Annotated in this window: 103 protein-coding genes, 1 other RNA gene, 1 pseudogene and 1 riboswitch (2 of these 106 only partly in view); of the genes and pseudogenes, 45 read left to right on the forward strand and 60 right to left on the reverse strand. The window is 63.2% G+C overall.

Features of this window, described 5'->3' with window-relative positions; translation table 11 throughout:
* The 4 genes in view from galE to BPHYT_RS04465 are tightly spaced (at most 39 nt apart) and all read right to left on the reverse strand, a layout consistent with a single transcriptional unit that may run on beyond the window.
* Positions 1–641: the 5' portion of a UDP-glucose 4-epimerase GalE gene (galE, locus tag BPHYT_RS04450; RefSeq protein WP_012431967.1), read on the reverse strand. It extends 382 nt beyond the left edge of the window; 641 of the gene's 1,023 nt are visible here — the first part of the coding sequence; its start codon is at positions 639–641; the stop codon falls past the left edge of the window.
* Between the two features lie 12 nt (positions 642–653).
* A complete protein-coding gene (locus BPHYT_RS04455; RefSeq protein WP_012431968.1) occupies positions 654–1,802 on the reverse strand; it encodes a glycosyltransferase family 4 protein in 1,149 nt (382 codons plus the stop codon).
* A gap of 39 nt (positions 1,803–1,841) precedes the next feature.
* Entirely contained in the window at positions 1,842–2,672 is an 831-nt protein-coding gene (locus BPHYT_RS04460) for a glycosyltransferase (RefSeq protein WP_012431969.1), read from the reverse strand.
* Positions 2,669–3,931 carry an oligosaccharide flippase family protein gene (locus BPHYT_RS04465; RefSeq protein WP_012431970.1) on the reverse strand — a complete coding sequence of 421 codons (1,263 nt, stop codon included), beginning with the start codon at positions 3,929–3,931 and terminating at the stop codon, positions 2,669–2,671. Before BPHYT_RS04465 ends, BPHYT_RS04460 begins: the two co-directional genes overlap by 4 nt.
* Before the next feature lie 301 nt (positions 3,932–4,232).
* Here BPHYT_RS04465 and BPHYT_RS04470 point away from each other — a divergent pair, with 301 nt between their 5' ends.
* From BPHYT_RS04470 to BPHYT_RS04490, 5 genes are all read left to right on the forward strand, one after another.
* A complete protein-coding gene (locus BPHYT_RS04470) occupies positions 4,233–5,627 on the forward strand; it encodes a phosphomannomutase/phosphoglucomutase (protein ID WP_012431971.1) in 1,395 nt (464 codons plus the stop codon).
* Between the two features lie 213 nt (positions 5,628–5,840).
* Positions 5,841–6,842, forward strand: coding sequence for a lipopolysaccharide heptosyltransferase I (waaC, locus tag BPHYT_RS04475; RefSeq protein ID WP_012431972.1), 1,002 nt, complete (start codon positions 5,841–5,843; stop codon positions 6,840–6,842).
* A 49-nt stretch (positions 6,843–6,891) separates the two neighbouring features.
* Positions 6,892–7,776, forward strand: a complete 885-nt coding sequence (locus BPHYT_RS04480) for a Kdo hydroxylase family protein (protein WP_012431973.1) — start codon at positions 6,892–6,894, stop codon at positions 7,774–7,776.
* Between the two features lie 67 nt (positions 7,777–7,843).
* A complete protein-coding gene (gene waaA, locus BPHYT_RS04485) occupies positions 7,844–9,160 on the forward strand; it encodes a lipid IV(A) 3-deoxy-D-manno-octulosonic acid transferase (RefSeq protein ID WP_012431974.1) in 1,317 nt (438 codons plus the stop codon).
* 111 nt (positions 9,161–9,271) lie between these two features.
* Positions 9,272–9,982 carry a Fic family protein gene (locus tag BPHYT_RS04490; protein WP_012431975.1) on the forward strand — a complete coding sequence of 237 codons (711 nt, stop codon included), beginning with the start codon at positions 9,272–9,274 and terminating at the stop codon, positions 9,980–9,982.
* A 4-nt stretch (positions 9,983–9,986) separates the two neighbouring features.
* Here BPHYT_RS04490 and ureG read toward each other — a convergent pair whose 3' ends face one another.
* The 18 genes from ureG to tssH all read right to left on the reverse strand — a co-directional run bounded on the left by ureG (position 9,987) and on the right by tssH (position 32,083).
* On the reverse strand, positions 9,987–10,640 hold the full coding sequence (ureG, locus tag BPHYT_RS04495) for an urease accessory protein UreG (protein ID WP_012431976.1): 654 nt from the start codon (positions 10,638–10,640) through the stop codon (positions 9,987–9,989).
* A gap of 11 nt (positions 10,641–10,651) precedes the next feature.
* Positions 10,652–11,332 (reverse strand): urease accessory protein UreF, encoded by a 681-nt coding sequence (locus BPHYT_RS04500; RefSeq protein WP_012431977.1) that lies wholly within the window; start codon positions 11,330–11,332, stop codon positions 10,652–10,654.
* The gene (ureE, locus tag BPHYT_RS04505) at positions 11,319–12,002 is read right to left on the reverse strand and encodes an urease accessory protein UreE (RefSeq protein WP_012431978.1); all 684 of its coding nucleotides are present in this window, start codon (positions 12,000–12,002) and stop codon (positions 11,319–11,321) included. The genes BPHYT_RS04500 and ureE overlap by 14 nt, the downstream gene beginning before the upstream one ends.
* Before the next feature lie 2 nt (positions 12,003–12,004).
* Complete coding sequence (gene ureC, locus BPHYT_RS04510) at positions 12,005–13,711, reverse strand: urease subunit alpha (protein WP_012431979.1); 1,707 nt, start codon at positions 13,709–13,711, stop codon at positions 12,005–12,007.
* 58 nt (positions 13,712–13,769) lie between these two features.
* Positions 13,770–14,075 (reverse strand): urease subunit beta, encoded by a 306-nt coding sequence (locus tag BPHYT_RS04515; protein ID WP_012431980.1) that lies wholly within the window; start codon positions 14,073–14,075, stop codon positions 13,770–13,772.
* A gap of 15 nt (positions 14,076–14,090) precedes the next feature.
* A complete protein-coding gene (ureA, locus tag BPHYT_RS04520; protein ID WP_012431981.1) occupies positions 14,091–14,393 on the reverse strand; it encodes an urease subunit gamma in 303 nt (100 codons plus the stop codon).
* A gap of 175 nt (positions 14,394–14,568) precedes the next feature.
* The gene (locus BPHYT_RS04525) at positions 14,569–15,372 is read right to left on the reverse strand and encodes a transporter substrate-binding domain-containing protein (protein WP_012431982.1); all 804 of its coding nucleotides are present in this window, start codon (positions 15,370–15,372) and stop codon (positions 14,569–14,571) included.
* A 251-nt stretch (positions 15,373–15,623) separates the two neighbouring features.
* The gene (locus tag BPHYT_RS04530; protein ID WP_238535623.1) at positions 15,624–16,727 is read right to left on the reverse strand and encodes an acyltransferase family protein; all 1,104 of its coding nucleotides are present in this window, start codon (positions 16,725–16,727) and stop codon (positions 15,624–15,626) included.
* A 36-nt stretch (positions 16,728–16,763) separates the two neighbouring features.
* Positions 16,764–18,647, reverse strand: coding sequence for a sialate O-acetylesterase (locus tag BPHYT_RS04535; RefSeq protein ID WP_238535624.1), 1,884 nt, complete (start codon positions 18,645–18,647; stop codon positions 16,764–16,766).
* Positions 18,628–22,617 (reverse strand): type VI secretion system membrane subunit TssM, encoded by a 3,990-nt coding sequence (gene tssM, locus BPHYT_RS04540; protein ID WP_012431985.1) that lies wholly within the window; start codon positions 22,615–22,617, stop codon positions 18,628–18,630. The genes BPHYT_RS04535 and tssM overlap by 20 nt, the downstream gene beginning before the upstream one ends.
* A 28-nt stretch (positions 22,618–22,645) precedes the next feature.
* Positions 22,646–23,890 (reverse strand): type VI secretion system protein TssL, long form, encoded by a 1,245-nt coding sequence (gene tssL, locus BPHYT_RS04545; protein ID WP_012431986.1) that lies wholly within the window; start codon positions 23,888–23,890, stop codon positions 22,646–22,648.
* A 145-nt stretch (positions 23,891–24,035) separates the two neighbouring features.
* Positions 24,036–25,379, reverse strand: a complete 1,344-nt coding sequence (tssK, locus tag BPHYT_RS04550; RefSeq protein WP_012431987.1) for a type VI secretion system baseplate subunit TssK — start codon at positions 25,377–25,379, stop codon at positions 24,036–24,038.
* A 12-nt stretch (positions 25,380–25,391) separates the two neighbouring features.
* The gene (gene tssJ, locus BPHYT_RS04555; RefSeq protein ID WP_012431988.1) at positions 25,392–25,904 is read right to left on the reverse strand and encodes a type VI secretion system lipoprotein TssJ; all 513 of its coding nucleotides are present in this window, start codon (positions 25,902–25,904) and stop codon (positions 25,392–25,394) included.
* 71 nt (positions 25,905–25,975) lie between these two features.
* Positions 25,976–26,458 (reverse strand): Hcp family type VI secretion system effector, encoded by a 483-nt coding sequence (locus tag BPHYT_RS04560; RefSeq protein WP_012431989.1) that lies wholly within the window; start codon positions 26,456–26,458, stop codon positions 25,976–25,978.
* A 219-nt stretch (positions 26,459–26,677) separates the two neighbouring features.
* Positions 26,678–27,007, reverse strand: coding sequence for a hypothetical protein (locus tag BPHYT_RS04565; protein ID WP_238535625.1), 330 nt, complete (start codon positions 27,005–27,007; stop codon positions 26,678–26,680).
* Positions 27,008–27,210: 203 nt separating this feature from the next.
* Positions 27,211–28,710, reverse strand: coding sequence for a type VI secretion system contractile sheath large subunit (gene tssC / locus BPHYT_RS04570; protein ID WP_012431991.1), 1,500 nt, complete (start codon positions 28,708–28,710; stop codon positions 27,211–27,213).
* A gap of 70 nt (positions 28,711–28,780) precedes the next feature.
* Positions 28,781–29,326 (reverse strand): type VI secretion system contractile sheath small subunit, encoded by a 546-nt coding sequence (gene tssB, locus BPHYT_RS04575; protein ID WP_012431992.1) that lies wholly within the window; start codon positions 29,324–29,326, stop codon positions 28,781–28,783.
* Positions 29,327–29,362: 36 nt separating this feature from the next.
* On the reverse strand, positions 29,363–32,083 hold the full coding sequence (tssH, locus tag BPHYT_RS04580; protein ID WP_012431993.1) for a type VI secretion system ATPase TssH: 2,721 nt from the start codon (positions 32,081–32,083) through the stop codon (positions 29,363–29,365).
* 693 nt (positions 32,084–32,776) lie between these two features.
* Between tssH and BPHYT_RS36650 the strand changes: the two genes are divergently transcribed.
* From BPHYT_RS36650 to BPHYT_RS04610, 6 genes are read left to right on the forward strand one after another with little or no spacing between them, the layout of a single operon-like run.
* Positions 32,777–33,385: a TagK domain-containing protein gene (locus BPHYT_RS36650; RefSeq protein ID WP_012431994.1), complete on the forward strand. Its 609-nt coding sequence runs from the start codon at positions 32,777–32,779 to the stop codon at positions 33,383–33,385.
* A complete protein-coding gene (locus tag BPHYT_RS04590; RefSeq protein ID WP_012431995.1) occupies positions 33,382–34,254 on the forward strand; it encodes a type VI secretion system accessory protein TagJ in 873 nt (290 codons plus the stop codon). The genes BPHYT_RS36650 and BPHYT_RS04590 overlap by 4 nt, the downstream gene beginning before the upstream one ends.
* The gene (tssE, locus tag BPHYT_RS04595) at positions 34,251–34,787 is read left to right on the forward strand and encodes a type VI secretion system baseplate subunit TssE (RefSeq protein WP_012431996.1); all 537 of its coding nucleotides are present in this window, start codon (positions 34,251–34,253) and stop codon (positions 34,785–34,787) included. Before BPHYT_RS04590 ends, tssE begins: the two co-directional genes overlap by 4 nt.
* Positions 34,788–34,802: 15 nt before the next feature.
* Complete coding sequence (tssF, locus tag BPHYT_RS04600; RefSeq protein WP_012431997.1) at positions 34,803–36,692, forward strand: type VI secretion system baseplate subunit TssF; 1,890 nt, start codon at positions 34,803–34,805, stop codon at positions 36,690–36,692.
* Positions 36,692–37,804 carry a type VI secretion system baseplate subunit TssG gene (tssG, locus tag BPHYT_RS04605; protein ID WP_012431998.1) on the forward strand — a complete coding sequence of 371 codons (1,113 nt, stop codon included), beginning with the start codon at positions 36,692–36,694 and terminating at the stop codon, positions 37,802–37,804. Before tssF ends, tssG begins: the two co-directional genes overlap by 1 nt.
* Positions 37,797–38,903 (forward strand): type VI secretion system protein TssA, encoded by a 1,107-nt coding sequence (locus tag BPHYT_RS04610; protein ID WP_012431999.1) that lies wholly within the window; start codon positions 37,797–37,799, stop codon positions 38,901–38,903. Before tssG ends, BPHYT_RS04610 begins: the two co-directional genes overlap by 8 nt.
* A gap of 277 nt (positions 38,904–39,180) precedes the next feature.
* Here the strand turns inward: BPHYT_RS04610 and BPHYT_RS04615 are convergent, their stop codons facing one another.
* The 7 genes and pseudogenes from BPHYT_RS04615 to BPHYT_RS37095 form a co-directional block, all read right to left on the reverse strand.
* On the reverse strand, positions 39,181–40,062 hold the full coding sequence (locus BPHYT_RS04615; protein WP_012432000.1) for an urease accessory protein UreD: 882 nt from the start codon (positions 40,060–40,062) through the stop codon (positions 39,181–39,183).
* Positions 40,063–40,179: 117 nt separating this feature from the next.
* A complete protein-coding gene (urtE, locus tag BPHYT_RS04620; RefSeq protein WP_012432001.1) occupies positions 40,180–40,872 on the reverse strand; it encodes an urea ABC transporter ATP-binding subunit UrtE in 693 nt (230 codons plus the stop codon).
* Between the two features lie 32 nt (positions 40,873–40,904).
* A complete protein-coding gene (urtD, locus tag BPHYT_RS04625) occupies positions 40,905–41,771 on the reverse strand; it encodes an urea ABC transporter ATP-binding protein UrtD (RefSeq protein ID WP_012432002.1) in 867 nt (288 codons plus the stop codon).
* On the reverse strand, positions 41,768–42,952 hold the full coding sequence (gene urtC, locus BPHYT_RS04630; protein WP_012432003.1) for an urea ABC transporter permease subunit UrtC: 1,185 nt from the start codon (positions 42,950–42,952) through the stop codon (positions 41,768–41,770). The genes urtD and urtC overlap by 4 nt, the downstream gene beginning before the upstream one ends.
* A 1-nt stretch (position 42,953) precedes the next feature.
* Entirely contained in the window at positions 42,954–44,603 is a 1,650-nt protein-coding gene (gene urtB / locus BPHYT_RS04635; RefSeq protein ID WP_012432004.1) for an urea ABC transporter permease subunit UrtB, read from the reverse strand.
* A 210-nt stretch (positions 44,604–44,813) separates the two neighbouring features.
* The gene (gene urtA / locus BPHYT_RS04640) at positions 44,814–46,109 is read right to left on the reverse strand and encodes an urea ABC transporter substrate-binding protein (RefSeq protein ID WP_012432005.1); all 1,296 of its coding nucleotides are present in this window, start codon (positions 46,107–46,109) and stop codon (positions 44,814–44,816) included.
* Between the two features lie 478 nt (positions 46,110–46,587).
* Positions 46,588–47,682, reverse strand: a pseudogene (locus tag BPHYT_RS37095) (DUF3443 domain-containing protein); the annotation flags it as partial.
* Positions 47,683–47,699: 17 nt separating this feature from the next.
* Here BPHYT_RS37095 and BPHYT_RS39045 point away from each other — a divergent pair.
* On the forward strand, positions 47,700–47,984 hold the full coding sequence (locus tag BPHYT_RS39045) for a hypothetical protein (protein ID WP_041758278.1): 285 nt from the start codon (positions 47,700–47,702) through the stop codon (positions 47,982–47,984).
* A 243-nt stretch (positions 47,985–48,227) separates the two neighbouring features.
* Here BPHYT_RS39045 and BPHYT_RS04655 read toward each other — a convergent pair whose 3' ends face one another.
* The 5 genes from BPHYT_RS04655 to BPHYT_RS04675 form a co-directional block, all read right to left on the reverse strand.
* Positions 48,228–48,680 carry a DUF2844 domain-containing protein gene (locus BPHYT_RS04655; protein ID WP_012432007.1) on the reverse strand — a complete coding sequence of 151 codons (453 nt, stop codon included), beginning with the start codon at positions 48,678–48,680 and terminating at the stop codon, positions 48,228–48,230.
* Positions 48,681–48,824: 144 nt separating this feature from the next.
* Entirely contained in the window at positions 48,825–50,141 is a 1,317-nt protein-coding gene (locus tag BPHYT_RS04660; protein WP_238535627.1) for a DUF3443 domain-containing protein, read from the reverse strand.
* Between the two features lie 30 nt (positions 50,142–50,171).
* Entirely contained in the window at positions 50,172–50,639 is a 468-nt protein-coding gene (locus BPHYT_RS04665; protein WP_012432009.1) for a DUF2844 domain-containing protein, read from the reverse strand.
* Positions 50,640–51,064: 425 nt separating this feature from the next.
* Positions 51,065–51,388 carry a rhodanese-like domain-containing protein gene (locus BPHYT_RS04670; protein ID WP_012432010.1) on the reverse strand — a complete coding sequence of 108 codons (324 nt, stop codon included), beginning with the start codon at positions 51,386–51,388 and terminating at the stop codon, positions 51,065–51,067.
* A gap of 57 nt (positions 51,389–51,445) precedes the next feature.
* Complete coding sequence (locus tag BPHYT_RS04675) at positions 51,446–52,099, reverse strand: protein-L-isoaspartate O-methyltransferase family protein (RefSeq protein WP_012432011.1); 654 nt, start codon at positions 52,097–52,099, stop codon at positions 51,446–51,448.
* Positions 52,100–52,417: 318 nt separating this feature from the next.
* On the opposite strand from BPHYT_RS04675, the gene BPHYT_RS04680 reads away from it, so the two are divergent.
* The 6 genes from BPHYT_RS04680 to BPHYT_RS04705 all read left to right on the forward strand — a co-directional run bounded on the left by BPHYT_RS04680 (position 52,418) and on the right by BPHYT_RS04705 (position 59,362).
* On the forward strand, positions 52,418–53,497 hold the full coding sequence (locus tag BPHYT_RS04680; protein ID WP_012432012.1) for a LacI family DNA-binding transcriptional regulator: 1,080 nt from the start codon (positions 52,418–52,420) through the stop codon (positions 53,495–53,497).
* Positions 53,498–53,499: 2 nt separating this feature from the next.
* Positions 53,500–54,987 (forward strand): sugar ABC transporter ATP-binding protein, encoded by a 1,488-nt coding sequence (locus BPHYT_RS04685; RefSeq protein WP_012432013.1) that lies wholly within the window; start codon positions 53,500–53,502, stop codon positions 54,985–54,987.
* Positions 54,968–55,981 carry an ABC transporter permease gene (locus tag BPHYT_RS04690; protein WP_012432014.1) on the forward strand — a complete coding sequence of 338 codons (1,014 nt, stop codon included), beginning with the start codon at positions 54,968–54,970 and terminating at the stop codon, positions 55,979–55,981. The genes BPHYT_RS04685 and BPHYT_RS04690 overlap by 20 nt, the downstream gene beginning before the upstream one ends.
* A gap of 90 nt (positions 55,982–56,071) precedes the next feature.
* Positions 56,072–57,034 carry a substrate-binding domain-containing protein gene (locus tag BPHYT_RS04695; protein ID WP_012432015.1) on the forward strand — a complete coding sequence of 321 codons (963 nt, stop codon included), beginning with the start codon at positions 56,072–56,074 and terminating at the stop codon, positions 57,032–57,034.
* 90 nt (positions 57,035–57,124) lie between these two features.
* Positions 57,125–58,174, forward strand: coding sequence for a sugar phosphate isomerase/epimerase family protein (locus tag BPHYT_RS04700; protein ID WP_012432016.1), 1,050 nt, complete (start codon positions 57,125–57,127; stop codon positions 58,172–58,174).
* A 33-nt stretch (positions 58,175–58,207) separates the two neighbouring features.
* Complete coding sequence (locus BPHYT_RS04705) at positions 58,208–59,362, forward strand: Gfo/Idh/MocA family protein (protein ID WP_012432017.1); 1,155 nt, start codon at positions 58,208–58,210, stop codon at positions 59,360–59,362.
* Between the two features lie 50 nt (positions 59,363–59,412).
* On the opposite strand, the gene BPHYT_RS04710 is transcribed toward BPHYT_RS04705, so the two are convergent.
* The 3 genes from BPHYT_RS04710 to BPHYT_RS04720 all read right to left on the reverse strand — a co-directional run bounded on the left by BPHYT_RS04710 (position 59,413) and on the right by BPHYT_RS04720 (position 62,095).
* Positions 59,413–59,673 carry a hypothetical protein gene (locus BPHYT_RS04710; protein ID WP_012432018.1) on the reverse strand — a complete coding sequence of 87 codons (261 nt, stop codon included), beginning with the start codon at positions 59,671–59,673 and terminating at the stop codon, positions 59,413–59,415.
* Positions 59,674–59,949: 276 nt separating this feature from the next.
* Positions 59,950–61,119, reverse strand: coding sequence for an ABC transporter substrate-binding protein (locus BPHYT_RS04715; protein ID WP_012432019.1), 1,170 nt, complete (start codon positions 61,117–61,119; stop codon positions 59,950–59,952).
* A 34-nt stretch (positions 61,120–61,153) separates the two neighbouring features.
* Positions 61,154–62,095, reverse strand: coding sequence for a CysB family HTH-type transcriptional regulator (locus BPHYT_RS04720; RefSeq protein ID WP_012432020.1), 942 nt, complete (start codon positions 62,093–62,095; stop codon positions 61,154–61,156).
* Positions 62,096–62,315: 220 nt separating this feature from the next.
* Here BPHYT_RS04720 and BPHYT_RS04725 point away from each other — a divergent pair, with 220 nt between their 5' ends.
* From BPHYT_RS04725 to cobA, 6 genes are all read left to right on the forward strand, one after another.
* Positions 62,316–63,995: a nitrite/sulfite reductase gene (locus BPHYT_RS04725; protein ID WP_012432021.1), complete on the forward strand. Its 1,680-nt coding sequence runs from the start codon at positions 62,316–62,318 to the stop codon at positions 63,993–63,995.
* Positions 63,996–64,017: 22 nt separating this feature from the next.
* Positions 64,018–64,557, forward strand: a complete 540-nt coding sequence (locus tag BPHYT_RS04730; RefSeq protein ID WP_012432022.1) for a DUF934 domain-containing protein — start codon at positions 64,018–64,020, stop codon at positions 64,555–64,557.
* Positions 64,554–65,300 (forward strand): phosphoadenylyl-sulfate reductase, encoded by a 747-nt coding sequence (locus BPHYT_RS04735; protein WP_012432023.1) that lies wholly within the window; start codon positions 64,554–64,556, stop codon positions 65,298–65,300. Before BPHYT_RS04730 ends, BPHYT_RS04735 begins: the two co-directional genes overlap by 4 nt.
* Before the next feature lie 110 nt (positions 65,301–65,410).
* Positions 65,411–66,373 carry a sulfate adenylyltransferase subunit CysD gene (gene cysD / locus BPHYT_RS04740; protein ID WP_012432024.1) on the forward strand — a complete coding sequence of 321 codons (963 nt, stop codon included), beginning with the start codon at positions 65,411–65,413 and terminating at the stop codon, positions 66,371–66,373.
* Between the two features lie 25 nt (positions 66,374–66,398).
* Positions 66,399–67,715: a sulfate adenylyltransferase subunit 1 gene (locus tag BPHYT_RS04745; protein WP_012432025.1), complete on the forward strand. Its 1,317-nt coding sequence runs from the start codon at positions 66,399–66,401 to the stop codon at positions 67,713–67,715.
* 65 nt (positions 67,716–67,780) lie between these two features.
* Positions 67,781–68,536, forward strand: a complete 756-nt coding sequence (gene cobA / locus BPHYT_RS04750; RefSeq protein ID WP_012432026.1) for a uroporphyrinogen-III C-methyltransferase — start codon at positions 67,781–67,783, stop codon at positions 68,534–68,536.
* A 14-nt stretch (positions 68,537–68,550) separates the two neighbouring features.
* On the opposite strand, the gene BPHYT_RS04755 is transcribed toward cobA, so the two are convergent.
* Positions 68,551–69,576 carry an AraC family transcriptional regulator gene (locus BPHYT_RS04755; RefSeq protein ID WP_012432027.1) on the reverse strand — a complete coding sequence of 342 codons (1,026 nt, stop codon included), beginning with the start codon at positions 69,574–69,576 and terminating at the stop codon, positions 68,551–68,553.
* 133 nt (positions 69,577–69,709) lie between these two features.
* Here BPHYT_RS04755 and BPHYT_RS04760 point away from each other — a divergent pair, with 133 nt between their 5' ends.
* The 4 genes from BPHYT_RS04760 to BPHYT_RS04775 all read left to right on the forward strand — a co-directional run bounded on the left by BPHYT_RS04760 (position 69,710) and on the right by BPHYT_RS04775 (position 73,671).
* Positions 69,710–70,642, forward strand: coding sequence for a BKACE family enzyme (locus BPHYT_RS04760; RefSeq protein ID WP_012432028.1), 933 nt, complete (start codon positions 69,710–69,712; stop codon positions 70,640–70,642).
* Positions 70,643–70,737: 95 nt separating this feature from the next.
* A complete protein-coding gene (locus BPHYT_RS04765; RefSeq protein ID WP_012432029.1) occupies positions 70,738–72,081 on the forward strand; it encodes an MFS transporter in 1,344 nt (447 codons plus the stop codon).
* 41 nt (positions 72,082–72,122) lie between these two features.
* Complete coding sequence (gene fabG, locus BPHYT_RS04770) at positions 72,123–72,863, forward strand: 3-oxoacyl-ACP reductase FabG (protein ID WP_012432030.1); 741 nt, start codon at positions 72,123–72,125, stop codon at positions 72,861–72,863.
* Positions 72,864–72,879: 16 nt separating this feature from the next.
* Positions 72,880–73,671, forward strand: a complete 792-nt coding sequence (locus tag BPHYT_RS04775; protein WP_012432031.1) for an SDR family oxidoreductase — start codon at positions 72,880–72,882, stop codon at positions 73,669–73,671.
* A gap of 77 nt (positions 73,672–73,748) precedes the next feature.
* On the opposite strand, the gene BPHYT_RS04780 is transcribed toward BPHYT_RS04775, so the two are convergent.
* Genes BPHYT_RS04780 through lptF form a run of 3 tightly spaced genes read right to left on the reverse strand, consistent with a single transcriptional unit; the run spans position 73,749 to position 76,393 of the window.
* Positions 73,749–74,132 (reverse strand): sirohydrochlorin chelatase, encoded by a 384-nt coding sequence (locus BPHYT_RS04780; protein ID WP_012432032.1) that lies wholly within the window; start codon positions 74,130–74,132, stop codon positions 73,749–73,751.
* Positions 74,133–74,143: 11 nt separating this feature from the next.
* The gene (gene lptG, locus BPHYT_RS04785; protein ID WP_007175952.1) at positions 74,144–75,292 is read right to left on the reverse strand and encodes an LPS export ABC transporter permease LptG; all 1,149 of its coding nucleotides are present in this window, start codon (positions 75,290–75,292) and stop codon (positions 74,144–74,146) included.
* A 3-nt stretch (positions 75,293–75,295) separates the two neighbouring features.
* Positions 75,296–76,393, reverse strand: a complete 1,098-nt coding sequence (gene lptF, locus BPHYT_RS04790; RefSeq protein WP_012432033.1) for an LPS export ABC transporter permease LptF — start codon at positions 76,391–76,393, stop codon at positions 75,296–75,298.
* A gap of 137 nt (positions 76,394–76,530) precedes the next feature.
* On the opposite strand from lptF, the gene BPHYT_RS04795 reads away from it, so the two are divergent.
* The 3 genes from BPHYT_RS04795 to BPHYT_RS04805 all read left to right on the forward strand — a co-directional run bounded on the left by BPHYT_RS04795 (position 76,531) and on the right by BPHYT_RS04805 (position 79,334).
* Complete coding sequence (locus tag BPHYT_RS04795; RefSeq protein ID WP_012432034.1) at positions 76,531–78,057, forward strand: leucyl aminopeptidase; 1,527 nt, start codon at positions 76,531–76,533, stop codon at positions 78,055–78,057.
* Positions 78,058–78,115: 58 nt separating this feature from the next.
* Positions 78,116–78,532 carry a DNA polymerase III subunit chi gene (locus tag BPHYT_RS04800; protein ID WP_012432035.1) on the forward strand — a complete coding sequence of 139 codons (417 nt, stop codon included), beginning with the start codon at positions 78,116–78,118 and terminating at the stop codon, positions 78,530–78,532.
* A 97-nt stretch (positions 78,533–78,629) separates the two neighbouring features.
* Positions 78,630–79,334 carry a DUF2486 family protein gene (locus BPHYT_RS04805; RefSeq protein WP_012432036.1) on the forward strand — a complete coding sequence of 235 codons (705 nt, stop codon included), beginning with the start codon at positions 78,630–78,632 and terminating at the stop codon, positions 79,332–79,334.
* Positions 79,335–79,390: 56 nt separating this feature from the next.
* Here BPHYT_RS04805 and BPHYT_RS04810 read toward each other — a convergent pair whose 3' ends face one another.
* Together BPHYT_RS04810 and ilvD are read right to left on the reverse strand one after the other, a co-directional pair.
* The gene (locus BPHYT_RS04810; RefSeq protein WP_012432037.1) at positions 79,391–79,729 is read right to left on the reverse strand and encodes a c-type cytochrome; all 339 of its coding nucleotides are present in this window, start codon (positions 79,727–79,729) and stop codon (positions 79,391–79,393) included.
* A 179-nt stretch (positions 79,730–79,908) separates the two neighbouring features.
* Entirely contained in the window at positions 79,909–81,582 is a 1,674-nt protein-coding gene (gene ilvD / locus BPHYT_RS04815; RefSeq protein WP_012432038.1) for a dihydroxy-acid dehydratase, read from the reverse strand.
* A gap of 178 nt (positions 81,583–81,760) precedes the next feature.
* Here ilvD and BPHYT_RS04820 point away from each other — a divergent pair, with 178 nt between their 5' ends.
* Together BPHYT_RS04820 and lgt are read left to right on the forward strand one after the other, a co-directional pair.
* Positions 81,761–82,726: a LysR family transcriptional regulator gene (locus BPHYT_RS04820; RefSeq protein WP_012432039.1), complete on the forward strand. Its 966-nt coding sequence runs from the start codon at positions 81,761–81,763 to the stop codon at positions 82,724–82,726.
* 141 nt (positions 82,727–82,867) lie between these two features.
* On the forward strand, positions 82,868–83,773 hold the full coding sequence (gene lgt / locus BPHYT_RS04825; RefSeq protein WP_012432040.1) for a prolipoprotein diacylglyceryl transferase: 906 nt from the start codon (positions 82,868–82,870) through the stop codon (positions 83,771–83,773).
* Positions 83,774–83,875: 102 nt separating this feature from the next.
* Here lgt and BPHYT_RS04830 read toward each other — a convergent pair whose 3' ends face one another.
* The 5 genes from BPHYT_RS04830 to BPHYT_RS04845 form a co-directional block, all read right to left on the reverse strand.
* On the reverse strand, positions 83,876–84,607 hold the full coding sequence (locus tag BPHYT_RS04830; RefSeq protein WP_012432041.1) for an SIMPL domain-containing protein: 732 nt from the start codon (positions 84,605–84,607) through the stop codon (positions 83,876–83,878).
* 173 nt (positions 84,608–84,780) lie between these two features.
* Positions 84,781–85,239 (reverse strand): EVE domain-containing protein, encoded by a 459-nt coding sequence (locus BPHYT_RS04835; protein ID WP_012432042.1) that lies wholly within the window; start codon positions 85,237–85,239, stop codon positions 84,781–84,783.
* A 108-nt stretch (positions 85,240–85,347) separates the two neighbouring features.
* Positions 85,348–85,529, reverse strand: a non-coding RNA gene (gene ssrS, locus BPHYT_RS36895) — 6S RNA.
* Positions 85,530–85,673: 144 nt separating this feature from the next.
* On the reverse strand, positions 85,674–85,988 hold the full coding sequence (locus tag BPHYT_RS04840) for a cell division protein ZapA (protein ID WP_012432043.1): 315 nt from the start codon (positions 85,986–85,988) through the stop codon (positions 85,674–85,676).
* Positions 85,985–86,341, reverse strand: a complete 357-nt coding sequence (locus BPHYT_RS04845; protein WP_012432044.1) for an ATPase — start codon at positions 86,339–86,341, stop codon at positions 85,985–85,987. Before BPHYT_RS04845 ends, BPHYT_RS04840 begins: the two co-directional genes overlap by 4 nt.
* 208 nt (positions 86,342–86,549) lie before the next feature.
* A riboswitch (cobalamin riboswitch) is annotated at positions 86,550–86,807 on the forward strand.
* A 91-nt stretch (positions 86,808–86,898) separates the two neighbouring features.
* Between BPHYT_RS04845 and BPHYT_RS04850 the strand changes: the two genes are divergently transcribed.
* The 6 genes from BPHYT_RS04850 to cobC are packed head-to-tail and all read left to right on the forward strand — an operon-like array spanning position 86,899 to position 93,215.
* Entirely contained in the window at positions 86,899–88,788 is a 1,890-nt protein-coding gene (locus BPHYT_RS04850; protein WP_012432045.1) for a TonB-dependent receptor domain-containing protein, read from the forward strand.
* A gap of 30 nt (positions 88,789–88,818) precedes the next feature.
* Positions 88,819–89,871 (forward strand): FecCD family ABC transporter permease, encoded by a 1,053-nt coding sequence (locus BPHYT_RS04855; protein ID WP_012432046.1) that lies wholly within the window; start codon positions 88,819–88,821, stop codon positions 89,869–89,871.
* Positions 89,871–90,713 (forward strand): ABC transporter ATP-binding protein, encoded by an 843-nt coding sequence (locus BPHYT_RS04860; protein ID WP_012432047.1) that lies wholly within the window; start codon positions 89,871–89,873, stop codon positions 90,711–90,713. The genes BPHYT_RS04855 and BPHYT_RS04860 overlap by 1 nt, the downstream gene beginning before the upstream one ends.
* A 46-nt stretch (positions 90,714–90,759) precedes the next feature.
* Positions 90,760–91,821, forward strand: a complete 1,062-nt coding sequence (cobT, locus tag BPHYT_RS04865; protein ID WP_012432048.1) for a nicotinate-nucleotide--dimethylbenzimidazole phosphoribosyltransferase — start codon at positions 90,760–90,762, stop codon at positions 91,819–91,821.
* 42 nt (positions 91,822–91,863) lie between these two features.
* On the forward strand, positions 91,864–92,640 hold the full coding sequence (locus BPHYT_RS04870) for an adenosylcobinamide-GDP ribazoletransferase (RefSeq protein WP_012432049.1): 777 nt from the start codon (positions 91,864–91,866) through the stop codon (positions 92,638–92,640).
* Positions 92,625–93,215 (forward strand): alpha-ribazole phosphatase, encoded by a 591-nt coding sequence (gene cobC, locus BPHYT_RS04875; RefSeq protein ID WP_012432050.1) that lies wholly within the window; start codon positions 92,625–92,627, stop codon positions 93,213–93,215. The genes BPHYT_RS04870 and cobC overlap by 16 nt, the downstream gene beginning before the upstream one ends.
* 29 nt (positions 93,216–93,244) lie before the next feature.
* Here cobC and BPHYT_RS04880 read toward each other — a convergent pair whose 3' ends face one another.
* The 4 genes from BPHYT_RS04880 to cobU form a co-directional block, all read right to left on the reverse strand.
* Positions 93,245–94,147, reverse strand: coding sequence for a cobalamin-binding protein (locus tag BPHYT_RS04880; protein WP_012432051.1), 903 nt, complete (start codon positions 94,145–94,147; stop codon positions 93,245–93,247).
* A gap of 62 nt (positions 94,148–94,209) precedes the next feature.
* A complete protein-coding gene (gene cobD, locus BPHYT_RS04885; RefSeq protein ID WP_012432052.1) occupies positions 94,210–95,271 on the reverse strand; it encodes a threonine-phosphate decarboxylase CobD in 1,062 nt (353 codons plus the stop codon).
* A gap of 5 nt (positions 95,272–95,276) precedes the next feature.
* Positions 95,277–96,212 carry an adenosylcobinamide-phosphate synthase CbiB gene (cbiB, locus tag BPHYT_RS04890; RefSeq protein WP_012432053.1) on the reverse strand — a complete coding sequence of 312 codons (936 nt, stop codon included), beginning with the start codon at positions 96,210–96,212 and terminating at the stop codon, positions 95,277–95,279.
* Positions 96,212–96,766: a bifunctional adenosylcobinamide kinase/adenosylcobinamide-phosphate guanylyltransferase gene (gene cobU, locus BPHYT_RS04895; RefSeq protein WP_012432054.1), complete on the reverse strand. Its 555-nt coding sequence runs from the start codon at positions 96,764–96,766 to the stop codon at positions 96,212–96,214. Before cobU ends, cbiB begins: the two co-directional genes overlap by 1 nt.
* A gap of 293 nt (positions 96,767–97,059) precedes the next feature.
* Here cobU and BPHYT_RS04900 point away from each other — a divergent pair, with 293 nt between their 5' ends.
* Positions 97,060–98,520 carry a cobyric acid synthase gene (locus BPHYT_RS04900; RefSeq protein ID WP_012432055.1) on the forward strand — a complete coding sequence of 487 codons (1,461 nt, stop codon included), beginning with the start codon at positions 97,060–97,062 and terminating at the stop codon, positions 98,518–98,520.
* Positions 98,521–98,671: 151 nt separating this feature from the next.
* Positions 98,672–99,088 carry a DoxX family protein gene (locus BPHYT_RS04905; protein ID WP_012432056.1) on the forward strand — a complete coding sequence of 139 codons (417 nt, stop codon included), beginning with the start codon at positions 98,672–98,674 and terminating at the stop codon, positions 99,086–99,088.
* Between the two features lie 207 nt (positions 99,089–99,295).
* Here BPHYT_RS04905 and BPHYT_RS04910 read toward each other — a convergent pair whose 3' ends face one another.
* Entirely contained in the window at positions 99,296–99,715 is a 420-nt protein-coding gene (locus tag BPHYT_RS04910) for a PaaI family thioesterase (protein WP_012432057.1), read from the reverse strand.
* A gap of 210 nt (positions 99,716–99,925) precedes the next feature.
* On the opposite strand from BPHYT_RS04910, the gene BPHYT_RS04915 reads away from it, so the two are divergent.
* Positions 99,926–100,564 (forward strand): ParA family protein, encoded by a 639-nt coding sequence (locus BPHYT_RS04915; protein ID WP_012432058.1) that lies wholly within the window; start codon positions 99,926–99,928, stop codon positions 100,562–100,564.
* Positions 100,565–100,756: 192 nt separating this feature from the next.
* Here BPHYT_RS04915 and panD read toward each other — a convergent pair whose 3' ends face one another.
* From panD to BPHYT_RS04940, 5 genes are all read right to left on the reverse strand, one after another.
* On the reverse strand, positions 100,757–101,143 hold the full coding sequence (panD, locus tag BPHYT_RS04920) for an aspartate 1-decarboxylase (protein WP_012432059.1): 387 nt from the start codon (positions 101,141–101,143) through the stop codon (positions 100,757–100,759).
* A 34-nt stretch (positions 101,144–101,177) separates the two neighbouring features.
* Complete coding sequence (gene panC, locus BPHYT_RS04925) at positions 101,178–102,011, reverse strand: pantoate--beta-alanine ligase (protein WP_012432060.1); 834 nt, start codon at positions 102,009–102,011, stop codon at positions 101,178–101,180.
* A gap of 202 nt (positions 102,012–102,213) precedes the next feature.
* Positions 102,214–103,089, reverse strand: a complete 876-nt coding sequence (locus tag BPHYT_RS04930) for a segregation and condensation protein A (protein ID WP_012432061.1) — start codon at positions 103,087–103,089, stop codon at positions 102,214–102,216.
* A gap of 4 nt (positions 103,090–103,093) precedes the next feature.
* The gene (locus tag BPHYT_RS04935) at positions 103,094–103,279 is read right to left on the reverse strand and encodes a DUF3460 family protein (RefSeq protein WP_007175923.1); all 186 of its coding nucleotides are present in this window, start codon (positions 103,277–103,279) and stop codon (positions 103,094–103,096) included.
* A 72-nt stretch (positions 103,280–103,351) separates the two neighbouring features.
* Positions 103,352–103,582, reverse strand: a complete 231-nt coding sequence (locus BPHYT_RS04940; RefSeq protein ID WP_041758282.1) for a hypothetical protein — start codon at positions 103,580–103,582, stop codon at positions 103,352–103,354.
* Between the two features lie 22 nt (positions 103,583–103,604).
* Here BPHYT_RS04940 and BPHYT_RS04945 point away from each other — a divergent pair, with 22 nt between their 5' ends.
* Together BPHYT_RS04945 and BPHYT_RS04950 are read left to right on the forward strand one after the other, a co-directional pair.
* Positions 103,605–105,440, forward strand: coding sequence for an autotransporter assembly complex protein TamA (locus BPHYT_RS04945; protein ID WP_012432062.1), 1,836 nt, complete (start codon positions 103,605–103,607; stop codon positions 105,438–105,440).
* 28 nt (positions 105,441–105,468) lie between these two features.
* Entirely contained in the window at positions 105,469–109,800 is a 4,332-nt protein-coding gene (locus BPHYT_RS04950; protein ID WP_012432063.1) for a translocation/assembly module TamB domain-containing protein, read from the forward strand.
* Positions 109,801–109,910: 110 nt separating this feature from the next.
* On the opposite strand, the gene metG is transcribed toward BPHYT_RS04950, so the two are convergent.
* Both metG and BPHYT_RS04960 read right to left on the reverse strand, forming a co-directional pair.
* Positions 109,911–112,046, reverse strand: a complete 2,136-nt coding sequence (metG, locus tag BPHYT_RS04955) for a methionine--tRNA ligase (RefSeq protein WP_012432064.1) — start codon at positions 112,044–112,046, stop codon at positions 109,911–109,913.
* 363 nt (positions 112,047–112,409) lie between these two features.
* Positions 112,410–113,063 carry an OmpA family protein gene (locus BPHYT_RS04960; protein ID WP_012432065.1) on the reverse strand — a complete coding sequence of 218 codons (654 nt, stop codon included), beginning with the start codon at positions 113,061–113,063 and terminating at the stop codon, positions 112,410–112,412.
* A 348-nt stretch (positions 113,064–113,411) separates the two neighbouring features.
* On the opposite strand from BPHYT_RS04960, the gene apbC reads away from it, so the two are divergent.
* On the forward strand, positions 113,412–114,331 hold the 5' portion of the coding sequence (apbC, locus tag BPHYT_RS04965; protein WP_012432066.1) for an iron-sulfur cluster carrier protein ApbC. Its footprint extends 169 nt past the window's final position; the window shows 920 of its 1,089 coding nt (coding positions 1–920); it begins with the start codon at positions 113,412–113,414; its stop codon lies off the right edge, out of view.

Here is a 114,331-nt window from a genome sequence, read left to right on the forward strand (position 1 = left end):
TTGCCGACCGCCACCTGCGCGACATACGGCATCAGGTTGTTCGGAATGCCGGCGGGATCTTCGCCGATCAGACCGCTCTCGTGTGCGCCGACCGGATTGAAGTAACGCAGCGTGGCAATGCGCCACGACGGATCGGCCAGTTCCAGGTCGCGCAGCACCTGCTCGGCGATCAGCTTGGACTGGCCGTAGGGGTTGGTCGCCGACAGCGGGAACGACTCGTCGATCGGCGAGCTCTTCGGCACGCCGTAGACGGTGGCCGATGAGCTGAACACGAACTGCTTGACGTTACGGTCGCGCATCACGCCAAGCAAGGTCAGCAGGCTGCCGACGTTATTGCTGTAGTACTCGATCGGCTTGGCCACCGACTCGCCCACCGCCTTCAACGCGGCAAAGTGAATCGCGCCCGTGATCGGATGCGCGTCGAAAATACGGTTGAGCGCCGCCTCGTCGCGCGCATCGGCTTCGTAGAAGGTCACCGCCTTGCCGGTGATCTTTTCCACGCGCCGCAGCGATTCGCGGTTGCTGTTCACGAGATTGTCGATTACCACGACGTCGTAACCGCCGTTCAGCAGTTCGACACAGGTGTGCGAGCCGATAAAACCCGCGCCGCCCGTTACCAGAATCGTGCCCTTCGTGGTCATGCTGTTGCTCCGTTAAAGTAAAACGCCCGTCATTTTCTGCACCAGGTCCTTATACGTTTCGACGACCACGCGCTCGTCGAATTCTTCCGCGACTTTCTTCCGGCCGCGTTCAGCCATGGCCCGCCGTTCCGCGCCGCTCATATCGAGCATGCGCGCCAGCGCGGCCGCAAGGCTTTCTGCATTGCGCACTTCGCACAGCAATCCGTTGACGCCGTCCGCCACCACCTCGCGGCAGCCGGGCACGTCGGTGGCGACGATCGGCCGGCCTATCGCCGAGGCTTCCATCAGCGTGCGCGGCACGCCTTCGCGATACGACGGCAGGACCACGCAATCCGCCTCGGCGATCAAAGGCCGCACGTCGTGCGCCTCGCCAAGATACTCGATGATGCCTTCCTGTTCCCACGCCGCCACTTCTTCGCGGGTGATCGCGCTGGGATTGTCGACGCCCACCGGACCGAGCAACTGGAACCGTGCGTGCGGGTAACGTTCACGCAAACGCCGCGCGGCTTCGACATATTCGCCCACGCCCTTGTCCCACAACAGGCGCCCGATCAGGACGAAGCGGTAATCGGTTCGCTCGGGCAACGGCATGAAGGCGAACTGCACGAGGTCGACGCCTTCGCCATGCAACAACCGCGCACGCTCAGGATGCACCAACAAATTCTGTTCGACAAACGCAGCTTGATCGTCGCGGTTCAAAAACCATATTTCGCGCGGGAAACGGAACGCGAAGCGATACAGTTTCTTGGCCACCTGAGCGGCGCGGCTATGCTGGATGAACACATAGCCCAATCCCGTTGTGACCGCAACCGACTGCACACCCGCCAGCTTCGCGGCGATCGAGCCATAGATATTCGGCTTGATCGTGTAGTGGAATACCACGTGCGGGCGGATCGACCGGTAGTGCCGGTAGAGCGCGTACAGCGTGCGCAGGTCGTCGCGTGGACTGGTGCTTTTCGAGGCGACCGGCAAGTCGATGCAGCGGCAACCCATGGCGGTGAGCAGTTCGAACGTGCGGTCGCGCGGCGCAACGATCGTCACATCGACGCCGCGTCCGACCAGCATACGGATCAGCCCTTGCCGATAGGTATAGATTGCCCAGGCGGTGTTACAGACGAGTGTAATGCGCAACGCGGGCGTCGACTTCAAGGCAGGCTTCATGCGGGAACGAGCTCGGCGGTGAATGGGGCGATGAATGATTTAATGGCTCGCGCGCGGCGAGAGCAGGCTGCGTTTGATCCTCTGCAGTGCGCTGTAGGGCGTCACCAGATGCAGCAGATTTTTGGCGAGACCCAGCCAATCGTACAGATTGGCGGCGTCGAAGTAGCGCAGTTGCAGCCGCAACGTCGAACTCACCTGACGGCGCCGTTTGGTCGCACTGATGCCGCCTTCGTTCAGTTCGTAGTAGAGCCCGAGTTCCGGCAGGTTCGCGCAGTCGTAGCGCTCCATCAGACGCACGAACAGATCGAGATCTTCGGCGGAGCGATACTCGGCGCGGTAGTTGCCGACCGCGCGCACGGCGTCGATGCGCAGCATCATCGAAGGATGCGCAAGGCATGAGCGGAAGAAGCGCAGGCGGCGGATCGCGGTCGGTTCGGCGGGCGGCGTCAGCATGAAGAGCGGCTTGCCTTCGCGTGTGACGACCTGCGTCCACATGCCGAGGCCGGCCACGCGCGGATGCAGCTCCATGAACACGCGTTGTCTGGCGAGCCGCTGCGGCACGCTGCGGTCGCCCGCATCGATGCGCGCCGCATAGCGGAAGCCGCGCTGCGCAAGCGCGTCGATGCCGGTCTGAAGCGCGCGTTCGATCCCGCCGTTGCGCGCCATGCGCAGCACTTCGATCTTCATATTGGCGATGGCCGGTGCGACGATCGGCGGCGTGCTGCCGTCGTCCACGATCAGCACGTGTACCAGCGCGTTTTCACTGAACGAGGCAAGCGTGAGGTCGAGATCGGCTTGGCCGTTGTACGCGGGAATCAGCACCGCGACGTCGTCGAGGGTCATTTGCGCGGTGGCGGGTAAGTTCGTCATGGGCGCAATTTGAAACGAATGTAATAAAGATTAACCAACGCGGCCGCCAGATAGCCTGCTGCGAGACCGACAAGCGCGCCATATGCGCCAAGCCGCGGAATGGCCAGCAGATTGACGACGAACGCGACAGCCAGCGCCAGCAGCCATTTCGCGAGCAACACGAACTTGGCTTGATACTTCAACACGATCAGATTGCCGATCGCCTCGATGCCGGCGGGTACCGACAACCACACGGCCCAGCGGAAGATATCGATCGCGCCTTCGAACTGCGGCCCGAACACGCGGCGGATGATCAGCCCCGCGAGCAGATCCAGCACGATCGCGCCGCTCACCATGAGCGCGGCGGTCATGGCGGTGAGCCGCCACATATTGCGGCGCAACTGGGCGGCCTCCTGCACGCGATAGACGAAGGCGGGCGCAATGGTCTGCGCGAGCATCAGCGCGAGCGTGATCCAGTTTTCGTTCAACTGCTGGGCGGCGGAATAGCGCCCGAGATCGGCGAAGGAAATCGTCCGTTCGAGCATCAGCCGGTCCAGTTTCAGGAACAGATACATACAGATGAGGCCGAGCCAGAACACCGTGCCGGCGCTCGCAAAATGCTTGAACAGAGAACGATCCAGATGCCAGCCGAGCTTGCCGCCGTGCCGGCGTATGTAATAGATCAGCAGGACCGCGCCGATCGCCGCCGATTCGAGCGCCCACAGCCAGCCGAAGCGCGCGGGCGCGGCCGCCGCGCGCACCAGCAGATAGACAAGAGCGGCCTTCAGCACCGCGGTGCTCATGCTGGTGAGCAGCTGCGGCTTGCTATGGGTCATGCTTTGCAGCCACGCGTTGATCACGCCGACGAACGGTTCCCGAAACAGCATGGTCACGGCGAGGCCGGCGAGCATGGCGCCGACCAGCGGATCGAAGAAATGCAAGGCGATGCCGAGCCAGGTCAGCAGCAAAGCGGCCACCGACACGGCGATGCGCAACGCGAAGGCGCTGCCGAGCACGGTGCCGAGTTGCGCCGGCGGCCGGTTGACGATGGTGGGCACCAGAATCTCCGCGCCGCACACCCAGGTAATGGGCGAGAGCACCAGCAGCAGCGTGTTCGCGTATTGCCATTTGCCGAACGTGTCCGGCCCGAAGTAGCGCGCCAGCACGCCGCTGATCACGATCGCCACGCCGATCTGCGTGAGCCGCTCCAGCCCGAGCCAGACGATATTCGTAAAGGCGCGCGTGACGTCTGGATTGGCGAAGCGTTTGAGCGTCAGCATCCGCTGGCCGCTCGCCGGTCCGCTTGCGCTGGGCGTGCCGACCATGCCTGCGGCACCGCGAGCACGCGCGGCACGCATGATCCGAGTGGCACAGTGCGCGCCTTTGCCCAACCCGCCGACTGTCGCGGCAACTTTACATTTGGAGGGCGTCTAAGCATTAGAATGGTGCTATAAGGCTGGTCCGAAAGGCGCAATTATAAGTTGGAACCGGATCGCTTCCGGCAAGGGCGCATCGCTGTGTTTTACCGATTCATCGGCGGTGCGCCGGTCAAAATTCTCCATTGCACGCAAGTGAGCCAACATGATCTCCAAATCTATTTTCAAGGCGTATGACATTCGCGGTGTAATCGGCAAGACGCTCGACGCCGATGCAGCGCGTTCGATCGGCCGCGCGTTCGGCAGCGAAGTGCGGGCCCAAGGCGGCGACGCCGTGGTGGTCGCGCGTGACGGCCGCCTGTCGGGTCCCGAGCTGGTCCAGGCTTTGTCGGACGGTCTGCGTGAAGCCGGCGTCGACGTGGTCAACGTGGGCATGGTGCCCACCCCGGTCGGCTACTTCGCGGCCAGCGTGCCCTTGCAGCTCGACGGCGGCGAGCGCCGCGTCGATTCGTGCATCGTCGTGACGGGTAGTCATAATCCGCCGGACTATAACGGCTTCAAGATGGTCCTGCGCGGCGCGGCGATTTACGGCGAGCAGATTCTCGCGCTGCATCAGCGCATCGTCGACGAGAACTTCTCCACAGGCAGCGGCACGTACACCGAGTACGACATCGCCGACGCCTATCTCGAACGCATCACGAGCGACATCAAGCTCGCGCGTCCCATCAAGATCGTGGTCGACACCGGCAACGGCGTGGCCGGTGGTCTCGCGCCCAAGTTGTTCAAGAAGCTCGGCTGCGAACTGGTCGAACTGTTCACCGAGATCGACGGCAACTTCCCGAATCATCACCCGGACCCGGCTCACCCGGAAAACCTGCAGGACGTGATCCGCGCGCTGAAGGAAACGGACGCTGAAATCGGCTTCGCGTTCGACGGCGACGGCGACCGCCTGGGCGTGGTCACCAAAGACGGCGAGATCATTTATCCGGACCGTCAGCTCATGCTGTTCGCCGAAGAAGTGCTGTCGCGCAACAAGGGCGCGCAGATCATTTACGACGTGAAGTGCACGCGTAACCTCGCCAAGTGGGTGAAGGACAAGGGCGGCGAGCCGCTCATGTGGAAGACCGGCCACTCGCTCGTCAAGGCGAAGCTGCGTGAAACCGGCGCGCCGCTGGCAGGCGAAATGAGCGGCCACGTGTTCTTCAAGGACCGCTGGTACGGTTTCGACGACGGCCTGTACACCGGAGCGCGCCTGCTCGAAATCCTCACGCGTGTGGAAGACCCGAGCAAGCTGCTGAACTCGCTGCCGAACTCGAACTCCACGCCGGAACTGCAACTGAAGCTCGAGGAAGGCGAAAACTTCGAACTGATCGCGCGCCTCCAGCAAAACGCGAAGTTCACCGGCGCGGACGACGTGGTGAAGATCGACGGCCTGCGCGTCGAGTATCCAGACGGCTTCGGTCTCGCGCGGTCGTCGAACACCACGCCGGTCGTGGTGATGCGTTTCGAAGCCGATAACGACGCGGCGCTCAAGCGCATCCAGGAAGACTTCCGCCGCGTGATCATGGCGGAAAAGCCTGACGCAAAGCTGCCGTTCTAAACGCATGAGCGGCGCCGCGGTTCTTTTCGAACCGCGGTGGCCGTCGAACGCGGCGCGGGTTTTTCTGACCGCGCCGCGTTTTTTCATGCGGTCTGCATGCAACGCGCTAGAATTGCCGTCCTCATGAGAAACGGCTGAGCGTTTCAGGTTTTTCTCATGCCCCTTAGGGCTCTCTCAACGCATCTTCGGGCCGGATAGCCGGTTTTCCCACTCTTGAGCGTGAAAAAGATACTGATCGTGAGGGTGTCGTCGTTGGGCGACGTCGTTCACAACATGCCGGTGATCGCCGATATCCGACGCCGTCATCCCGAGGCCCAGATTGACTGGCTCGTCGAAGAAAGCTTCGTGGGGCTCGTGCAACTAGTGACCGGCGTGCACCGGGCGATTCCAGTGTCGCTGCGGCGCTGGCGCAAGCGCATTCTGTCGGTCGCGAACTGGCGCGAGATCGGCGCATTTCGCCGCGCGCTCGCCGCCGAACACTACGACCTCGTGATCGACTGCCAGGGGCTCATCAAGACCGCGTGGGTCGCGAGCATGGCGCGCGGCACGCTGGTCGGTCTCGCGAACCGCACCGACGGCGCGGGCTTCGAATGGCCGGTGCGCTTCTTCTACGACAAGCGCGTGCCGATCGAACCGCGCACCCATGTGGTCGAGCGCACGCGCCAACTGGTGGCCGCGGCGCTGAACGACCCGCCGCCGCAGCCCACCGACGACATCGACTTCGGCATCGACACCGGGCGCGCGGCGCTGGCTTTGTCGGAGGCGAATCTGAACCTGCCGGTGCCGTACGTCGTGTTCGTGCACGCCACCTCGCGCGCCGACAAGCAGTGGCCCGACACCGCGTGGATCGAGCTGGGGCAGTCGCTGGTGCGGCGCGGTGCGTCGATCGTGCTGCCGTGGGGCAGCGAAGAGGAGCGCGCGACCAGCGAGCGTCTGGCGAAAGAGTTCGGCGCGGCCGCCATCGTGCCGCCCAGGCTCTCGTTGCCCGCGGTGGTCGGCCTGATAGAAGGCGCAGCCGCGACCGTGGGTGTCGACACAGGTCTGGTTCACATCGCCGCGGCGCTGAAGCGGCCGACGGTCGAGTTGTACAATTTCGCCACTGCGTGGCGCACGGGCGGCTACTGGTCGCCGAACGTCGTCAATCTCGGTACGGCCGGACAGCCGCCCACGCTGCAACAGGTGAAGTCGGCACTCGCGGGCTTCGGCCTGCTATGACACGTCCGGGGCGCTTCGCCTTGCGCTCCAACCGTTTTCAAGGGCGACCATGAACGAAACCCAGATCATCGAAGTAGCGAACGCCGACTGGCACGGACGCAATCTGTCCGTGCCGCGCGAGACGCTGCTTGCCGGCGTCGAACGCGGCAAAGTGCTGTATTTCCCGAATCTGCGCTTCGCGATCGAAGGCGGCGAACAGGCGCTGCTCGACCCCGCGCTCGCCGACCCGAGCCGCAAGAACATCAGCCTCGAACCCAATGGCGGCGCGCTGCACGGTGTGGCCGGCGACGCCGTCACGCAATCGGCGGTGCGCGCGTTGATCGCGCGTTATCAGACCAATGCGCGCACGCTGGTCGACGGGCTTTTTCCCGAATACAACGGCAGATTGCGCGTGGCGCCGACGAGCCTGCGGCTGCATCAGGTGGAAACGCGCGAGACCTCATGGCGCAAAGACGATAGCCGTCTGCACGTGGACGCCTTTCCTTCGCGGCCGAACTACGGCGAGCGCATTCTGCGCGTGTTCACCAACGTCAATCCGCAAGGCGTGCCGCGTGTGTGGCGCGTGGGCGAACCATTCGAGGACATGGCCAAACGTTTCCTGCCGCGCATCAAGCCGCAGATGCCGGGCGCGGCGTGGCTGCTGAACCTGCTGCACGTGACCAAATCGCCGCGCAGCGAGTACGACCATTTGATGCTGCATTTGCACGACGGCATGAAGGCCGACCTCGACTATCAGAAGTCGAGCCCGCAGGAGACCATGCCGTTTCCGCCCGGCAGCGTCTGGGTGTGTTTCTCGGATCAGACTTCGCACGCGGTGATGTCCGGCCAGTTCATGCTGGAGCAGACCTTTTTCCTGCCGGTCAAGGCGATGGCGCAGCCGGAATGCGCGCCGCTCGGAATTCTCGAGCGCCTGAAGGGCAGGGCTCTCGTTTGAGCGCCGCGATCCATTTGGCGGTTTCGCTCGACGCGTCGGCTCGTCGCTTCAGGCAGGCGGAGTGCCGATGCTGAGGGCGATCTATCACGCGCTCTGGTGGATCATCGCGCCGCTGGCGGTGTTGCGTCTGTTGATCCGCTCGCGCAAGGAACGCGGCTATCGCGAGCATATCGGCGAGCGCTTCGGTTATTCGCGCGGCCGGTTGCCCGAAGACGATGCGCCGCTGATCTGGGTGCACGCGGTGTCGGTGGGCGAGACGCGCGCCGCGCAACCGCTGATCGATGCGCTGATGAAGGCGCGTCCCGACGCGCGCATTCTGTTGACGCACATGACGCCGAGCGGACGTGCCACCGGCGAGCAGATTTTCGGCGACCGGGTCTTGCGCAGTTATCTGCCGTACGACATGCCGCACGCCGTGCGGCGGTTTTTGCGGGCATGGCGGCCGTCGCTTGGTCTGGTGATGGAAACCGAAGTGTGGCCGACGCTGATCGACGAGTGCCGTGGCGCGGACGTGCCGCTGGTGCTGACCAATGCGCGGATGTCGGCGCGCTCGTATAAGCGCGCGGCGAAGTTCGGCAGCGCGACCAAGGACGTGTTCGGCGGCTTTGCGCGCGTGCTGGCGCAGAGTCCGTCTGATGCCGAGCGGCTGACCGCGCTTGGCGCGCGCAACGTAGCCGTGCTCGGCAATCTGAAATTCGACATGAGCACGCCGCCGGAATTGGTGGCGCGCGGGCACGCGTGGCGCGCGGCAATCGGCGCGCGTCCGGTGTGGGTCGCGGCGAGCACGCGCGAGGGTGAAGAGGAACTGGTGCTGCAGGCGTTCGCGGCGCTCGGCATCGACAACGCGTTGCTGATTCTGGTGCCGCGTCATCCGCAACGGTTCAATGAGGTGGCGGGGCTGGTGGAGAAGGCCGGGCTGCGGCTCGCGCGACGCTCGGTGTGGGCGCCGGATGCCAAGGTGGCGTCGGCGGCGGCCGCTGGCGGGGGTGTGACGGCTTTGCCTTCAGACGTGAACGTGCTGTTGGGCGATTCGATGGGCGAACTGGGCGCTTACTATGCCGCTTCGGATCTGGCGTTCATCGGCGGTAGTTTGTTGCCGTTGGGCGGGCAGAATCTGATCGAGGCGTGCGCGGTCGGTGTGCCCGTGCTGATCGGTCCGCATGTGTTCAACTTCACGCAGGCCACCGCGGATGCCGTGGCGGCGGGCGCCGCGGTGCAGGTGAAGGATCCGGCCGATCTGGGGCGCGCGTTGCGTGAACTGTTTGGCGACAAGGCTCGCCGGCTGGCTATGGGCGGCGCGGCCTCGGCATTCGCCGCGCGCCATCGCGGCGCGACGGCGCGGACCGTGGATGTGTTGATGGCGTTGTTGCCGGAGGAGGGGTGAGGGCGGGGTGCGGAAGCGGTGCTGCCGCTCAGCTTTGTGCGTTCATTGCTGATACGTTGCGCGAGGTTTGACATTCCGGCATCGCGCATTCCTTCGCTTTCACCAACTGCAATGACGCTTTTCACCGACCTCGGTTTCAAATGGGATCGCGCCGCGATTTTACGAGACATCCCGACCCATTCAATTCGACGGGTGTGCTTCCGTTTTCATCGAATGCTGCCGGAATTCGTGTGGGATGCGAGCGCTCTCGAAGGGAATCCCTTCATGTTCACCGAGGTGAAGACACTGCTTGACGGTGTAGCTGTCGGCGGTCGGAGAATATCCGATCAGAACCAGGTTCTGAACCTGATTGAGACTTCGAAGTATTTGCTCGCGATTGTGCAGAACGGGCGATTCGCGCTGGACAAGGCGACGTACTGCGCGTTACACGGGCCGATTGCGCGTCAGGCAGTCCATGAGCGGGGTGTCTTTCAAGAAGAAGGTAAGACGCGATACGCCCCGCTGCCAACCCTGCCGGGAGCCCCTGAACTCAACCGCCTCTTTGCTGCAGGCACGCGCGCGCTGACCGATCAGGTCTCCAATGCCTTCGAACGGGGTTGTGCTTTTTTCCTCTTCGGCGCATTGCAGCAGTTCTTCTTCGACGGCAACAAACGTACGTCGCGCTTCATGATGAACGGAGTGCTGATGGCGAACGGTATCGACGCGATCAGCGTCCCCGCTCAGCGTGCGGCCGACTTCAACGAAAAGATGGTGCGTTTTTATTTGTCGAAGGACGGCACCGAGATGATGGCATTCCTGCTGGAATGCCATCCGGGCGAATGAAGCCTCAAACCTTCAACAACCCCTTCTCCTCAATAAACCTCACCACCACCTCCAACCCGTCGAGCGCTTTCAGATTGCACATCACGAAGGGCCGCTCGCCGCGCATCTTTTTCGCGTCCGACGCCATCACGTCGAGATTCGCGCCGACCATCGGCGCGAGGTCCGTCTTGTTGATCACCAGCAGATCCGACTTCGTAATGCCCGGGCCACCTTTACGCGGAATCTTCTCGCCGCCCGCCACGTCGATCACGTAGATCGTCAAATCCGAAAGTTCCGGACTGAACGTCGCCGCGAGGTTGTCGCCGCCCGATTCGATGAACACGATATCCGCATCGGGAAAACGCGTCAGCATGCGGTCGACGGCTTCGAGGTTGATCGAGGCGTCCTCGCGAATCGCCGTGTGCGGACAGCCGCCCGTCTCGACGCCCATGATCCGTTCGGCCGGCAACGCGCCCGCTACCGTCAGCAGGCGCTGATCTTCTTTCGTATAGATGTCGTTGGTGATGGCGACGAGGTCGTACTGTTCGCGCATTGCCTTGCAGAGCATTTCGAGCAGCGTGGTCTTGCCCGAGCCGACCGGGCCGCCGACGCCCACGCGCAGCGGCGGCAGTTTTTTCGTGCGGACGGAGGAATGAGCGGGCTGATGAGGTGCGTTCATGATGGTTCGTTTTATGAGCGAAAGAGCCGCGAATACTGCGACTCGTGACGCGCCGAGAGAATGCCGAGTTGCGGCGCGAAGGTGTTGATGTTGTCGGGCGACGTGGCCATGGCGCGCGTGACGGCCGCATCGATCGGCTCGCGCAGGGCGACAATGATGCGTTGACCGGCAAGCTGTCCCAACGGCACGGCCTTCAAAGCGGCGGCCGCCTGGTTTTCCACCCAGCTGAAGGCGTAGGCGGCGAGGGCGGCGTCGACGGCGGCGTCGTGCGCGTAGGCGGCGAAGGCAAACGCCGTGGGCTGAGCGAGCGGCGTCAGCGAGGCGAGCGTCGTGCGCCGCTCGGCATCGCCCCATTCGAGCGACACGCACAACTGCCGCAACGACCAGCCCATCTGCTCCGTCTCGCGGCGCAATTCCGCGGATTCGCGGCTCGCCAGGAATTCGCTGTTGGCGTGCGCGAGCGCCGACGCGTCATGCGTGCGCCAGCGTTCCATCTGATGCGCGAGGAACGGCAACTCGCCGCGCGCGAGCACGTCGGTCAAGCCGCTGGCGATCCAGTCGCGGGCGGAGTCGGCGTCGGTGATCAGTTGCGCCTCGATGGCGGCTTCCAGACCTTGCGAGTAGCTGAATGCGCCAATCGGCAGCGCCGGCGACGCAAGATGCAGCAGCGCCGTCAGTTCAGCGATGCGCATGATGATGGTGATGCCCGTGGCCGCACGATTCGTCGTGGACGTGATCGCCGTGGTCGTGATCGTGCGCATGCTCATGGCCGTGGTCATGAGCGTGCGAATGCGAATGACCCTGTGCCGCGTGGTTATGCTCATGGTCGTGACCATGCTCATGTCCATGATGCTCGCCGAACACCTGCTGTGCGAGCGCGTAGTCCTCGGCGAAGGTTTCGTCATGACCATGCTTGTGGCCACCGCCATACGCGCCGGATTCCGGCTGGAACGGCATCGAAACCTGATCGACGCTCGCGCCGATGCGCTTGAGCATATCGGCCAGCACCGGATCGAATTCGAGCTTCAGATAATCGGCGCCGACTTCCACCGGCGTGTGTCGATTGCCGAGGTGATACGCGGCGCGAGTCAAAGTCAATGCGTCTTTCGCGCGAACATAGAGGACTGTTTCCGGCGCGGCGACGACCCGCACGAGACCGCCGTCGTCGGCGACCAATACATCGCCGTCGCGCAGCACCGTGCCGCGCGGCAACAGCAGCGCGACTTCTTCGCCGCTGTCGAGCGTGGCCGCGAGCCGGCTCTTGCGGCGGTCGTCGAACGCCAGTGTCAGCGTCGGCGCGCGCTTGACCAGCACGGGCGCGAGCTTCAGATGCGGCGCGATAAGTTTGTCGATGGTGCGCATGTCTAGAACAGAAAGTAGCGTTGCGCCATCGGCAGCACGGTGGCCGGTTCGCAGGTCAGCAACTGACCGTCGGCAATCACCTGATAGGTTTCCGGATCGACACTGATCGCCGGGCGCCACGCGTTGTGGATCATGTCTGCCTTCGAAATGTTACGGCAGTTCCTGACCGCCACGATACGCTTGTTCAGGCCGTAGCGTTCGCCGACGCCCGCATCGGCGGCGATCTGCGAGACGAAGGTCAGCGACGTGCGTCCCAGGGCGCCGCCGCGCGTCGCGAACATCTCACGATAGTGCACCGGCTGCGGCGTCGGAATCGACGCGTTGGGGTCGCCCATCTGCGCCATGGCGATCATGCCGCCCTTGAGGATCAGCGACGGTTTGATGCCGAAAAACGCCGGCTCCCAGAACACCAGGTCGGCCCACTTGCCCGGCTCGATCGAGCCGACTTCGTGCGCGATGCCGTGCGTGATCGCCGGGTTGATCGTGTACTTGGCAACGTAGCGCTTCGCACGGAAGTTGTCGTGGCGCGCGTTGTCTTCAGGCAGCGCGCCGCGTTGCACCTTCATCTTGTGCGCGGTCTGCCAGGTGCGGATGATCACTTCGCCGACGCGGCCCATGGCCTGCGAATCCGACGACAGCATCGACAGCGCGCCGAGATCGTGCAGGATGTCTTCGGCGGCAATGGTCTCGCGGCGAATGCGCGACTCGGCGAACGCGATGTCTTCCGCGATCGACGGGTCGAGGTGATGGCACACCATCAGCATGTCGAGATGCTCTTCGAGCGTGTTGACGGTGTACGGACGCGTCGGATTGGTCGAGGAGGGCAGCACGTTCGCTTCGCCGCAGACCTTGATGATGTCGGGTGCGTGGCCGCCGCCCGCGCCTTCCGTGTGATACGTGTGAATCGTGCGGCCCTTGAACGCGGCCACGGTCGCTTCCACGAAGCCGGCTTCGTTCAGCGTGTCCGTGTGAATCGCGACCTGCGTGTCGGTATCGTCGGCGACTGAGAGGCAGTTGTCGATCGCGGCCGGCGTCGTGCCCCAGTCCTCATGCAGCTTCAAACCGATCGCGCCCGCGGCGATCTGCTCCAGCGCCGGCTGCGGCAGGCTCACATTGCCCTTGCCGAGAAAGCCGAGATTCATCGGATAACCGTCGGCCGCTTGCAGCATGCGTTCGAGATGCCACGGCCCCGGCGTGCACGTCGTCGCGTTCGTGCCGGTCGCCGGACCGGTGCCGCCGCCGAGCATCGTGGTCACGCCGCTGGCAAGCGCCTCTTCGATCTGCTGCGGGCTGATGAAGTGAATATGCGTGTCGATGCCGCCCGCCGTCACGATCAGGCCTTCGCCCGCGATCACTTCGGTGGAGGCGCCAATCGCGATCGTCACGTTCGGCTGGATGTCGGGGTTGCCCGCTTTGCCGATCGCGGCGATGCGGCCGTCCTTGATGCCGATGTCGGCCTTGACGATGCCCCAGTGATCGAGAATCACGGCGTTCGTCACGACGGTATCGACCACCTCGGCATGCACGCGTTGTGACTGGCCCATGCCGTCGCGAATCACTTTGCCGCCGCCGAATTTCACTTCTTCGCCGTAGGTGGTGAAGTCGCGCTCGACTTCGATCAGCAGTTCGGTGTCGGCGAGGCGCACGCGGTCGCCGCTGGTGGGGCCGAACATTTCCGCGTATGCGCGGCGGCCAATGCGTAAGGTCATGGTGTGGGTCCGGAAATGAACAGGGCGATCTGGGTTCGTGCCAAGCGTGGAGGAGGCCTCACAGCTTGCCCATCACCTTGCCGTTGAAGCCGTAGACGATGCGCTCGCCCGCCAGTTCGACCAGTTCGACGGTGCGCTCCTGGCCGGGCTCGAAACGCACGGCGGTGCCCGCCGCGATGTTCAGCCGGAAGCCGCGCGCGGCTTCGCGGTCGAACGCGAGCGCTTCGTTCACTTCGTAGAAGTGGTAATGCGAGCCGATCTGCACCGGACGGTCGCCGGTATTCGACACGACCACCGTGACGGTGGCGCGGCCGGCATTCAGTTCGTGTTCGCCGTCGTCGATGAGGAGTTCGCCGGGAATCATCTGGGGCAGCCTTGATCAGGGAATCGGGTGATGAACGGTGACGAGCTTGGTGCCGTCGGGGAACGTGGCTTCGACCTGGATGTCGGGGATCATTTCCGGCACGCCTTCCATGACGTCGTTGCGGGTGAGCAGCGTGGTGCCGTAGTGCATCACTTCGGCGACGGTCTTGCCGTCGCGGGCCGCTTCCATCAGCGCGGCGGTGATGAAGGCGATCGCTTCCGGATAGTTCAGTTTGAGGCCGCGCGCGCGGCGCCGTTCGGCAAGCAGCGCGGCGGTGAAGATCAGCAGCTTGTCCTTCTCGCGAGGTGTCAGCTTCATCGAATGAGTGCGTAGGGTTGTGACGTTCGTTGCGGCGATCCCGGGCGGGACCGGCCGCGACAATGATAGGCGCTGCGTGTCATGGCCGGGATCGCGTGCGCCGCACGGGATGCGTCCATGACGAGTGCAATGCCGGATAAGCCGATCACGGTATCAAGTTCGGCTAACGGCGCGCTTACAGATCGGCCGGCAGCGGCGCGCTGAACCACTTCTTCGACATCGTGTTGAGCGTGCCGTCCTGCTTCGCCTGCGCGATGGCGGCGTTCACTTTCTGCTGCAGGCGTGGCTCGTTCTTGTTCATACCGACGAAGCACGGCGAATTCTTGATGACGAATTTCGGCTCCGGGCGGCGCGGCGGATTCTTCGCGAGGATCGCGGCCGCGACGATGTTGCCCGCCGCGATCAGCTGCACCTGGCCCGACAGAAACGCGGCGATGGTCGCGTTGTTGTCCTCGAAGCGCTTGATGGTCGCGTTCGGCGCCATTTGCGTGAGACCGATTTCCTCGAGTGCGCCGCGGGTTGCGCCGACCGTTTTGCCGGTCAGATCGGCCGGGCCGCTCACCTTGATGTCGGCGGGACCGAACACGCCCTGGTAGTACGGCGCGTAGGCGGTCGAGAAGTCGATCACCTTCTCGCGATCCGGCGTCTTGCCGAGCGACGAGATCACCAGGTCCACCTTGCCCGTTTGCAGATACGGAATGCGGTTGGCGCTGTTGACCGGCACGAGTTCGAGCTTCACGTTCATCGACTTCGCGAGCAGGGCGGCGGTGTCGATGTCGTAGCCCTGCGGCTTCATGTCCGCGCCGACCGAACCGAACGGCGGATAGTCTTCCGGCACGGCGACCTTGAGGACGCCGGCTTTGGCGATGTTATCGAGCGTATCCGCGTGAGCGGCGGGCGCATTGACGGCGAGGACGGGCGAGAGCAACAGTGCGGCGAGCCAGGCGCGACGCGCGGGGCGAAGAATCGATCGAGTCATGTTCTGTGAGCGGTGGTGGCGACGGGCCGGTCGGCTGCCGTCAGGACGCGGCAGCATCGTGGGCGGTGTCGATGCAAGGTATGTGCCATGACGGTGCAGCGTGGCCTGACGGCACGCCTCGAAGAGCGATGCACTCAGTTGAGGCGTCGAGATGCGCCGGATTGGTGCGCGTCTTGTCTTACGACGGTGAAAGGCGGCGAAGTCGCGGCGATACTGTGCCGTGTCCGCGCCACGACGGGCCACGACCAGGATCACACGCGCGACTTCGCGCTTTTGTCCGCGCGCGGCGCAGGCTTATCGGCAGACCCCACGCTTTCGCTCCGCGCTGCCGCGGTTTCCGCAAAGCCGGCCCAACTCGCGATTCGAAGACGCTTCGCGAGAACATAGATGGCGATCGGCAACGTCAGGCCGACCGCGCTGCCGAGCACGAAGTGGACGACCGGCTGGCCGATGCCGAACGCCAGCAACGCGTTCCAGACCACGGCGGTGGCAAGCACATGCATCAGGTAGATGGGCTTCCACGTTAAGCCGATCAATACGATCCAGCGCGACCTTCGCCAGATCGGCAAGCATCTTCCAACCGAGAGGGCTGCTGCAACGCCCAGAAAACTCGTCAGCAGCGAATACAAGTCGAGATGGTGGCCGAAACGCTGCCCCATGAACGCGGCGGCGCCAAAGGCGATTGCGCCCGCCAATGCGACATAAACGCCCGACGCGTGGCTCTCATGCCGATCCGGCCACGAGGCGAGCAGTACGCCGGCCAGGAAGAAAACGAGGCCCCAGCATGTCATCGTGACGATGCCCCAGTGACTTCGTATCGCGACGGTTGCGCTCGCCAGGATCATCGCGACAATCAGGCTGCGGTTTGCCACTGTCAACGCACATCGGACCGTTGTTGGTCGTGGCCATACCGTGATGAACGCCACGATCTGACAGATGAACAGCGCGTAGAGAAACCAGAATTGTCCAATGGGCGCCCATGCCAGACGAGCCAATTCGAATTGCCGGGCGGGGTAGTCCCGATAGTCGGCTACCAGCCATTGCACAGCCATTTGCAGTATCGACCAAAGCAGGTACGGATAGAGAACAGTCGACGCGAGCGACTTCAGCAAGCGCGCGCGTGAGCGTTGCAAATAGGCCAGCGTGCTCACGCCGAGAAGGAAGAAGGCCGTTGGATATCCCAGCGTGCCGGCTGCGTACAGAAGCACTTTCAGAAGACGGGCCATGTGGCCATCCTGCAGGAAGCCGGCGTCGCTGATTCGCTGCAGCACTTCGGCGCATACGATCGCGCTGATGGAAATTGCCAGGCCGCCTCGGATGCGCTCTTCTTTCACCATTCCCTCGTTCCGGTTCATGTTGCCACGCGATGCGGCCGGCCCCTTCACGCGGCGCTATAGCTGCACATCGAAAATCACGCACCAGTTGTCGAGACGCATCGATTCGCGCCCGTCGTTGAACCGGATCGCGTCGCCCTGCGAATCGCGCAGATTGCCACGCGGACCGTAACGGCTTCCCGCGACGCCGATGCCGTCGAATGCGTACTCGACATGGGTACCGGCAGGGATAGGCGATCGAGCAGTGATGCTCACCTCGTCGGGTCCGGTGATCGATACCGAGCGGATCGGCAGCAAGTCACCGGACGGCAGGCGCAACGAGAAACCGTAGTCCGAATTGCCGGCAACCTGTGTCGTGTCCCATCTGAGAGGCGGTGCAGGGACATTGAAGCGCAGCACGGCGGTCGTGCCCTCGCGTCGCCAGTTCAATGGTTCGAGAGGCGTCCATGTCTGTTTATCGATCAGAATCCTCTTGAGGACCAGCCCATAATAGGCGCCCATCCATTCGGTGCTGCGATTATCGGTATGGCCGCCGTCCACGTAGCGAAACAGATACATCGGCACCGCGAGATGAATGTGTGGATCTTCGTGGCTGGCTTCGAGCAGCGCGAGTGCGATATGCGGATACCGCTGGCCGAAACGGCGATGCGTGGCCACTTGATAGGTAATCATCTCGACGTCCTGCGTCTGGCCGGTCAACACCTTGGCGTCGCGATCGACGTCGGCCCGTAAGCGCTTCAACTTCGCAATGTAGGTCGGAATCGATGTGTGGCCGGAATCGTCGGCTTCCCCTTGCGTCCAGGTGATTGCGCCGACGCCGTAAGTCTTGCCCTGTGCGCTTGCGAGCCGTTTCCCCTCGCTAATATCGCGCAGCAGCCGCGTGTAATAAGTCCCCGTCGGCGACAGCGTCGCAATGTCCATCGATCCTTCGCCCGGCGCCGATCCGATGAAGCGGTAGGGCAGGTCCGCGTGACTCTGCAGGTTCTCCTGCTCGATCAGTTGCATGGCCATGTTCAAGGTGCCGCTCGTCGGTGTCTCGGCCTTGTCGCCCCATTGAGTCTCGGTCAACGGGACGAACTGCTTGTAGGCCGCGTCGACGCCGGCATCTTGCACGCCGTCTTGAGCACGCACGCCGCCGTTAAAACGCAACGAGGAATAGCGTTGATGAGTGGACAACACGGGCTTGTTGAAAAACCCCTGGCTGAGCGACTGGCCGTAGCTAATGATGTGGGTGATCTCCCACGGCGCTGCGCCGTGCGGAATCCATGCCGAGTAGGCCGGTTCGACGCGTCCATCGCCGGAGCCTGCCTGTGATGCGTCGAAGATAGTCGTGGCGGAAAGCGCACCCGAGGTCGATACTTTCAGCACTGTCCAGCCGCCGGCCGACGATGCGAGAGCGAAACGAAGCTCGCTGCCCGGCCGCCCGTCCGGGTTTTGCACGACAAGGCTGGCCTGGTTGCCGTCGACCTGAATGTGATGGGTTTCAGGTAGCGCGGTCAGGCGATCGCAGGCAGTTGCCGTCGACACGTGTCGAAGCTGCTGAAAGAGATCTTTTACTTTCGCGAGTGTGGCGGCTTGGCCTCCGCAGTGGGCGCGGTTATAGCGCCACAGCGGGTCGAACCTGTCTCTCCATTCGGCCACCGCGCTACCGATATCGCGTTCCGCCGATGAGGCGGGGACGCGATGGTCGCGCGGCGAACACGCGCAACATGCGCAACATGCGATTGCCAACACGACGAGGTACACGAAACGCATTGGGTCATCCTGGGCGTCATCTGCGCCGGACGATTGTAGGGGAACAATCGAATGCGTTATGTGCGAGTTCGCACGTAGCGAGCCGTCTGAAGCCTGAATACAGGCGCAAATACCTCGATTCAGCGTGGGGCTGTTCCCGGCGTGCGGTCGACTCGCATAGGCGGCATCAATGAGCGCGGTCGGCATCCGCCGCCGGCAAGCCGGGCGGCGGCCCGCTGTCAGGCAGGCTGAACATCGACATCGAATTCGGGCAACGGAAGGTCGTGAGCACTTCGCTGGTCAGCGGGTTGGCGACGCTGCCCGCACCGGTGATATCGAGCACCGCCTTGCGTCCGTCGAAATCGAACTCCGCGCGGGTGCGCCCCGGCGTGGCCGTCTGGACAATCTGCCCCTTGCGCAGCAAACGCATGAGTGCCCACGGGCCGTCCGTCACGAGCGTCGAGGTTTCATTGCGAATGCGTGGGCTCGCGGTCATTTCGGCATGCACGCCGCCGCGCGGCCCAGGCCAGCTCACCGCGAATGGTGCGACGGGTCCGTGCTGATACAGCATGGTCTGACCGTCGATGTCGATTGCCAGCGTCGTCACGGTCGGATCGAGTTCGGGCACGCGGATGTCAGTTTTCCAAAGAAGTTGCTTGCCCTGGTCGCCGAAGAACACGTCGCGGATTTGCCTCGCGTGCTGGAATGGTTCGAGGTCGGGGCCCCGTACGGGATCGGTGGCGCCCGGCAGCGTTCTGTAGCGCCACGGCTTCGCCGAGGTATCGACGAACGGTGCGAGGTTCTTCGTGAAGAAGTCGTCGATCACGCCGCCCTGTGCGAATACGCGTGTGAAGTCGTCGACACTCACGTCGCGCGGACTGTCCGGCGCAAAAGGATAGTTGCCCTCCACGGTCATTCGGCACGTATCGCTGACCACGGCCTGCATCTGCCGCGAAAGCAGTTGCCCGATGCCCTGATTGACTTCGCGCGAACCCTGCACCGAGAGGCCGAGCAACACGTCGCGAAAGGGCGCCAGCATGGTGTTGGCCGCCATTTTCAGTTTTGCCGCGGCATCGCTGGCGGGCGGCATGCTGTTGTTCGCGATCGCGTTATCCGCGACCGTCAGTGTGGTGTAGTAATCGTTGAGCAGGCTCGTTACGCCGTCGAGACCTGTCTTGCCGGCTTGAGCATTGGCCGGCGCCTCGGCGGCCGAGGTGTCGGCGCTGCCTGTGACCATCTCGCGCAGCGCGGCGAAATGGCCGTCCACCAGTTCGCGCTCGACGCGCTCTTCCGCGCGGATGCCCAGCGCCTTATCCGCTTTCTGACTGAACTGGTCGGTCGTTTTCTGCAGCAGAGAACCATTGGCGGCGGCGATCGACTGGGTGAGCGTCGTTTCATGCACGGCTGCGCGAGCGAGGCGCGCCAGCGGCGAATCGGGTGCAGCGAACTGGCGCAGCACCTGCAGATTGAAGGCAAGGCTGGTACCGGCGACCGTGCGGATATCGCCGAGGAAAGCGTCCCATTGCTGCGCGTATTCGGTCAGATAGAGCCGGCGGATGGCTTCCGTCAGCGGATCGTCGGCGCCCGTTACCGTGCTTACGATTTCAGCCGTTTTTTTTTGAGCCTCGCCAAGATACGAACGTCCCATGACCCAGGCGTCGTCGTCGCGCGCTGCCTGGACGAACTCCGGCAGCCGCTTGTCGAACAGGTTCTGGTAGCCGTCGAACGTAAAGAGGCCCGGCACACCGCGCGAGAGCGGTGCGCCGCTGACACGCGTGAACACCGTGCCGGCCTGCGGTCCGACCGCGCGAAGCAGCGTGAACTCGTCGGGCGCCTCCTTCTGCATGTCCGCCTTCGCGCGCTCGTAGAGCCGCTGCGTGGCATTGCTGCCGTCGAGAAATGCGCGGGCCTGCTGAATCAGGCCGTCGTTGCGGATCAGCGGCGACTGAACGATACGCTCGCCGGAAAATAACTGCTCGACGTGTTCGATCATCGAAGCCCGTCCGCCGAAGATCGACGCGCTGTCGTTTTTTGCCCAGTCGTCGAGTACCCAGGCTTTGATATCGGTCGAGTTGAACCTCGCCTTGTCATACAGCATCAAGTAGACGCGCAACGCGCCGTAGGTCGCTTTGGCATCCTTGTTCGCCATCGACTCAGCAATGACGTCTTCGAGGCGGTGAACGATGGACGGCAGCAGCAGATTGTCCTCGAGCGCGCGATAGGTGTCGCGGCTCGCCTCGACGACACCCGGCGCGCTGTAGAGGCCATAGCGAAAGCGGCTGTCGGGATCCGACAGATCCAGTCCTGTCCAGGTCGGCAGATAGCGCGCCTCGCCCAACGTGTCCGGCACGGCTTCCGGTTTGGGCTCGCGGTAAAGCTGCGTAACCTTGGCCGCGAGTGCCTGGCTCTTGCGCGCGATCGCATCCAGATAGTCGCTGTTATTGCCGAAGCTCACGCGCATGCCCATTGCGAGCCACACGAACAATACGAGGCCGAGCGTGTGCCCGAGCAGCCGCAACAGGCGGAAACGGTACTCCCAGCGCAGATTGGGCCGCACCAGATGCGCTTCGGGAAAGACAACCTTCGTGAACAGATCGTGCAAAAAATAGCTGTGGTTCGCGGCGGGCCGCGCCGCGTCCGCCGAGAACAGGCGACTGCGCCCCGCCATCAGACGCTGCACGACCGTGAGCGGTTCGGCAGTGACTGTTTGCCCGGCCTGCAATGCGCTCGTGAAATAGACGCCTCGTAGCATCGTGTGATTTTGCGTAGCGTCGTAACGTGAATCGACGAACAGTTGCCCCAGTAACTCGGCAAGCGGAGCGCAGAGCGCGGCGAACGCTTCCGGCAGTGCCGCGAGGCGCCGGCGGCGCTCGATGTCGTACTCGTCTTCCAGCCGCGTGTTCACGCCGCCGGCGAGACGCGTGACAAGCTGCCTCAGTTCTCCGTTGCACACCGCAGCGAGATCGCTCCGGGCCGATTGGCCGTTGACCGGGAGCGTGAATCCCCACATCTGCGCGCGATGTTCCTCGGTCAGCGATCCGAAATAATCGGCGAACCCGGACAAACGGTCCATTTGCGTGATCATCAGGTACACCGGAAAGCGGATACCCAGCCTGGTGCGCAAATCGGCCAGCCGTTCGCGCAGCATGTCGGCTTCGGTCGCGCGCACCGCGGGGTCGGAGGCCGTCAGTATGTCGAGGCTGATTGCGAGCACCGCGCCGTTGATCGGCGCGCGCGGGCGGTGACGGCGAAGCAGGTCGAGAAAGCCATGCCATTCGTCTTCGTCCACACGCCGACGCCAGTCGGCATCGCCCACTGCGGCATCCGTGCCCTGAGTTGCGGCCGTGCCGCAGCCGGCGTTGTCGTCTTTGTTGTCGTCTTTGTTTTCGGCGCGTTTGTCCGCGAGCGCGGGCAATGACTGAGTCGATGCGCCATGTCGCGTGTAGTAGCCCGCGGTATCGATCAGAACGGCATCGTTCGACAGCCACCAGTCGATGTTCTTCGTGCCGACGGATGCGCCGGCCGTTCGCGGCGTCGCGCCGCCAATCGGAAACGCCAGCCCGGCGTTCAGCAATGCACTCGTCTTGCCGGAGGAGGTCGAGCCGAGCGCGATGAACCAGGGCAGCTCGTACAGATACCGCGTGCCCTGGAAGAGCCGCCCCACGCCTCGCGCGCCCGTGCGCATGGACTTCAGCCGCGCGAGCGCGGCGTTGATGCGAGCCTCGACCTCTTTGAGCCTGCCGGCGGCCGGCGGCGTCTCCTTCTTGCCGCCGAACGTCAGCGCTTTTTTGAGGAACGCTTCGTCGCTGCGCATTTTCTGCCAGAGCCAGTACAGACCGAATGCGGCAAAAAGCGCCAGCACGACGCCAATGGCGATCACGCGCGCCGCGACGGAGGTCAACGGCGCGGCACGCCCGAAGCTCAACAGCGGCCCTGCGTACCAGACCAGCAGGCACAGCAGCGCACCGAACACCACGCCGGTCGACCAGCCCTTGAGCCAGAGCAGCGCGCCCACGAGCAGCAGCGCGATCACGAGGACGCGCATGCCGACGCTAACAAGAGGCTTGAGGCCGCCGAACGCGACGAACGGCCCCAGAAACCAGATCAACAGTCCGAGGACCAACAGCGCGAGGAACGCGAGGAACCAGCGCGATACCAGAAACGACAACTTCTTCATCCTTGAGTCCCGATGGGCATGATATTGATCAGGGGGTGACCGTAATTTCTACGCGGCGGTTCTGCGCGCGGCCTTGCGCCGTTGCGTTGTCGCCAATCGGATTCGCCTCGCCGCCGCCGATCGCCTCGAGCCGCGCCGCCGCCACGCCCGATGCTTGCAGCATCTGCATGACCTGGGTTGCGCGCTCTTCGGAGAGCGCATCGTTCGATGCGAACTGGCGGCTTCTGATCGGCAGGTTGTCGGTGTGGCCGGTGACGGTGACCTTGCCGGGCACCTTGCCGATTTCGCTCGCGATCTTCGCGATCAGCGGCCCCATCGACGCGTTGACGTTGACGCCACCCGGCGGGAACATTGCGTCGCCGCGGAATGTCACGGAGCTATGACGGGCGTCTTCGTCGACACTGACCGTGCCGGCCGCAATCTCGTTCTTCAGCAGTTCCTTGAGGTGGGGCAGGCGTGGGGCCGGCGGCGTCAGATGGCCGATATCGGTGATCTGCTTCTCGACGCTCGCGCCATGGTTGAGCAGATGGTATTTGAACCAGCCGAACAGGCCGAGCAGGATCAGCCCGAGAACGGCAAACGTGATCCGGACCGGAAAGTCGTAGACCGACAGACGCTGTCCGCGGGAGTCGGATTGCACTCGCGGCGACAGCGCGATCGGCACGACGCCGCGCTGCGTCTGGATCTCGTTGTAGAGCCGTTGACGCACGGCGTCATGCTTGCGGGCGCCGTCGGCTTCATGGCGGTAACGGCCCATGAAGCCGAGGCTCAGGATCCGATAGATCACTTCGAGCAGGTCGAGATGCTCGCGCGGCTCGTTCATCAGCCGTCCGATCAGCAGATAGACCTTGTCGCCGCCTTGGCGGTCCTCGTGGAATTCGGTGGCCAAGCCTTTGCGAAGCCATTCGACGCCGGTTTCGCGTTGACCCCAAACGGTCTTTCCGGCGGCCTCATCGAGCGCCGTGGCCAGACAGTAACGCGCGCCGATCATGTGATCGCGCCTGATATTCGCTTGCTCGCACAGTCGCTGGAAGGTGCGCACCTCCTGTTTGAGCAGCAGGTGAAGCTGATCGATGGCCGTCAGATCCAGATTGTCCGGCATGTCGGCGAGCGCGCGCAGCAAAGGGCGCGCGGCCTCCAGCAGCGGATTGGTCGCGTCCTCCACGGCCTGCAGGCGGGCGGCTTGCGGTTCACCGGCGGGGATGCTCGCGAGCAACGTGGCCGGCAGTTCGGGCTTCGCGCCGGACGCCGAGTCGCCGGTTTTTTTCTCCATGCCGGCAGATGTAGCGCGGTCGTCGGGCGCGAAAGCTGTGCCGAAAGAAGGCAGTCCTCGGTCTGGATTCACTGTGTTCCCCTGATGCGATGATGAACGGGCGCCTCTACGGAAGCGCTCCTGTTTTCCGGCGAGTCACGGCTTATCAGCGCACGCCCCACAGTTCCAGCCTGAGTGCGGGGAAATCACCCGCCACATGCAGCGCAATGCCGCCGTGCTGCGCGACGGTCTCCCACAGCGGACCCGTACGCGAGAGTTCGTAGTACACGTAGCCGGCGTTGAATGGAATCTGCCGCGGCGGCACGGGCAGCGCCTGAAGCGCGATGCCTGGCAGATGCGAGCGCACCAGATCCGGCAGACGTTCGGACGGTCCCATCTTGGCCTGCATGGCGAATTGCTGGACCAGCGTGTCCGGCGGCATCTGAGCCGACACGGCGAGGACCAGCGAACTGAAACTGCGAATTTCCGCCGGATCGACCACTGCGTTGCGCATGCCGTATCCCGCGTCGGTAAACGGAATGCTTTGCGCGCTGCGTACGAGGACCGCGTTGAGCAGCCAGTGTGTGTCGTCGACCACGGGCTTCAGGCACAGATGCGGCTCGATGTGCTGATACGGCGGATGGCTTTCGAGCGGCCGGCGCGTCTGCGGACGCACGTAGGTCGAGAGTTCTCCAGCCATGCTGAGCAGCAGCGCGTAGAGATCGGCGGGGGAGGTGGTCGGAACCCGGCGTAGGTGTTGCAACAGCGGTTCGTAGCGATTGAGCGTTTGCAGCAGCAGATAGTCCGAGACCTCCGCGACCGTGCCGGCCTGGCCGTCGCTCCCGGTCAGCCGTTTGGCGAGCGCATCCGCACGCAGGCGCGTGAGGTCGTGGACCTTCGCCAGCCAGCTCGTGAGCAACGCGTTGGCGCCATAGCCCGACACCGGCGGGACCAGGGTATCGTCGAGTTCGATGCTGCCGTCCGCACGAAGCGTCTTGACTCGCGTCAAGGGTAGACCGATCCACGCGTCGGTCATCTCCTTCTGCGGCACTAGTCGCAGCCGCAGGTTGGATAGTTGAACGGCTTTCGGACCTTGTCCGACCGAGTTCGTATCGCGCAAGTCCGTGTCGAACACGGCATAGCGGGCGAGCGAATGGGAGGACTCGTCGAAGGTCGTTTCTTCCGCGTTGGGCACGCGAATGGACACGGCAAGATGGATGACCTGGTCCAGATGCTCCGCGCGTACCGTCAGCGGGGCGGGCGGCGGCGTGTTCCCCGGCGAATCGAAGGGCGTGCCGTCGGCGAATACGCCGCTGGCAGACTTCAGGATCACTTTGCCGAGCGCGAGCGCCTCATTGTCGATTGCGTAGTGAGAGAAGCCGAAGAAAAAGGGCGAAAGCGGCGCCGCGCGCTTATGGGCGAAATGTTCGAGGTAGCGTTCCTGCTGCTGGAAAAGCTGCGGGCGCAGGAACAGACCTTCGCTCCAGGTGACCTTGTTATACCAACTCATGCGTGTGGTCCATTACTTGTTTTGTTTTTGTGCGTCGGTGATCCGGATCGCACTGGTATCGAGATTGATCGTCAGCTTCAGTTTCGGCGCGATCCGGTACCACGCAGCCGGTGGCGATGACGGCAGTGTCCAGGTGGCGCGCCACACGGAATTCGGCAGATCGCGGTAGGCCGCGATGACACCGAGAGTGGTCGTGGCCTGATCGGCGTTGCGCCGAATAGTCCGGCTTTCTCCTGGACGAAGCTGATACTGCTCGCGCACGACAAGGTCGTCGGCGAGCACGGTCTTGTCCTTGTCCTGCAGCGAGAAGAAGTCGGCGGCAGTGAACGCGTCGGCGTTTTTCAATTCGTAAATGCGCACCACGATCGGCGCGGCGCGTTTCTGGTCGTCGGGATTGACGCTCGATGAGGCGGTTATCGACAGGTCGAGCCTCACGGGTTCATGAACGGCTTTGGGATCGTTGCTCGCGCATGCGGTAAGTCCGAGTACGCAGATAAGTGCGACGACGTGAGTGGACGGGCGCATCGGCAGTGAACAGGGGAAGTGGGGCGTTATAAGGTCCGGCGCGCATGCCGGACCTCGCAAGACAGGAGCGCTTAAGCTTCCTTGTTGAGCTTGATGTCGTAGCCTGCCGTCACGGCGCCGCCACTGCCGCCCTGGGCGTTCTGCACGACGTATTCCTGCTTGACCTTCGCGAACGACAGGCGCACCTGTTCACGGATGCCGTTGTCAGCGTTGCTGCCCGACGGATGAACCTGCGTAACGATGACGTCGTTCATCGTGATCTTCAGGTATTCGAGCGGATTGCCGCCGGCCTTGCGCACGGTCAGCACGGCCTGATCGATGTGCTTGCCGGTCAGGCAATACTTCATCAGGTTCGGGCTTGCACGATCGACCAGGTGTTCGAACGCCAGGTCTTCGACAGTTGCCTTACCCGCGCCGCCGCCCGAACCCATGTGCATGTTCGACTGCTGCAGGATTTGCCAGCCCCAGCTCGCCACTTCGATTTCGTTCTTGTGCGCCGAATCCTGCGATTCGCCGTCGATCCCGTTGATCTTGATAAAAATGTCCTGTGCCATTTAAAAACTCCGTGAGTGAAAAAACAGACTGCTCTTTGTTGCGGGACTGCCGCGCCGTATCAGCGATGCTCTTTGCCAGTGAATGTCGCCGCGTATTGGCGGTGCTTCGACTGCCGTTCTTTTTTACGCAGACGAGGCGTGTACCGAGTGCGGACGTACGCGTGCACGCGCGCACTGCGATGGCTGTGGCGTTGGCTACGGCGCGGCGGGCGTATTACTTCATTTCGTTGTCCGTTCGGTCTGCGCGACGGCGTGGGTCAGCGCCTTGCAGAATGTTTCCATGCCCGCCGGACAGGATGACGTGGAAAGTCCCTTAATTTTGTCGAGGTCGGCCGTATCCAGCGTGCTGTCGATATGACGCAGCACAAAGCCTTTGAGCGATGGATTGCGCTTGATCGATTGGCCAAGTCGCGGCAATGTATTCCATCGATCCACGAGTAGTCGCGCAATCGCCTCCGAGTACCCCTCGGCGATGTCGCCGTCATCGCTCTGTTTGTACTTCGTGAACGCGACGATCGCCGCGTTCCAGGTGGTGATCTTGTCGACCATCGCATCCGCACCCACCGCGTCACGCTCGGTGCAAGCCTTACCGTAGGCCAATGGCATTGATAGGAAACCGAGCACCGCAACGAGATATGCGACGCAAGACATCTGAGAGACTCCCTTTTTGTTAATGGCCGATGCATTCGGAATGACATCCGGGACCGCCGGCTGGATTACGCGGTGGCCGTTGGCGTTCTGGCAGCGATCGATCAGGCCGCTTCCTTCACGGAAGGCAGCCGCGCAACAAGACGCAGCGACACCGTGAGGCCTTCGAGCTGGAAGTGCGGGCGCAGGAAGAACTTCGCCTGGTAGTAGCCGGGGTTGCCTTCGACATCCTCGACGACCACTTCGGCTGCCGCCAGCGGGCGGCGTGCTTTGGTTTCCTGCGATGAATTCGCCGGGTCCGCGTCGACGTAGTTCATGATCCATTCGTTGAGCCAGCGCTGCATATCCTCGCGCTCGCGGAACGTCCCGATCTTGTCGCGCACAATGCACTTCAGGTAGTGCGCGAATCGCGAGCAGGCGAACAGATACGGTAGACGCGCCGACAGGTTGGCGTTGGCAGTCGCATCCGGATCGTGGTATTCGGCGGGCTTCTGCACCGATTGGGCACCGATGAAGGTCGCGTGGTCGGTGTTTTTACGGTGCACGAGCGGAATAAAACCGTTCTTCGACAGTTCGGCTTCGCGACGGTCCGAGATTGCGATTTCCGTCGGGCACTTCATGTCGATGCCGCCGTCATCGGTCGGGAACGTGTGGCACGGCAAGCTCTCGACCGTGCCGCCCGACTCGACGCCGCGAATCAGCGAGCACCAGCCATACAGCTTGAACGACCGGTTGATGTTCACGCCCATGGCGTACGCGGCATTGGCCCACGCATAGTTGCGGTGATCTGGACCGTTGGTGTCTTCCTCGAAATCGAATTCATCGACCGGGTTCGTCTGAGCGCCATACGGCAGACGCGACAGGAAGCGCGGCATTGCGAGCCCGATATAGCGCGCATCTTCCGTATTGCGCAGGGAATTCCACGGCGCGTACTCGAGATTTTGCGCGAAGATTTTCGTCAGATCGCGCGGGTTGGCGAGTTCCTGCCACGACTCCATCTGCAGCACCGAGGGCGAGGCCCCCGAGATGAACGGCGTATGCGCGGCTGCGGAGATTTTGGCAATCGAGCCGAGCAGGTCGACGTCGGGCGGTGTGTGGTCGAAGTAATAGTCAGCAACAAGGCAGCCGTACGGTTCGCCGCCGAGCTGGCCATATTCCTCTTCGTAAATCTGCTTGAAGAGCGGACTCTGATCCCATGCGAGGCCCTTGTAGCGCTTCATCGTGCGACGCAGTTCCTCCTTCGAAACGTCCATGAAGCGGATCTTCAGCCGCTCGTCCGTTTCGGTGTTCGACACCAGATGATGCAGACCGCGCCACGCCGATTCCAGTTTCTGGAAATCGTTGTGGTGGAGGATCAGGTTGATCTGCTCCGACAGCTTGTGATCGATTTGCGCGATGATCGCTTCAATGCTCTTGTACGCGTCGTCGCTGATGATGATCGACTGCTGCAGCGCCTGCTCGGCCAGCGTTTGAACCGCATATTCGACGGCGTCCCGAGCCGCGGCGGTCTTGGGGCGAAATTCCTGCGCGAGCAACTGCGAAAAGTCGGTCTGTGAATGCGCGGCAGTTGCGCTTGCCGTTGCCTTTACCTGCTGTGTTGTCATGGTGTGTCTCTGTGGTTCCTTGGTCGTTCTTGAGTCGTTCTTGCCGGTGTGCCTTCGCCAGCAGCGGCGGTCAGTTCGACGCCTTGTCGGTATGGTTGTGTTCTGTCTCGTCGATAACCTTCGGCTTCGGCACGGCGGTGAGCGCCTTCAGCAAGGCTGGATCAGCCAGCAGCTTGTTGACGAGCGCTTCGGCGCCGGACTTGCCGTCCATATAGGTTTGCAGATTGGCCAGTTGCGTACGCGCGTCGAGCAGGCGATGCAAGGGCTGGACCTTGCTGGCGACGGCGGCCGGCGAGAAGTCCTCCATGCTTTCGAATGTCATGTCGACCATTAATTGGCCCTCGCCCGTGAGCGTATTGGGCACCGCGAATGCGACGCGTGGCTTGAGCGCTTTCATGCGCTCGTCGAAGTTGTCGATATCGATGTCGAGGAAGCGGCGGTCGGCGACAGCCGGCAGCGGTTCGACCGGCTTGCCGGATAGATCGGCAAGCACGCCCATCACGAATGGCAGTTCTACCTTTTTCTCGGAACCGTAGATCTCGACGTCGTACTCGATCTGGACGCGCGGCGCACGGTTGCGCGCGATGAACTTCTGCGAACTGTTTGAAACGGACATGCATGACTCCGTAAGCGTGGGAAATGGCCGGCAGGTTTAATGAGTCTCGCCGACTGAAACCGGGGAAATGCTCTCGCTGAACGCTGGCTTGTTGGCAGATGCAAAGACGAATGCGGCAGCAGGCGTGACGTTGCTGTCGCCGATCTGGATTTCGATGCTCGAGAGGACTCGCTTCGACGAGAAAGCGTCGAGCCAGAGAGCAGACAGTCTCGGCAGAACGTGTTGCTCGATAAACCCGATCAACACCCGGGCGCCGGTCTCCTGCACGAGGCAGCGGCTGACGATGTAGTCGATTACCTGTTCGTTGTAATGCAGTGCAATACCATGACTGTCCGCCATGCGCTGCACGACACGGTTCATATGCAGACGCACGATGCTGGCGAGCGACGCGTGAACCAGCGGGCGATACGGCACGACGGTCACGCGTCCGAGAAAGGCCGCGGGAAATACTTTGAGCAACTCAGGGTTTAACGCTTCACGTAGGGCGTCCTGATCGGGTGCGAGTGTGGCGTCCGCGCATAGGCTCGCTGTCAGCTCGGACCCGGCATTGCTGGTCAAAAGGATCGTGGTATTGCGGAAGTCGATGTAGCGTCCGTCGCCGTCTTCCATGTAGCCCTTGTCGAACACCTGGAAGAACATTTCATGTACGTCGTGATGCGCCTTTTCGATCTCGTCGAGCAGAACAACTGCATACGGGCGCCGGCGGACGGCTTCTGTCAGCACGCCGCCTTCACCGTAACCGACGTATCCGGGCGGTGCGCCCTTGAGTCCGGAGACCGTGTGCGCCTCCTGATACTCGCTCATGTTGATCGTGATCAGGTTCTGCTCGCCGCCATACAGAGCTTCGGCCAGTGCGAGCGCCGTTTCCGTCTTGCCGACGCCGGACGGCCCCGCCAGCAGAAACACGCCGAGTGGTTTGCGGGGATCGGTAAGACCCGCGCGCGCCGTCTGCACTCGCTCACCGATCTGGCGCAAGGGATCACTTTGCCCGATCACGCGGGCGGCGAGTGTTTCGGGCAAGGCGCGCACAGCCGCAACTTCATTCGTTACCATGCGACCGACGGGAATGCCGGTCCAGTCCGAGACGATTTCCGCGATGACCGTTTCGTCTACTTCCGGGAAAACGAGTGGCGTCTCACCCTGAAGGTCAAGGAGGCTGTGCTCCAGCTGGCCGAGTGTCGCGAGGGATGGCACAACATCGGCTTGATCCGGGGCGGGCTGGGTAAGGATGGCGTCGCGGGCGCTCGCTAACGCCTGTGCGGCTGCGAGCTGGGCGCGCCAATGTGCGTCGATTGCGCTTTCCTCCGTGGAGAGCGTACCGATGCGCGCCCTGGCGGCACTCAGCGCCTCCTCCGCATGGAGTCCGATACGCGCCTCCTGTTCAAGCAGGCCACACTCGACGCGCGCCGCCTGAAGTCGTTGACGCACGCTTTGCAGTTCGCGCGGCGGCGCATGCTGCGAGAGCGCCACGCGTGCGCATGCGGTGTCGAGCAGACTGATCGCCTTGTCGGGCAACTGCCGCGAAGGAATATAGCGATGGGACAACGTAACGGCGGCGCGGATCGCTTCGTCTCGGACAATCACGCCGTGGTGCTTCGAAAACGTGTCGGCCAGTCCCCGCACCATGTCGATGGCTGCGGCTTCCTGCGGTTCGGGGACCTGCAGTACCTGAAAGCGCCGGGTGAGAGCGGGATCTTTTTCGATGTGCCGCTTGTACTCCGACCAGGTCGTCGCTCCGATCATGCGCACCGCGCCTCGCGCGAGGGCCGGCTTGAGAAGATTGGCGGCGTCGCCGGTGCCGGCCTGACCGCCCGCGCCGACGAGCGTGTGGATTTCGTCGACGAACAGAATGATGGGTGTCTTGGACCGTAACGCGGCTTCGAGCACGCCTTTGAGCCGCGACTCGAATTCCCCTTTCATACTCGCACCAGCCAGCAATGCGCCGACGTCGAGCGTCATGAGCCGCACGTCGGCCAGCGCGGGCGGCACGTCGCCGTTAGCGATGGCAAGTGCGAGCCCTTCTACGACAGCGGTCTTGCCGACGCCGGCCTCGCCAGTGAGCAGCGGGTTGTTTTGACGGCGGCGCAGCAGGATATCGATGATCGTGCGAATCTCCTGCTCGCGTCCCGTCACGATGTCGATTTCACCTGCGCGGGCTCGCGCGCTCAGGTCGCTGCAGTACTGCTCGATTGGCGAGTTCTTCGAACCTGCGGGCAGTGCCTGCGAAGCCTCGCCCGGCGCTGCGGCGGAGAAGTCCGTGTTGTCGTACGGCGAGTCGGAAGATTCGGGCGAGCCGTCGATCCACGCAATCAGTTCGTCGCGTGGCGTATCGACCGGGATGCGAGCGAATGCGGGCGAAGCCGAAAGCAGTACCCGACGCAGTTCCGGCGTGCCAAGCAATGCTGCAAGCAACCACGCGCCGCGTATCCGGCGGTCGCCGAAATCGAGCGTGGCAAGCACCCATGCTCGCTCGACGGCCAGTTCAATATGGTGCGAGATGTCGCTGATCGAACTGGCGCCTGCGGGCAAGGCGGCGAGCGCCCGTGCGAGATCGCGTTCCAGTGTTGTACGTTCGATTCCCGCATGCCGGGCAATGCGGTGCATGTCGCTGTCCGGTAATTGCAGCAATTGATGCAGCCAATGGACAAGCTCCACATACGGGTTGCCGCGCAGCTTGCAAAACGCGGTAGCGGATTCGATGCTGCGGAAGAGTGTGGCCCCGAGCTTGCCAAAGAGTGCCTGGCGGGAAATCGTCATGAACTGGTCGCGTGTGGTTTATTAGGATGACTGATTGGAATTGTGCCTGCACAAGTGGAAGTGGAAGCTTTTTTAAGGGAATTGCCTTATACGGTCAAACGCTTCGCTTTCTTTATGTAACTCGGTACTTTTCGAACCCGCCTCCGTTTAATGGTGTTTTTTGAATTATCGGACTTGAAGTTTGGATCAGTCAATGTATGCGGGTGATTTTTATTTTTCTGTCATTTGTGAATTTTTTGATCGGAAACAAATTTAGAGTTATCCTGTTCTGTGAGTTGTTGAGGTAAAAATATAAGTTAAATTATTGAAAATTATCGTCTTTGTGGCGGAGGTTCGGCTTGTTTTAGTGTTGGGAAAATTCCGCACGTTCGATTGAAAATTCCCTCTGTGTAGTATAAATCTGGCTTGTCGGTGCTCGATCTATGTCGGATTATCTATATTTTGGATTGTCGTTTAATTTATCTCGAATAAAATCTCTATTTTTTAAACATTGCTGCCGAAATTTACGGTGGACATCAATTGCGTAGTCATGCGTTAATTCCGTTCTGTTCGGTATAACAGACGCAGGATCGGCATAGACCTGCTTGGCGTCAGGCAATGAGATTTCATACTTACTTACGCAAAGTTCTTGGCAAGCCGTCGCGCGCAACTGTCGATCGGAGTGCTCTGCATCGTGCTCCGTCCTGGATACACATGGGTTCGCGCGGGCAGGTTCGTGGGCAATCACGTGTGGAGCGCCACGGACTGGCTGCGTCGGATCGCGGCGACTGCTCACCGGAGTCGAGCGAGGCTATCTTCGAGTTGCTGGGTTCGTCGACGAACGCTGCGTATGACACGTCGGCATACGAGCGGCCGGGCGCGTCGACACATACCGACCGGGACGATCTTCTCGCCACGCTCAATGAACAGTATTACCAGGCACTCGAATCGCCGCACTTCCTGCCCAACTCGGAATGGGTCGGATCGTCTGCAACAGGGATAGCCGGATCGGGCAAAGAGGCGATGGGTGAACGAGCCCGCGCCAACGATGACTCGAGTTCAATTCATAGTCTGCTATCCGACATCGACGTGCTCGAGGAAGCCTTCGATGCGTTGCACGAGGGCGGCGTGACGGATCTGACCGGGCACGACGCGGTGCCGGAAATCCTTCGCCTGTTCGCGCCAGCCGAATATCACGCGTCGGCGGCACGCCGCGTGGGAATGGCGCCGCCGCACGTCGCGCGGCGAGATCATCACACGCTCGCGATCGACAGCCCGCTAGCCGCTCTGAACACTCACATTCACCACGAGTCCAACGAATGACCGCCCAACCGCTACCGAATGTCTTCGCGAGCCAGCAACGCCAGTGGTCGCCGGCAGCACAGATCGAAATGGTCGAAGCGAACATTCGTAGTCAACCGACGTTGGCCGCGCATCGCTGGACGCTGTTCCAGTGGCTATGTATCACGTACCAGTGGACGCGGGCCATCCAGCAACTTCAGGGTTTTGCCCAACTGGAGCCGTCCCAGGCATCCGTCGCGCAAGCCTGCCGAGACCTGGTTCGCGCGGAACACTGGCGCGCAAAAGTCATGGCCGGGCAGCAGGAGCCGGGGTGGGTATTCGGCGACGCGCCCGCGTGGATACACGGCATGCTCAGTGCGCTCAAACTGTCCGCGCAGGGACAACAGGACGCGTCGGACGACGCCCGGGAGCGCGCGTTGCATCTCGCTCCGCTGGTCGCCGGGCACACCTCGAATCAGCGCTTTGAATGGATCGGTGACAGCGATTCGCGGCTAGGCCCGGTCTGTGAGCTAATTACCGCCGGGCGGTATCGCTGGCTTTCGCTGGCGGATATCGCCAGTTGGCGGATCGAAAGGCCGTCGACGCTACTCGACCTCGTGTGGGCGCCGTGCACGCTGTCGCTGATCGACGGCGCGGTGCTGCGCGGCTTCATGCCGGCACGTTATCCGCTCGCCGCCCACGGGTCACCTGTCCTGCGCGAGACGCTGCAACTCGGGCATGAGACCGTTTGGCATGAGTCGGGGCGCACGGCCGTCATGGCATCCGGGCGCAAGACCTGGACGACAAGCGCGGCTGATTTCGATCTGTTCGAATTGGCTGACTGTTCGTTTGGTCCCGCCGCGGTGGACGGCACCGCGCACTCCGGTGCGGCGGCAGGAGTGCAGCAATGAGCCGCAAACGTCATGAACCGGACCGAACGGCGCCTGCGCCGCGCCAGGCCGATGCACAGCTGCTGCCCACCTTATTCGATCGGCTGCGCGACGACGCACCGCACCGGCAGACCGAGTCGCCCGGCGACTATGCGGTCAGCCGGGCGCAGATGCGCGACATCATCCAGCGCGATCTTGCGTTTCTGCTCAACGCGACCAGCATGGAAGACCTGATCGATCGGAAGCGGCATTCATACGCGGCCGCATCGACCATCAACTTTGGCGTGCCGCCGCTCGCAGGGGCGTTCATGGCGTCGCACAAATGGGCAAAGATCGAGGAGGTGATACGGGGCGCCATACGCGACTTCGAGCCGCGGCTGATTGCACATACGGTGCAGGTCGTGCCCCTCACGGATGTCGATAGCCAGAGTCGCTACAACCACCTCGCGTTCGAGATCCGCGGAATGATCCACATGGACCCCTATCCGCTCGAGTTCATGGTGCAAAGCTCGCTCGACCTTGAAACAAGCCGCCTGCACGCAGCGGCTCGTTGACCACAGGACATTGTTATGGATCCGCGACTGCTCGATTACTACAACCAGGAACTGATGTATGTACGCGAACTGGCTGGCGAGTTCGCGCAACTGCATCCGAAGATCGCGCGGCGGCTCGGCATGCAGGCCGGCGAGATGACCGATCCGTACGTCGAACGGCTGATCGAGTCGTTCAGCTTCATGGCGGCGCGTATGCAGCTCAAGCTCGACGCGGAATTCCCGCGCTTCACGGGACGTCTGCTAGAGGTGATCTACCCGAACTATGTGGCACCGACGCCGTCCATGGCGGTCGCGCGCTTCTATCCGAGCCCGAGCGAAGGCAACCTCGTCGAAGGCTTCCCTGTGCGGCGCGGCAGCATGCTCACGGGCAAGAAGTCGCCGGGGGAGAACACTTTGTGCGAATTCCGCACGGGCCAGGACGTCGCGCTCTATCCGCTCGAGATTACCCATGCACAACTGACGGGGATTCCGCCGGACATTCCCATGCTCGACCGCTATGTGCCGCCCCACACGCAAGTGCGTGGCGCATTGCGGCTGCGATTGCGTTCCACGGGCGATGCCAAAATCGCCGAGCTGCGCGGACTCGACCGACTGCCGGTCTATCTCGCCGGAGATGAGCAGGTTGCGTCGCATCTGTTCGAACTGCTTCACGCGGCAGGCGTTGCGTCGATCACGGGCGAGCCTGGGCGTTTCGGCGACGCGGCGCGCCCCTTCTGTGCGGTCACGCATGGCGCGGTCGCACACGAGGGGCTTGGCGTCGATCAGGGTTTGCTGCCGCTCACCTGGTCGAAATTCCATGGGCACAATCTTCTACACGAATATTTCGCATGTCCGAGCCGCTTTTATTTTTTCACGCTGACCGGACTGCGCGAAGGGCTCAGCAAGGCGAAAGGCCATGAAGTCGAGATCGTGGTGCTGCTCGATCAGTCACCGGACCGGCTGATCGGCCTTGTCGACGCCTCGCGTTTCGCGCTGTTTTGCACACCCGTGATCAATCTGTTTCCGCGCAAAGCGCAGCGCATCGAATTGAATCAGGCCAGCACGGAATTCCATCTGGTTCCGAAGCGCAGCGCGCCGCTCGACTACGAAGTCTATTCGGTCGAAGCACTCACGGCGCAGGTCGGCAAGAACTCGACGGAATTCGCCTTCCGGCCGTTGTATCAAACGCTGAACAACGACGAAGGCAACCACGGGCGCTATTTTTCGCTTCGCCGCGAACGCCGGTTGTTATCTGACTCGGCCCGCCGCTACGGTACGCGCACGCCGTACATTGGAACTGAAGTGTTCGTGTCGCTGGTCGACCAGCAGGAAGCGCCGTATCACGAGGGAATGCGCTATCTGTCGATCGACGCCTGGCTGACCAATCGCGACTTGCCGAATCTGTTGCCGCGCAACGGCGTGGACGATCTGGACGCCGTTGACTCGGTGCCTGCGATCAGCGTCGGCTTGATTCGTGCGCCAAGCGCGCCTCGCGCGCCGTTTGCCGAGCGCGAAACAGCTTGGCGGCTTATCCGGCAACTGAACTTCAACTATTTGCCGCTGGAAGATATGGATCACCGCCCTGGCGGCCAGGGTGTGCGCGACATGCTGCGCCTGTTCCTGACCGGCGACGACGTGGGACCGCGGCGTCAGGTGGAAAGCCTCGTCGGCGTGAAGACGCGGCCGGTCGCGAGGAAGCTGCCCGGTGGCGGCCCGCTGGTGTTCGGTCGCGGCATCGAATGTCAGTTGACGGTCGATGAAACCGGCTTTTCCGGTTTGAGCCCCTACCTGTTCGGGGTGATTCTCGAGCACTATCTGGCACGGCACGTATCTATCAATTCGTTCACGCAGACCGAGCTTCATTCAATGCAGCGCGGCCAGTTGATGCGCTGGCCCGTGCGCATGGGCACACGTGGAGTGGCTTGATGGACCGCGCCTCATTTACGTCGACGCTGCGCGACACGACGCTATCGGCGGATGCAGTCGAGCGGCTGCAGACGCAGCCGTGGCAATTCGGATTTTTCTCGCTGATGCGCCGCATCGGCGCCGATGTGCGTATCGATGCGATCGGCAAGGCGCGGCGTCCGCGTGCGGAGCCATTCCGGCTAGGTCAGAAGCCGAGCCTTGCATTCGCGCCGCGTGAGATCGCCAGTGTGGGCGAACTCGGCGGGCGCCTGCATATTCGTCTGTTAGCACTCGGCATGCTTGGGCCGAATGGGCCGCTGCCCATCCACATGACGGAGATTGCCAGGGAGCGTGAAGAAAGCCGGCGCGATCCTACGCTGGTTCATTTCCTCGATATTTTTCACCATCGCTACCTCACGCTGTTGTACCGCGCATGGGCCGACGCACAGGCGACCGCTGGACTCGACCGTGCCGGGCCCGATAGCGAACGATTCTCCTTCTATGTCGCGAGCCTGACCGGCCAGGATACGCGCGAGATTGGGCAGCGCGCTCTGCCCGCACACGCGCAACTTGCCGCGTCTGCGAATCTCGTGCGTGAAGCCCGCAACCCGGATGGCTTGCGCATGACGCTCGAGCAGTATTTCGGGGTTCCCGTCGCGATCGAGGAGTTCGTTTTTAACTGGATCGACGTTGCTGCCGACGATCACAGCTATATCGGCAAGCCCGGCGCCGCGGCGACGATGGGCGACGGCGCGATGCTCGGGGAGCAGGTGCCCGATCGTCAGCACCGTTTCCGGATCATCATCGGGCCGGTCGATATCGACGAATATCTGCGCTTCACGCCTCGCGGCGCGGATCTGCCGCAACTGGTCGATTGGGTACGGAGTTTCATCGGTCGCGAATTCGAATGGGAGCTGGAGTTGCGCATCCGCGCACAAAGCGCGCCGCCTGCCGTGATGGGCGGCCCGCAGCAATTGGGCTGGTCGGGGTGGCTCGGTCGCTCGCCCAGCGGCGAGCCGATTACCGGCATGCGCTTCGAGCCTGAACGCTACGCCAGCACGTTCGCGAAACAAAGTATCGACGCGGCGGGCAAGCGCCGGGTCACGCCGCAAGTGAAGGGACAAGATGAGTAGCAGCAAGAGACAAGCGACGGCGAAGGTGGCGGCGGTCAAGGCCGTCACACCCCTGCCTCACGACTGGATGTCACCGGTCGATGCCGCCGCCCCGTGCGGGGCCGACCTCGAATACGACCCGGAATTCGTCGTGCTGTCCGCGCAGATGGCGGTGAAAGTGGACGCACAGTACGGCGACTTCGTGGGCATACCGGAACCCGTGAACTGGAGCGAGGTCGAGCGCGATTGCCGACGCCTGATGATGCGCAGCAAGGACATGCGTCTCGCGGTGTGGTTCACGCGTTGCCGCACGAGGCTCGCGGCAGGGGCGGGACTGGCGGAAGGGCTGGGGCTGTTGGCCGCATGGCTCGCCGCGTTTCCCGGTGCGCTCCATCCCCAGCCCGGTGTCGACGACGATCAGGAAGCGGCGCTCGAAATCCGCATGAACGCTTTGCAGGCGTTGACAGATTCGGATGGATTGCTCTCTGACCTGCGGGAGATCGCGTTGACGCGTTCGACCGCCACGCGGCTTCAGATGCGCGATGTCGAGCGCGCGTTTGCACATCCGCGGCCGAGCGATGCGCTCGCGCCCGAGTCCGTTACGCGGCAACTTGAGGATCTGCGCATCCAGCAACCGGACATGCTTCGGGGCTTCGATGACGCGCTCGCGAGCCTGGAGTCCATCGACGTTTGGTGCAAGGCGCATCTGGGCGTCTACTTGCCGGACCTCGCTGCTCTCACGCGGCTGTTGCGGCGCGTAGTGGGAGATCGCTCGCGCGTGACGGTGGCGCCGGTTGACGGATTGACGGAGGTGATGCCGTCCGACGATGCCGGTGCGGCGGCATCGTCGAACGAGGAGACGCGCGTCGAGCATGACGACATTTCGCCACCGGCCGGTTGCGCTGCGCCGGTTAGCCTCGGCGTCAGCGTGGCAGCGGCGGGTCGTGAGGGCGCTTTGGAGCGTATTCGGGAAGCTCGATACTGGTTCGAGCAACACGAACCGAGCAGCCCAATCCCCGTGTTGCTGAAGCGCGCGGAACGGTTTGTGGGGAAACGGTATGTGGATGTCGTCAAGGCCATTCCCACGGAGTTGCTTGAACAATGGGATAGCGAAGAGTAGTCGTGGTGCGCGATGTTTAGAGCCTTCACTGTGATTGCCATCGGAATAGCGCTTCTCGTCGCGGCGTGTTGTTGTCCGCGCGCCAGTTTTTGCAGGAGTCGATTGTTGTGCGAGGAAAGGTCGAGGCCTTGAACGCGCGAGGAAGCCATCCTCAAATCACCTTCTTGCAAAGAAAGGCGAAGTCATTTCGTACCCGCAAGGGGACGTGCTCTCCGGCGCTGCCGATAGCAGTCGATTTGTGCCAAGTCGGTCGCAATTTTCCAAAAAAAATGCCCCCTCAAGTCGCCCAAATCCGCAACGGCACCCCCCCCACCCCATGCACGACCGGCCGCAACTCAATCCAGCATTTCACAAACGCCCGCTGCAGCAATTCCATCGACCTCGAAACCCCCCGCACGACGAGCACTCGAGAAGTCACACAAGAAGCCGCCATCCGCACCGAATCATCAAACGGCAATTGAGCCGTCAACGCCTCAGCAAGCGCATCATCGCAAGCATCCCCAACAGCCCAAAGCGTCCCATACGCAGGAAACCCCGCCAGCCCTTGAGCAGCATCGCGTAGCGAATCATCCGCTTCAAAACTCCCACGCTCGAACCACAGCAACTCGCCATCAGCTCCAACAATCCGCGAAACCGCACGCAAACGCCCATCCGACCACCGCTCACCCGCAGCCTGGCGCCCAAGCTGGGTCGCATCCCAGCCAATCGCAGTGGCGTCGCGAGCCAGCGTCAACGCAAAATCCAGCTCCGCGTTCGCGTGATCGAAAACGATATTATTCTGCGGCAGCCAATCGAGCTTGGCCCGTTCGCCGACACGCACCGCAATCTGCTGCTGCGCCTCGCGTCCATTGGACTTGTACCACTTGGTCGCGCCCGGCGTGGTGATAACAGCATGCGCATCCGCGCCGACATCGACATCAATAGCCAGCCGATCCCCGCCCGCGATTCCACCGGGCGGATGCACGATCACCGCATGACAGATACCCTGTCCTTCAGGATAAAGCGGCCTTTGAACCCGCAACGGCCCATCATGCAACCGATGCTTGAGCGTAGTCCGCTCGTCATGCTTGACGAACCCGAGTTCAAGGCGCGCGCGCCATAGCGAATGCGCGCCGTCTTGAGCGGCAGCGAGCGTGACGTGATTTTCGTGAACCGACATGCGAATGGAATTGCGACCGAACAGAGAAAAACAAAGCGTGCCTGCGCACATCAGGCAACGCTAAACCGCGTCGCCACAGGATGCGGCGAGAATATCACGCCGGCTTCCGAATGCCGCTCACACGGCGATCAACGTCCGCACGCCATCGCTATCCATATTGGCGCCTTCTCCGCCCGCGATGATCTCGCCACGGCTCATCACCCAATACCGATCAGCGATATCCTTGGCGAAGTCGTAATACTGCTCGACGAGCAGCACGGTCATGCCCATTTCCTCGACCAGTTGACGCAGCGTGCGGCCGATATCCTGAATGATCGACGGCTGAATGCCTTCGGTAGGTTCGTCGAGAATCAGCAATTGCGGATCGCTCATCAACGCCCGGCCAATCGCAAGCTGCTGCTGTTGACCGCCCGACAGATCTCCACCGCGCCGGCTGCGCATATCCTTCAGCACCGGGAATAACTCGTAGATACGATCCGGGATCTTCTTGGGCGCCTTCTTGCTGGCGGCCCCCACCAGCAGATTCTCTTCGACGGTCAAGCGCGGAAAGATATCGCGCCCCTGCGGCACATAAGCGAGGCCTTTCTCCACGCGCGAGTAAGTCGGCAGTTTGGTGATCGGCGCGCCGCGCCAGGCGATCGAGCCGCTCTTCGTTTGCACGACGCCCATCAGACAACGCAGCAGCGTAGTCTTGCCCACGCCGTTACGGCCGAGCAGAACAGTGAGTTTGCCGTCGGGCACGGTGAGCTTCACATCGCGCAGAATGTGACTTCCGCCGTAGTACTGGTTCAGGTTTTCTACTTCTAGCATGTCGGTTCAACCTTTTATTGCGGCAACCCGTTTCATCGGCCCAGATAAGACTCGATCACCGTCTCGTCGCGTTTCACTTCGTCGAGTGTGCCGTGAGCGAGCACGCGTCCTTCGGCCATCACCGTGACCTTGCCGGCCGCGCCCGAGAGCGCCGCCACGAACTCCATATCGTGCTCGACGACCATCATCGAACAGGTGCCGCGCAGCTGATTGAGCAACTCGGCGAGTTGCATGGTTTCGTCGTCGGTCATGCCGGCAGCCGGTTCGTCGAGCAGCAGCAGTGCCGGCTGCTGCATCAGCAACATGCCGATTTCGAGCCGTTGCTTCTGTCCATGCGACAGCTCGCCGGCAAGCCGCCGCGCTTCGCTCTCGAGGCCGATCAGCGCCAGCGTCTCTTCAATGCGCGCTTGCGCCTCGCGATCCAGACGCGCGCGCAACGAAGCCCACCAACCCTTATCGGCCTTCATCGCGAGTTCGAGGTTTTCCCACACGGGATGCTGCTCGAACACGGTCGGCTTCTGAAACTTGCGGCCGATACCCGCACGCGCGATGGACGGCTCGTTCATTCGCGTCAGATCGATCGACTGGCCGAGATACACCTTGCCGGAATCCGGCTCCGTCTTGCCGGTGATGACGTCCATCATCGTCGTCTTGCCGGCGCCGTTCGGACCGATGATGCAACGCAATTCGCCGGCGTCGATGGTCAGCGTCAGCGCATTCAATGCCCGAAAACCGTCGAAGCTCACGGTCACGTCTTCGAGATACAGGATCGTGCCGTGCGATACGTCGATCTCGCCGGGCACGACCGTGCGGCCCATGCTCGCGACGCCGCTCAACGAGGTTTCTTCAGCGGGTTCTTCCGGCAAAGCGAGATCAGGAACCATCGGATTTTCATTCATGAGCGGTTCCTCTTGCGCGTCACGAGGTCGATCAGCCCCATGATGCCGTTCGGCAGGAACAGCGGGACCAGCACGAAAATCAGACCGAGAAAGAACAGCCAGTATTCAGGGAAGTTCGCCGTGAAAAAGCTCTTCGCGCCATTCACCGCGAAAGCGCCGATGATCGGGCCGATCAGCGTGCCGCGTCCACCCACGGCGACCCAGATCGCCATTTCGATCGAGTTGCCCGGCGACATTTCACCGGGATTGATGATGCCGACCTGCGGCACATACAACGCGCCGGCGATGCCGCACAACACGGCCGACACGGTCCACACGAACAGCTTGTACGCAAGCGGGCTGTAGCCGAGGAACATCAAACGCGTTTCGCCGTCGCGCACCGCGGTCACCACGCGGCCGAGCTTCGAGGTGACGATGGCCCGCGCGCCGAGAAATGCGAGAATCAGCACGGCAAACGTGATCAGCAGCAGGGCAGTGCGTGTGCCCGGATGCGTGATCGGAAAGCCGCCGATGCGCTTGAAGTCGGTAAAGCCGTTATTGCCGCCGAAGCCGGTTTCGTTGCGATAGAACAGCAGCATCGCGGCGAAGGTCATGGCCTGCGTGATGATCGACAGATACACGCCCTTCACCCGCGAGCGGAACGTGAAGAAGCCGAATACCCACGCGACTACCGCCGGCACCAGTACCACCAGCAGCAGCGCGTAGCCGAGGTGTTGCGTGCCTTGCCAGTACCACGGCAGTTGATGCCAGTCGAGGAACACCATGAAGTCGGGCAGGTCGCTGCCGTACTTGCCTTCGTGGCCGATCGAGCGCATCAGATACATGCCGATCGCGTAGCCGCCGAGCGCGAAGAACAGCGCGTGGCCGAGGCTCAGAATCCCGCAGTAGCCCCACACGAGATCGAGCGCCAGCGCCGCGATCGCGTAGCACATGAACTTGCCGGTGATCGTCATCGCGTAGGCGGACAGATGCAGCGCGCTCGTCTCCGGCACGACCAGAGTGCAGAACGGCACGCCCAAACCGAAGACGACGATCAGCGCAATCAGCGCAAGCCACGCGCGCCGCGACAATAGCGCGGGACGCGGCGGCAGGCCGAGTGCGAAACCGGATTGCGGCTCGCGTCCGGCGCCGGCGCCACCGCTAGTTGCACCGACGTGAGCCGATGAAGTTGCCGATGTCATCTCATGCCTCCGCGCTACGGCCCTTGAGGGCGAACATGCCCTGCGGACGCTTCTGGATGAACAGGACGATCAGCACGAGCACCGCGATCTTCGCGAGCACCGCGCCCCAGAACGGTTCGATTGCCTTGCTGATCAGCCCGAGACCGAAGCCGCCGATCACGGTCCCGGCCAGTTGACCGACACCGCCGAGCACCACGGCCATGAACGAATCGATGATGTAGCTCTGGCCGAGGTCCGGCCCGACGTTGCCGATCTGCGAAAGCGCACAGCCGCCCAGACCCGCGATGCCCGCGCCGAACGCGAACGCATATGAATCGACCCGCGCGGTCTTCACGCCGACGCAGGCCGCCATCCGGCGGTTCTGCGTGACGGCGCGCACAAAGAGGCCGAGACGCGTCTTCGTGAGCACGGCCCACGCGATGCCGACCACGATTAGCGAGAACGCGAGAATCGCCAGCCGGTTGTACGGCAGGATCAGATTCGGCAGTACGGTCACGCCGCCGCTCATCCACGCAGGGTTGACCACCTGCACGTTCTGCGCGCCGAACAGCATGCGCGTCGCCTGAATCAGGATCAGGCTGATGCCGAAGGTGGTCAGCAGCGTTTCGAGCGGACGGCCGTACAGATGCTTCAGCACCAGCCGTTCGAGCACGATGCCCACCAGTCCCGCGGCGACGAACGATGCCGGAATGGCGAGCAGCGGATACCAGTCGAATGCGCCGGGCGCGAAGCGCTGAAAGAGGTTCTGCACGACGTAGGTTGCGTACGCGCCGATCATCAGGAACTCGCCGTGCGCCATGTTGATCACGCCGATCAGTCCGTACGTGATGGCGAGGCCCAGCGCGGCGAGCAGCAGCACGCTGCCGAGCGACAAACCCGCGAACAGCGTGCCGGCAATCTGGCTGCGGCGCTGGATCGCATCGAGTTCGTCGATGCCGCTCTGCGCGGCGGCTCGTACTCGATCGTCGGGCTCGTTGAAGGTGCCGTCCGGCTTCTTCGCGACGAGCGGACGCAGCAGTTCGTTCATGTCGAGGTCGTGGCGGTCAGCGACCAGTTGCACGGCTTCCAGGCGTTTGGCCGCGTCGGCATCATGCAGGGCCGTCATCGCCCACAGCGTGTCGAGGCGCTTCTTCAACGCGGGATCGGTTTCCTTCGCGCGCGCCGCGTCGACGAGCGGTTTGATCGACGGGTCCGGGTTTTGCAGCAACGAGGTGATGGCGGCGTCACGCGCGGCCTTGTCCGGCGAATCGAGTTGCAGACCGGACAACGCGCCGGCGACTTTCGAGCGCAGCAGATTGTTCAGCGTGACCGGTTGCGCATCGCCCGCGGCGACGGTCTTGCCCGTCACCGCGTCTTTTGCCGTATCGCCGTCTTGAAGCAGCACGGCGCCTGCGTCGGTGGCGAGCGCGCTGTCTTCGGAGAGCGCTTTGAGAACCGCCATCGATTCTTTGTCGTGATTGGCGATCAGCTTGTCGATGGCCGCGGACTTCGCGTCGAAGTCGTCGGCGGCGAGCGGCGCGACATCGGCCTGGGTCAGTGCGAAGGCGGCCGGCGGTGCGCCGGCGAGCAGCACGAGCGCCGCGCCAACGACGCCGCGCCGCGCGAGCCGTCGTGCCAGTGTTCGTGCGTCTGTGAGGATGGAAAACGCCATGGTGGCCTTTGAAGAAAATCCGGCAGGGCGGCGCGGCATGTGGGCAAGCGCCGTTGCCGCGCCGTCGAGTTGCTGCGCGCGAGGGTTGTGCCCATCGGACATCTGATCAAGGCACGAACGCGGGTGCGGTGGGCGCCCCCGTCGCGGGATTGCAATCGGCAAATCAACGTGCCGCGCCGGCTAGCTTCGCCACCGCGGCACGCCTTCCTGTCAGGCGACGCGCGAGCGCTTCAGGAACGCCGGAATCGAGCTGACCACGTCCGGCTTGCTCGAATTGCCGGCAATGAACGGGCTCCACGGCTGCGCGCGAATCGCGGTCTTGGTCCGCCACACCACATTGAACTGACCATCGGCGCGCACTTCACCGATCATGACCGGCTTGTGCAGATGGTGGTTGCCGTCCATTTCGAGCGTGAAGCCCGACGGCGCCGCGAAGGTCTGGCCGACCATCGCCACGCGCACCTTGTCCACTTCCGTGCTCTTGGCCTTCTCGACCGCCTGCTTCCACATATGGATGCCGACGAAGGTCGCTTCCATCGGGTCGTTGGTCACGCGCTTGGTGCCGCCCGGCAGGTTGTTCTGCGCGACCCATGCAGCCCATTGCTTCTTGAACTTCTCGTTGGCCGGGTTGCGCAGCGACATGAAGTAGTTCCACGCAGCCAGGTTGCCGACCAGCGGCTTCGTATCGATGCCGCGCAGTTCTTCCTCGCCGACCGAGAACGCGACGACCGGCACGTCCGACGCCTTCAACCCCTGGTTGCCCAGTTCCTTGTAGAACGGCACGTTCGAGTCGCCGTTCACCGTCGAGATCACCGCGGTCTTGCCGCCTTGCGAGAAGGTCTTGATGTTCGCGACGATGGTCTGATAGTCGCTGTGGCCGAACGGCGTGTAGACCTCCTGGATATCGGCTTCCTGCACGCCCTTCGACTTGAGGAACGCGCGCAGGATCTTATTGGTCGTGCGGGGGTACACATAGTCGGTGCCCAACAGGAAGAAGCGCTTGGCGCCGCCGCCTTCCGCGCTCATCAGGTATTCGGTCGCCGGAATCGCCTGCTGATTCGGCGCTGCGCCCGTGTAGAACACGTTGCGCGACATTTCCTCGCCTTCGTACTGGACCGGGTAGAACAGCAGGCCGTTCAGTTCCTCGAACACCGGCAGCACCGATTTGCGCGACACGGAAGTCCAGCAGCCGAACACCACGGCGCACTTGTCCTGCGTGATCAGCTGACGCGCTTTTTCAGCGAAGAGCGGCCAGTTCGACGCCGGGTCGACCACCACCGGTTCCAGTTGACGGCCCATCACGCCGCCGTTCTTGTTGATGTCCGCAATGGTCATCAACGCCGTGTCCTTAAGCGATGTCTCCGAGATCGCCATCGTGCCCGACAGCGAATGCAGGATACCTACCTTGATCGGACCACTGGACTGCGCCTGCGCAAACGGAACCTGACCTGCAAGCGCCAACGCGCCCGACATGGAGCCGAACTTCAACAGACTGCGACGTTTCATGTATATCCCCTTGCCATTGATGGTGACTGTTTATGGGCGTCGATTTCAGCCAGCAGGGCTTATCCCGCATGACTTGCCGCTTGTGTACTGCAAGGCACATGCCATGCAGTAAATTCGACTTGGATGGCGTGGAGGCATGCTGCGGCGCGGCCGCGGGATGGCGGCTGTATGCGTGATATGGCGCAGAATTGGTGCAGCATCGCGCGACGCGCCTCGTTCGGGTGCGTGTCGCGCCGCAACGAAGCGCATGCATCCGCCAACGGGCGTCGGCGGTGCATGGCCGCTGCGCGGTTGTGCATGTGGTGTACGTGCCTACACTGAGGCGCGGATCGATGAGGTCTTTACTTACGACCTCGGGATGTTGACGGAAACGGATTAAGTCGGGTTTGATCGGAGCACAGAGACGGCCGGCGTGGTGGGGCGCCGGCCGTTGTCTATTTCGATTCTCTAATAAGGCAGTTGCGAAGCGCGCGTTCGATCAGAAGGCGATGAACGGCCCTGGTTGTTTGCCGACCACCACGTTATTGATCGCGGTGTACACGCTTCGGCCGAAGAAGAACGGCAAGCCCCAGATGAACATGCCGGCCGAGGGCGAACCCAGGCTGTCGTAAGCGGCGTATTGATTGGTCAGCAGGGTCCAGCCGTTCGCCAGCGAAAACGGTACGTTGACGGATGCGCCGGCTTTGTCGGCGCCGGTGAGCAAGGCGGACAGGCTGAGCGTGGTTGCCGGCACGTACCAGTCGCCGGAGTAGGGCACCGTGTAGTCCGCAAAGATGTTCGCATTGGAACCGCTGTCGATGGCGCTGCTAAACGTGTTGCCCTTGTACGTGGTCGAGAAATATCCGTACTGATCGAGCGCGAGAATGTTCGGCTGCGAGGGCATGGCATTGTTGTTCTGCGTGCCGATACCGAACACCAATTCACCCGTCACGCTCGCCTGGCCGCCCGCGGGCAGCGCGGGCAGACGGATGATCGTGCCGTTGTTGTCCGAGGTGAAATCGGCGACTGGATTCATGACCTGCGTGTCGAGAGGAACACGCGTGCTCGTGCATGACGTCGCGGACGTGCAGTAGTAATAAGCCGATGGCAGTACCGTCTGCGCAGCCGCAGGGAAGTCGCGTTGCGCCGGGCCGATGCCGATCACGCCATTCGCGCCGAGCGCCGTTGGCGAGCCGAGGTTGTAGACGCCGCGCGACTGGCAGTCCGAGGGCGTCGCGTACTGGTCGTCGGCAATCACCTGCAGCGGCATGTTGCCCGCTGTCTTGCCGCCGATCGTGACGTCCGCGCGCTTGATGGACCCCCACGTATAGCCCGATCCGAACACGGCGCATTCGGCGATCGACGCGTTGCCGGTCGGATCGTCGGTGGCGCCGGATTGCTTCGGCAAGTGGGCGGCGAGCGCGGACCCCAACGCACTGCCGAGCACGCGCACGCCGACCGAGCCGGTGTCGAGCTGCATGTGATCGACTGTCGCGCATTGATTGCTGCCCTGAACGCCCGGGATGCAGATCGTCGCGGTCACGTACGGCATGTTCGCGTAGTTGCCCGTCCAGCGCTCGATGGTGATGGGGGCGGTATTGGAGGTGGGGGTTGGGGTTGGGGTGGGCGTCGGAGTCGGTGTCGGCGTTGGAGTCGGTGTTGGTGTTGGTGTTGGTGTTGGTGTTGGTGTCGGAGTCGGAGTCGGAGTCGGAGTCGGAGTCGGAGTCGGAGTCGGAGTCGGAGTCGGAGTCGGAGTTGGAGTTGGAGTCGGAGTTGGAGTCGGCTTTGGCGCTGGTGCCGGAGTCGGAGTCGGAGTCGGCATCGGAGTCGGAGTCGGAGTCGGCATCGGCGTCGGCATCGGCGTCGAAGGCGGCGTTGGCTGTGGAATGGGCGTAGGCGTCGGAACGGGCGCCGCTGGCGCCGTAGACGCTCCACTCGCGCCCGGCGAAGAAGCCGCCGTCGCTCCCGCAGACCCCGCTGCCGGATTTTCGCTATTCTTGGCCGCACTACTGCTGCCATCATCGCCGCTACCGCCGCCTCCACACGCAGACAACGCCACGCTGGCACCCAGCAGCGCACAGCAAAGTGTCTTATTCAATGCCTTCATGTTTAGCGTGTTGAATGAGTCTGCGCGCCGCTTCATTGCAGTTGCTCCAAGCGAACGTTAACGGGAACCAGACGCGGCAGATACGCCTTGCCGAAAAAGCGTCCGGCACGGCCCGCTGACTCGATATGAAAATCGCCGTTGTGTTCGATCATCGGTCCGGCGCCGCGCGCGCGTTGGGCGGCAGCGTTCGTGAAATTGGGAAAGTAGCTGCCGAGCAGTGCGCTCATATCCGGGCGCACCGGACCTTGCCAGGTGACGGCAAACACCACGTTGCTGGGCAAGACGTATTCATGAATCGTGACGCCGTCGGCGCCAGACGTAGCGCGCATCGTGTACGGCGCGGCCACTGCGGACGCGTTCAGAGAAACCGCTGATCGGAGCACCGGCTGCGACGCCGCGCCCGTACCTGGCGCCCCACCCAATGCCGCATAAGAGGCGAGCGGCAACATGCCCGCGACAGCCAGCGCGAGCTTCAAAAAATTCATCACATTGCTCCAGAAGACAGGTCGGAGCATGGTGCCAGCGGGGCGTTATTGGGACTGCTGGAAAAGTCCCAATCGAAAATCGGAAATGGCTTGAGAAGACGCCGCTATCGCGCAGCGCCTCCATCCCAGCCATGCGGCCGGTCGTCAGAACGCGACGAACGGGCCTACCAGCTTGCCGGCCTTAGCATTGCCGATCACGTTATAGACGTCGCGGCCATAAAAGAACGGCAGTCCCCATAGGAACATGTTGTCGTCACTATTCGAAAAGTACTGGCCGAGATTGATGAACGCGGCGTTTCCGCTTGCCAGCAAATTGTTGGCGTTGTCGATCGAAAACGGCATCTGGAGCGGCGCGCTTGATCCGTTATTCGGCTCGATCGTCGCGGTCAGTTCAAGTGTGCTCGTCGGTGTGTATAAGCCGTTGACCGAAACCGGAATCGCGTTATCCGGGAACGCGTAACCGAGGGTGCCGCTATCGATTGCGCTCTCGTTGAACACCTGCCCCTTGTACTGCGTTCTGAACGTACCGTATTTGTCCAACGCAATGACCGTGGCATTCGCCGGCAACGCGTTGTTCTGCTGCGTGCCGACGCCGAACACCAACTGGCCCAAGACGCTTGCCTGACCCGTCGCAGGCACAGCGGGCAGACGGATGACCATGCCGTTGTTGTCCGTGGCGAAGGCGGAGACCGGATTCGTGACTTCTTTGCTCGCCAGCATGCGCGTGCTCACGCAACTGTTTTGCGTCGGGCAATAGTAGTAAAGACCGGGTACCGCTTTGGTCAGGGCATCCAGGGAGTCGCCGGCGAAGTTGTCGATGCCGAGAATGCCGCTGACTCCCATCACGTCGAGGGACCTGCCCAGGTCGCCGCCGCCGTGCGCAATACAGTCGTCCGGCGTGGTGAATGCGCCATCGGAAACCACCTGGATCGGGATATTGCTCGCCGTCTTGCTGCCGATCGTGATATCGGCGCGCTTGACCGACCCCCAGGTGTAGCCCGACGCGAACGGCGCGCACTCGGCAATCGGCGCCGAGCCGATCTTGTCGTCCACCGCGCCGGCTTGCGTGAGCAGCACAGGGGCCAGCGTGCGTATCGCGCGGGCTGAAATGCGCACGCCTGTCGAGCCGGTGTCGACCAGCATGTTGTCGACGGTCACGCACTGGGGCGCGCCCTGTGTGCCGGGCACGCAAACCTTGATCGATGCGAGAAGCCGGTTGACGTTGCCCGTCGATGTATCGACGCGAACCGGCACCGTGTTGTCGCCGGTGGCAGGCGTGGATGAATTGTTCGAGCTACCCGAACCGCCAGAGCCAGGCGGCGCCGGGGTCCAGGCGGGCTTGGCGTCCCATCCCATGGGGTTGCTGCCCTGGTTGCCACTCGAGCTTCCGCCGCCGCACGCGCAGAGAGCGAGCCCCGCGAGGGCCGCGACGACCCGTAGCGTCTTCTTCAGTGTGTTCATGTTTTGTTTTTTCATCGCTCGACGTCGTGCTTATTTCAGATCGCCCGGACGCAGACCGGCGGGCATCAAACGAGGTAGCCAGGCCATGCCGCTGAAGCGCCCCATGCGGCCGGCGGATTCGATACGAAAGTCGTCGTTGCCGTCGATCAGCGGCCCGGTGCCTTGCGCGCGGTTTTGCCCGGCGTTGACGAAGTTGGGAAAGTAGCTGCCGAGCAGCGCCGTCATGTCCGGACGGATTGGGCCGTTCCACTTGACCGCGAACACGATGTTCTCGGGCAGCACGTATTCGCGGATGGTGACGCCGTTGGCGTCGACCGATTGGCGCATCGAGTAGGGCGCCGTGTTCTTCGGCTGAACAGCGGCCGTCGCGGCGGACTGCGACATAGCGCGCAACGTGGCAGGCGAGGCTTCGCCGGTGCCCGGCGCGCCACCCAAGGCTGCATGCGACGCGAGCGGCAACAAGGTTGCGGCCAACATCGCGGTCTTCAAAAATCTCATCACACGGCTCCTCAAACGGTCGCAAGCATGGTGCCTGTGCGGTGTTCAGGAAACCGTATGAAATTTCGGAAGCGAGTGAGTGAAGCGGCGCAACGAAAGCCAGCCGTTAGCGTTTGGCAGACGGGGAACGTGATTGAGTCGGAAGAAGACGGCAGGTCGCCGCCGAAACCGGTGTTCTGAAGCCTCGCGGTGAGCGACGCCGGGGCCTACGCAAGGAGCGTGGCGCGCGCGGCAGTTCTTGCTGTGGGCGACGATGGGCCACGAGCGAAGCATGCGATTTGCAACAGCGCATCTTTAAAGATGCGCTGCGTCGTAGAAGCGGGGAGAAGCCGACGGCCTAAACGGCTAGTACATGCAGCGCCAGGCCAGGCGCCAGAGGGACCGTGAGGACCCGCCCCGGCTGGCGCGTCACTGCGGCCGTACGATCAGTAGGTCGGAACGGACGGATCGACCTGACGCGACCACGCGTCGATCCCGCCTTGCAGATTGAAGACGTTGGTATGGCCGCGCGACTCGAGGAACATCGCGACCTGGGCGCTGCGCGCGCCATGATGGCAGACGCAGACGATTTGCGCGTCGTCGTCGAGTTCTTCGCTGCGCGCGGGAATCTCACGCATCGGAATCGACACGGCGCCGGCGATCGACGCCGTCTGGATTTCCCACGGCTCGCGCACGTCGAGCAGCACGGGCGCGGTACGTGAAGTGTCGGCAAGCCATTCGGCGAGCGCCGGAGCGGTCAGATTTTGCATCAGCGGAACATCCGGTTCAGAGGACGGCGGCGCTGCCGGCCGTCCGGAGCTTATGAATCAGAACTTGAAACGCGACGGCTGCACGGCGTTGATGAGCGGCTCGACATACGTTTCGAACACGTCGGCAATGCGGTATTGCTTCTCGTCGATACGCGTGATGACCTGCGCCTTCATGACCGGCGCGGTGCCGACGAACGCCGCCAGGCGGCCGCCGATCTTCAGATGGTCGAGCATTTCCTGGGGCAGCACCGGCAGGCCGCCCGACACGCAGATCACGTCGTACGGCGCCGCGCCGGCCCAGCCGCGCGAGGCGTCGCCGGTGGCGACTTCGGCGTTCAGCACGCCGTTGGCGATCAGATTGCTCTTTGCCAGTTCCGCCAGTTCCGGTTCGATGTCGACGGTCAGCACGTGCTGCGCGCGATGCGCGAGCAACGCGGCCATGTAGCCCGAGCCCGCGCCGATTTCAAGCACGCTTTCGTGTTTCTTCACCGCCAGTTCCTGCAGCACGCGTGCTTCGACACGCGGCGCCAGCATGTGCTGGCCGGCCGGCAACGGCACTTCGAAGTCGACGAAGGCCAGCTCGCGATACGCGGTCGGGACAAAGTTTTCACGCTTGACGATCGAAAGCAGATTCAGCACGTCCTGGTCGAGCACTTCCCAGGGGCGGATCTGCTGTTCGATCATGTTGAAACGCGCTTGCTCGATGTTCATGGTGGGTTCGGCTGTATGGTTTGGCGAGTTCTGCGGGGTTTGCTGCGGTTGCTGCTTTGCTGCTTTTACGATCAGCCACTGACCGCCGGTCTTGCCCGCGCAACTCAGCACGCAAGGCCCGTCAGGGTAACTGCGGGATTGTACCAAATGACGGTGACGATCCGCGCCCTCGCGGGCAGGGCGCGGCGCCACCGCGAGACGAAAGGTGGCGATGCCCGGCCGCGCACGCCCCCGTGTTTATCCCTAGCGATCTTTCCTTGCGCTTCCCGCGTCCATCGCTCAAGAATGTAATCGATTACATTTTCGAGGCGAATTCACTTGTCCAGATCGTCGTCCAGGAAGGCTTCCGCGGCGGTGTCCGCGGCGCGTCCCCGGCCCGGCGTCGCGCCTTTGCGCGGCGCGGCCGAGGGCATGTCGATCGCCGGCGTGGCCGAGCAGGCGGGCGTCTCGGTGGCGACGGTGTCGCGCGTGCTGAACGGCCACGAGAACGTGCGGCCCGCCACGCGCGACAAGGTGCTGGCCGCCGTCGATGCGAGCGGCTACCGCGTCAACGAACTCGCGCGCAACCTGCGCACCGCCGAAAGCCGCCTGCTGCTGACCATGGTGCCGGACGTCGGCAACCCCTTTTACGCGGAGATCGTGCGCGGCATCGACAGCGTGGCGCGTCAGCATGGCTACTTCATGCTGCTGTGCGACACCGGCGCCGATCCGGGCCGCGAGCGCAGCTACTTCGACTTGCTGCGGCGGCGCCGCGCGGACGGCGCGATCTGTCTCGACCCGGCCACCATCCAGCAGGCGCTGGGCGAAACCTCCAGCGCGCTGCCGTGGGTCGCGTGCTGCGAGTTCGATCCGGCAATGGGCGTGCCGTATGTCGGCATCGACAACTACCGCGCCGCGGGCGACGCCGTCAGGCATCTGCTCGCGCGCGGCCACCGTCGTATCGGCCTTATCAATTCCGATGTCGATTATCTGTACGCACGGCAGCGTCAGCAGGGCTATCTGGACGCGTTGAGCGCAGCTGGCATCACGCCGGACGAACGCTGGCGCATGAATCTGAACAGCCTCGACTATGAAGCGGGCGCGTCGGCGGCAGCCACACTGATGAATCAGCCGCAAGCGCCGAGCGCGATCTTCGCGGTCTCCGACACGCTCGCGATCGGCGTGATCCACGGCCTGCGCAGCGTCGGCAAGCGCGTGCCGGACGACATCGCGGTGGTCGGCTTCGACGACATCTCGCTCGCCGCGCAGATCGATCCGCCGCTCACCACCATCGCGCAGCCCATGCGCGAGCTGGGCGAAACCGCCGCGCGTCTGTTGCTGCAGCGGCTCGCCAATCCGTTGGCGAACGTGCCGGGCGTGCTGCTGCCGCATCGGCTCGTGATTCGCGGGAGCGCCTAACCATGAGTCTCGCGATCCGTTTCGACGACATCCGCAAAGACTTCGGCCCGGTGCGCGTGCTGCACGGCGTGAGCTTCGAGCTGGCGCCGGGGCGCATCTACGGTCTGCTCGGCGAGAACGGCGCGGGCAAATCCACGCTGATGAAAATTCTTGCCGGCTACGAAACGGCAACCTCGGGCACTTTGCTGGTCGACGGGCAAGCGCACCAATTCATCGGTTCGCGCGACGCCGAAGCGCAAGGCATCGTGCTGATCCACCAGGAGTTCAATCTCGCCGAGCACCTGACGATCGCGCAGAACATGTATCTCGGTCACGAAAAAAAGCGCGGCTGGTTCGTCGACGATGCCGCGATGAACACCGAGGCCGCGCGTTTTCTCGCGCAGGTCGGTCTGGAAAAAGCGCCGGACACGAAGGTGCGCGAATTGATCGTCGCGGAAAAGCAGATGGTGGAGATCGCCAAGGCGTTGTCGCGCCGCGCGCGGCTGCTCATCATGGACGAACCCACCGCGACGCTCACGCCGTCCGAGACCGAACGACTCTTCACGCTGATGGCGAAGCTCAAGGCCGACGGCGTGACCATCATCTACATCTCGCACAAGCTGGATGAAGTGGAGCGCATCACCGACGAAGTGATCGTAATGCGCGACGGCCGCTTCGTCGCGCGCGGCGAAACCGCGGGACTCGCGCGCCAGCAGATGGCCAACCTGATGGTCGGCCGCGAGCTCTCGGACATGTTTCCCGACAAGATCACCGTGTCCGCCGACGCGCCGCTCGCGTTGAAGGTGGAAGGCCTGGCCGTGCCGGATTGGGTCGAAGACCTGAGCTTCGACGTGCACGCCGGCGAAGTGCTTGGTTTCGCGGGTCTGGTGGGCGCGGGCCGCACCGAGGCGTTCGAAGCGATCATCGGTCTACGCAAGCGCACCGCGGGCCGCATCGAAGTCGCCGGCCGTCCCGCCGATCTGAAAAGCCCGCGTGACGCAATGCGCCACGGCATCACGTATCTCAGCGAGGACCGCAAGGGCAAAGGCCTGCACGTGAACCTGAGCCTGCAGGACAACGTCACGCTGATGACGCTCGAACGTTACGCGCACCCGTTGCTCGACATGAAAGCGGGGCGCGCCGCGTTGACCAAAGCCGTGAGCGAATTCGGCATCCGCACGGGCGACCTGTCGAGCCGCGCGCGCATGCTCTCCGGCGGCAATCAGCAGAAGCTCGCGCTCGCCAAGTACCTGCAGCCCGACCCGAACGTGATCGTGCTCGACGAGCCGACGCGCGGCGTCGATGTCGGTGCGAAACGCGACATCTATTTTCTGATTCATCGTCTCGCCGCGCAGGGCCGCGCGGTGATTGTCATTTCATCCGAACTGATCGAGCTGATCGGACTGTGCCACCGCGTCGCCGTGATGCGCGCGGGACGCCTGCAAGCCACGCTCACGCTCGACCATCTGACCGAAGAGGAGTTGATCGCCCATGCGACCGGCACCCACTGAAGCCGTGCAATCCGGCCGCGCGTTGCGCTTCGCGCATCGACTGTATGCGCTCGGGCCCCTCGTCGGACTCATCGCGCTGTGCGTGATCGGCACGCTGCTCAACCGCGATTTCGCCACCGTCGACAACCTGATGAACGTGCTCACGCGCACTTCGTTCATCGGCATCATCGCGGTCGGCATGACCTTCGTGATCATTTCGGGCGGCATCGATCTGTCGGTCGGATCGATGGCGGCGCTGATCGCGGGCAGCATGATCTGGCTGATGAACGGACTCGCGGCGGGCGTCGGCGGACACGCGTTTCCGCCGCTGATGATTCTCACGCTCGGCATCGTCGGCGCGCTGATGCTTGGCGGCCTGTTCGGCTGCGCGCACGGCTTGCTGATCACCAAAGGGCGCATCGAGCCGTTCATCGTCACGCTCGGCACGTTGGGCATCTTTCGCGCGGTGCTGACCTGGCTCGCCGACGGCGGCGCGCTGACTTTGGATAACTCGCTGTCCGACTTGTACGGTCCGGTGTACTACGCGAGCCTGTTCGGCGTGCCTGTGCCGATCTGGGTGTTCCTCGTGGTCGCGGCCGGCGGCGCGCTGATCCTCAATCGCACGGCGTTCGGCCGTCACGTGCAGGCGATCGGCTCGAACGAGCAGGTCGCGCGTTACGCGGCGATTCGCGTCGACACCGTGAAGATCGTCACGTATGTGTTGCTTGGGATTTGCGTGGGCGTGGCCACGGTGCTGTATGTGCCGAGGCTCGGCTCGACCACGCCGACGACCGGTTTGCTTTGGGAGCTCGAAGCGATCGCCTCGGTGGTGGTCGGCGGCACCGCGCTCAAGGGCGGCGAAGGGCGCGTGATCGGCACGGTGATCGGCGCGATCCTGCTCTCGGTGATCGCCAACATTCTGAATCTGACCAGCATCATCAGCGTGTATCTGAACGCGGCGGTGCAGGGCGTAGTGATTATCTTCGTCGCGTTCGTACAACGTGGACGGCGGTAGCGGTGGCGCTTCATATTGCGCCTTGAATTTTGCAATCACGGCGAGTTGAGAATCGGGGCGCACGAACGCCTCACAAAAGGAGACACAACCATGAAGCAGGTCATTCGAGCGGTCGGCGCCGGCATGCTGGCGTTGGGAATACTTGGCACGGCGAACATTGCTCGCGCCGACGAAAAAGTCACATTGGGTGTTGCGATTCCGACGGCCGACCACGGCTTCACGGGCGGCATCGTCTGGTGGGCAAACAAGGCCAAGACCGATCTGGAGAAGGCGCATCCCGATCTGAAAGTGATCGTTAAGACCGCGGCCGGCGCGCCTGAACAGGCGAACCAGTTGCAGGATCTGGTGACGGTGAACAAGATCAATGCGCTCGTGATCTTCCCGTTCGAATCGGCTTCGCTCACGCAACCGGTTGCGCAGGTGAAAAAGAAGGGCGTGTACGTGACGGTGGTGGATCGCGGCCTGACCGACACCAGCGCGCAGGATGCGTACGTGGCGGGCGACAACACCGCGTTCGGCAAGATTCCCGCCGAGTTTCTGGCGAAGGAGTTGGGCGGCAAGGGCGATATCGTTGCGCTGCGAGGCATTCCGACGACGCTCGACAACGAACGCTGGACCGCATTTACCGGCGTGCTGAAGGCGTATCCGAACATCAAGATTCTCGATGCGAAGTACGCGAACTGGAATCGCGACGACGCCTTCAAGGTCATGCAGGATTACCTGACGCGCTTCAAGCACATCGACGCCGTCTGGGCCGCCGACGACGACATGGCCGTCGGCGTGATCAAGGCGATCGAGCAGGCCAAGCGCACCGACATCAAGATCGTGTTTGGCGGCGCGGGTTCGAAGGGCATGGTGAAGAACGTGATGGACGGCGCGCCGATGATTAAGGCCGACGTGTCGTACTCGCCGAAGTTTATCTACGACGCGATCAAGCTCACCGCCGAAGCGCGTCTGAAGGGCGACAAGCTGCCGGCCACCACGATCATTCCGTCGGTGCTGATCACGAAGGAAAACGCGCAACAGTTCTATTTCCCGGACTCGCCGTTCTGAGCTGAGCATTCGGGGCGCGCCGCCGAAGCCTGAGCCGCACGTTGCGCGGCAGCGGCACGGCGAGCGCGCCCTCGTTCGAGGAGCCATACGATGAAAACCATCCAAGGGCCGGCAATCTTTCTCGCCCAGTTCATGGGCGACGAAGTGCCGTTCGACAACCTCGCGCATCTTGCCGAGTGGGCCGCGGGTCTCGGCTTCAAGGGGATTCAGGTGCCGTGCGACAGCCGCCTGATCGATCTCGAACAGGCGGCGGCGAGCCAGACGTATTGCGACGAGTTGCGCGAGATCGTGGACAACGCGGGCGTGACGATCACCGAACTCTCGACGCATCTGCAAGGGCAGCTCGTCGCTGTGCATCCGGCGTATGACGCGTTATTCGACGGCTTTGCCGCGCCGCATGTGCGCGGCGATCCGGCCGCACGCACGCAGTGGGCGATCGAGCAGATGAAGCTCGCGGCGAAGGCGTCGCAGCGTTTGGGATTGACCACACACGTGTCGTTTTCAGGGGCGCTCGCGTGGCCGTATTTGTACCCGTGGCCGCAGCGTCCCGCAGGTTTGGTCGAAGCGGCGTTCGACGAACTCGCACGCCGCTGGACGCCGATTCTCGATGCCTTCGACGCAGCAGGCGTGGACGTGTGCTACGAACTGCATCCCGGTGAAGACCTGCACGACGGCGTGACCTTCGAGCGGTTTCTCGACGCGGTGAAGCAGCATGCGCGCGCCAACATCCTCTACGATCCAAGCCATTTCGTTTTGCAGCAGCTCGACTACCTTGCGTTCATCGACATCTATCACGAGCGCATCAAGGCGTTCCATGTGAAGGACGCGGAGTTTCGTCCGAACGGCAAGCAGGGCGTGTATGGCGGCTATAGCGGCTGGGTCGAGCGGGCGGGGCGCTTCAGATCGCTCGGCGACGGCCAGATCGATTTCGGCGCGATCTTCTCGAAGATGGCGCAATACGATTTTCCGGGCTGGGCCGTGCTCGAATGGGAGTGCGCGCTGAAGCATCCGCACGACGGCGCACGCGAAGGCGCCGAGTTTATTCGGCGGCACATCATCCGCGTGGCCGAGCATGCATTCGACGATTTCGCGGGCAGCGGCGTGGATGCCGCGCAGTTGAAGCGTGTGCTCGGCATTTAAGGTGTGCGGCCATAACGCGAAGGAGTAATGGCGATGCCACAACGAAGGCTCAAACTGGGAATGGTCGGCGGCGGGCAGGGCGCGTTCATCGGCTCGGTGCATCGGATCGCGGCGCGGCTCGACGACCGGTTCGAACTGGTGGCGGGCGCGTTGTCGTCCGATCCGAAGCGTGCGCAGGCGAGCGCCGATGAGGCGGGAATCGCGCGCAGCTACGCGGACTGGCGCGACATGGCGCGCGCCGAAGCCGCGCGCGAGGACGGCATCGACGCGGTGGCGATCGTCACGCCGAATCATCTGCACGCGCCGGTCGCGACGGCGTTTCTCGAAGCCGGCATTCACATCGTGTGCGACAAGCCGCTGGCGATCTCGCTCGCGGAAGGCGAGGCGCTGGCGAAACTGGCTCGTGAGAAGAACAAGCTGTTTGCATTGACGCATACGTATTCTGGCTATCCGTTGGTGCGTCATGCCCGCGAGTTGATCGAAAGCGACGAGTTGGGCGAAATACGCGTCGTGCAGGTCGAATACGCGCAGGACTGGCTGGCGGAGCCGATCGAAACGAGCGGCACGAACAAGCAGGCGGGTTGGCGCACCGATCCGGCGTTAGCGGGGCCGGCGGGATGTCTCGGCGATATCGGCACGCATGCTTATCATCTTGCTGCGTTTGTCACGGGTATGACGCCGCATGCACTCGCGGCGGAAGTGCATACCTTCGTGCCGGGGCGCCGGATCGACGATCACGTGCAGGCGATGCTGCGTTATCCGAACGGCGCGCGCGGCATGTTGTGGGCGAGCCAGGTGGCGAGCGGCGCGGAAAACGCCTTGCGTTTGCGGGTGTACGGAACGAAGGCGGGTCTCGCGTTCGATCAGGAACATCCGAATGAATTGTGGTTCACGCCGTTGGGCGGCGCGGCGGAGCGCCTGACACGCGGGCGCGTGAAGAGCGCGATCGCGGCCCACGCGACGCGCGTGCCCTCGGGACATCCCGAAGGTTATCTGGAAGCGTTCGCGCAGTTGTACAAAGACGCGGCCTTGCAGATCGAAGCGTTGGCCGCGGGGCGCGCGTTGCCCGCCGAGAGCCTGTTACTGACTACGGTGGAGGATGGCGTGGCGGGGCTGCGGTTTATCGATGCCATGCTCGCGAGTAGCGCGGCGGATGGGCAGTGGCGGGAGATCGCGCGCAGCGCTTGAGAGCCGGTTTATCTTGCGGCGTGAACCATGAGCGGGATTGATCGCCGTACTCAACCGCCCTTGCTCTTTTTGATCTGCTCTTCGAACGCGATATCCAGCTTGCTTGCTTTGCGTGGCTTTGGTGGACCGAACCCGTCGACGAATTTGACGAAGTCGTCGAGCGTCAGCGGATCGGAGACTTTCTTGTCCGTGCCGCTCGATTTGTCGACCAGATAGAACAGGCCGCCGGACAGGCTGATCGCGGCGAACTGCGGATTGCCGCTGCGGGTTTTCAACCGCTCGACGGCGTGGATGGCTCGGGTGGTGCGCATGATGTGGGAGACGGCTGGCTGAAGGGTTGCACTTTAACAGCAGACAGTGGCGTGCCGGATTGTTGATGATTTCTTTGGTGGCTAATCGCCCTGTTCGCCGCGGCTATTCGAGCGTTATACGATTTTTTCAGCGTGTACGATTTTTCGATACGTTCAATAGAAACCGTACACGCATGCTCTGCCGCACGCCCACTGCACGACCATCAATGCAGTATAGAGCGTGCGCACCGCCCGACTGGCGCGTCCGGGCGGTGCGGCTACCTGGATGCGGCTATCTTACTGACTCAAATAAACAAACTTCCCATTCCTGATCACACCCATCACACTCGCCCGCTGATCCAACCCCACGTGATCCTTCGGGCTCGTGTTGACCACACCGTTCGGCACGACCAGTTCATGCGCGTGCTCCAGTTCGTCTCTTAGCGCGATGCGGAACGCCGGCGTGCCCGGCTGCGCCGTCTTCAACGCGCGGGCCACGGCGTCCTGCAAACGCGGAAACACGCCCGCGGCATCGCCCGCGAATTGCGTCACGCTGCCCGGGCCGTACTTCGCTTCGTATTCGTTCGTGAAAGCGAGCGCCGCCTTCTTCGCCGGATGATCGGCCGGCAGCGTGCGCGCCACCACGACCGGCTGCGTCGGGAACAGCGTGCCTTCCACGTCCTTGCCGCCCAGCTTGATGAACTCCGGCGTGGCGATGCCGTGCGTCTGATAGATCGGACCTTTGAAGCCGCGCTCGATCAGCGTGCGCTGCGGCAGCACGGTCGGCGTGCCGGCGCCGGCGATCAGGATCGCGTCCGGCTTGGCGGCCATCAGTTTCAGAATCTGGCCGGTGACGCTCGCATCGGTGCGGTTGTAGCGCTCGGTGGCCACCAACTGAATATGACGCAGCGCCGCGAACTTGCTGAACTCGTTAAGCCAGCTTTCGCCGTAGCCGTCCGCGAAACCGATGAAGCCCACCGTCTTCACATTGTGGTTCGACATGTAGCGCGTCATCACGTCGGCCATCGCGCTGTCGGTTTGCGCCATCTTGTAGGCCCACACCTTCTTGCCTTCCTGCGGCTCCACGACGCTTGCCGAGCCGATCAGCGTGATCATCGGCGTCTGGCTCTCGGCGACCGGATCGAGCGCGGCCATTGCCGCCGGCGTGATGTTCGGGCCGACGATCACGTCCACATGATCCTCGTTGATCAGCTTGCGGATGTTGCGCACGGCGGCGCCTGGGTCGGAGGCGTCGTCGAGGAAGATGTAGTCGGCTTTCTGGCCGGCGATCGTGGCCGGCCACATCAGCATCGCGTTCTTGCTGGTGATGCCGATCACAGCCGCCGGGCCGGTGCTCGACAGATCGATGCCGACCTTGATGTCGGCGTGTGCAGCGGTGGCGAGCAACAGCGCGCCAAAACCTAAAGCGGCGGTGAGGCCGCTGAATTTTTTCTTATACGACGTCATCGAAGGGTCTCCGTAGCGAGAAGCGGTGGTGTTATCAAAGTTCGTAGGTTTCGTGTTCGCCCTTGAGCGCCTGCTCGATCAGCTTGCGGTTCATGCTCGGCGACAACAGCTCGACGAGCGTATACACATAGCTGCGCAAATAGGCGCCCTGTTTCAGCGCGACCCGCGTCACATTGCTGCCAAACAGGTGGCCAACCGGCATCGCGCGCAAATGGCGGTCGCGCTCGGCGTTGAACGCGATATCCGCCATGATGCCGACGCCGAGGCCCAATTCCACGTAGGTCTTGATCACGTCGGCGTCGATTGCTTCGAGCACGATATCCGGATGCAGCCCGCGCAGCCGGAACGCCTCGTTGATCTTGGTGCGGCCGGCGAACGCGTTGTCGTAGGTGATCAGCGGATACTGGGTCAGATCATCCAGCGACAAAAGTTTGCGGTCGAGCAGCGGATGATCCGGTTGCATCACGGCGACGTGGTGCCACTGGAAGCACGGCAGCGACACCAGTTCCTTATAGTTGGCAATTGCTTCGGTGGCGATGGCGAGATCGGCCTGATCGTGCAGCACCATTTCGGCGACCTGAGTCGGGCTGCCTTGCAGAATCGAAAGGTGAACTTTGGGAAAGCGCTTCTTGAATTCGGCGATGGCGGCTGGCAGCGAGTAGCGCGCCTGCGTGTGGGTGGCGGCGATCACCAGATTGCCCTGATCCTGCGCCGCGTAATCTTTACCGACCCGTTTGAGGCTCTCCACCTCCTGCAGGATCTTCTCGACTGACTGCAAAATGATGCGTCCCGGCTCGGTCAACGAGCGCACGCGCTTGCCGTGGCGCGTGAAGATTTCCACGCCCAGTTCGTCTTCCAGCTCGATGATTGCCTTGGAAACGCCCGGCTGGCTGGTAAACAGCGCCTTGGCAGCTTCGGTCAGGTTGAAGTTCTGCCGCACAGCCTCGCGGACGAAGCGGAATTGGTGCAGGTTCATATATAACCTCTCCGCATATCAAAAGAATTTTTTAGTCGTTTGAAATATAAGGGCAGTTTATTACGATCTGTCCATCTTTTTCAATATGGATATCTGTATTTGTCATAAGCAAATGAGCGATGGGTCTAAACGTTCATTGGCGAAGACTGACAAAGAGGAGGTCCAGAGCGTGGCGGAACCGGACCGTCATGCTTCACTTGCAAAAAATTGGGGTCCCCGAATGTATCAATACGATCAGTACGACCAGACCATCGTCGATGAACGGGTCGCGCAGTACGCAGATCAGGTTCGCCGCCGCTTGTCGGGCGAATTGAGCGAAGAGGAGTTCCGTCCGCTGCGCCTGCAGAACGGCCTGTACTACCAGCGTCACGCGTACATGCACCGCATCGCGATTCCGTACGGCAACCTGCGCAGCGACCAGATGCGCGTGCTCGCGCAGATCGCGCGCGAACACGACCGCGGTTATGGCCATTTCTCGACGCGTTCGAACATCCAGTACAACTGGATCAAGCTCGAAGAAACGCCGGAAATTCTGCGCAAGCTCGCCGCAGTGCAAATGCATGGCATTCAGACATCGGGCAACTGCATCCGCAACATCACTGCTGACCAGTTTGCCGGCGTCGCGCCGGATGAAGTCGTCGATCCGCGTCCGTGGGCCGAAATTCTGCGCCAATGGTCGACGTTCCACCCGGAATTCGCATGGCTGCCGCGCAAGTTCAAGATCGCCGTGTCGGGTTCGAAGGAAGACCGCGCTGCCGTGCAGATTCACGACATGGGCGTGTATCTGCGCAAGAACGAGCAGGGTGAGCTGGTGGCCGACATCCTGGCCGGCGGCGGCATGGGCCGTACGCCGATCATCGGCGCGATCATCCGGAAAGACCTGCCGTGGCAACATCTGCTGACGTATTGCGAAGCCGTGCTGCGCGTGTACAACCGCTACGGCCGCCGCGACAACATGTACAAGGCGCGCATCAAGATTCTCGTGAAGGCGTTGAGCCCGGAGAAGTTCTCGGCGCAAGTCGAAGAAGAATGGCAACACCTGAAGGACGGTCCTTCGACGCTCACGCAAGCCGAAGTGGATCGCGTGTCGCAGTACTTCCAGCCGCCGGTGTACGAAAAGCTCGCGGATACCGACGCATCGTTCGAAAAGCATCTGCTGGAAAACCGTGCGTTTGCGCGTTGGGTCGAACGTAACGTACGTCCGCACAAAGTCGAGGGCTACTCGTCGGTGACGCTGTCGCTCAAGCCGACCACGATCGCTCCGGGCGACGCAACCGATGCGCAAATGGAAGCCGTCGCCGATTGGGCCGACGAGTACTCGCTCGGCGAAATCCGCGTGTCGCACGAACAGAACCTGATCCTCGCCAACGTGAAGAAGCGTGACCTGTTCGCGCTGTGGGAAAAGGCCAAGGCGCAAGGTTTCGCGACGCCGAATATCGGCTTGCTGACCGACATCATCGCGTGCCCGGGCGGCGATTTCTGCTCGCTCGCAAATGCGAAGTCGATTCCGATCGCGCTGGCCATTCAGGAACGCTTCAACGATCTGGACTACGTGTACGACCTCGGCGACGTGTCGCTGAACATCTCGGGCTGTATCAATGCGTGCGGTCACCACCACGTCGGCAACATCGGCATTCTGGGCGTCGATAAGGACGGCTCGGAGTGGTATCAGGTGACGCTCGGCGGCGAGCAGGGCACGGGCGCTACCGGCGCTCACCTCGGCCGCGTGATCGGCCCGTCGTTCTCGGCGGAAGAAATGCCGGACGTGATGAGCAAGGTGATCGATACGTTCGTGGAAAACCGCCACGAAGGCGAGCGCTTCATCGAAACGTACAACCGCATCGGCATCACCCCGTTCAAGGAACGTGTGTACGCCTCGCGTCAACCGGCTCACGCGTAACCGCGAAAAGGATACTGAACAGATGGCTTCTATCATCAAGAATCGCGCGATCGTCAACGATGACTGGACGGTGGTGCGCGCCGCGGAAGACGGTACGCTGCCCACGGTAAACGAATTGCCCGCGGGCAAGGTGCTGGTGCCACTCGCGTTGTGGCAGGCTGAGCGCGATGCGTTGATTGCTTCGCGCAGCGCCGCTGAAATCGGCGTGTGGCTCGCGCCGGATAGCGAACCGGCGGATATCGTCGCCGACTTCGACAAGATCGCGCTGATCGGCGTGGACTTCCCGGTGTTCCGCGACGGCCGCGGCTACAGCATCGGCCGCCTGCTGCGCGAGCGCTATGGCTACAAGGGCGAACTGCGTGCAATCGGCGACGTGCTGCGCGATCAGTTGGCATTCATGTTCCGTTGCGGTTTCGACGCATACGCATTGCGCGCCGATAAAGACTTCGACGACGCGCTCAAAGCGTTCGACGAATTCAGCTTCAACTATCAGGGCGCGGTGAATTCGTCGCCGCTATTCCGCCGCCGTGAAGCGGGCGAACTGGCGAAGGCATCGGCATGAGCGAAGATCAAGCCCTCACGCCGGAACTCGCTGCGAAGGTCGAGCGCCTCGATGCGCTGCTCGACTCGATCGCCGCGCGTCACGAGAACGTGAAACTCGCCAGCAGCCTCGCAGCGGAAGACATGCTGCTCACGCATGCGATTCTGTCGCGCGGCGTGAAAATCGGCATCTTCTCGCTGAACACCGGCCGTTTGCATGCGGAAACGCTCGGCATGCTCGATCGCGTGAAAGAGCGCTACGGCTACGACATCGAACAGTTTCATCCGCAAGCCGCGGCGGTCGAGGAATACGTCGGCTCGCACGGTCTGAACGCGTTCTACGAAAGCGTCGATCTGCGCAAGCGCTGCTGCGAAATCCGCAAGGTCGAGCCATTGAACCGCGCGCTGTCTGACGTGAGCGCATGGGTCACGGGCCAACGCCGCGAGCAGTCGGTGACGCGCGCCGAGTTGCATGCGGAAGAGCACGACGCCGCGCGCAACATCGCCAAGTTCAATCCGTTGACCGACTGGACCGAAGCCGAAGTGTGGGCCTATCTGAAAGCGTTCGACGTGCCCGTCAATCCGCTGCATGCACGCGGTTACCCGAGCATCGGCTGCGAACCGTGTACGCGCGCCGTGCGCCCCGGTGAAGATAGCCGGGCAGGGCGCTGGTGGTGGGAGTCGCGCGATACGAAGGAATGCGGACTGCACATCACGACGATTACGCCGATCGCGGTCGATCGCAGCGCAAACGCCTCGGCCTGAAGTTTGAGCGAACGGGCCTTGGTTTTCGGCCCGAACACCGCACATACCGATTTGAATACTTCCGCGACGCGAGCAACCGCTTGCGACGCGAACCAACGAAGGACCCAGATATGAGCACCACGCTCGATTCCACTGTGAACGCACCGCTCGCCAACACGGCAAACCGTATGGATCACCTCGACTGGCTCGAAGCCGAGTCGATTCACATCCTGCGCGAACTGGTCGCTGAATGCAGCAAGCCCGCGCTGCTGTTTTCGGGCGGCAAGGATTCGGTCGTGGTGCTGCACCTCGCGCTGAAGGCCTTCGGCATTGGCGCTAATCGCAAGACTGTGCTGCCGTTCCCGCTCGTGCATATCGACACCGGTCACAACTACGACGAAGTGATCGATTTCCGCGATCGTCGCGCGAAAGAGATCGGCGCTGAGCTCGTGGTGGGTCATGTGGAAGATTCGATCAAGCGCGGCACGGTGCGCCTGCGCCGTGAACTGGATTCGCGCAACGCGGCGCAAGCCGTGACGCTGCTCGAAACCATCGAAGAATATGGCTACACCGCGCTGATCGGCGGCGCGCGCCGCGACGAAGAAAAGGCCCGTGCGAAAGAACGGATTTTCTCCTTCCGCGACGAATTCGGCCAATGGGATCCGAAGGCACAGCGCCCGGAACTGTGGAGCCTGTATAACGCGCGTCTGCATAGCGGCGAACATCTGCGCGTGTTTCCGATTTCGAACTGGACCGAACTCGACGTGTGGCAGTACATCGCTCGCGAACAGCTCGAACTGCCGTCGATCTACTACGCGCATCAGCGTGAGATCGTGCGCCGCAATGGCCTGCTTGTTCCGGTTACGCCGCTCACGCCGATGCGTGAAGGCGAAGTCAGCGAAACGGCGCTGGTGCGCTTCCGTACCGTCGGCGACATTAGCTGCACGTGCCCGGTGGAAAGCGATGCGGACGATCTCGAGAAGATCATCGCCGAAACGGCCGTGACCGAAATCACGGAGCGCGGCGCGACGCGGATGGACGATCAGGTCTCCGAAGCCGCGATGGAACAGCGTAAGAAGCAAGGTTATTTCTAAGCACACGAACGAGGGTAAAGCAATCATGAGCGGTATTCACCAACCAGAAGACCTCGGCGTGCTGCGTTTCATTACCGCGGGCAGCGTCGACGATGGCAAGAGCACGTTGATCGGCCGCCTGCTGTACGACAGCAAGGCTGTGCTTTCAGACCAGCTCTCGGCACTGTCGCGCGCGAAGAATAAGCGTACCGTCGGCGACGAAATCGATCTGTCGCTGCTGACCGATGGCCTCGAAGCCGAGCGTGAGCAAGGCATCACGATCGACGTCGCGTACCGTTACTTCGCGACCGCGAAGCGCAAGTTCATCATCGCCGATACGCCGGGCCACGAGCAGTACACGCGCAACATGGTGACGGGCGCGTCGACCGCGCACGCGGCGATCATTCTCGTCGACGCGACGCGTGTGACGTTTGTGGATGGCGTGGCGCAATTGCTGCCGCAAACCAAGCGTCATAGCGCGATCGTCAAGCTGCTCGGTTTGCAGCACGCGATTGTCGCGATCAACAAGATGGATCTCGTCGATTACAGCGAGCAGCGCTTCAACGAGATTCGCGACGCGTATGTCGAACTCGCGCGTCAATTGGGTTTGAACGATGTGCGCTTCGTGCCGGTGTCGGCGCTCAAGGGCGACAACATCGTGACGGCGAGCGAAAGCATGCCGTGGTACGCGGGCGAACCGCTGCTGGACCTGCTCGAAGCGTTGCCGGTCGAAGTGCCGACAGGTCAGGCGCTGCGTTTCCCGGTGCAGTGGGTGGCGCGTCAGGATGGCAGCCAGGCCGACGATTTCCGCGGCTACATGGGCCGTGTCGAAGCCGGCGAAGTCAAGCTCGGCGATACGATCGTCGTGCTGCCGGCCAATCGTGAAGCAACGGTCGCCGAGATCATTGCGCCGGTGCCTGGCGGCACGGCGGCGGTGGACCGCGCGTTCGCGGGTCAAACGGTGACGATCCGTCTCGCGGAAGATGTGGACGTCTCGCGTGGCGACACCTTCGTGCTGCGTGAAGCGGCGCCGGAGCCGGCGAAGAAGCTGGAAGCCGACTTGTGCTGGTTCGACGACACGCCGCTGTCGACGCAACGCAAGTATCTGTTGAAGCAGACCACCAATACGGTGTTCGCGCGGATCGGTGCGATCAAGGAGGTGCTCGACGTGCATACGCTGTCGCAAGCGACCGATCGCAAGGAACTGGCGATGAACGACATCGGCCGCGTGGCGCTGACGTTGCAGAAGCCGCTGGTGTGCGATGTGTATGACTCGCATCAGGGCACGGGCGCGTTTGTGCTGATCGATGAGGCGACGCATCACACCGTTGCGGCTGGGATGATTCGGGCGTTTTCTGCGTAAGCGGGCGAGGGCGCATGGCGACGCAATACTGCGTGGCTCGCGCCCCAACCAACAGGTTGATTCAAATGGGTAAGGTTTATCTGATCGGCGCGGGGCCCGGCGCTGCGGACCTGATTACGGTACGTGGCGCGCGCCTGCTCGGCACCGCCGACGTGGTATTGCACGACGCGCTGGTCGAAGCGGCCATGCTCGATTACGCGCCAGCGCGTGCGCGGCGGATTGCGGTGGGTAAGCGTTGCGGGCAATTGTCGACAGCCCAGCAGTTCATCAACAAGCAGATCGTCGACGCCGCTTTGGAGCACGACGTGGTGGTACGCCTGAAAGGCGGCGACCCGATGCTGTTCGGCCGCGCCGATGAGGAGATGCGGGCGCTGGAAGCGGCCGGTATCGACTATGAAGTGGTGCCTGGAATCACCGCTGCGCTGGCGAGCGCGGCGTCGTTGAAGCGCTCGCTGACGCTGCGGGGTGTATCGCGCAGTGTCGCGCTGGCCACGTTCAGCCGTGCGCCGGGTTCCGATGAGATTCGTGAACAGGTGAATGCGGACTCGCTCGTGTTTTACATGGGCCGCGATAGCGGCGTCGAGATCGCGCAGCAGTTGATCGATGCCGGCAAGCCTGCTGCCACGCCGGTGGCGATTGTCGAAGCTTGCAGCACCGAGCGCGAGCGCATGCTGACGCTGACACTCGAAGAACTCGCAGCCGGCGACGCGCAGCGCTGGGTCGATGCATCGCAGCCGAGCCTGCTGATGATCGGCGACGCGTTCGCCGAGCGGCGGCTCGACGTGGTGCGTGCGGCTGACGGAATGCGGGTCGCCGCGTAACCATCGCCCCGTAATCAGCCCCGCAACTCTCCCGGCCCTTTCCCTGTCCAGCGCTTGAGTGCCCGCCGGAAATTCGCGGGGTCGCTGAAGCCGAGCAGCATCGCGATATCGTCGGTGCTCATCTTCGTGGTCTTCAGATATTCAGTGGCAAGCGAACAGCGCACGTCGTCGACGATTGCGACGAACGACGTGCCTTCGCTCTCCAGCCGCCGTCGTAACGTGCGGCTCGTCATCTTCAATGCTTGCGCGGCTTCTTCCATCCCCGGAAATTCGCCGGGCTTGCGCATCAGCATCTGATACACCTCCCCCGATACGCCGACCGATGTCTTTGCCTGCCCGATCAACCGATCGCAGGTTTCCTGCAATAACGTGGCGGTGAGCTGGTGCGCGAGCTGCGGCTTCTGCTCGAGAATGCTGCTGTCGTAATGAAGCTCGCACTGCGGCTGATCGAAATAGCACGGACAACCAAGGTACTCGCTGTAGACGTCCGCATGTGCGGGCGCCGGATACGAAAAGCAGGCTTTGGTCGGCGGACAGCTTCGCCCTGCAACGTCCTGAAGATGCGTGACGTGCTGCATGAACTGCTGTTCGAGCAGGAACTGGCGCAGTTCGGGCGACGGACCGGAGATGAAAGCGTCCGGAAATGTCCAGATGCCTTCGTCCGGATATTCGGTCCATTCGATCGTGAGCGTCGGCGTTGCGAGCTGGTGATACTTCACGCCCAGCCGGAAGTAATCGCGCAACGACAGGCAAGACATCAGCGCATAGCCGTACATCCCGTATGCGGACAGATGCAGCCGCGAGCCGGTGATGAACGGCGTCGCCGGACTGCATGACAGCAGGATCGCATTGCGGCACACGGCCATGTATTGCCGCACCGAAGTCAGCGCCGCTGCATCGTTGATCCGCTCGGCGTCCACACCGCTGCCCTTCAGGCAGTCCTCGGGCGCAATGCCCTGTTCGCCGAGCACTTCGACCAGGGCTGCGATCTTGTACGGCGCGTAAATGCGCTCGTTCTGCAACGGCAACTTCGACGGCATGGCTTCACCTCAGATTGTCCCGGAACAACATCCGCGTGTCCGAAAATGACCTTACGGACGGCATCGTATCCCACTAATATCGGTATCACAACAGGCAGTCCATTCGTGGATCGCCGCCGATAAGGAGACACCCTTGCTCAACCGCAAAGTCATTATTTCCTGCGCAGTGACCGGCGCGACGCATACGCCGTCGATGTCCGAATATCTCCCTGTGACGCCCGCGCAGATCGCCGCCCAGTCGATCGAAGCGGCCGAAGCCGGTGCCGCGATCCTGCATCTGCACGCACGTAATCCCGCCGACGGCAAACCCACGCCTTCGCCCGAAGTGTTCCGGCAATTCGTGCCCGCGATCGTCGAGGCCACCGACGCGGTCATCAACGTCACGACTGGCGGCAGTACGCGCATGACGCTTGCCGACCGGCTCGCCTACCCGCGCCTCGCGAAGCCGGAAATGTGCTCGCTGAACATGGGCTCGATGAACTTCTCGATTCACCCGATCGCCGCGCGCATGCAGTCGTGGCGCTATGACTGGGAGAAGGACTACATCGAGGGGATGGAAGACACGATCTTCCGCAATACCTTCAAGGACATCAAAAGCATCCTGCTCGAACTGGGCGAGGCCGGCACACGCTTCGAGTTCGAATGCTACGACGTCGGGCATCTGTACAACCTTGCGCATTTCGTCGACCAGGGTTTGATCAAGCCGCCGTTCTTCATTCAATCGGTATTCGGCATTCTCGGCGGACTCGGCGCGGACCCCGAGAACATGACGGTGATGCGTTCGACCGCCGACCGGCTGTTCGGCCGCGAAAACTACCAGTTCTCGATTCTTGGCGCGGGCCGTCATCAGATGGCGTTCGTGACGATGGGCGCGATCATGGGCGGCAACGTGCGCGTGGGCCTCGAAGACAGCGTGTATCTGTCTAAGGGCGTGAAAGCCGAAAGCAACGCTCAGCAGGTGCGCAAGATTCGCCGCATTCTCGAAGAGCTGTCGTTCGAGATCGCGACACCGGCCGAAGCGCGACAGATGCTCGGCCTTAAAGGTGCGGACAAGGTCAGCTTCTGAGCCGGTGCCCGCGCAAGCCGCCGACCCGCTGAACCGGCGAGCCGGTCAAACCCAATCGATAAAAACAACAACACGCCTTCTTAGGTGGAGACATCATGACAACCCAAAGCGCCGGCCCTGCCGGCAACGCGCTGCATCGCATCGCGACGCATAAGGCGATGCTTAGACTGATCCCGCTGATGTGCGTGATCTATTTCATGTCGTACCTCGACCGCACCAACGTGTCGCTCGCGAAGGCGCGGCTCGCCACCGATCTCGGCATCAGCGCGGCCGCGTACGGTCTCGGTGCGGGCATCTTCTTCATCGGCTACGCGCTGCTCGAAGTGCCGAGCAATCTGGTCGCGCACCGGGTCGGGCCGCGTCGCTGGATCGCGCGGATCGCGATCACGTGGGGCGCGCTCTCGGCGTCGATGATGTTCGTGCAGGGCGAGTGGTCGTTCTATGCGATCCGCGTGCTGCTCGGCATCGCCGAAGCGGGTCTTTTCCCGGCGCTGATGTATATGGTGACGATGTGGTTCGCGCCGCAGGATCGCTCGGTGGCGGTGGGCTGGATTTACACCGCGCCGGCGCTTGCGCTCGTGATCGGCAATCCGCTGGGCGGCGCGTTCATGCAGATGGACGGCTTGGGCGGCCTGCACGGCTGGCAGTGGCTGTTCCTGCTCGAAGGCTTGCCGACCATCTTCGTGGGCGTGCTTCTGTGGTTCAAGCTGCCGGAAAAGCCGTCCGACGCACGCTGGCTGTCTGCCGACGAAGCGCGCGCACTCGAAGCGCGCGCCGTGCCGGATGCCGCGCATCCGGGAATGTTCTCGCAGGACTGGGTCGCCGCGTTGAAGCGTCCGGCCACGGTGCTGATCGGCCTGATCTACTTTCTGAACCAGGTCGCGTTCGTCGGGCTCGTGTTCTTCACGCCCGCGATGATCCAGCAGATGCATGTGAAATCGCCGCTGATGATCGGCGTGTTGTCGAGCAGTGTCGGGATCGGCTTTCTGCTCGGCGTGCTGGTGCTGCCGCGCATTCATCGCCGGGTGACGAACGACTGTCTCTATCTGGGCGTGCTGACCTTGGGGCTGGTGACCAGCGCGATCCTGTTCATGTCGACGAGCGTGCTGTCGACACAACTCCTGCTGTTCGTCGCGACCGCGTTCTTCGCGGGCGGCGTGTTGCCGCTCTACTGGGCAATCGCGATGAAGCGGCTGCACGGCATCCAGGCCGCGGCGGGACTCGCGTTCATCAACACGATCGGCCTGATCGGCGGATTCGTCGGGCCGTATCTGTTCGGCCTCGCGGAAAGTGCGTCAGGTCATAGCGCGTCCGGCTTTTCGGTGGTCGTGGGCGCGTCGGTTCTCGGCCTGGTCCTCGTGCCTTTGCTCGCGAAGGCGATTCAGTCAGAGGGACGCGCGGCGAGCCTCGCCGAACCGCTGTTGAACACCGAGTCATAACTGCAGCGCCATTGCGGCGCTTCCGACTACGAGAACAAACAATGAGATTGAACGGAAAGGTCACCATCGTGACGGGCGCGGGGCAGGGCATCGGCGCTGCGACCGCACTCAAATTCGCGAAAGAAGGTGCGCGCGTCGCGGTGTGCGACGTGAATCACGACGCGGTGTCCCGAGTCGTGGCCGCGTGCCACGCGGCGGGTGCGCAAGCGCTCGGCTTCACGCTCGACGTGACGAACCGCGCTGCGGTGGACGGCATGGTCGCCGACGTGCGCGAGCGGTTCCGGCAGATCGACGTGCTGGTGAACAACGCAGGCATCACGCGCGACGCGCGCCTGCAAAAGATGACGCTCCAGCAATTCGACGATGTGATCGACGTGAACCTGCGCGGCGTGTTCCATGCGGCGCAGGCGGTCGTCGACACGATGATCGCTCAAGGCTCGGGCGTGATCCTGAATGCAAGTTCCGTGGTCGGCCTCTACGGCAACTACGGCCAGACCAACTATGCGGCGGCGAAGTTCGGCGTGATCGGCTTTACGAAAACATGGAGCCGCGAACTGGGACCGAAGGGCATTCGCGTCAACGCGATTGCGCCGGGCTTCATCGACACGCCGATTCTCTCGACCGTGCCGCAGGAAGTGCTCGCGAAAATGCGCGAGCAGGTGCCGCTGCGCCGGCTCGGCACGCCCGAGGAGATCGCCAATATCTACGCCTTTCTCGCGAGCGACGAAGCGAGCTATATCAACGGCGCCGTGATCGAAGCATCCGGCGGTATGACGCTTTAAACATTCGAGGATCTGCGTGAAAACCATCGACCTTCTCAGACCCACTCCCGGACTGCGCGTACTGATTTCAGGCGCTGCGGCGGGCATCGGCGCAGCGATCGCGCAGGCGTTTCTGGATGTCGGCGCGAACGTCTATATCTGCGACGTCGATCCCGCCGCGATCGACCGCGCCAGAACCGCGCATCCGCAACTGCACGCCGGCGTCGCGGACGTGTCGGATTGCGCGCAGGTAGACCGCATCATCGACGACGCGCGCTCGAAGCTCGGCGGCCTCGATCTGCTGATCAACAACGCGGGCATTGCCGGACCCACCGGCGCGGTCGAGGACCTCGATCCGGCGGAGTGGGAACGCACGATCGGGACGAACCTGAACAGCCAGTTCTATTTTCTGCGCAAGGCCGTGCCGCTGCTGAAGGAAACGTCGGCCAACCCGGGCATCATTGCGATGGCGTCGGTCGCGGGACGCCTCGGTTACGCGTTCCGCACGCCGTACGCGGCGAGCAAATGGGCGATTGTCGGGATGGTCAAGTCGCTGGCGATCGAGCTTGGACCGAACAATGTGCGCGTGAACGCAATCTTGCCGGGCGTCGTGGAAGGCGAACGGATGGACCGCGTGATTTCCGCGCGCGCCGAATCACTCGGAATCGGCTTCGATCAGATGAAGGGCGAATATCTGCAGAAAATTTCGCTGCGACGGATGGTGACCGTGCACGACGTCGCCGCAATGGCGCTGTTCCTCGCTTCGCCGGCGGGGCAAAACATTTCGGGGCAGGCAATCAGCGTCGACGGGAATGTCGAATATCTTTGAGCGATGAAGCCGCGCCGCTGGGGGGGGAAGTGTCTGCAGGAGTAGGGGCGCTTTTCTTCAGCAGCGGTTTGCAGGCGTCATCCAGCCTGGCGCTGGCAATACTGCGCGACCGCATCGAGAACCGCTTCGTCCTCGCCGACCGCCACCGCGCAGTCGATCCGCACGTCCGGCTGCGCCTCACGGCAGCGCTCGATCAATTCGGGCAAATCCTTCCTGATATGTCCGCCTTGCCCGAAGAACACGGGCACCACGGTAATCACATCGCAACCCTGAGCCACGATTTGAGCCACCGCCGTTGGCAGGCTCGGTTCCATCAACTCGAGAAATGCCAGCGAGACCGGGCCGGCCGTTTCGTCCGTTGCACGCAACGCGCGCAGCTTTTCAGCGAGCCTCTCAAACGGCTCGCGCCAGCGCGGGTCCCTTGCGCCATGACCAAAGAGAACCAGCCCTTGCGTAGCCATTTCATCAGCTCCTAATGCCGATCAACCCACTTCAACCCAACCAACCCGAGCACCAGATAAACCAACCCAGGCGTAGCCGCAGTCAAAGGAGCAGGCCAGGTATTCAACGTGCCAATATGCGAGAACAGCGTATTGAACAACTGAAAACTCATCCCCAGCATGATCCCGCCGAAAACCTTCATCCCGACGACACCAGCCCGCGTATGCAAATACGCAAACGGTAACGACAACACCAGCATCACGAAAACCGCAAACGGATAAAGCAGCTTGCGCCACAGCGCAATTTCATACCGCTGCGTATCCTGATGGTTCTCGGTCAAATGCTGGATATACCGGAACAGATTGAACATCGACATCCGATCCGGCGACACCAGCAGCACCGACAGAATCTGCGGCGTCAATTCCGAGCGCAGCGAATACTCCGGCACCGCGACTTCCTTCGCCCGATACACCGGATTCAGCGCATCCGCGGGCGTGCCCGGAGGAGGGGGCACGTCGATCAATTGCGTATCGGTCACGCCGGTCAATTGCCAATGGCCCGGCGGCTGATATTTGCCGCTCTTCGCAGTCCGCACGTTAGAAAGACGGAATTTCGAATCGAACTCGTAGATGCGCACATTGCTGATGGTCGCGTCGGGCTTCAATTCGCCGACGTTCACGAAGCGCGTCACCTGTTCGCCATCCGCGCGCGCCGTGAGCGTATCTTTCACCCACACGCCCGACTCGAAATTACTCGACACCGAAGACCCCAGCGCCTCGAGCCGCACGCGCTCCGACAATTGATCCGTATAAGGCCCGACCACTTCGCCGATCAGATACGTCAGCAAAACAAGCGGAATGCCGATCTTCAACAACGAACGCAGCGCCTGATTCGTAGCAAGCCCGGACACGCGGAAAATCGTGTACTCCGAGTTCGCGGCCATTTGCGCGAACACATAAATCGCGCTGATCAACGCGGCGACCGGAATGATTTCGTAGAAGCGCGACGGCGTTTGCAACGCAACTCGCAATACCGCGTACTGGAATTTGTAGTTGCCGTGGCCAACCGAATTCAATTCGTTGATCAGGTCGAAGAAGAAGAACAGACCCGAAAACGCAAACAGAATAAAGATGAACGTGAGATAAATCTGACGCGCGAAGTACCTTTCATAGATGCGCATCGGTCAGGCTCCTTGCGAACGGCTGAACATTGCCCGCGTGAAGAGCGGCCGGTTGCGCACGCGCAGCCAGAAAATGAACGCGACAATCGCCGCGACGATCACGTGCAGACCCACCAGCCCGACCGGGAACGACATCTTGCCCTGCTCGATCCACGACTGCACCACGTTCAACAGATTCGAATACGTCAGATAGATCAGCACCGCCATGACGAGATTGATGGTGCGGCTGCGCCGCGGATTCTGGTGCGCGAGCGGAATGGCCAACAGCATCAGATTGATCGCGATGAGCGGCAGCCCCGCACGCCACGCGAATTCGGCGAGATTGTCGTTGGTCGGGTTGCGCAGCAGCGTGAGGGTGGGCGTGCCGGTGGTACTGGGCGTATTGACAACCGGCTGGCTCTGGATCTTCACGCCGTAGCGTTCGAACTCCATGATGCGAAAATCGGGCTGGCCCGGCTGGCCGTCGTAACGGCGGCCGTTTTCCAGCACCACGAAGCGATCGCCGTTCTTACGCGTTTCCGTATGGCCGGTCTTCGACACGACCACGTTGACCTTGCCGTTTTCCGTGCTGGTCACGAACACGTTTTCCACACGCGCCTGGTCAGCCGACATCTTCTCGATGAAGAACACGCGGTGACTGGTGGCCGATTCGCGGAACTGACCCGGCGCGAGCAGCGAGACCTCGTCGCGCTGCTGGAAGCGCGCGCGGATCAGCTTGCTTTGCTGGTTCGACCACGGCCAGCCGACGAACACGAAGAACATGATGAGGATGATGATCGGCGTGGCGAAAATACCGATCGGCTTGATGAATTGGGTCAGACTGACACCCGAGGAGAGCCACACGACCATCTCGGAGTCTTTGTACCAACGGGTCAGGACGAACAGGATCGACACGAACAGGGTCGCGACGAGCATGATCGCCAGGTAGCCGATCACGGTCAGGCCGATCAGGACCAGCACGTCGCGCGGGTCGATCTCGCCCGAGGCTGCGAAGCCGACGATGCGGATCATCATCGTCGTCAGCACGAGCGTGAGGAGAACCATGAACACGGCACCAGCCGTATACGCGAGTTCGCGCTGGAGGGAGCGTTCGAAGATCATTATTGATGATGAGAGGGGGCGCTCTCAGTGGCGCACGGGTTGCTTCCCGTCACACCTCCGGTGCAGCCGCCGCAGGAAAAATAGCGGATAATTGCGGCTTTCATCCTAAGCCCAGATTTTATCCGAGGACAAGCGCGATGGACTTTAGCATAAAAGCCTGTGATTGGACCAAAGGCTCGTCAAACGGTTTCCTGACTGGGAAATCCGATTGCATCGTAATCGGCGTGTTCGAGTCGCAAACCCTGTCGGGCGCGGCTCTCGAGATCGACGAGGCCACCCGCGGCCTGCTGACCCGCATCATCAAGGCCGGCGACATGGACGGCAAGGCCGGCACCACGCTGTTCCTGCATGAAGTGTCGGGCATCGGCGCTTCCCGCGTGCTGCTGGTCGGCCTCGGCAAGCAGGACGCTTTCAACCAGAAAGCCTACGGCGACGCCGTGCGGGCCGCCTGGCGCGCGCTGCTCGGCACCAAGATCGTCCAGGTCACCTTTACGCTGGCGCAAGCGCCGATCCTCGAACGCACGGCCGACTGGGGCGTGCGCGCCGCGATCCTCGCGCTGCGCGAACTGACCTACAAGTTCACGCAGATGAAGAGCAAGCCGGAGAATGCGGCGCGCGCGTTGAAGCGCATCGTCTTCAGCGTCAACACGGGCGACGAGAAGGCTGCCAAGCTGGCCGCGAAGCAGGGCGCCGCGCTCGCCAACGGCATGGACCTGACGCGCGACCTCGGCAATCTGCCGAGCAATGTCTGCACGCCGACCTACCTCGCCAACACCGCCAAGAAGCTCGCCAAAGACTGGAAGCTGAAGGTCGAAGTGCTGGGCGAGAAGCAGTGCGAAGCGCTCAAGATGGGCTCGTTCCTGTCGGTCACGGCCGGCTCGGTCGAACCGGCGCAATTCATCGTGCTGCAGTATCAGGGCGGCGCCGCGAAAGCCGCGCCGGTGGTGCTGGTCGGCAAGGGCGTGACGTTCGACACGGGCGGCATCTCGCTGAAACCGGGTGAAGGCATGGACGAGATGAAGTACGACATGTGCGGCGCCGGTTCGGTGCTGGGCACGTTGCGCGCCGTCGCCGAAATGGGGCTAAAGCTCAATGTGGTCGGCATCATCCCGGCTGTCGAGAACATGCCGTCGGCCACGGCCACCAAGCCGGGCGACATCGTCACCAGCATGAAGGGCTTGACGATCGAAGTGCTCAATACGGACGCCGAAGGCCGCCTGATCCTGTGCGACGCGCTCACCTACGCCGAGCGCTTCAAGCCGGCCGCGGTGATCGACATCGCCACGCTCACGGGCGCCTGCATTATCGCGCTGGGTCACCACAACAGCGGCCTGTTCTCGAAAGACGACGCGCTGGCGGGCGAGCTGCTCGACGCATCGCGTGAAGCGTCCGACCCGGCCTGGCGTCTGCCGCTCGACGACGAGTATCAGGATCAGCTCAAGTCGAATTTCGCGGATCTGGCCAACATCGGCGGCCGTCCGGCGGGCAGCGTGACGGCGGCGTGTTTCCTGTCGCGCTTCACCGACGCCTATCCGTGGGCGCACCTGGACATCGCGGGCACGGCATGGAAGAGCGGTGCGGCGAAGGGCGCTACCGGCCGTCCGGTGCCGTTGCTCGCGCAGTTCCTGATCGACAGGGCCGCGGACGGTCGCGCCACGCAATGACGCAATGCAGTAGAGAAGCAGGCGCGGCAGCGAACGCCGCCGCCACGCGGAGCCGCCGATGACGAGAATCGACTTTCACTCGAACGTCGGCGATTCGCTGCTGTATGCGTGCCGCCTGATCCGCAAGGCGTATCAGGCGGGCCAGCCGACCATCGTGCTGGCCGAGCCGGCGCGCCTGAAGGCCTTCGACGAACAGTTGTGGACCTTCGCGCCGCTCGACTTCGTGCCGCATTGCATGGCAGGCACGCCACTCGCCGCGCAAACGCCGATCGTGCTGGCTTCCAGCCTCGACGATGTGCCGCATCATCAGGTGCTGCTCAATCTGGGCGCCACGGTGCCGGCGCAATTCGCGCGCTTCGAAAGATTGCTGGAAGTGGTCGGTAACGCACACGAGGAGCTCGCGGCGGGCCGCGAACGCTATCGCTTCTATCGCGATCGCGGCTATGCTCTGAACAACTACAAGCAAGGCAGCTAGGTCCCATTCGGTCCGCGTCGCGCGCGTCGTGTCTGGTCTCAGGCATTCGGCGTGCACGCGGGCTGCTTCAGCTTCGACTCAAACACGGAGAGCGCACGTGTCCGATCCCAACGACGATTCGATCCCGACCTTGCACGAGGTTCTCGTGCGAGGTCATTCTGTGCAGCCGCGCCAAACGTCGGGCGATGCGGCCGAACTCGACGGCCCGCGCGAACCCAGTTTCAAGGCGGAGCCCGTGCTCGCGCCGCAGCCGGTGCTGACGCCGGAGCAGATGAGTTCGGCGGAGCCGGTGCTCGCGGCGCAGCCGTTGCATGCACAGGAACCCACCCTCGCAGCGCAACCGGCGATTGCGCCGCAGCCTGCGCATCCGGCCGATCATCATCATCATCCGAAGAAGCGTTCGCGGGCGCACCAGGCCGCCGAACCACGGCATGCGCATGACAATGCATTCGCGACTTCGGCGGGCGTGTTCGATCGGGCCGAGCCGATTACGCCGCTCGAAGCGGGCTCGACCGTACCGCCGGATATCGCGCGCGAAGGCGCCGTCGAGCCGGCTCCGGATCTCGATCTGGATGCCGACGTCATCGCCGAACGTCTGCGCAGACGCGTCGCCGGTTTTCTGGCGGGCGACGGGCGCAGCGTGATCGAGGAACGTTGTCGCGAGACCTTGCATGCGCACACGGGGTGGCTCATCGACCAGATCACGCGCGAAGTGGCGCTGGCGCTGGAGGACGAGATGACCGCCTGGGTGCGCGAAGCGGTGGTGGAAGAGATCGCGCGGCGCGCTTCGGGCAGTGCGTGATCCCGTAGAGAGCAGCGGGCGCGCCGCGCGCCGCTCGCGCTCCTTGCGTGACCAGCTTATTTGAGCGTGAGCACCCAGTTCGCGAGCGTAGCCGCCTGATCGGGCGTGAGTTGCGTATTCGCGGGCATCGGCACCTCGCCCCACACGCCCGTGCTGCCATCCAGAATCTTGTGCTTGAGATACGCGGCGGCATCTTCGCGACCGGCATATTTGGCCGCGACATCGTGCAGTGCCGGTCCCATGAACGACCGTATGACCGAGTGACAACTCATGCAGTTCTGCTGTTGGGCCAGCGCGAGGCCCGCGGCCTCGGCCTGCGCCGCCGGACTGCCGGCACTCAACGCGGCGCCCAGCACGACGGCGGCTGCAAGCGCTGTGTGCGACTTTGATTTCATTCTGGTCTCCGTCGGTGCGAGTGCCCGACTTGTGGTGCCAGCATTATAAAAGGAAAGGGGCGCACGGTTTCCCATGCGTCCCTTTCGCTTTTACGTAGCTTCAGGCGTGCGCGCAAGCTGTCGTAGCGATACCAGGCCGTGCATGTGCTCGCCCGGCCAGCCGTCGCCGCAACTGCCGCTTAGCCCGTTATCGCCCCTTTGTTGGCCGGTTGCGCCAAGGCAAAGTATTTCGCCATCACGCCACGCGTGTAACGCGGCTTCGGCTGTTGCCATGCGGCGCGGCGGCGCTCCAGTTCGGCATTGTCGATATTCAGTTGCAGCAGCAGCTTGTGCGCGTCGATGGTGATCGAGTCGCCTTCCTGCACGAACGCGATCGTGCCACCCACGAAGGCCTCCGGCGCGACGTGACCGACCACCATGCCCCACGTGCCGCCCGAGAAGCGCCCGTCGGTGATCAGGCCGACGCTTTCGCCAAGACCCTTGCCGATGATCGCCGAAGTCGGCGCGAGCATCTCCGGCATGCCGGGGCCGCCCTTCGGGCCGAGGTAGCGCAGCACCACCACGTCGCCGGCCACGATCTTGTCGGCCAGAATCGCTTCAAGCGCGCTTTGCTCGTCGTCGAACACGCGGGCTGGGCCGGTGATGACCGGGTTCTTCAGACCGGTGATCTTGGCGACCGCGCCATCGACGGCCAGATTGCCCTTCAGGATCGCCAGGTGGCCTTCCTTGTAGAGCGCCTGGTCGATCGGGAAAATCACTTGCTGATCGGCGCGCGGCTTGCCCGGCACGTCCTTCAGTTCTTCGGCGATGGTCCTGCCGGTGATCGTGATGCAATCGCCATGCAGCAGGCCGGCGTCGAGCAGGATCTTCATGACTTGCGGAATACCGCCGGCCTTGTGCAGATCGGTCGCCACGAACTGGCCCGACGGCTTCAGGTTGCAGATCACCGGCACCTTCTTGCGCATACGCTCGAAGTCGTCGATGCTCCATTCCACTTCGGCCGCGTGCGCGATCGCGAGGAAGTGCAGCACGGCATTGGTCGAGCCGCCGGTGGCCATGATCACGGCCACGGCGTTTTCGATCGACTTCTTCGTGACGATGTCGCGCGGCTTCAGATCCTTCTTGACCGATTCGACCAGCACGCGGGCCGATTCGGCCGCCGAGTCGACCTTTTCCTGATCCGGATTGGCCATCGTCGACGAATACAGCAGCGACATGCCGAGCGCCTCGAACGACGAACTCATGGTGTTGGCGGTGTACATGCCGCCGCACGAACCCGTCGAGGGGCACGCGTTCTGTTCGATCCCGTCGAAATCCTCCTGCGACATGCGGCCGGCCGTGAACTCGCCGACAGCTTCGAACGACGACACAATGGTCAGGTCGGTGCCCTTCCAGTTGCCCGGACGGATCGTGCCGCCGTACACGTAGATGCTCGGCACATTGGTGCGCAGCATGCCGATCATGCCGCCTGGCATGTTCTTGTCGCAGCCGCCGATCACGACCACGCCGTCCATCCACTGGCCTTGCACGCAGGTCTCGATGCAGTCGGAGATGACTTCGCGCGATACCAGCGAGTACTTCATGCCTTCGGTGCCCATCGACATGCCGTCCGAGATGGTCGGCGTGCCGAAGATCTGCGGATTCGCGTCGGCGCCCTTGATCGCGGCGACGGCGGCATCGGCCAGACGCTGCAGGCCGGCGTTGCACGGCGTGATGGTCGAGTGGCCGTTGGCGATGCCGATCATCGGCTTGTCGAAGTCGGCTTTTTCGTAGCCGAGCGCGTAGTACATCGATCGATTCGGCGAGCGCGCCACGCCCTGCGTGATGTTCTTCGAACGACGGTTGTATGCCATGGGAAAGCTCCTGTCTGTTTTGTTTTGATCCGCGCCGCTGCGGGTTTCGGTCGCGCCGGCATGGGCTGCCGGCGGCATCCGTCCAGTGTAGACCGGCATGCCGCGCAACGACGCAGTTTTGCGATGCGCGTGTCCAATGTATTATTCGTGGCTCATTAGGTCGTAAAATGTATCACCCATGCTGCCTGCCATTCCTGATTTGCGCCAGTTGCGCTATTTCGTGACCGTCGCCGAAGAGAAGCACTTCGGGCGCGCGGCCGTGCGCCTCTCGATGACGCAGCCGCCTTTGTCGCAAGCCATCCGCGCGCTCGAAGAGACGCTCGGCGTCGAATTGTTCGCGCGCACCAAGCGTTCCGTCGAACTGACGTCGGTGGGCGCCGATCTGCTGCCCGAGGTGCAACGCCTGCTCGCAAGCGCGGAGGGGCTGCGGCCGCTCGCGCAGAGCCTGGCGCGCGGCGAGGCCGGCGTGTTGTCGCTGGCGTTCGTGTCCACCGCGGACTATGGCCTGCTGCCGCTGCTGCTGCGCGATTTCGGTGCGCGTCATCCGCGCGTGCGGCTGGAATTGACCGAAGCCACCAGCGACATACAAGTCGACGAACTGGTGGCCGGGCGCATCGACGCGGGTCTCGTGATCGCACCGCTGCCGTCGCGCCACGCCACCGAACTCTCGTGGCTGCCGATCGCGCGCGAGCCGCTGGTGATCGCCATGTCGACGGAGATGGCGGCGCGCCTGGCGAGCGCCAGTGGCGACCATGCCGACCCGCGCGCCGAATGGCTTGACACGCCGATCAGCCTGCGCGATGTTGCCGACGCACCGCTCGTGGTGTTCCCAAGACGTTTGGCGCCAGGCTTTTATGACATCATTATGGATTGCTACGGCGTGGCGGGCCTTGCGCCCCGGGTCGGCCAGGAAGCGATCCAGATGCAAACGATCGTGAGCCTCGTGTCAGCCGGCATGGGTGTCGCACTGGTACCGCAATCGTTACGTAATCTGCGCCGCACCGGCGTCGTGTATCGTCCGCTTTGCGAGTCGGTGCCCGCGATCGAGACAGGCCTCGTCTGGCGGACCGCCGAGGTGAGCCCGGTGCTGGCGGGTTTCATCGACATCGTGCGGGCGCATGCGGCGACCGTCGAGGCGCAATAATCCGCCGCGCCGCGCACATGTAGACGCGTCTTCGCGAACGCATTGGCGGCCGGACCGTCCAATGCATGCGCCGCAAGCTGCGAGCAGCGCCGCCCGTTACCCGATATTCGCTTTTGAACCTGAACTGCCCATAACAACACGATGCTCATTCACCCCAATTTCGACCCCATTGCCATTCATCTGGGGCCGCTCGCCGTGCGCTGGTATGGACTCATGTATCTCGTCGCGTTCATCGCGGCGATCGTGGTCGGCCGGTTGCGGCTGCGTTTGCCGTATGTCGCCGCGCAAGGATGGACCGTCAAGGATATCGACGACATGCTGTTTTACGGCGTGTTGGGCACGATTCTCGGCGGCCGGCTCGGCTACGTGCTGTTCTATAAAGCGAGCTTTTATTTCGCGCATCCGCTCGACATCTTCAAGGTGTGGGAAGGCGGCATGTCGTTTCACGGCGGCTTTCTCGGCGTGACGCTGGCCATGGTGCTGTTCGCGTATCAGCGCAAACGCTCATGGCTGCAGGTCACCGATTTCGTCGCGCCGATGGTGCCGACCGGCCTCGCGGCGGGGCGTCTCGGCAATTTCATCAACGGCGAGTTGTGGGGCCGCGTGACCGATCCGTCGTCGCCGTGGGCCATGCTGTTTCCAGGCGCCGCGCCCGACGACGCCGCGTGGCTCACCGCGCATCCGCAACTGGCCGCGCAATGGCACCTGAACGAAGTATTCGCGCAATATCACATGCTGCCGCGCCATCCGTCGGAGCTGTATGAAATCGCGCTGGAAGGCGTCGCGCTGTTCTTCGTGCTGATCTTCTTCTCGCGCAAGCCGAAGCCGATGGGCGCGATTTCCGCTGTGTTTCTGATCGGCTACGGCCTCGCGCGCTTCACGGTCGAATTCGCGCGCGAGCCGGACGACTTCCTCGGCCTGCTAGCCATGGGCCTGTCCATGGGCCAATGGTTGTCGTTGCCGATGATCCTGGTCGGTATCGGCTTGCTCGTGTGGTCGTATCGCCGTGCTCGTCATGAACCGGCTCAGGCGGTCAGCGTGAACTGAGTGCTGCGGTTTATCGTAGCGAGGGCTCGAATGAAAAAAGCCACGGCATGCCGTGGCTTTTTTCTGGCTGCTGCGACGCAGTCCTTCTCACGCAACAACGCGTTACTTCATCTGCACCGAGCCCGACACGTTGACGGTCACCGTCGACGTGCCGCCTTCGATCGGCACCGGCGCCGCGGACTTTGCGTCGGCGCCCATGGCGCGCGCGCTCATCATCATCACCGGACGCGGCATCACGCCGTTGTGCCCGACGTTGACCTCGCGAATCGAATAACCGCTGTAGCCGAACGCCTGCGCGGACGAAGCGGCCTGCTCGCGGAACGACCTGATCGCTTCGCTGGTGAGCTTCTGCTCGGCCGCGCGCTGCGCTTCTGGCGAGAGCGAGAACTGCACGTTGCCGACCTGCATGATCGATGCCATTTGACCCGCGAGCTTCGACACTGCGGCGAAGTCGTGCGATTCGAGCACGATCTCCGTGCGGCCGCGCCATGCGGAAATGCGCCCGTCGCGATCGGTGGACGGATAGATCGAGAACGAGCCCGTGCGCGCCGTCACGCCGTTCACACCCTTGGCTTTTTGCAGCGCCGAATCGGCGCGCTGGTTCAGCGTTGACGTGAGCGCCGACGGATCGCTCGCTTCCTGCTCGTAGAACAGCGTGATATCGACGACGTCTTGCGGCACTTCCGCGCTGGCCTGCGCGTTCAGCGACAGCACGCCGGCCGGCTGATATTGGCCGGTGCTTTGCGCGCGTGCCATGGCCGGCGTGAGTGCGAGCGCGGCGGGCGCGGCGCAGACGAGAGCGAAAGCGAGTGCACGTGCGGTGTTTTTCGTCATTGTTGGACTCCTTGCTAGAACAGGTTGTGCACGATTGGGCAAACGCCGCGCGGTGGCATGGCGTTTGCGACATCGTTAGGCGCCTGTAACCTGAGCTTGGTTCCCCGCTTTGATGTTGCTTTAACGTTTGCGTGTGCATGGATCCGCGCCGCGCATCCAAAAAGCGAGCACGATCAAGCGAGCCGCTTGGTGATGAAACGCCATTCGGCTTCGGTCACCGGTGTGATCGACAGGCGGTTGCCCTTGGCAAGCACGCGCATGTCGGCGAGTTCGTCATGCTCGCGTAGTGCGGCGAGCGGAATCAGCGGGATCTTCTTCTTGAACACCACGTCGACGAGCACCCAGCGCGGTGTTTCCTGCGACGACTTCGCGTCGTAGTAGGGGCTCTTCTTATCGAACTGCGTCGGATCGGGATACGCAGTGGACGATACCTCCGCAATGCCGGCGATGCCGGGCTCCGGACAACTCGAGTGATAGAACAGCACACCGTCGCCGACCTGCATCATGTCGCGCATGAAGTTGCGCGCCTGATAGTTACGCACGCCAGTCCAGGGCAACGTGCGATGCGGTGCGTTGGCGAGATGGTCGATGCTTGCTTCGTCTGGTTCGGACTTCATTAGCCAGTAGCGCATGAATCGAATTGAACGTTAAGAGGTTGAAGATGCGGAAGAAATCGGCGAACAAAAACACAGCGCCCAAAGAAAAACGGCACCGAACCGAAGTCCGATGCCGTTCTAAATAAGGTCCCCGCCTTAGCCGCTAGGCCGGCATCCTGAACCGGGGGTTCAGAATTGGTCGCAGTTAGCAACACTTCGGGTACATCAGACAGAGTGACGCGCACACCCGTGCTACAAATTTCCGCAACCGTGCACATGGCATTGGTTCAAGGAATATATGACCTTGGCGAACCAGGCAGGGAAGCTAAACCGATGAAGCTAAAACCGACTACCGATTGAACTCAAACGTTTGCTGAATCTTGCACACCTTGTGCTCACACATTCCGTTTGAATCCGCCGCCGATCTCAGGACCGGCAGCACGATAACACATGAGGCTTATTGCATGGACTCACTGCATGCTGTACTGCTCAATCACAGTACCTAGTTGTTCGTTCATTTGATGCATTGTACGCCGGATTTCCTCAGCGGGAAATGCTTCTCCGTGTCTCACGCTCGATTGCAAGCGAAGCAGTTCCGATGCCAGCGAAAGCGCAGCCATGACAGCAATGCGATCCGTGCCGCGCACGTTGCTGTTATTGCGGATCTTCGACATTTCGGCGTCGACGCGTGCGACCGCTTCGAGCAGCGCCGCTTCCGTTTCCGGCGAGCAGGCGAGGCGATAGGGCACGCCGAGAATCGATACTTCGATCTGCTTGGTGGTCATGCATTTTCTCCGTGGCGGGTCACGTCGCTCTCGGCTTCGGCTACTTGCTGAGCGGGCTCGAGCAGATCGAGCTGGTTGTCCGGCTCACTGTGCGCGCGGGCACGCGGCAGCTTCTCGAGGATCGCATTCAGGCGCACTTGTGCGTCGTCGATCTTGGCCGAAAGCGCGTCGCGTTCCGCCTGCAGCGCGTTACGTTCCTCGCGCAGCATTGCAAGTTCCGTGCGCGTGGCTTCGGCATCGGCGCGCGATTGCGCGAGTTGCTCTTCGAGCGCGAGTCGCGCTTCATTGTGGCGCTGGCTGATCGCGATCAGCTTGCCGATATTTTGTGAAAGTGTTTCGAGTTCGGTGAGCATCTGCTGCGTCCTCTAAAGACATCGCATTTTAGCGCGGAATGTCGCAGGTTCCGACAATTGTCTCGTTTCGAGACGTAACAACATCGCTTTATGCAGGCTTTTTATCGACCATATGATGAAAAAGTACTCACGCGTCGGACAAATGCCTGCACTTAACAGAACGCATGGCCCGCGGTTTCACCCTTCTTGACGGACTCCGAGGCCGCTCCTAAACTGCCCGCACTCTGGTGCCCGCGTGCGCTTTTCAAACGGCGCACGCAGTTAAACGGGAAGCAGGGCGCGCGATTCAACCGAACGCGCCAACCTGCGCTGCCCCCGCAACGGTAAGCGACCGCATTCGTCATGCAAGTCGATTCTGATCGCGTGTTGAAAGTTCAACTCGCGAGTGTGCCACTGCGCGTCTCGCGTGGGAAGGCGGGATCGATGTGTCGCCAGCCCGGATACCGGCCAGAGGGAGAGGCACGTCACGCGCGAAAATGTTAAATACGCGGGCGCCTCGTTACGCATCGGCCTGCGGGGAAGCGGGCCGCGCACGCTATCCACAGGACTTTCATCCCATGCTGTCCCCCATCGCCCGCGCGGCGCTGCTCGCCTTTGCGAGCCTGCCGATCGTCGTGCACGCGCAAGCTGCGTCTTCAAGTGCATCTTCTTCCGCGCAGGATTCATCGGCTGCGGAGCCGTCTGCGGCGGTGCTGTCGCCCGTGGTGGTGACCGCGGATCGCGCGCCGCAAGCACTTGTCGACACGATCCCGCAGACGTCTCTATTCGATCAGCAGGATATCGCCGACACCACCGCGACCGATTTGCCCGGCCTCCTGCAACTCGCACCCGGCGCGCAAATCTCGCGCACAGGTGGTCCCGGTTCGACAGCCAGTCTCTCTTTACGCGGCGCGTCGTCGACGCAATCGCTGCTGCTGATCGACGGCGTGCGCGTCGATTCGGTGAGTCTCGGTGCCCCGCAACTCGCGCAGATTCCGCTCGACCAGATCGATCACGTCGAGGTAGTGAACGGCAACGTGTCGGCGTTATACGGCTCGGGCGCGATCGGCGGCGTGGTGCAGGTGTTCACGAAAGACGGCGGCGACCATCCGCCCCGTTTCAATTTTTCGCTCGGCTACGGCAGCTATCACACGCAGACGCAGCAGGCGGGCGTGAACGGCGCATTGGACAAAGACGGCAAGACGACCTTCAGCATTTCGCTCGCGCGTTCGAAGGACGACGGCTTTTCGTCGCTGAACACGAAGGAGGCGCCCAACGCCAATCCGAATGCGAACGGCTATCTTAACGAGAGCATCTCGGCCTCGCTGCGTCACAAGTTCAACGACAGATGGGACGCCGGCGTCAGCTACTTCCAGTCGAACGGCAACAACAGCTACGACAATGCGTACGGTGTGCCGACCGATCTGAACAACCTGTATAGCAAGGTGCGCCAGGTCTCGGCGTTCGCGAACGGCAAGCTGGCGGACTGGTGGACCACGCACTTCATCGTCGCCGAGGGCGACGACCGCAGCGTGTCAAACACCAACGGCGTGTACAACGGCCGCTTCGATACCGACAATCGCCAGTACACATGGCAGAACGATTTCGCGCTGGCCGCACAGCAGAAGTTGCAGGTCGGCTATGAGCATCTCGACCAGAGCCTCGACTCGGACACGTTCGCGGCGCCGGATCGTCATGTGGATTCGGGCTTCGCCGGCTATACGGGGCGCTTTGGACGCAACCAGATTCAGGCCAACGTGCGGCGCGACCAGTATTCCGATTTCGGCGGAGCGAACAGTTACTATCTCGGCTACGGCTTCGACATCACCGGCCATTGGAAGGTGAGCGCAAGCTATTCGGATTCGTTTCGCGCGCCGAGCTTCGACGATCTGTACTATCCGTTCAGCGGCAATCCGTCTATCCAGCCGGAGCGCAGCCATTCGATCGAAGCCGCGCTGCAGTACGCATCGAATGCGCTCGGCGTGATGCGTCTGACCGCATTCCAGACGCGCTATTCGAATCTGATCAACTATGAGCAGGTGACGCCCGGCATCTATCTGGCCGAGAACGTCGGGCATGCGAAGGTGCAAGGACTCGAAGGATCGTGGAGCGGCCATGTCGGCAAGACGGACGTGCGCGCTTCCGTAACGCTGCAGAATCCCGTCGATCTCGACAACGATGCCGACCTCGTGCGGCGCGCCCGGCGCTTCGGCGCGCTGACGGTGAACCGCAGCATCGCCGGGTGGCGTGTAGGCGGCGAGTGGATCGTGAGCGGCCCGAGCAATGACAGCAGCGGCAAGCTGGGCGGCTATGGCGTGGTGAATCTGTCGGCGCGCTACAACATCACGAAAGCATGGTACGTGGCCGCGCAAATCCAGAATCTGTTGGACAAGGACTATGAAACGGCCTACTCGTATAACTCGCCGCGGCGCGGTGCGTATCTCACGGTTGGTTGGCAGCAGCAGTGATGCTTGCGCCTCTTCGCTGAGTGCGCGCGGATGAATCGCCACTCGAGTTCGATGCCCGCCACTTTGCGCGGGATGAGCGCGAAGCGCGCGGCCGCGATCTGGCTGGCGCTCGCGGGAATCGCGCTGGCGGTGCTGATGGCGTCGCTCGCGCTCGGCAGCGTAACGCTCGCGCCGATGCGCGTGCTGGCGGCGCTGATGCCGTCGCATGCGCCGGCTTCAGGTTCGTCCGACCTGGCCGCCGAGATCGTCCGCACGCTGCGTTTGCCGCGAGCGGTGGCGGGCTTCGCCTGTGGCGCGTTGCTCGCGTTGGCCGGCGCGTTACTGCAAGTGCTGCTGCGTAATCCGCTGGCCGAGCCCTATGTATTGGGCGTATCGGGCGGTGCGGCGAGCTTCGCGCTGATTGCGATGATCGCCGGTTGCGCATGGTGGATCGTCGACGCGAGCGCATTCGCCGGCGCGTTCGTGTCGATCCTGCTGGTACTAGGCCTGGCGCGCCGCGAGTTGTGGCGCGGCGAGCCGCAGGACACCTCGCCGCGTTTGCTGCTGACCGGCGCGGTGATCGCGGCGGGCTGGGGCGCGCTCATTACTTTGCTGCTCAACCTCGCGCCGGACAACCGCTTGCGCGGCATGCTGTTCTGGCTGACCGGCGACCTCAACGGCGGCGCGATGCCGTGGACGGCGCTCGCCGCGCTCGTCATCGTGCTGGTTGCGATCGTGCCGGCCGCGCCGCGTCTGAATGTGCTGCTGCGTGGCGACGCCGCCGCGCAGGCGTTAGGCGTCGCGGTGATGCCGCTGCGTCTGCGGGTATATCTGGTGGCCTCGCTCGCGGCGGCCGCGGCGGTGACGACGGCGGGCACCATCGGCTTTGTCGGACTGGTCGTGCCGCACATGCTGCGGCTCGCGTTCGGCAACGATCAGCGCATGCTGCTGCCGGCCGCCGCGCTCGGCGGCGGCGTCGCGGTGATGGGCGCGGACCTGATCGCGCGCACCGTGATCGCGCCGGCGCAATTGCCGGTCGGCGTGATCACGTCGATCATCGGCGTGCCGGTGTTTCTGTGGATGCTGCTGCACAGGCGCCGATAATGCAAACCCGTCACGCTCCTTCTCATGACGCTACCCTCGGCGCGCAACGTCTGACCTTGCGTGCCGGCGCGCGCACCTTGCTCGATGCCTTCACGCATACCTTCTACGCCGGCGAGATCTGGTGCATCGCCGGCCCGAACGGCGCGGGCAAGACGACTTTGCTCTCCACACTCGCGGGTTTGCTGCAGCCGTCGGCCGGACATGTCGAACTCGACGGCGTGCGCCTCGCCGACTGGCCGCCGCTGTCGCTCGCACAACGCCGCGCGCTGATGCCGCAAAGCGCGCCTGACGCATTCAGCGCGAGCGTGCTCGATATCGTGATGCTGAACCGCTTCCCGCATCTCACCGGGTGGGGCTGGGAGCGCGAAGCCGATCGCGAAGCGGCGCACGCGGCGCTGGATCTGCTGGGACTCGCCGCCTTCGCCGCGCGCGATGTGCTGTCGCTCTCCGGCGGCGAACGGCAACGCGTGGCGCTGGCGGCGGTGCTGTGCCAGGACGCGCCGTTGCTGCTGCTCGACGAACCGTTGGCGCATCTCGATCTGCATCATCAGATCGATTGCCTCGAAGCGCTAGCCGCGTGGACGCGCGCGCCTCGGCGTACAGTCATGTTTTCGTGCCACGACCTGAACTTCGCGCGCCGTTTCGCGACCCATGCGCTGCTGCTCGACGGCGCGGGCGGCGCATATGCCGGACCGGTGCACGACGTGTTGACGCCTACGCTCGCGAGCCGCGCATTCGGCTATCCGTTGCTTCTGATTCGCGACGGCGAACACGAGGCGCTGATTCCCGCGCCGCGCGCGCGTCACGAATCGCCTGCCGGCCATGACGCGCCGGCAAGCTGATCGCTTTATTCCCGCTTGATTCCAACATCCTCTTTCAGACACGCTCATGACTTCATTGCCACGCTTGCCCGGATTGCCCGAAGTCGAACCGCTCGATCAAACGCTGCGTGACGAGTTGCAGCACATCATCGATACCAAGACGAAGCCGCCGGGCAGTCTCGGCCGGCTTGAAACGCTCGCGCGTCAGATGGGCTTGATTCAGCGCACCACGCATCCCACCGTGACGCGCCCGGCGATGATCGTGTTCGCCGGCGACCACGGCGTCGCCGAGGAGGGCGTGAGTCCTTATCCGCAAGCGGTGACCGCGCAGATGGTCGCCAACTTTCTCGCGGGCGGCGCGGCAATCAATGCGTTGAGCCGCGTCTCGGGCATCGAGCTCGAAGTCGTGAATGCGGGCATTGCGACGCCGTTGCCATCCACCGCGGGCCTTATCGACATTCCGATTGCGGCCGGCACCCGCAACTTCGCGCGCGAACCGGCTATGAGCCGCGACCAGGCGATCGCCGCGATGCAGGCGGGCGCGGCGCGCGTGCGGCATCACGCGGCGCTCGGCACCAATGTGATCGGCTTCGGCGAGATGGGCATTGCGAACACTTCGGCGGCCGCGTGTCTGATGAGCCGCTTGTGCGGCGTGCCGATCGACGAATGCGTCGGCCGCGGCACGGGCCTCGACAACGCGGGGCTCGCGAAGAAGCGCAATGTGCTGGCGTCGGCGCTCGCGCGTCACCCCGTATCCAGCGATCCGCTCGACGTGCTCGCCACCTTCGGCGGCTTCGAGATCGCGATGATGGCGGGCGCGTATCTCGCGGCCGCCGAGGCGCGCATGACGATTCTGGTCGACGGCTTCATCGGCACTTCGGCCTTGCTGATTGCCGACGCCTTTGCGCCGAGCATGCGTGAGTACTGCGTGTTCGCGCATGCGTCGAACGAAGCGGGGCATCGGCGCATGCTCGATCATTTCGGCGCGCTGCCATTGCTGTCGCTCGACATGCGTCTCGGCGAAGGCACAGGCGCGGCGCTCGCGGTGCCGCTGTTGCGCGCGGCAACGGCGTTCATCAACGAAATGGCGAGCTTCGAATCGGCCGGCGTGACGAATCGCGATGCGTGATCCGCTCGATCCTTCAGACAGAAACGCACGCCTCGCACACTCATGAATCCGCTCGCTGAACTGCGGTACTTCTTCACTGCGCTCGGCTATTTCACGCGTGTGCCCGTGCCGCGTTGGGTCGGCTATGAGCCGCATTATCTGAACGCGGCGGCGCGTTATTTCCCGCTCGTTGGCGTATTGATCGGCGGATTGAGCGCGCTCGTCTATCTCGCCGCGCTGCGCGTATTCCCGGCGGGCGTGGCGGTGCTGTTGTCGATGGCCGCGTCGCTGCTCGTAACCGGCGCGTTTCACGAAGACGGTCTCGCCGATTGCGTCGATGCGTTCGGTGGCGCCTATACGCGCGAAGACGTATTGCGAATCATGCATGACTCACGCATCGGTGCTTTCGGCGCCATCGCGCTCGTCATCGCGCTTGCATTGAAGTGGCAAACGCTCGCCGCATTGCCGCCGATGCGCGCCGCAAGTCTAATGATTGCCGCGCACGCGGCGAGCCGTACCTGTGCGATCAGCTATCTGGCTACGCTCGATTACGTGCGTGCGGAAGGCAAGGCCAAACCGGTTGCGCAGCGCCTGAGCGTGGGGGCGTTCATCTGCGCCGCGATGTTCGGATTGCCGTGGTTGCTGTGGCCGAACGGGCTCGCCGCGCCGGACTGGCGCTTCGCGTGTTCAGTGGTTGTGGTTCTGGTCGTACTTCGTGCGGCAATGGGCCGATATTTTGTCAGACGCATTGGCGGCTATACCGGCGACTGCCTCGGCTTCGCGCAGCAAGTTTTTGAATTGAGCATCTATCTGGTGGGGCTCGCATGGATATCGTCCTGATTCGTCATCCCGCGGTCGCGCTCGACGCGGGCGTGTGTTACGGCCACAGCGACGTGGCGCTAGCCGAAGATGCCGAGGTGTCGTCGACGACCCTTGCCCTGAAGCTCGCGACCTTGCAGGTGCCCGCGCCACGCGTGCTGATGTCGAGTCCGTTGAAGCGCTGCTCGGCGCTCGCCGCCGAGTTGGCGAACGACTTCGGCAGCGTCGTCAGTCACGACGACCGGCTGATGGAAATGAACTTTGGCAATTGGGAAGCGCAGCGCTGGGACGCGATCGATCGCGAATTGCTAGACGACTGGGCAGCCAACTTCGAACATGCGCGCGCGCATGGCGGCGAAAGCGTCGCGCAGTTCGTCGCGCGGGTGCGTGCATGGCTCGATGCATTCGCGCTCACGCGCGAGTTGTCGCCGGCTTATGTGGTCACACATGCGGGCGTGATGCGGGCGATCGCGTCGATCGTGCTGGACGTGCCGCTGGAGCGCTGTTTGCGATGGTCGCTCGATACGACCGGGATCGTCTGGTTGCGCAGAAACGATGAAACGCAGCAGTGGGTGTTGGTGCGGTGGAATGCGTGAGACGTGGCTTGTAGTCTATCTTGCGTGACTTACTGCGCGCCAGACTTCCTGCGTGAGCGCGCCGCTTCGAGGTCCTCGCACATTTGCTTCGCGCCTTGCGCGATGCGTGGCGCCGGGCGGTTGATCAGATCGCCGTCGATAGCAAAGAGATTGTTGTTCGCTACGGCGGTCAGGCTCGGCCATGAACGCCATGCGCCGAGTTGCGGCAAGGTGGTGTCCGGTTTGGTCGCGCCCGGCGCTGCGGTGACGATCGCTTCCGGATTCGCGGCGAGCACCGCTTCGGTCGAAACCGTCGGCACCAGCGGCTCGAGTTTGGCGAACACGTTGCGGCCACCGCATAGAGCGATCACGTCGCTGACCATGTGCTCGCCGTTGAGCGTCATCAACGGTTGATCCCACACCTGATAGAACACGCTGACGGGCGGCCGGCTCGCATACTGGTTGCGCAGCTTCGCGATGTCCTGACGATAGGCGGCGGCCGCCGCATCTGCCGTCGATGACGTGCCGAGCAATTGTCCGAGCTTCGTCAGCGACACGGCGACGTCGTCGAGATGATGCGGCTCGCTGAAGAACAGCGGAATGTGCATCTCGCGCAGGCGATCGAGCTGACGCTGCGCATTGCCATGCCGCCACACCACGATCAGATCGGGTTTGAGCGCGACGATGCGCTCGAGATCGAGCGCCTTGTTGTCGCCGACGCGCGGCAACTGTTTCGCTTCGGGCGGATAGTCGCTGTACGAAACGGCGCCGACCACTTTCGCGCCGCCGCCCGCGGCATACAGCAATTCGGTGACGTGCGGCGCGAGGCTGATCACACGTTGCGCGGGCGCGGGCAACGTGACGGTTGCGCCGGTGTCGTCGGTCACGGAGATGGCGGCGTGAGCGTGATGTGCGGTGATGAAGAGTGCGAAGGCGAGGGCGAGTCGGTTCATCGGGCGAGGCTGCGGGGCGTGTAGTGATTGTGAGGGCGAGTTCGTCTTCTTTAAGTCAGCAGTCAGCCCACTCGCGCGGGATCGATTTCCTGTACGGCTTCGCGCAAGCTTTCTTCGAAGCGTGCCCATTCGGCGTCGCTCGCGGGCAAGCCGAATCGAACGCTTCCCGACGATGTGAATAGACGCGTCCACACGCCACGTCGTGCGAGGGCTTCGTGCAGAGCGGCAGCGCGTGGGTCGTCAGTCCACGCGAAGAGCGGGGTGCTGCATGTGTTGAAGCCTTGCGCATGCAGCAGACGGACCAGTCGCGCGCTTTCGGCATCGAGCCGGGCGCGCATATCGCGTTGCCAGGCTTCGTCGGCGAATGCGGCTTTGACGGCGTGACGGGCTGGACCGCTGACCGTCCAGGCGCCTAGCGTGACGCGCAAACTGTGGAGCAAAGCAGGCACGCCGAGTACGAACCCCGCACGCACACCGGCGAGGCCGAAGAATTTTCCCGGCGAGCGCAACACGATCAAGCCCTCACGATGCGTGCTCGCCGCGAGCGAGGCAGACGGCATCGTATCGGCGAAGGCTTCGTCGACCAGCAGCGTGCCGCCGCGCGCGCTCAACTGCGCATGCCAGTGCAGCAGCCTGGCGGCGCTCAGATGCGCGCCGGTCGGATTGTTCGGATTCACGACGATCACATGCCTGAGCGCTTCGGGCAACGTTTCCCAGGCGACATCGAGTGGCATCACTTCATGGCCGCTGCGCTCGAATGCAGGCGCATATTCGCTGTACGTAAGCGGCGCGATGCCGACGCATGCGCGCGGCAGCAGCGCGGGCAGCGCGCGAATCGCCGCCTGACTGCCCGCGACCGGCAGCACATGCGCCGCATCAGGCGCGTTGTAATAACACGCGGCGCAAGCGGCGAAATCATCACCGTCGTCGGGCAGACGGCGCCAGGCGTCGGCGGGAACCGGCGGGACCGGATAGCCGTGCGGATTGATACCCGTCGACAGATCGAGCCACTGCGCGTACGGAATGTCGTAGCGCTTGGCCGCTTCGTGCAAATTGCCGCCGTGCACGACCGGAGCTATCGCGGCGTGGGTTTCGTCCACGTGGCCGTTCACTGAATCAGCCATGAGAATCAACCATGAAAAGGCACGCTCAACAACGCCAGCACGATCAGCACCGCGAGCCACAGAATGACGGTACGCTCGACCAGCATCAATGCGGCGCTCACGTGGCTGGCTTTCGCGGTATGGCCGAAGCCGAGTGTTGGCCGGTGTTCCAGCGCGCCGTGATACACCGCCGGGCCGCCGATCAGCACGTTCAGACTGCCCGCGCCGGAAGCCATCACCGGCCCGGCGTTCGGGCTGTCCCACCTTGGCGCCTGCTCGCGCCAGCAGCGCCACGCGGTGCGCGTGTCGCCGAGCAGCGCGTAGCTGGCGGCGGTCAGGCGCGCGGGAATCCAGTTGAGCACGTCGTCGATACGCGCGGCGGCCCAGCCGTAGCGCAAATAGCGCGGCGTGCGATAACCCCACATCGCGTCCAGTGTGTTGGCGAGGCGGAAGGCGAGCGCGCCCGGACCGCCCGCGACAGCGAACCAGAACAGCGCGCCGAAGATCGCGTCGTTGCCGTTTTCGAGCGCCGATTCGACGGCGGCGCGCGATAACGCGCCTTCGTCGGCATCCGCGGTTTCGCGCGAGACGATGCGCGCGGTCAGCAAGCGCGCCTGTGCGAGATCACGTTGCACCAGAGCCTGCGCGATCGGCGCGATGTGCTCGTGCAGACTGCGCGCGCCGAGCGCGAACCACAGCAACAGCACATGCACCACGCAGGCCGCGTAAAACGGCAGCACGGCGACCAGACACCACGCGATCAGCACCGGCGGCATGACCGCCAGCGACCACGCCAGCAGACCTTTGAGCCGCAAGCGCCGGCCGGTGTTGTAGCGTGTTTCGAGACGCTTCGCCCAGTTGCCGAAGCCCACTAGCGGATGCGCCGCGCGCGGCTCGCCGAACCAGCGGTCGACGGCGACGCCCGCAGTGGCCAGCGTCACGAGAAGCGGGAGCGAGAGCATCACGCGTGGCTCGCGGTTTTCAGCGCGAGCGGCAAACCGGCGACCATCATCGTGGCCTGGGTGCTCAACGCGGCGATGCGCTGGTTGAGTCGGCCGAGTTCATCGACGTAAAGACGCGTGGCGGCGCCGAGCGGCACCACGCCGAGGCCGATTTCGTTGCTGACCACGATGAGCTTGCCTTTGGCGTTGATCAACGCTGCTTCGAGCGCGGCGACGTGCGCGTGATAGCGATCGATCGGCAGGGCGTCGCCTTCGGGTGGACACAGCAGATTGGCGAGCCACAACGTCAGGCAATCGATCAGGATGCAGTGGCCGGACGCGTCGTTTTGCGTCACGGCGCCGGCTAGATCGACGCCGGCTTCGAACAACTGCCAATGCGCCGGACGCCGTTCGCGATGATGCGCGATGCGCGCGCGGAATTCGGCGTCGTCTGTCACGCGCGCGGTGGCGATGTAGGTGACGGGGAGGGCGCTGCCTGCGGCGAGCTGTTCGGCGTGTGCGCTCTTGCCGGAACGGGCGCCGCCGAGTACGAAGGTGAGATCGCGGGGAGTCATCGCGTGATTGTACCGGCGTGCAGCGCGGGTCGGCGCGATGGGATAATGCTGCGCTTGATGAGGTTTGGTGCGCTCGGTGCGAACGACGCACACGACGCGAATGACGCGAAGCCAGTTGCAGGCAAGCGCTAGCCGCGCTCCACACCCCGCACACACCGTCGCTGCGTCAACGCGGCATTGCCGCTTGCTCCACTGCTTAACCCGATTGACTCACCGTTCACCGCCGAGCCCGAGATCCCGTGACCACCACTTCGACCCCGCCTGACGCCCTACCTGTACCGCGCGGCACGCTGATGATTCAGGGCACCACCTCCGATGCCGGTAAGAGCACGCTCGTCGCCGGTCTGTGCCGGCTCGCTCGCCGCGCCGGCGTGCGGGTCGCGCCGTTCAAGCCGCAGAACATGGCGCTCAACAGCGCGGTGACCGTGGACGGCGGCGAGATCGGCCGCGCTCAGGCTTTGCAGGCGATCGCCGCGGGTATTGCCGCGCACACGGATCTGAACCCGGTGCTGCTCAAACCGACCAGCGACCGTGGCGCGCAAGTGATCATCCACGGCAAGGCGCGCATGAATCTCGACGCGCGGGCGTATCACGACTACAAACCCGTCGCGTTCGAAGCGGTGCTTGAATCGTATGCGCGTCTGCAGGCGGCGTACGAGACGATTTTCGTTGAAGGCGCGGGCAGTCCGGCGGAAATCAATCTGCGTGATCGCGACATCGCCAACATGGGTTTCGCGGAAGCAGTCGATTGCCCGGTCGTGCTGGTCGCCGATATCGACCGGGGCGGCGTGTTCGCCCATCTCACGGGCACGCTCGCGTGCCTGTCGGCGAGCGAGCAGTCGCGGGTGCGCGGGTTCATCATCAACCGTTTTCGCGGCGATGTCAGTTTGCTCAAGCCGGGCTTGGATTGGCTCGAAGCGAAAACCGGTAAGCCGGTGCTCGGCGTCGTGCCCTATCTGCACGGTCTGACGCTCGACGCCGAAGACATGCTGCCGCCCGAATTGCGCGCGGCGCACGACGGCGGCGCGGCGCGCATGCTGCGAGTGGTCGTGCCGGTACTGCCGCACATCAGCAATCACACGGATTTCGATGCGCTGCGCGCGCATCCGCAGGTCGATTTTGAATACGTGCGCAGCGGTACGCCGGTGCCGCCGGCTGATCTGATCATTCTGCCAGGCTCGAAAAACGTGCCCGGCGACCTGGCGTCTTTGCGCGCGCAAGGTTGGGACGCGGTGCTGCAAAAGCATTTGCGTTACGGCGGCCGCGTGATCGGCATTTGCGGCGGCATGCAGATGCTTGGGCGTGAAGTGGCCGATCCGCATGGTGTCGAGGGTGCTCCTGGGACGTCGGCGGGACTCGGCTGGCTCGACTACTCGACGGTGCTCACGCGCGACAAGACGCTCAAGAATGTCACCGGACACCTCGCATTGCCGGGCTCGCCCGAAGTGGCCGGCTACGAAATCCATATGGGCGAGACGCACGGCCCGGCGCTCGACACGCCCGCGTTGCGCCTGGGCGATGCGCAGGCAGCGCATCCCGACGGCGCGATTTCCGCCGATGGCCAGATTCTCGCGACTTACGTCCACGGGTTGTTCGACACGCCGGCGGCATGCGCCGCGCTGCTCGCATGGGCGGGTTTGAGCGATGCGGAGGAAATCGACTATCCGGCGTTGCGCGAGGCGTCGCTGGAACGGCTCGCGGATACGCTCGCGGAGCATCTCGATCTGCCGAAATTGTTCGCGGCGATTGGGTGATTTGAGAGGGCCGAGCGCGTCCGAACTGGGCAATTAACTCCTAATGAGAAATAATCAAAGCCCATACGACGATTTTTACCTTCATATAGTTCGAATAGAGTTCCGACGTCGACGGCCGCTTCCGGGCTGTCCCTCTCTCAAGGATCTCGTCATGAACTCGAACCGCTCCGCCGATCTGGCCGCTCTACTTCTTCGCGTCGCCTTGGGCGTGCTGTATCTCGCTCACAGTCTGCAGAAGATTTTCGTCTTCACGCTGCCCGGCACGGCGCAATTCTTCGTTTCGCTCGGCTTGCCGGGTTGGCTCGGCTATGTGACGGCGTTCGTCGAGCTGTTCGGCGGCGTCGCACTGCTGCTTGGCGTGCAGGTCCGCTGGGTCGCGCTGGTGCTGTTGCCGTTCATGCTCGGCGCGATGTCGCAGCATCTGCACAACGGCTGGGGTTTTGCGTCGCCGCACGGCGGCTGGGAATATCCGGCGTTCTGGGCGGTGACGTTGGCGGTGCAGTCGCTGCTCGGCGGCGGGGCGCTGGCGTTCGGTGGAGCGAGGGCGCCGCGGGCGGTGGCTGCCTGATTGGGCAGGGCCGGTACGGGCAAGCTCCGCGAGGTCTAGCTCAGCGGGGCCAAAGTCCAGCAGGGCCAAGTTCAGTAAGGTCAAGTCCGGCACGACCAAGTCCGGCACGGCTAGAACCGCCAAGCCCACCAACAAAAAAGCACGCGCCCGAAAGGCCGCGTGCTTTTTTTCATGAACGCGGCGCTCCGTAGCGCCACCTTCACGCAATCAATACAACACCATCTGCGTACACCGAAACAGCGCCATCGTCTTGCCGTTCGGATCGGTGACGGTGGCGTCCCATACCTGCGTGCTGCGCCCAAGATGCACGCCCGTCGCGACCGCGCGGATCGTTCCTTCGGTCGCCGTGCCGAGAAAATTGCTTTTCAGCTCGATGGTCGTGAAATTGCGCGCCGTCTCCGGCAAGTGGGCGAGGCAGGCGTAGCCGCAGGCCGTATCGGCGAGACCGATCACGGTGGCGGCATGCAAAAAGCCGTTCGGCGCGAGCAATTCCTTGCGCACGGTCAATTCCGCGGTCAGGACGCCTTCTTCCAGAGACAGCACATGCACGCCCAGCAAGCCAGGTAGCGAGCCTTTCTGCCGTTCGTGGAGACGTTCGACGGTGTATTCCGGGCGGAGTTTGCTCATGAGATTCGGGTCCTCAATGGAAAAATCGGCGAGGCACGGTGGCCGATTAGCTGTTTGGGGGCTTCGGCCAAAGTGCATTTCTCGATATTATCAACGGCTGGATCAGCAGGTGGCGTTGAACCCGGCACGAATGCGGGCACACTTGCGCATGTCAAAGCAACTACGCGGCAAACCGGCTGGCGGCGCCCAGCCTTCTTTCCGGGAGAATTCATGACGGTGATCGTGGTGGCGAATCCGAAGGGCGGCGTGGGTAAAAGCACGCTGTCGACCAATCTGGCCGGCTATTTCGCCGCAGCCGGCGAATGGGTCGCACTGGCGGACCTGGACAAGCAGCAGTCCGCGCACGCGTGGCTGTCGTTGCGGCCCGACACGCTGCCGGCCATCGAAACCTGGGAAGTCAATCAGGATGCGCCGGCCAAACCGCCTAAAGGCCTGGAGCACGCGGTCATCGACACGCCGGCCGGACTGCACGGCAATCGGCTGGGAATCGCGCTCGATCTGGCCGATAAGGTGATCGTGCCGCTCCAGCCGTCCATGTTCGATATTCTCGCCACCCAGGAATTCCTCGAGCGGTTGGCCAAGGAGAAGGCCGTCAGGAAAGGCGCGATCGAAATCGGCGTGGTCGGCATGCGCGTCGATGCGCGCACCCGCTCGGCGGAGCAGCTGCATCGTTTTGTCGAGGGGTTGAAGCTGCCGGTGCTGGGTTATTTGCGCGACACGCAGAACTACGTGCAACTGGCGGCCCACGGGTTGACCTTGTGGGACGTCGCAAAAAGCCGGGTGGAGAAGGATCTGGAGCAGTGGCAGCCGATTGTCGAATGGACTAACGGGAGCGGCAAGAAAGGATGAAGCGGCAGGGCAGGCGGCCGTGCCGCCCGCTACATGAAGATGCAGCCCACGTCGTATGTCGTTTGGCGCGGCGCGCGGCAGTGGTCTACGAAAAGCTCGCGTTTAAGTCGACGTTCCCCGAACCCTGGCCCGCCCAAAGGGACGTTCGGCGCCGCCAGTAGCGCAACGCTCAAGCGATCTACAGCGCGCTCATCAGGTCCAGTTCTGCGTCGGCACGTGGTCGCGGCTGCCCTTGATTTTGTTGTTGTCATCGACGAAAACCAGGTCCGGCTTCCAGCCGGCCTTCAGCTCGGCTTCATCCACCACCGCGAACGCCGCGATGATCACCAGATCGCCCAGCTGTGCGCGCCGCGCGGCCGAACCGTTCAGCGAAATCATGCCGCTGCCGCGTTCGCCCTTGATCGCGTAGGTCGAGAAACGCTCGCCGTTGTTGATGTTCCAGATGTCGATCCGCTCATTTTCGACGATATTCGCCGCTTCCAGCAAATCTTCGTCGATCGCGCACGAGCCTTCGTAGTGCAGCTCGCAGTGCGTGACCGCGACGCGGTGGATCTTCGACTTCAGCATGTTGCGTTGCATGACCAATCCTGTGTGATTTCTGTCTAAGACGGCTTCAGATTTCGAGGTTGTCGATAAGACGAGTGGCGCCGAGCTTGGCGGCGGCCAGCACGACCAGTTGCGCGTTCGCGTCTTGCGGACCCGGCGGCAGCAGATCCGAGCGCTTGCGCACCGCGATGTAATCCGGCTGCCAGCCGCGCGCGGCCAAGGCCGCCATCGCCGCCTGTTCGACTTTCGCGAAGTCGCGCTCGCCGGAAAGCACGGCGTCGCGCACGCGGTTCAGTTCGGCGGCCAGCTTCGGCGCTTCGGCGCGCTCGGCGGCCTGCAGATAGCGATTGCGCGAGCTGAGCGCCAAGCCGTCGGTGTCACGCACTGTTTCCGCGGCGATGATGTCGGTCGGCAGCGCGAACTGGTTGCACATGCGGCGCACGATCATCAACTGCTGGTAATCCTTCTTGCCGAACACGGCGACGCGGGGCTGCACGCACGACATCAGCTTCATCACGACCGTGCACACGCCCTGGAAGAAGCCGGGCCGGAATTCGCCTTCGAGGATATCGCCCAGATCGTGCGGCGGATGCACGCGGTACTCCTGCGGTTCCGGATACAGATCCTTTTCCGTGGGCGCGAACAGCACGTAGACGTTTTCCTTCTGGAGCTTTTCGATGTCCGCTTCCATCGTGCGCGGGTATTTGTCGAAATCCTCGTTCGGACCGAACTGCAACCGGTTGACGAAAATGCTCGCCACCACCGGATCGCCGTGCTGGCGGGCGAGACGCATCAGCGACAGATGGCCCTCGTGCAGATTGCCCATGGTCGGCACAAAGGCCGTGCGATTCTGGCCGCGCAACTGGTCGCGCAATTCATGGATCGAGCTGATGACTTTCATGATCGGACAGGGATTTCCTCGCGCGGCGCGAGACTGGCTGGACGCAAAACCCTACGGAATCGCGCGGGCCGCCGCCTCACTGGTAATGACAGGTTCGGAGCGCCGGATTGTAGTGGATTTGCGCGCCCGCCGCACCGAAAAGAGGCAGCTTCTCCCGCCGGTTGAAATCCTGATATGCGGGATTTCGCCCCGTTCAAGCCTTTCAGGCGGGCAGATAGGCGAGGCGCACATAAATCGGCGCAAACGGTTCCGCCTGGGTGATTTCGACGAGCGTTTCGCGGCACAGCTCGAGCACGGCGATGAAATTCACCACCACCACCGGCACGCCCTTGCTGGTGTCGAACAGATCGGAGAATTCGACGAAGCGCGCGTTCTGCAGTTGCCGAAGGATCGAGCTCATATGCTCGCGCACCGACAGCTCCTCGCGCGAAATCTTGTGATGCTGGACCAGCTTGGCGCGCTTGATCACGTCGGCCCACGCGGCGCGCAGATCTTCGCTGTTCACGTCGGGAAAACGCGGCGTGATGCTTTGCTCGATGTAGACCTCGGCGCGCAGGAAATCGCGCCCGAGTTGCGGCAACTGGTCGATGCGCTGCGCGGCGAGCTTCATCTGCTCGTATTCGAGCAGGCGCCGCACGAGTTCCGCGCGCGGATCTTCGGCTTCTTCGCCGCTGTCGGCCTTCTTGACCGGCAACAACATGCGCGACTTAATCTCGATCAGCATCGCGGCCATCAGCAGATACTCGGACGCGAGTTCGAGATTGGTCTGGCGCAACTGGTCGACATAGCCGAGGTATTGCACCGTGACGTCTGCCATCGGGATGTCGAGCACGTTGAAGTTCTGCTTGCGGATCAGGTACAGCAACAGATCCAGCGGTCCTTCGAACGTTTCGAGAAACACCTCGAGCGCGTCCGGCGGAATGTACAGATCCGTCGGCAGCTTGAAGAGCGGCTCGCCGTACAGGCGCGCGAAAGCAATGCCGTCGACGGTGTCCGGCGTCGAATCGGTGGCGGGCGCGGCGAGCGCGGCGTCGGCGGGGGCCGGCGGTGCGCCGTGTGCCTCGTCGGCGTGACTCACGCGCTTAGAAGTTTTGATAGTACGAGTAAGGCGTCTGTTCGACGCGGGAGGCTTTCTGCTCGGCGCGTTCTTCCAGATCGATCGGCTGTTTGTCCCACAGCAGCGCGCGGCCGCGGCGTTGTTCGGCTTCCAGATTGGGTTTCTGTTGCTTGAGCTGGTTCAGGAACTGGGTGATGTCCGATTGATACATGGCTCGACGTCCGTGGTATGGGAGTTGGCGGCTGCCCGGCGCGCATTTGTGCAGCTTCGCGCGGTGCCGCTGCTATTCCATAATTTTACCGCATGTGCGGCGCGGGGTCGAAAAACGGCGGCGCAGCCGGGCGGCGCGCGCATAAAAAATAGCTGGAACCCGCGTGACGCGGCGCGCGTCCAAGGCGGGCGCGCTGGCGGCTGGCGTGCCGCCAACGCCCATTTCGAGATCTCGCGGCATCACGCCGATGTGGTCAAATAGCGTGCTTCGGCCGCCGCGGCGCGCCTGAGCGAAAAAATTCATCAACCACGGCCGGAGGTCCTGTTTGGCGGGGTGTGCGATCGACAAGCCGCGGCTGCGGCGCGGCAAGGCCGGTTCCGGGCGTGGGCAGCGCACGGCCATACGGCATTGGTTGCGCACGTGGCTGGCATTCGGCCTCGTCATGCTGACGCTGGCAACCGGCAACGCCCATGCCGCGAAAGCGGCGGCCAGCTACAAGGTCGACATCGAAGCCACGCCGCGCTCGCTGCGCAAGCTGCTGGAAGCGCATCTGGATATCGCGCGTTTCGCCAAGCGCCCCGACATCAGCGACGACCAGTTCGAGTTTCTGATCACCGCCACGCCCCAGCAAGTGCGAGATCTGGCCTCCACGCAGGGCTATTTCACGCCGGTCGTGCGCACCGACGTGCGTACCGTCGACAATGCAAAGCGCGTCACGGTGAGCGTCGATCCCGGTCCGCAGACCGTCATCTCATCGGTTTCGCTGTCGTTTCGCGGGCCGGTGCTGACCGAAGATCCCGAGCAGGAAAACACCGCGCGCTTCGCATTTTCGCTGCACGAAGGCGAACCGTTCTCGCAGGGCGGTTGGGACGATGCGAAGAACGCGTCGCTCAAGGCCTTGCAGGCGCGCCGCTATCTGGGCGCGAAGATCTACCACTCGGAGGCGCGGGTCGATCCGCGCACGCACGAGGCGAAATTGTCGGTCACGTACGACAGCGGACCGACCTTCACGATGGGCAAGCTCGACGTATCGGGCACGCGGCGCTATCCGGAACAGATCGTCGACAACGTGAATCCGATTTCGGTGGGCGAAATCTACGACGTTCAGCGCATCACGGAATTGCAGCGGCAATTGCAGAACACGCCGTACTACGCGAGCGTTGCGATCGACGTGGGCGACGATCCGGCCAAGCCGGTCGACACGCCGGTCCACGTGAAGGTGTCGGAATATCCGTACAACAGCATTCGAGGCGGGGTGGGCTACTCGACGGACAACGGTCCGCTGGTTCAGGGTTCCTATTCGTATCTGGACACCTTCGGCAAAGCGTGGCCGTTCACCATTCAGGGGCGCGTCGACCAGATCCAGCAATACGGGCAAATCCAGCTCGCCATGCCGCCGGGGCCGCGTGCGTGGACCAATAGCATGCTGGCGTCCTACACCACGACCGACGTATCCGACACGCGTATTTACAGTATCCGCGGCGGTGTGCAACGGGCCCGGACCTCGCAATTCATCGACTACAACTACGCGCTCCTGTACTACCAGGACCGGCTCGATCAGAACGCGGTCGCGCCGACCACGAGCCGCGCGCTGGTGCCGTCCTGGTCGTGGACCCGGCGCAATACCGACGACCCGTTGTTCCCGCGCAGCGGCAACCTGATTCACGTCGAGGCGGGTTTCGCGGTCAAAGGCGTGCTGACCGACCAGACCTTCATTCGCGGTTACGCGCGCGGTCAGCAGTATCTGCCGATCGGCAAGGAAGACCTCGTGCTGATTCGCGCCGAACTCGGCGGCGTGTTCACGAGCGGCCCTTCGAGCGGCATTCCGGCGTCGCTGCTGTTTCGCGCCGGCGGCTCGAATTCGGTGCGCGGCTATGGCTACCAGAGTATCGGTAATAGCGTCGATGGTTCGGTGCTGCCCACCAAGTATCTCGTCACGGGCTCTGCCGAGTACCAGCATTGGTTCAGTCACGACTGGGGCGCGGCCGCGTTCTTCGACATCGGCACCGCCACGGACACCTGGGGCGAAAAAGTCTTCTATCCCGGCGTCGGCATCGGGGCGCGCTGGCGCAGCCCGGTCGGCCCGGTCAACGTCGATGTCGCCTACGGCATTCGCAACAAGAGCGTGCGGCCGTATCTGACGCTGGGCATCGCCTTCTGATGAAAACCTGCTTCCACATGATCCACGCATGACCACGGACGTTTCCACTCAACCTCCCGTGCAGCCTCCCGGCGCTAATCCGCCAGGAGAGCCGCCGGGACAGCAGCCGCCGCCCAGGCGCCGCCTCGGCTGGTTGCTGCTGAAAACGGTCGCGTGGATGGTGGCCGTACTGACGTTGTTGCTCGCGTTGGCGGTGGGTTTGCTGTACGGCGCGCTGACGACCGAGCGCGGCACCGCCTACGCGTGGCAGGCGGCGGTCAAGCTGCTGGGCGGCAAGCTGAGCGGCACGCTGGAGCGTGGCGCGCTCGTCCATGGCGTGGAATTGCGGCAAGTACGCTGGCGCAGCCTCGACGGCAGCGGCACCGATATTCAGATCGACCGGGTGACGGGCCGCTGGGCGCTCGCGCGCGAGCCGTGGCGCTTGACGATCGACTATCTGCGTATCGGCACGGTGGACGCGCGCATTGGTTCTTCGTCGTCGAGCAGCAGCGGACCGGTGAAGCTGCCCCAGGATTTGCGTTTGCCGATGCAGCTCGACGTCCGCGACGTCCAGGTCGACAAGCTGCTGCTGCATCAGGGTGCGTCGACGACCGAATTCTCGCGCCTCGTCTTTCATGGTCGCAGCGACGGGCGCCATCATGAAGCCGCCATCGAGCGGCTGGATACGCCGTTCGGCGCGGTGACGGCGGCCGCCAAACTCGACGGTGTGCGGCCGTTTCCGCTGAGCGGGGACATCGGCTATTCAGGGAAGGTGAACGACGAAGCGGTGCAGGTGGGCGGCCATCTGAGCGGCTCGTTGGAGAACCTCATCGCCGAACTCGATGCTAGCGGCATGAAGCTCACCGGTCACGCGCGGGTCGAGGCTACGCCGTTCGGCGACGTGCCGCTGCAGCGCGCCACGCTGACTTTCGATCACATCAATCCGCAGGCTTTCGCGCCCGGTGCGCCGATGGCCGATCTGGCGGTGCGGGCGGAATTGCAACCGGTGGGGCGGGGTGCGGCGGGAGAGGTTGTGTTGGGCGCGACCGGCGCCGCCAGCCAGAGCGCCCTCACGAGCGCAAGCGCAAGCAAATCCGCCGGCACGACACAACCGCCCGCCGCCACAAACGGAAAAAGCACCAGCCAACCCGCCGCAACTTTCGCGGTCACCGGCCACGTCTCGATCGTCAACGCCAAACCCGGCGCGATCGACCAAAACCTGCTGCCGCTAATCGACGCCAACGCGGACGTGCGGCTCGATGCCCAGGCGCAGCGCATCTCGAATCTTGTCGTGCGGCTCGTGAAAAACGCCACGCTCACCGGCGGCGGTACGCTATCCGGCAAGCGCGGACAGTTCGATCTCCAGGTCGCCAACCTCGACCTGAACGCGCTGCAAGCGACGGTGCGGCCCACGCAATTGTCCGGCCCCATCGGCGTGCGCCTGAACGACGACGTGCAGAGCCTCACACTCGACCTCGCCGACCCGAAAGCGGCGCTGCGCGCTCAGGGCAAGGTGACGTTCGATCCCGCCCGCACGAGCTTCAACGACGTGCGCATCACGTCGGGCAAAGGCCGCATCGATCTGTCCGGCGCGCTCAAGCACGACGCGAATTCCACCTACAACCTGAAAGCGCAACTGACCGATTTCGACCCGTTGACGCTGACTTCGCAGATGCCGTCGCGCAAGCCGGTAGCCGAAGCGGCGCCGGCGGCAAGCCGTGAAAAAAACAGCAAAACTGCACAGGCCGCAGCCGCGCAAGCGGGCAGCACGGCCGGGGCAAAGTCCGCCGCGCCCGCGGAAAAAGCCGCCGCCGCCGTGAAAAACACGGCCAAAGCCGCTGTCAAAACCGAAGTGGTCGAACGCAAAACGCCGCCGCCGAAGAAACGCGGTGCCCCGCCTGCCCGCAAAATCGAGGCGCGCGTGACCGGCACGCTCACCGCCGCCGGCATGCTCGGCCCGGTCTTCACGACCAAGGCCGAATTCAAGCTCGGGCCGAGCGTCTACGACGGCCTGCCGTTGACCGGCGGCGGCACCATCCAGTTGGCAGGCTCGCGGATTCTGCCGAGCCGCGCGAACCTCTCGGTCGCGGGCAACCAGGTGGATTTGCAAGGTAGCTTCGGCGCGCGGGGCGACCGGCTGAAGTTCCGCGTCGACGCGCCAGCGCTGGAGCGCCTCGGTTTCGGTCTCGCAGGACTCATCGCGGCCGATGGCGACGTCACCGGCTCGTTCGCGCATCCGAACGTCGTGCTGAATTACAAGGCCGACAGCGTGGTGTTCAGCAGCAACCGTATCGGCCATGCGGAAGGGCACGCCGAATTGCGCGACGGCGCGAACGGCGCGCTCGTCTTCACCACCGACGCGCGCAATCTCAGCGCGGGCGGCGTCGATCTGACCACGCTCACCGCGCATCTGTCCGGCACGCGCGGCAATCACACGCTCGAGGCCGCGGCCACCGGCAAGCTGCAGGACCGTCCGCTCGATCTCACGCTCGCCGCCAACGGCAAGCTGACCGAAGCGCGCGACGGCACGCGCTGGGACGGCACCGTCACGCGGTTGCAGAATCGCGGCACGCCGGCGTTGAATCTCGAATCGCCGCTCGCCGTCAGCGCCGGGCCGGACCGCCTGACGCTCGGCGCGACCCGCCTCACGCTCGAAGGCGCGGTGTTGAGCCTGAAATCTTTTGTTTTCGATCACGGCAAGATTCAGTCGGCGGGCAGTCTGACCGGCATCTCGGTCGCGCGTCTGCAGGACCTGCGGCGCGAGATCACGGGCGAGCCGCCGCACGTCAAAACCGATCTGGTGTTCGACGGCGACTGGGACTTCGCGCTCGGCAGCACCGCGACCGGCCACATCCAGTTGCAGCGCCGCAGCGGCGACGTCACGGTTGAAATCGGCCGGGGGCTTGCGTCGCTCGGTATTTCGAGCATCGCGGCGCGCGCCGAATTCAGCGGCGGCAACCGGCTCAATGCCACCTTGCACGCGCAGGCGAGCCGCATCGGTGTGATCGACGCCGATGCGCACACCACGCTGGTCATGCGCGACGGCTTTCTGACCGTCAGCGAAGACGGCGCGCTCACCGGCAATGTGAACGCCAACGTGCCGTCACTGAAAACGACCGGCGGCCTGTTCGGCCCGAGCTATCTGCTCGACGGCCACCTCGCGCTCAAGCTCGCGCTCGGCGGCACCGTCGCCAAGCCGAACCTGACCGGCTCGCTGCTCGGCGACGGCCTGTCCGCGACCATGGTCGATCAGGGCGTGCAGTTGAAGGACGGCGTAGTGCGTATCGCGCTTTCACACAATCTGGTGGACTTCCAGCAGGTCGAATTTCACGGCGCAAGCGGCACCTTGCGCGCGACCGGCCGCGTACGTCTGGACGGCGATCAACCGGATCTGACCGCGAGCATCGTCGCGGACAAGCTCGAACTGTTCGCGGCGCCGGATCGCAACCTGTCGCTGTCGGGCAGCGCGAGCGTCGCGAATGCCGGTGCGCAGGGCGGCATGGCGATCAACGGCAAATTCGTGGTCGATCACGCGTTGTTCGACATGCCGGAGCAGGCCGCGCCTAAGCTCGGCGACGACGTGGTGGTGGTGCGCCCGGACGGTTCGGTGGCGGGCGAGCGTCCGCGGCCCGTGCCGGGCACCAACAAGCCGATCGGTCCGTTCGCGCCGCGCGCCAATATCGACATCAGCCTCGGCAACAACTTCCGTTTCCGCGGCCAGGGCGCCGACCTCGGCCTGACCGGCACGATCACCGCGATGAGCGCGCCGAATCTGCCGCTGCGCGCGGTGGGCAACGTGCGCGTCACGCCGGGCTCGACCTACACGGCGTTCGGCCGCAAGCTCAACATCGAGAACGGCTTCTTCACGTTCAACGGGCCGGTGGCCAATCCCGGCATCAATATCCTGGCCATGCGTCGCAATCAGCAGGTCGAGGCGGGCGTGCAGGTCACGGGCACGGTCCAATTCCCGACGGCGAAGCTGGTGTCCGAGCCGAACGTGCCGGACAACGAAAAACTCTCGTGGCTGCTGTTCGGCCACGGCACGGATCAGGGTAACAACCTCGGTCAGCAAAGCACCATGACGACGGCGCTGGCGCTGCTCGGCAGCGCGAGCGGCAAGCGGATCGCGCAGACGTTCGGGCTCGACGAGTTTTCGGTCGGACAGAGCGAAGTCGGCTTGACCGATCCGCAAGTGGTGATGGTGTCGAAGGCGATCAATGAGTGGCTCGTGATCGGCTACGAACAGGGGCTGCAGTCGGCGAGCAATGCGATCAAGGCGACGGTCAACCTGACGCGGTATTGGTCGGTCGGGGCTTACGGCGGCACGTTCACCGGCGTCGAACTGTTTTACACGCGGCGCTTCGACCGGATTCGGTGGTGATGGGTTGATTGGCTGCGCCTGAATCTTCGCGCTGGGGTAAAAAAAACGGCACGCCTTTTTAGGGCGTGCCGTTTTTTCATGCTTGCTTGCAGCGTGAGACGCCGCGCGTTTTACTTCACGCGCATGCCCGGCTTCGCGCCGCTGTGCGGCTCCAGGATGTACAGGCCCGGCTCCGCTTTCTCGTCGGTGGCGGAGGCGGCCAGCACCATGCCTTCGGACAGGCCGAACTTCATCTTGCGCGGCGCGAGGTTCGCGACCATCACCGTCAGCTTGCCGACCAGTTGCTCCGGCTGATACGCCGACTTGATGCCCGAAAACACGTTGCGGGTTTTCTCTTCGCCGACGTCGAGCGTAAGTTGCAGCAACTTGTCCGACCCTTCCACCGCCTTGCAGTCGACGATCTTCGCAATGCGCAAATCGATCTTCGCGAAGTCGTCGATCGAAATGATGCCGGGCGTTTCGTCCTCTTTTGCCGCTGCGGTTTTGGCTGCCTTCGACTTGCCTTTGGCGTCGGCCGGCGCGGCCGCTTCCGGCGTGGCTTGCAACGAGTCGCGATTGGCGGCGATCAGCGCGTCGATCTGCTTCGAATCGACACGCGTCATCAGATGCTTGTACGCATTGATCGGGCGCGTGGAACTGAGCGGCACGTTGGCGTCGGCCCATACCAGCGGTTCGACGCCGAGGAAGCCTTCGACCGCTTCGGCGAGCTTCGGCAGCACCGGCTTGAGCGCCAGCGACAGCAGGCGGAACGCTTCGATGCTGACGGTGCAGGTTTCGTGCAGCGCAACCCCGTTCGCCGGGTCTTTGGCCTGATCCCACGGCTTGGCGGTGTCGACGTAGGCGTTCACGGCGTCGGCCAGTTCCATGGTCTGACGCAGCGCGCGGTTGTACTCGCGGGCTTCGTAGTTCGCGGCGATTTGCGGCACGGCGGCGCGCAGCGAGGCGAGCAGCGGATGCTGCATCGCGCTGTCCTGCACCCGGCCGTCGAAGCGCTTGATCAGGAAGCCGGCGGCGCGGCTTGCGATGTTCACGTACTTGCCGACCAGATCGCTGTTCACGCGCGCCTGGAAGTCGTCGAGGTTCAGGTCGAGGTCTTCCATCGTGCTGTTCAGCTTGGCCGCGAAGTAGTAGCGCAGCCATTCCGGATTCAGCCCCGTGTCGATCACGCTCTGGGCGGTGATGAAGGTGCCGCGCGACTTCGACATCTTCGCGCCGTCCACGGTCAGGAAGCCGTGCGCGAACACGTTGGTCGGCGTGCGGTGGCCCGAAAACTCGAGCATGGCCGGCCAGAACAGCGTGTGGAAATACAGAATGTCTTTGCCGATGAAGTGATACTGCTCGGCGGTCGAACCCTTGCGAACCCACGCGTCGAAGTCGAGCCCGCGTTTTTCTGCGAGGTTCTTGAAGCTCGCGTAATAGCCGACCGGTGCGTCCAGCCACACGTAAAAATACTTGCCCGGCGCGCCCGGAATCTCGAAGCCGAAATACGGCGCGTCGCGCGAAATGTCCCAGTCGGCGAGCTTGGCTTCACCGGCGTCGCCGAGCCATTCGCGCATCTTGTTGGTCGCTTCCGGCTGCGCCAGGCCGCCGACCCACGCGCGCAGGAAATTCTCGCAACGCGGATCGGACAGGCGGAAGAAATAGTGCGTCGATGTTTTGCGAATCGGGGTGGCGCCCGAGACGACCGAATACGGATTGATCAGCTCGGTGGGCAGATAAGTCGAACCGCATACTTCGCAGCTGTCGCCGTACTGGTCTTTCGCGCCGCATTTCGGGCATTCGCCCTTGATGAAGCGATCCGGCAGGAACATCTCCTTGACCGGGTCATACGCCTGTTCGATGTCGCGCGCGTCGATCAGGCCCGCTTCCTTGAGCGCCAGATAGACGTTTTCGCTGAGAATGCGGTTCTCTTCGGAGTCGGTCGAGTAGTAATTGTCGAACGAAATTCCGAAGCTGTCGAAGTCGCGCTTGTGTTCCTGCCAGACGCGATCGATCAGTTGCTTCGGCGTGAGACCTTCTTTCTCCGCGCGCAACATGATGGGCGTGCCGTGCGTGTCGTCGGCGCCCACGTAATAGACCTCGTGCCCGTGCATTCGCAACGTCCGGACCCAGATGTCCGTCTGGATATATTCGACCAGATGGCCAATATGGATTTGCCCGTTCGCATACGGAAGGGCCGACGTGACGAGAATCTGGCGACGGCCTGACGGCGCGCCTGCGGAGAGATCGGTTACGGGTGCTGACATAAGGATGGTGGGAGCCTGCGGTGGGACGAAAGGTTGATTCTAGCAGGGCAGGCGCCCGGCGCGGGGTGGGCAGCCTGGGGCGCGGCGTGAGCCGTTGCGGGCCGGACGGTGTGTAAACCGAGCGCCCAAAAAAAACCGGGGCTATTAACCCCGGAGCAACAACGACAAGAGGAGAATGGTGACGCGGCGGCTTCGCCAGCCACGTACCGTAAAGACAGACAGCGGATTTTCGGCAGAGTTCGAAATTTTTTTCGTTCCTGTCAGACATTCCCTGTTTCCGCCTTTCGCGGCCTTCCAAAGCGTAGCGATCGCCGGTGATACTGCCCCAGCGACCGGTTTGCTCAGTCTCCCGAACCCTCGTCCTTATTGCGTGGCATGCTGCGCCGTGGCGCGCAGATAGATTTCCACGCGACGGTTGGCGGCACGGCCGGCTTCGGTGTTGTTGTCGGCGATCGGCTGGGTTTGGCCCAAGCCCTGTGCCGACAGGCGCTGCGGCGCGACGCCGCGTTGACCCAGGTAGCCCGTCACGCTTTCCGCGCGGTTGACCGACAGCGTCTGGTTGTACGCCGGCTGGCCCGTGCTATCCGTGTGGCCGACCACTTGCGCGACCAGTTCCGGATTCTGCTGCATGGTCTGCGCCAGTTGGTCCAGCACCGGCGCGAACGACGGCTTGACCGCGTAGCTGTTGGTGTCGAACGTGACCGAGCTCGGGATGTTCAGCTTGAGCGAGCCGTCCGGCTGCTCGGTGATCTGCGTGCCGGTGCCCTTGGTAGCGCCCGACAGCTTGTTGTGGATGGCTTGCCAGTTGTAGCCGGTGATGCCGCCCACCGCCGCGCCGACGCCCGCGCCGATTGCCGCGCCCTTACCGCCGCCGAAGATGGCGCCGAGCGCCGCGCCGGTGCCGGCGCCAACGCCCGTACCGACGGCGGTGTTGGTGCCCTGTTGGCTGGCGCAACCCGCCAGCAATGAACCGGCAACGGCGAAGACTGCCAGGCGAGTCATGATTTTTGCATTCATTTTTGATTCCTCTTGAGTGAAGCGAGTCAGGCAAGCAAAGCGGCGACAGGAATAAATCTATACGGCGAACGTGACGGCGGTAAAGCCGCCGGCTCACCAGCACGATAAGTCTTACGCCCTGCTCAGCCTCGGTCCGACAGTAAAAAAGGGTCTTCCGGCACGGCTTGGCGCCAGCCACTACAATAATGGCTGAAGCACGCAGCGATGCGGCCCCATGGCGTTCCGCCTGCCCGAAGGGTGCCCGGCACGCCTGGTTTTCGCAATGCTGACTAACAATTTCTTTCAAATTCCGGCGCGTGGCCGAGATTTCGATTCCGCTGCGCCGCAGGTGTTCCCCACGGAGTGTCAATGAGTATCGATCGGGCTTTGGTCGACGCTGCCCTCGCGGCCGTCGCCGACCCCAACACCGGCCGGCCGTACGCAGCCGCCAAGAACATCAAAAGCGTCGCCGTGCAGGGTGACACGGTTAGCGTCGACGTGGTACTCGGCTATCCGGCCATGCGCCAATTCGACGCTATCCGCGCGCAATTCTCGGATGCGCTGCGCGCCGTGCCGGGCGTGGCCGACGTGCGTGTCCAGGTGTCGCAGCAGATCGCCGCGCATACCGTGCAGCGCGGCGTGAAACTGTTGCCGAACGTCAAAAACATCGTCGCGGTGGCGTCGGGCAAGGGCGGCGTCGGCAAGAGCACGACCGCCGTGAATCTCGCACTGGCGCTGGCGAGCGAAGGCGCATCGGTCGGTATTCTCGACGCGGACATCTACGGCCCGTCGCTGCCGATGATGCTCGGCATCGTTGGGCGCCCCGAGTCACCGGACGAGAAGTCGATGAACCCGATGACCGGTCACGGCTTGCAGGCCAACTCGATCGGCTTTCTGATCGAGCAGGACAACCCGATGGTGTGGCGTGGACCGATGGCCACTTCCGCGTTGGAACAACTGCTGCGGCAGACGAACTGGAACGATCTCGACTACCTGATCGTCGACATGCCGCCGGGCACCGGCGACATTCAGCTCACGCTGTCGCAACGCGTGCCGGTGACGGGCGCCGTGATCGTCACCACGCCACAAGACATCGCGCTGCTCGACGCAAAGAAGGGCCTCAAGATGTTCGAGAAGGTCGGCATTCCGATCCTCGGCATCGTCGAGAACATGGGCATGCATATCTGCTCGAATTGCGGCCACGAAGAGCATATTTTCGGCGCCGGCGGCGGCGAGCGGATGGGCAAGGAATATGGCGTCGACGTGCTCGGCAGCCTGCCGCTCGACAT

Origin of the sequence: Paraburkholderia phytofirmans PsJN (genome assembly GCF_000020125.1) — a bacterium.
GTDB lineage: Bacteria > Pseudomonadota > Gammaproteobacteria > Burkholderiales > Burkholderiaceae > Paraburkholderia > Paraburkholderia phytofirmans.

Bases quoted from the DNA above. Each gene is read 5' to 3' on its own strand.
- BPHYT_RS04455 (WP_012431968.1), bottom strand. From the start codon at position 1,802: ATGAAGCCTGCCTTGAAGTCGACGCCCGCGTTGCGCATTACACTCGTC.
- BPHYT_RS04460 (WP_012431969.1), bottom strand. From the start codon at position 2,672: ATGACGAACTTACCCGCCACCGCGCAAATGACCCTCGACGACGTCGCG.
- BPHYT_RS04465 (WP_012431970.1), bottom strand. From the start codon at position 3,931: ATGCTGACGCTCAAACGCTTCGCCAATCCAGACGTCACGCGCGCCTTT.
- BPHYT_RS04470 (WP_012431971.1), top strand. From the start codon at position 4,233: ATGATCTCCAAATCTATTTTCAAGGCGTATGACATTCGCGGTGTAATC.
- BPHYT_RS04480 (WP_012431973.1), top strand. From the start codon at position 6,892: ATGAACGAAACCCAGATCATCGAAGTAGCGAACGCCGACTGGCACGGA.
- waaA (WP_012431974.1), top strand. From the start codon at position 7,844: ATGCTGAGGGCGATCTATCACGCGCTCTGGTGGATCATCGCGCCGCTG.
- BPHYT_RS04490 (WP_012431975.1), top strand. From the start codon at position 9,272: ATGACGCTTTTCACCGACCTCGGTTTCAAATGGGATCGCGCCGCGATT.
- ureG (WP_012431976.1), bottom strand. From the start codon at position 10,640: ATGAACGCACCTCATCAGCCCGCTCATTCCTCCGTCCGCACGAAAAAA.
- BPHYT_RS04500 (WP_012431977.1), bottom strand. From the start codon at position 11,332: ATGCGCATCGCTGAACTGACGGCGCTGCTGCATCTTGCGTCGCCGGCG.
- ureE (WP_012431978.1), bottom strand. From the start codon at position 12,002: ATGCGCACCATCGACAAACTTATCGCGCCGCATCTGAAGCTCGCGCCC.
- ureC (WP_012431979.1), bottom strand. From the start codon at position 13,711: ATGACCTTACGCATTGGCCGCCGCGCATACGCGGAAATGTTCGGCCCC.
- BPHYT_RS04515 (WP_012431980.1), bottom strand. From the start codon at position 14,075: ATGATTCCCGGCGAACTCCTCATCGACGACGGCGAACACGAACTGAAT.
- ureA (WP_012431981.1), bottom strand. From the start codon at position 14,393: ATGAAGCTGACACCTCGCGAGAAGGACAAGCTGCTGATCTTCACCGCC.
- BPHYT_RS04525 (WP_012431982.1), bottom strand. From the start codon at position 15,372: ATGACTCGATCGATTCTTCGCCCCGCGCGTCGCGCCTGGCTCGCCGCA.
- BPHYT_RS04530 (WP_238535623.1), bottom strand. From the start codon at position 16,727: ATGAACCGGAACGAGGGAATGGTGAAAGAAGAGCGCATCCGAGGCGGC.
- BPHYT_RS04535 (WP_238535624.1), bottom strand. From the start codon at position 18,647: ATGCCGACCGCGCTCATTGATGCCGCCTATGCGAGTCGACCGCACGCC.
- tssM (WP_012431985.1), bottom strand. From the start codon at position 22,617: ATGAAGAAGTTGTCGTTTCTGGTATCGCGCTGGTTCCTCGCGTTCCTC.
- tssL (WP_012431986.1), bottom strand. From the start codon at position 23,890: ATGGAGAAAAAAACCGGCGACTCGGCGTCCGGCGCGAAGCCCGAACTG.
- tssK (WP_012431987.1), bottom strand. From the start codon at position 25,379: ATGAGTTGGTATAACAAGGTCACCTGGAGCGAAGGTCTGTTCCTGCGC.
- tssJ (WP_012431988.1), bottom strand. From the start codon at position 25,904: ATGCGCCCGTCCACTCACGTCGTCGCACTTATCTGCGTACTCGGACTT.
- BPHYT_RS04560 (WP_012431989.1), bottom strand. From the start codon at position 26,458: ATGGCACAGGACATTTTTATCAAGATCAACGGGATCGACGGCGAATCG.
- BPHYT_RS04565 (WP_238535625.1), bottom strand. From the start codon at position 27,007: ATGGTCGACAAGATCACCACCTGGAACGCGGCGATCGTCGCGTTCACG.
- tssC (WP_012431991.1), bottom strand. From the start codon at position 28,710: ATGACAACACAGCAGGTAAAGGCAACGGCAAGCGCAACTGCCGCGCAT.
- tssB (WP_012431992.1), bottom strand. From the start codon at position 29,326: ATGTCCGTTTCAAACAGTTCGCAGAAGTTCATCGCGCGCAACCGTGCG.
- tssH (WP_012431993.1), bottom strand. From the start codon at position 32,083: ATGACGATTTCCCGCCAGGCACTCTTTGGCAAGCTCGGGGCCACACTC.
- BPHYT_RS36650 (WP_012431994.1), top strand. From the start codon at position 32,777: ATGGGTTCGCGCGGGCAGGTTCGTGGGCAATCACGTGTGGAGCGCCAC.
- BPHYT_RS04590 (WP_012431995.1), top strand. From the start codon at position 33,382: ATGACCGCCCAACCGCTACCGAATGTCTTCGCGAGCCAGCAACGCCAG.
- tssE (WP_012431996.1), top strand. From the start codon at position 34,251: ATGAGCCGCAAACGTCATGAACCGGACCGAACGGCGCCTGCGCCGCGC.
- tssF (WP_012431997.1), top strand. From the start codon at position 34,803: ATGGATCCGCGACTGCTCGATTACTACAACCAGGAACTGATGTATGTA.
- tssG (WP_012431998.1), top strand. From the start codon at position 36,692: ATGGACCGCGCCTCATTTACGTCGACGCTGCGCGACACGACGCTATCG.
- BPHYT_RS04610 (WP_012431999.1), top strand. From the start codon at position 37,797: ATGAGTAGCAGCAAGAGACAAGCGACGGCGAAGGTGGCGGCGGTCAAG.
- BPHYT_RS04615 (WP_012432000.1), bottom strand. From the start codon at position 40,062: ATGTCGGTTCACGAAAATCACGTCACGCTCGCTGCCGCTCAAGACGGC.
- urtE (WP_012432001.1), bottom strand. From the start codon at position 40,872: ATGCTAGAAGTAGAAAACCTGAACCAGTACTACGGCGGAAGTCACATT.
- urtD (WP_012432002.1), bottom strand. From the start codon at position 41,771: ATGAATGAAAATCCGATGGTTCCTGATCTCGCTTTGCCGGAAGAACCC.
- urtC (WP_012432003.1), bottom strand. From the start codon at position 42,952: ATGACATCGGCAACTTCATCGGCTCACGTCGGTGCAACTAGCGGTGGC.
- urtB (WP_012432004.1), bottom strand. From the start codon at position 44,603: ATGGCGTTTTCCATCCTCACAGACGCACGAACACTGGCACGACGGCTC.
- urtA (WP_012432005.1), bottom strand. From the start codon at position 46,109: ATGAAACGTCGCAGTCTGTTGAAGTTCGGCTCCATGTCGGGCGCGTTG.
- BPHYT_RS04655 (WP_012432007.1), bottom strand. From the start codon at position 48,680: ATGAATTTTTTGAAGCTCGCGCTGGCTGTCGCGGGCATGTTGCCGCTC.
- BPHYT_RS04660 (WP_238535627.1), bottom strand. From the start codon at position 50,141: ATGAACACACTGAAGAAGACGCTACGGGTCGTCGCGGCCCTCGCGGGG.
- BPHYT_RS04665 (WP_012432009.1), bottom strand. From the start codon at position 50,639: ATGAGATTTTTGAAGACCGCGATGTTGGCCGCAACCTTGTTGCCGCTC.
- BPHYT_RS04670 (WP_012432010.1), bottom strand. From the start codon at position 51,388: ATGCAAAATCTGACCGCTCCGGCGCTCGCCGAATGGCTTGCCGACACT.
- BPHYT_RS04675 (WP_012432011.1), bottom strand. From the start codon at position 52,099: ATGAACATCGAGCAAGCGCGTTTCAACATGATCGAACAGCAGATCCGC.
- BPHYT_RS04685 (WP_012432013.1), top strand. From the start codon at position 53,500: ATGAGTCTCGCGATCCGTTTCGACGACATCCGCAAAGACTTCGGCCCG.
- BPHYT_RS04690 (WP_012432014.1), top strand. From the start codon at position 54,968: ATGCGACCGGCACCCACTGAAGCCGTGCAATCCGGCCGCGCGTTGCGC.
- BPHYT_RS04695 (WP_012432015.1), top strand. From the start codon at position 56,072: ATGAAGCAGGTCATTCGAGCGGTCGGCGCCGGCATGCTGGCGTTGGGA.
- BPHYT_RS04700 (WP_012432016.1), top strand. From the start codon at position 57,125: ATGAAAACCATCCAAGGGCCGGCAATCTTTCTCGCCCAGTTCATGGGC.
- BPHYT_RS04705 (WP_012432017.1), top strand. From the start codon at position 58,208: ATGCCACAACGAAGGCTCAAACTGGGAATGGTCGGCGGCGGGCAGGGC.
- BPHYT_RS04710 (WP_012432018.1), bottom strand. From the start codon at position 59,673: ATGCGCACCACCCGAGCCATCCACGCCGTCGAGCGGTTGAAAACCCGC.
- BPHYT_RS04715 (WP_012432019.1), bottom strand. From the start codon at position 61,119: ATGACGTCGTATAAGAAAAAATTCAGCGGCCTCACCGCCGCTTTAGGT.
- BPHYT_RS04720 (WP_012432020.1), bottom strand. From the start codon at position 62,095: ATGAACCTGCACCAATTCCGCTTCGTCCGCGAGGCTGTGCGGCAGAAC.
- BPHYT_RS04725 (WP_012432021.1), top strand. From the start codon at position 62,316: ATGTATCAATACGATCAGTACGACCAGACCATCGTCGATGAACGGGTC.
- BPHYT_RS04730 (WP_012432022.1), top strand. From the start codon at position 64,018: ATGGCTTCTATCATCAAGAATCGCGCGATCGTCAACGATGACTGGACG.
- BPHYT_RS04735 (WP_012432023.1), top strand. From the start codon at position 64,554: ATGAGCGAAGATCAAGCCCTCACGCCGGAACTCGCTGCGAAGGTCGAG.
- cysD (WP_012432024.1), top strand. From the start codon at position 65,411: ATGAGCACCACGCTCGATTCCACTGTGAACGCACCGCTCGCCAACACG.
- BPHYT_RS04745 (WP_012432025.1), top strand. From the start codon at position 66,399: ATGAGCGGTATTCACCAACCAGAAGACCTCGGCGTGCTGCGTTTCATT.
- cobA (WP_012432026.1), top strand. From the start codon at position 67,781: ATGGGTAAGGTTTATCTGATCGGCGCGGGGCCCGGCGCTGCGGACCTG.
- BPHYT_RS04755 (WP_012432027.1), bottom strand. From the start codon at position 69,576: ATGCCGTCGAAGTTGCCGTTGCAGAACGAGCGCATTTACGCGCCGTAC.
- BPHYT_RS04765 (WP_012432029.1), top strand. From the start codon at position 70,738: ATGACAACCCAAAGCGCCGGCCCTGCCGGCAACGCGCTGCATCGCATC.
- fabG (WP_012432030.1), top strand. From the start codon at position 72,123: ATGAGATTGAACGGAAAGGTCACCATCGTGACGGGCGCGGGGCAGGGC.
- BPHYT_RS04780 (WP_012432032.1), bottom strand. From the start codon at position 74,132: ATGGCTACGCAAGGGCTGGTTCTCTTTGGTCATGGCGCAAGGGACCCG.
- lptG (WP_007175952.1), bottom strand. From the start codon at position 75,292: ATGCGCATCTATGAAAGGTACTTCGCGCGTCAGATTTATCTCACGTTC.
- lptF (WP_012432033.1), bottom strand. From the start codon at position 76,393: ATGATCTTCGAACGCTCCCTCCAGCGCGAACTCGCGTATACGGCTGGT.
- BPHYT_RS04795 (WP_012432034.1), top strand. From the start codon at position 76,531: ATGGACTTTAGCATAAAAGCCTGTGATTGGACCAAAGGCTCGTCAAAC.
- BPHYT_RS04800 (WP_012432035.1), top strand. From the start codon at position 78,116: ATGACGAGAATCGACTTTCACTCGAACGTCGGCGATTCGCTGCTGTAT.
- BPHYT_RS04810 (WP_012432037.1), bottom strand. From the start codon at position 79,729: ATGAAATCAAAGTCGCACACAGCGCTTGCAGCCGCCGTCGTGCTGGGC.
- ilvD (WP_012432038.1), bottom strand. From the start codon at position 81,582: ATGGCATACAACCGTCGTTCGAAGAACATCACGCAGGGCGTGGCGCGC.
- BPHYT_RS04820 (WP_012432039.1), top strand. From the start codon at position 81,761: ATGCTGCCTGCCATTCCTGATTTGCGCCAGTTGCGCTATTTCGTGACC.
- lgt (WP_012432040.1), top strand. From the start codon at position 82,868: ATGCTCATTCACCCCAATTTCGACCCCATTGCCATTCATCTGGGGCCG.
- BPHYT_RS04830 (WP_012432041.1), bottom strand. From the start codon at position 84,607: ATGACGAAAAACACCGCACGTGCACTCGCTTTCGCTCTCGTCTGCGCC.
- BPHYT_RS04835 (WP_012432042.1), bottom strand. From the start codon at position 85,239: ATGCGCTACTGGCTAATGAAGTCCGAACCAGACGAAGCAAGCATCGAC.
- BPHYT_RS04840 (WP_012432043.1), bottom strand. From the start codon at position 85,988: ATGACCACCAAGCAGATCGAAGTATCGATTCTCGGCGTGCCCTATCGC.
- BPHYT_RS04845 (WP_012432044.1), bottom strand. From the start codon at position 86,341: ATGCTCACCGAACTCGAAACACTTTCACAAAATATCGGCAAGCTGATC.
- BPHYT_RS04850 (WP_012432045.1), top strand. From the start codon at position 86,899: ATGCTGTCCCCCATCGCCCGCGCGGCGCTGCTCGCCTTTGCGAGCCTG.
- BPHYT_RS04855 (WP_012432046.1), top strand. From the start codon at position 88,819: ATGAATCGCCACTCGAGTTCGATGCCCGCCACTTTGCGCGGGATGAGC.
- BPHYT_RS04860 (WP_012432047.1), top strand. From the start codon at position 89,871: ATGCAAACCCGTCACGCTCCTTCTCATGACGCTACCCTCGGCGCGCAA.
- cobT (WP_012432048.1), top strand. From the start codon at position 90,760: ATGACTTCATTGCCACGCTTGCCCGGATTGCCCGAAGTCGAACCGCTC.
- BPHYT_RS04870 (WP_012432049.1), top strand. From the start codon at position 91,864: ATGAATCCGCTCGCTGAACTGCGGTACTTCTTCACTGCGCTCGGCTAT.
- cobC (WP_012432050.1), top strand. From the start codon at position 92,625: ATGGATATCGTCCTGATTCGTCATCCCGCGGTCGCGCTCGACGCGGGC.
- BPHYT_RS04880 (WP_012432051.1), bottom strand. From the start codon at position 94,147: ATGAACCGACTCGCCCTCGCCTTCGCACTCTTCATCACCGCACATCAC.
- cobD (WP_012432052.1), bottom strand. From the start codon at position 95,271: ATGGCTGATTCAGTGAACGGCCACGTGGACGAAACCCACGCCGCGATA.
- cbiB (WP_012432053.1), bottom strand. From the start codon at position 96,212: ATGCTCTCGCTCCCGCTTCTCGTGACGCTGGCCACTGCGGGCGTCGCC.
- cobU (WP_012432054.1), bottom strand. From the start codon at position 96,766: ATGACTCCCCGCGATCTCACCTTCGTACTCGGCGGCGCCCGTTCCGGC.
- BPHYT_RS04900 (WP_012432055.1), top strand. From the start codon at position 97,060: ATGATTCAGGGCACCACCTCCGATGCCGGTAAGAGCACGCTCGTCGCC.
- BPHYT_RS04905 (WP_012432056.1), top strand. From the start codon at position 98,672: ATGAACTCGAACCGCTCCGCCGATCTGGCCGCTCTACTTCTTCGCGTC.
- BPHYT_RS04910 (WP_012432057.1), bottom strand. From the start codon at position 99,715: ATGAGCAAACTCCGCCCGGAATACACCGTCGAACGTCTCCACGAACGG.
- BPHYT_RS04915 (WP_012432058.1), top strand. From the start codon at position 99,926: ATGACGGTGATCGTGGTGGCGAATCCGAAGGGCGGCGTGGGTAAAAGC.
- panD (WP_012432059.1), bottom strand. From the start codon at position 101,143: ATGCAACGCAACATGCTGAAGTCGAAGATCCACCGCGTCGCGGTCACG.
- panC (WP_012432060.1), bottom strand. From the start codon at position 102,011: ATGAAAGTCATCAGCTCGATCCATGAATTGCGCGACCAGTTGCGCGGC.
- BPHYT_RS04935 (WP_007175923.1), bottom strand. From the start codon at position 103,279: ATGTATCAATCGGACATCACCCAGTTCCTGAACCAGCTCAAGCAACAG.
- BPHYT_RS04940 (WP_041758282.1), bottom strand. From the start codon at position 103,582: ATGAATTTTTTCGCTCAGGCGCGCCGCGGCGGCCGAAGCACGCTATTT.
- BPHYT_RS04950 (WP_012432063.1), top strand. From the start codon at position 105,469: ATGACCACGGACGTTTCCACTCAACCTCCCGTGCAGCCTCCCGGCGCT.
- metG (WP_012432064.1), bottom strand. From the start codon at position 112,046: ATGTCAGCACCCGTAACCGATCTCTCCGCAGGCGCGCCGTCAGGCCGT.
- BPHYT_RS04960 (WP_012432065.1), bottom strand. From the start codon at position 113,063: ATGAATGCAAAAATCATGACTCGCCTGGCAGTCTTCGCCGTTGCCGGT.